Source organism: Phenylobacterium sp., assembly GCF_035569475.1.
GTDB lineage: Bacteria > Pseudomonadota > Alphaproteobacteria > Caulobacterales > Caulobacteraceae > Phenylobacterium.
On sequence record NZ_DATMNA010000038.1, the window covers coordinates 1 to 110,143 of the forward strand.

The following is a 110,143-nucleotide window of genomic DNA, read 5'->3' on the forward strand; positions in this document are numbered from 1 at the left end:
CAAGCTTGGGCGCGACCTTGGCCTTGGCCGCCTTGCCGGCGCCCTTGGCCTTGGGCGTCTTGCCGCCCTTCTTGGGCGAGGTTCGCTCGCTCATTAGATCATCCTCCCGCGGCGGAAAGCGCGCGCGCCCTTTCGCCTGTCTCGATCATCGCTTAAGACCGGATCGGAAAATGACGACGCGGTCGAGCCCTTTTGTGAACGCACGCCGCAGCGCTTTGGCTGCGGGCGCGGCCGGCTGCGTCCTGCTGTCGGGCTGCGTGGCCAATCCGTTCAAGGACGCCATCGTCGACCCGCGCTCGCCGGTGGCCGCCGAGGTGGCCGCAAGCGTCCGTCCCAACGCGCCCTATCCGACCTTCGTAAACTTCCCCAAGGCCCCGGTGGGCGTGCGCCCGATCAAGCAATATGGCGTCGACGCCGGGCGCGTGGAGGCGGATGCGGCCAAGCTGGCCGCCGCCACCGCCGACTCCACCTGGGTGCTGAACGGCACCGAGGCCTTCGCCGCCCAGGCCCGCATCGACGCAGGCCCGATCCTCCCGCCGGCGCAGCCCGCCGACACCGAGGCCTTCGCCAAGGACCTGAAGGCGCGAGCTACACCGCCTCCGCCGGCCAAGAGATAGGACCCCGCGGAGGCTGAAAATTCATCGAACCATGGCTTGGCTGGCTCCCGCCCGGAGTCTATCCATGCCCGCCTTCACCTCCGAAGAGAGCCGCACTCGGGCCTTTGAGCGGCGCAAGACTTCGACATGACCCCCGACTTCCACCGCATACGCCGCCTCCCGCCCTACGTCCTCGAGGAGGTCAACCGCATCAAGGCGCGCCTGCGCGCCCAGGGTGTGGACATCATCGACTTCGGCATGGGCAATCCCGACATGCCGACGCCCAAGCACATCGTCGACAAGCTGGTCGAGACCGCGCGCGATCCCAAGGCCGGCCGCTATTCGGCGTCCAAGGGCATCGTCGGCCTCAGGCGGGCCATGGCCGGCTACTACGACCGCCGCTTCGGCGTGAAGCTGAACCCCGACACCGAGGTGATCGCCACTCTGGGGTCCAAGGAGGGCTTCGCCAACCTCGCCCAGGCGCTGACCGCGCCCGGCGACGTGATCGTCTGCCCCAACCCGGCCTATCCGATCCACGCCTACGGCTTCATCATGGCCGGCGGGGTGATCCGCCACGTGCCGGCGCTGAGCCCCGAGGACTACCTCTCGGGCGTCAGCCGGGCGGTGAAGCACTCGGTTCCGCCGCCGACGGTGCTGATCCTCAGCTACCCGTCCAATCCGACGGCCCAGTGCGTCGACCTGGATTTCTACAGGGACGCCATCGCGCTCGCGAAGAAGCACGAGATGCTGGTGATCAGCGACATCGCCTATTCGGAGATCTACTTCGACGACAACCCGCCGCCCTCGGTGCTGCAGGTCGAAGGCGCCAAGGACATCGCCGTCGAGGTCAATTCGCTCTCCAAAACCTACGCCATGGCCGGCTGGCGGGTCGGCATGGTGGTGGGCAACGAGCGGATCTGCGCGGCCCTGGCGCGGGTGAAGTCCTACCTCGACTACGGCGCCTACACCCCGATCCAGGTGGCCGCGGCCACGGCGCTCAACGGGCCGCAGGACTGCGTCGATGAGATCCGCGCCATCTACAAGTCCCGCCGCGACGTGCTGGTGGAGACCATGAAGCGCGCCGGCTGGGAGATCCCTTCGCCCAGCGCCTCGATGTTCGCCTGGGCCCCGGTGCCCGAGCAGTTCAAGGAAGCGGGCTCGCTGCTGTTCTCCAAGCTGCTGATCGAGGAGGCCGGCGTGGCCGTGGCGCCGGGCGTCGGCTTCGGCGAATATGGCGAGGGCTTCGTGCGCGTGGGCCTGGTGGAGAACGAGCACCGCATCCGCCAGGCCGCCCGCAATGTGAAGAAGTTCCTCAGCCAGTCCGACGACATCCTGGCCCGCGCCCACAATACCCTGGCGGCCCAATGACCCGCCTTCGCAAAGGCTTCGGCGCGGCGAGCCGGTCAGGGCGGGGCATCGCGACGAAGGTCCGGAGGAGCGTAGGCGGATGAGCGACAAACGCATCTGGCGCGTCGGCGTCGCGGGCCTGGGGACGGTCGGGACGGGGCTCCTGACCTTCCTGGCGGATCGGCCCGACTTCGCGCCGGCGGGCGGGCGGGCCGCCGTGACGGGCGTCTCGGCCCGGTCGCGCTCGCGGCCGCGGCCCTTCGACATCTCGGGCCTGCCCTGGTTCGACGATCCGGTGGCGCTGGCGACCTCCGGCGAGACCGACATCTTCGTCGAGCTGATCGGCGGCTCCGACGGCCCGGCCAAGGCCGCGGTGGAGGCCGCCCTGCGCGCCGGTAAGCCCGTGGTCACCGCCAACAAGGCCCTGATCGCCGAGCACGGCGCGGAACTGGCGGCGCTCGCCGAAGGGCAGGGCGTGCCGCTGCTGTTCGAGGCCGCCGTGATGGGCGGGGTGCCGGCGGTGAAGATGGTCCGCGAGGCGCTGGTCGGCGACGACATCAAGTCGGTGGCCGGCATCCTCAACGGCACCTGCAACTACATCCTGACCGAGATGGAGGCGACCGGCCGCTCCTTCGCCGAAGTGCTCGGAGAGGCGCAGCGTCTGGGCTACGCCGAGGCCGACCCGACCATGGACGTGGGCGGCTTCGACGCGGCCCACAAGATCTCCATCCTGGCGGCCCTGGCCTTCGGCTGCGCGCCCAACTACGCCGCGGCCGAGATCGAGGGCATCGAGAGCGTCGACCTGCTGGACATCCGGCTGGCCCGCGACCTCGGCTACCGGATCAAGCTGGTGGCCTCGGCCGACCGCTCGCCGGACGGGGTGCTGGTGCGGGTGCATCCGTCGCTGGCGCCGCTGGACCACCCGCTGGCCCAGGCCGGCGGAGCGCTGAACGCCCTCTTCATCGAGGGGACCCGCATCGGCCGCATCTTCGTCCAGGGCCCCGGCGCGGGCGCGGGCCCCACCGCCGCCGCGGTCGCCGCCGACATCGCCGACGTGATGGCTGGCGCCGTCCGCCCCGTCTTCCAGGCCCCGGCGGGCGCGCTTTCGCCCTTCACCCCGGTCGACCCGTCGAAGAGCATCGGCCGCGCCTACCTGCGCCTGTCGGTCAAGGACGAGCCGGGCGTGATCGCCGCGGTCTCCGAAACCCTGGCCGAGGCCGGCGTTTCCATCGAGAGCTTCCTGCAGAAGCCGGTCGCCGACGCCCCCGACATCCTGAAGGGCGGCGTGCCCATCGTGCTCACCACCCACGCGGTGGCCGAAAGCGTGCTCAAGGTCGCGATCGAGCGGATCGCCGGTCTCCCGGCTGTGCTGGACCGCCCGAGACTGCTACGCATCGCCCGCATCTGATGAAATCCGGAGACGTGAGAAGAACATGAGTTCCGAAGTCCTCGACCGCAGCCTGGTGCTGGAAGCGGTCCGCGTCACCGAGATCGCCGCCATCGCGGCCTGGAAGATGGTCGGCCGCGGCGACGAGAAGGCGGCCGACCAGGCCGCCGTCGACGCCATGCGCACGGCGCTCAACGACCTCGACCTCGACGGCGAGATCGTCATCGGCGAGGGCGAGCGCGACGAAGCGCCGATGCTCTACATCGGCGAAAAGGTCGGCAAGGGCGGCAAGCACAAGATCGACATCGCCCTCGACCCGCTGGAGGGCACGACGCTCACCGCCAAGGCCATGGCCAATGCGCTGGCGGTGATGGCCTGGGCGCCGAAGGGCACCATGCTCAACGCGCCCGACACCTATATGGACAAGATCGCCTGCGGCCCGGGCTATCCGGCCGGCGTGATCGACCTCGACAAGTCGCCCGCCGACAACGTCAAGGCGCTGGCCAAGGCCAAGGGCGTGCCGCCGGAAGAGCTGACCGTCTGCGTCCTCGACCGCCCGCGCCATGCGGAGATCATCGCCAGCCTGCGCTCGGTGGGCTGCCGCATCTACCTGATCACCGACGGCGACGTGGCCGGGGTGATGAACACCGCCGATCCCTCGACCGGCGTCGACCTCTACGTCGGCCAGGGCGGCGCGCCCGAGGGCGTGCTGGCCTGCGCGGCGCTGAAGTGCGTCGGCGGCCAGTTCCAGGGCCGGCTCGTCTTCCGCAACGCCGACGAGCGCGCCCGCGCCGCCCGCGTCGGCATCAAGGACCTCGACCGCAAGTACGACCTGCACGAGATGGTCCGCGCCGACGCCATCTTCGCCGCCACCGGCGTCACCGACGGGGCCTTGCTCGACGGCGTAAAGGTCGAGGGCGGCTTCGTCCACACCCACACCCTGGTGCTGAACTCCGCCACCCGCACCTCCCGCGAAGTGCGGATGAAGCGGCCGGTCTAGGGGCAGGCCGACTCCAAGCGGGTCCCTGCGCGGTCGGCCGCAATAGAGAACCCCGGCGCGCCGAAGGCGGCCGGGGCTCGGTCTTACCATCCGGATCGGAGGATCAGGCCGCCAGAGCCACTCGGCTGCGACGGTTGCGCAGGAGCGCGCCCAGGCCGCCGAAGCCCATCAGCATCATCGCCCAGGCCGCCGGTTCCGGCACGGCCTCGCCGACATTGATCTGATAATTGACGAGGCCGGCGCCGTTCGCGCCGCCGTCGATCCCAATGAAATGGAATTGGAGCGAGGAGGCCCCACCGAGATAGTAGGTTCCCGCGGTGGTCGGGGCGTCGAACGTCAGCGAGTACCTGCCGCTGAGGTTGTTGAAGATGCCGCCGCTGTAGAGGTCGGCCTGAACAGGCAGACCCGGCAGGCCAGCCAGATATAGCTGGATGACGCAGTCGGGGCAGTAGCCGTTGTTCGTGTCCGCCGCGCTCCAGTCGCCGGTGACGGTAATGGAGTCGCCGGGATTGACGTTCAGGACATCCGCGCCGTCGTCGGTGATCGTGAACGTGCCGTGGATCTGCCCATAGTCGACCGAACTGGCCGCGGTCTGGGCGTGGGCGGTCGCGCCCATCAGGCCGAGCGCCAACGCCGCGCCGGCCGCCAACATTTTGAAACTCATCTATCCACCCCATGGCTTGTGACGCCGTGCCATCCAGGCTTCGCCGGCGCACGGTCAAGCTTCAGGTGAGTTAACGTTTGCGTTCGAGTCACGTCGATTCCCCTGAAGAGGGAATTAGCGGTTGAGGGGCTCCGTCCGCTTCTGACGCAGCCGCGCGCCATCCAATCCTGGCGACTCGCCCACGGCGGGCCGATAGTGCGCGTCTGGACCTTGAGTGGAGCGGCAGTTGGCGGACGGCGGCGCCCCATTGGGCTATCTCGGCGTCGTGCGCTCGCTCAGCGGGCGGCTGTGGCGTGAGCGGCCGGCGGACGCCGAGCTGGTGCGCCGCCATCAGCTTGGCCATGGCTTGTCCGAGCCCCTGGCCCGGGCGCTGGCGGCCCGCGGCGTCGGCGCCGACCAGGCCGAGACCTACCTCAATCCGACCCTGAAGGCGCTGTTCCCCGATCCCTCGAGCTTCACCGACATGGACCGCGCCGCCGATGTGCTGGTCAGCGCTCTAGAGCAGAAACGGCCGCTGGTGGTGTTCGCCGACTATGACGTGGACGGCGCCTCGTCGGCGGCGCAGTTGGTGCGCTGGTTCCGAGCGCTCGGCCACGACCTGCCTATCTATGTGCCCGACCGCATCCTGGAGGGCTATGGCCCGTCGCCCGCCGCCTTCCGCCGCCTGAAGGCCGAGGGCGCGGAGCTGGTGATCACCGTCGACTGCGGGGCCGCCGCGCACGACGCCCTGGCCTGCGCCGCCGAGATCGGCCTGGAGGTGGTGGTGATCGACCACCACCTGATGCGCGGCGAGGAGATCCCGCACGTGGCGGCCCTGGTGAACCCCAACCGGCCGGACTGCGTGTCGGGGCAGGGGCATCTGGCGGCGGCCGGGGTGACCTTCGTGCTGCTGGCGGCGCTCAACCGCGAGGCCCGCCGCCGCGGCCTGTTCGGTGAGCGGGCCGAGCCGGACATTCGCCAATGGCTGGACCTCGCCGCCATGGGCGCGATCTGCGACGTGACCGAACTGCGCGGCCTCAACCGGGCCCTGGCGGCCCAGGGGCTGAAGGTGATGTCCGGCTGGCGCAATCCCGGCCTGAAGGCGCTGATGGACGTGGCCAAGGGGCAGGGGCCCGCGTCGGTCTTCCACGTGGGCTTCATCCTGGGTCCGCGGATCAACGCCGGCGGGCGGATCGGCCGCGCCGACCTGGGCGCGCGGCTGCTGTCCACCGACGATCCCAAGGAGGCTGCGGCCCTGGCCCTCGAACTCGACGGGCTCAACGCCTCGCGCAAGGAGGTGGAACGAGAGGTCACCGAGGCGGCGATCGCCCACATCGAAACCGAGAGCAATGCGCCGGACGCGCCCATGCTGCTGGTGGCGCAGGACGATTGGCACCCCGGCGTCATCGGCATCGTCGCCGGCCGTCTGCGCGAGAAGTACCGCAAGCCCGTGGTCGTGGTGGGCGTCGACCGCGCGGCCAATGTCGGCAAGGGGTCCGGCCGCTCGCAGCCGGGCGTGAACCTCGGGCGCGCCGTGCAGGCGGCCTATGACGAGGGCCTGCTGCTGGCCGGCGGCGGCCACGCCATGGCCGCGGGCCTGTCGGTGCGGCCGGACACGATCCCCGAGCTGCGCGCCTTCCTCTGCGAGCGGCTGGCGGCGGAAACCGAGGCCGCGGCGGCCGAGGACGCCCTGGAGATCGACGCCCTGGTCACCACCCGCGGCGCCGACCGGGCGCTGTGGCAGGACTTCCAGCGCATGGCCCCGTTCGGCCCGGGCAATGTCGAACCGAGCTTCGCGCTCGCCGACGCGCGCGTGGAGCGGCCCATGGCGCTGCGCGGCGGCCATGTGCGCTGCACGCTGACCGACGGCTCGGGCGGGAAGCTGAAGGCGGTGGCCTGGCGCGTCGAGGGTTCCGAGGCGGGCCGGCGGCTGATGGCCGAGGGCGGCGCCGTGCACGTCGCGGGCCGTCTGAAGCCGGACGATTGGCAGGGCAGGGCCGGCGTCGAATTCGAGATCGAGGACGTGGCCGATCCGCGCAGGGCCTGATGGCAAAGCCACAGCCTTGCACCCCCTCGGGAAGGCGGATATAGAGCCGCCCTTCGCGTCACGCGGTCCCTTCGTCTATCGGTTAGGACGCCAGGTTTTCAACCTGGAGAGAGGGGTTCGACTCCCCTAGGGACTGCCACGCGGACTGCCCGAAATCGCGGCAAGTCGCGCCGATTCCCCCGGCGCGCGCATTTTCGCCGTTGACGCGCACGCCGTTACGAGAACAGTGTTATAGTTGGCTCAGTCCGATGTCGGGATCGGAGAGTAACGGGCCGAGGGGCAGATGGCTGGTTACGAAGTCGAGCATGTGGAAGCGCCGCCGATTGAGGCGCTGCGTATCAGCGGTCGCGTCAAGTGGTTCGACGCCGGCAAGGGCTATGGCTTCATCGTCCCGGACGACCCCAGCCAGACCGACCTGAAGGATGTCCTCCTGCATGTGACCAGCCTGCGCAGTTGCGGGCGCGAGAACGCGCCGGAAGGCGCCGTCATCACCTGCGACGTGGTGCGCCGCCCGAAGGGTTGGCAGGTGGCGGAGGTCGTTGAGATCGACGAGAGCGCTGCGCCGCCAGCGGCCGAACGGCGATCGCGTGAGGGCGGTTTCCGCGGCGAGCGCGAAGCCTTCCTGCGCGGCGACTTCGCCACCCGTGCGCCGCGCCGCGCGCCGGCGGCCTCCGGGCCGCTGGAGCGGGCCAAGGTGAAGTGGTTCAACCGCACCAAGGGCTATGGCTTCGTCGTGCGCGACGCCGAGCCGGGCGACATCTTCGTGCACATCGAGACCTTGCGCCGCTCGGGCATGGAAGACCTGCAGCCCGGCGACGACGTCATGGTGCGCTTCGCCGAGGGCCCCAAGGGCCTGGTGGTGGCCGAGATCGAGAGTTCGCAGCTCGACTGAGGCCGCCCGCAAAGGCGGCCTTGCCTGCCGCCGACCGCTCCCCGTAAGGATGGGCCTGTTCCCGCGCCTCGGAGTCGTGCGTGCCACACCTGTTCCGCCGCCTGCTCCGGATGCTCCTGGCCCTCGGCGCGGCGGCCTGCCTGGCCCCGCCCGCGGCCGCGGCGGTCCCGGTCGACGGCTTCAAGGTCGTCCACGTCTATCCGCACGATACGGGCGCCTTCACCGAGGGGCTCTTCTACCTGCGCGGCGACCTCTACGAGAGTACGGGCATCCCCGGTCAGTCGAGCATCCGCCGGGTGCGCCTGAGCGACGGCCGCGTGCTGCAGTCCCAGGCGATCCCGCCGCAGATGTTCGGCGAGGGCATCGTCAACTGGGGCTCGGAGATCGTCAGCCTGACCTGGCAGGACCAGACCGGCTTCCGCTGGGATCTCAAGACCTTCACCAAGACGTCGACCTTCCACTACCCCGGCGAGGGCTGGGCGCTGACTCAGGACGGCGTCCACCTGATCATGAGCGACGGGACGGCCTCGCTGCGCATCCTGGACCCCGCCACCTTCCGGGAACTGCGCCGGGTGCCGGTGACCGCCGACGGCCGCCCGGTCGCCAACCTCAACGAGCTGGAATGGGTCAGGGGCGAGGTGCTGGCCAACATCTGGCAGACCAACCGCATCGCGCGCATCGATCCGGCGAGCGGCCGGGTGAAAGCCTGGATCGATCTGACCGGCCTGCCCGAGACGGCCGGCGCGGGCAATCCGGACGCCGTGCTGAACGGCATCGCCTACGACCGGGAGCACGACCGGCTGTTCGTCACCGGCAAGTACTGGCCGCACCTCTACGAGATCCGCCTGGTTCCGCCCAAGGGCCCGGCCCATTGAGCGGGCCGGCTGACGACGAGGGCTCGCCGCCGCCCGCCGGCTACGTCCCCGCCGAGGGCCGCGGCGGCTTCTCGACGCTGAACGGGCCCTACTTCCATCGCCCTGGCGAGGGCGAGCTCGCCGAACAGGCCTTCTTTGCCCGAAGGCGCCATGCCAACGGCCTGGGGCTGGTGCATGGCGGCATGCTGTCGGCCTTCATGGACGGGGTGCTGGCCGGCGCGGTGTTCCGCGGCACGGGCAAGACCGGGGTGACAATCCACCTCTCCATCGACTTCCTGCATATGGCCCGCGTCGGCGAATGGGTAATGGGCGAGGCGAGGCTGACGCGGGCGACCCGCGACGTCGCCTTCGCCGAGGGCCGCGCCTATGTCGGCGGCCACGACGTGGTCCGCTGCTCGGGCATCTTCAAGCTGATGAGCCGTGAGCGATAGGGCGGCGCCTGGCGGGCGCGGGGGGCTAAGTCGGCGGCGTCCGTTGCCGAAAGGGCAAAACGCTTATATCGCAGGGCCGCCGGCGCCCTCGGGGCGTAGCGCAGCCTGGTAGCGCATCTGCTTTGGGAGCAGAGGGTCGCAGGTTCAAATCCTGCCGCCCCGACCAAGCCGGCTATATTTGGGGCCTTCTCCTCCGCTCAGGTTGATCCAACCTGAGCGGGAAGGGCTCTAGAGGATCGAAGGATTTCCATGCTCGCGCGCATCTTCCGCCCATCCAAGACCGCCATGCAGTCGGGCAAGGCCAAGTCCAGCGAATGGGTGCTCGAGTTCGAGCCGACGGACGCCAGACGGCAGGACCCGTTGATGGGCTGGACCCAGACCGCGGACACCGAGGGCCAGGTGCGGCTGGCCTTCGAGACCAAGGAGGAGGCCGTGCGCTATGCCGACCAGCACGGCATCGCCTTCCAGCTGATCGATCCCAAGCCCGCAAAACGGATCATCAAGGCCTATGCCGACAATTTCGCCTTCGGCCGCAAGGTTCCGTGGACGCATTGACGCCGGCTTCGGCGCCCTTAGCTCAACCGGATAGAGCACTCGCCTTCTAAGCGAGCGGTTGCAGGTTCGAGTCCTGCAGGGCGCGCCAGCGGTTATTTGCGGGCAGGCTTATCTTCGGCGCAGGCCTGCGCGACCGCCGAATTGACGCCGAAGGCGGCAGGCGTCGGAGGGGTGGCCCCGCCGAGACTCTCGATCAGCTGATCATTGACCCACTCGCTCCGGAGGGCCTGGGTCTTCCACTGGAAACAGAAGGCCTTCAGCTGTTCGGGGTAGTTCTGCTTCAGGTTCGCCACCACCAGGGCGATGCATTCCTTGTCACGGGACGAACAGCTTTTCTTCGGCAGGGCTTGCACCACGATGCCGCTGACTGTGCTCCCAGGCTCCGCCGGCTTGGCGGGTGGCGCGGCCGGCTGGGCCTGCGCGGCTCCGCCGAAGGCCAAGGCGGCTGCGGCGAGGGCCAGGGCGTTCCGGATGCTCATGGCGCATGACCCTATACGATCGATCAGACGTAAGGATTTCGCTCTTTGTCGAGCGTGACAACCCAGTCGGCCCGGCCGGGCATTTCGGCCAGGATCCAGCGGGTCAGGCGCTCGTAGAAGGCGACGAAGCGGGCGATTTCGTCAGGAGTCATGCCGCCGGCGCCCTTCGCCCGGAGCTTGGCTTCCTGCTCCTCGCGCCAGCCGGCGACCACGTCGAAACCGGGCGCCTGCAGCAGGACCAGGTCATGCAGCCGGCCGAACAGGGTCTGGTAGGGGCCGTCGAGCTGGTCGTTGATGTAGGTGCGCCAGACGGCCTTGGGGTCCTCGTCCCGTTCCAGGGCGTTGACCGGCGTCGCCAGGGCCGCGCGGCCCTGGCTGACCGCGCCGACGCACCAGCCCTCCAGGATGATCACATCCACCGGCGAGGCGACCGTGGACCAGGCGGCGCGCGGCGCGCGGTTGTCCGTGGCCTTGTCGAAGCGGGGCAGGACGGCCTTGCCCTTGCTGCGCAACTGGTCGACGGCCGCGCCGGCCATGGACACGTCGTGGGTGCCCGGCGGCCCGCGGACAGCCAGCAGAGGGTGGACCTCGCGCGCCAGGCGCCGGCGCGCCTCGTGGGTCAGGTAGAAGTCGTCCAGCGACAGGGCGACGGCGCGCTGGCCGCGCTCCTCCAGGAGGCTCACGGCATATCTGGCGATGGTGCTCTTGCCCGAGCCCTGGGCGCCGCAGAGGCCGATCACCGCGCAACGCTTGCGGTCGATCCGGCGGCGGTGGGCCCGGGCGGCCAGGGGCTCGCAGACCAACTCCGCGGTCCGGCGAAAGGCCTCCGGCAGCCCCTCCTGCGCCATGAAGCGGTCCAGGCCGGCGTCGCTCACTCCTACCCCCAAAGGAGCGTCTAGCCCCCGCTGTAGCCGCCGATCACCGGCAGGACTTCGCCGGTGATGTAGCTGGAGGTCTGGGGCGAGGCCAGGAAGACGTAGGCCGGCGCGATCTCCTCCGGCTGGGCGGGCCGCTTCATCGGCGTGTCGCCGCCGAACTTCGAGGTCCGCTCCGCGTCCTTGTCGGCCGGGTTGAGCGGCGTCCAGACAGGCCCCGGCGCGACCGCGTTCACCCGGACGCCCTTCCGGATCAGGTGGGTCGAGAGCGCGCGGGTGAAGGCGTGGATGCCGCCCTTGGTCATCGAGTAGTCGAGCAGGTCCTTGTTTCCCACCAGCCCGGTGATCGAGCCGGTCATGACGATCGCTGAGCCCGGGGCCATGTGGGGCACGGCGGCCTTGGCCATGAAGAAGTAGCCGTAGAGGTTGGTCTTCAAGGTGCGGTCGAAGTGTTCTTCGGTGAGGTCCTCGAAATCGTCGACATGCTCCTGGAAAGCCGCGTTGTTCACCAGGATATCGAGCTTGCCGAACTCCTTGACCGTGCGCTGCACGGCGGCCTCGGCGAACTTCGACTGGGCCACGTCGCCCGAGATCAGGATGGCCCGGCGGCCTTCCTTCTCGACCGCGGCCTTGGTGGCCTTAGCGTCGTCGTCCTCGTCCAGATAGGCGATGGCCACGTCGGCGCCCTCGCGGGCGAAGAGCACGGCGACCGCGCGGCCGATGCCGGAGTCGGCGCCTGTGATCAAGGCGACCTTGCCCTCCAGCTTGCCGGAGCCCTTGTAGTAGGGCGCTTCCCACATGGGCTTGAGCTGGAGATCGGCCTCCAGGCCCGGCTTCTCCAGGTGCTGCTTGGGGAAGGGCGGGGCGGGATATTCCCGCGCGCCCGCCTGCATCGGTTTCTGGTCCTCGCCCTTGAAGGAGCGCGGCTCCTTCGCGTCGATCTCATGCTGGATCTTGCGTTCCTGCTGGGCGGCCCGTTCGGCCTCGCCACGGAATGCGTCGCCGGCGTCGGTGTGGGTCATGACCAAATCCTTCAATGGGGGATCTGGGCGACCAATCGTCTGGCGGGCGTCCGGTTCCCGCGGCTCAGCTCGCCGCGGCGGCGTAGGCCGCGAAGCCCCGCTCCAGGTCGGCGATCAGGTCGCCCGTATCCTCCAGACCGATGTGCAGGCGGATCAGCGGCCCGCCGTAGTCGGGCTGGAAGCTGCGCACCTTCAGTTGCGGGTCGCAGAAGATCGCCAGGCTCTCGAAGCCCCCCCAGGAGAAGCCCAGGCCGAAGAGGCTCAGCGCATCGAGGAAGGCGTTGACCGCGGCGGCCGGCGCCGGTTTCAGGGAGAAGGCGAAGAGGCCGGATGCGCCGGTGAACTGCCGCGCCCACAGGTCGTGGTCGGGCGCGCCGGGAAGCCCCGGATGGAAGACCTGCGCGACCTCAGGCCGCGTGCGGAGCCAGGCCGCCACGTCCAGGCCGCTCTGCCCTTGCCGCGCCAGGCGGATGGGCAGGGTGCGCAGGCCCCGGAGCATCTGGTAGGCGTCCTCGCCGGTCACCGCCCAGCCCAGGTTGACGATCCCCTCGTCCAGGGCGTGAACCAGCCTGGGGTCGTTCACCGCCGCCGAGCCCATGAAGACGTCGGAGTGGCCGCCGACGTATTTGGTGAGCGCCTGCACCGAGATGTCCACGCCCAGGTCCAGCGGCCGCATCAGGTAGCCGGCGCCCCAGGTGTTGTCGGCGACCGTCAGGATATCGCGGGCGCGGGCGAGTTCGGCGACGCGGCCCAGGTCCTGCATCTCGAAACTGAGCGAGCCCGGCGATTCCATCAGGATCAGCCGGGTGGCCGCCGAGGCGCCGCCGACCAGTTCCTCCGGCGGCTGGCGCGGATCGAAGTAGCGCACGGCGACACCGAACCGCTTCAGCACATGGTCGCAGAACCGGCGCGTGGGCTTGTAGATCACGTCGGTGACCAGCACCTCGTCGCCGGTCTTCAGCACCGCCAGCAGGGCGCCGGTGAGGGCGGATAGGCCGGACGGATAGAGGGTGACGGCCTTGGCGTTCTCCAGCTCGGCCAGGGCGTCCTGCAAGGCGAACTGCGCAGCCAGGCCCTGGCGGCCGTAGGTGAGCTGGCTCGCATCGTCATAGAGGCTGGCGGCGTCGGGCAGCAGGACGGTCGAGCCCTTCTGTACCGGCGGGCCCACGGTCTTGGCCACGGGGCCCGCGCCATGGCCGGCGCGGATCAGGCGGGTTGCGGCCTGGAGGTGAGAGGCCGGCCGGCCGGTCTTGGGGGGCATACGGGTTGCGGGGCCTAGGCTAGCGGGCGACAGTGCGGGAGGCACTTAGGGCCGCAAGGGCGGCTCGATCAAGGAGCACGGATGATCCGGCGGCTGGCCGCGGCGGGGCTTGCGATCCTGACCTTGAGCGCCTGCGACGGCGGCTCGAAGCCGGCCCCCGCGCCGACGCCGGTCCTGAAAGGCGCCGATGTCGCGGGCGTGCGCTACAAGGCCACGCCCAGCAAGGTGCTGAATGCGGTCAGGAAGCGCGGCTACGTGGCCTGCGGGGTCAATCCCGGCCTGCCGGGCTTCGCCTTCCCGGACCTGCGCGGGAACTGGCGCGGCTTCGACGTCGACATCTGCCGCGCGGTGGCCGCCGCAGTGCTGGGCGACGCCGACAAGGTGCGGTTCACGGCGATCAGCGCCCAGGACCGTTTCAGCGCCCTGCAGAAGGGCCAGGTCGACCTGCTGTCCCGCAACACCTCGTGGTCGTTCTCCCGCGACGCGGGCCTGGGGCTCGACTTCGCGGCCACCACCTATTTCGACGGCCAGGGGTTCCTGGCCCCGAAGTCGCTGGGCCTGACCAGCGCCCAGGAGCTGTCGGGCGCGCGGATCTGCGTCCAGGCGGGCACCGCCAGCCAGGACAACCTCAACGACTTCTTCCGGGCGCGCGGCCTGAACTACAAGCCCGTGGTGGTGGCCTCCGAGGCCGAGGCCAGGCGGCTCTACGAGAACGACGGCTGCGACGTCTTCACCGCCGACATCTCCGCCCTGGCGGGGTCGCGCTCGGTGCTGAGCAACCCCAACGCCCACGTGATCCTGCCCGACGTGATCTCCAAGGAGCCCCTGGGGCCCGTGGTGCGGCAGAACGATCCGGTCTGGACCGACATCGTGCGCTGGACGGTCTACGCCACCATCCTGGGCGAGGAATTGGGTCTGACCTCCAAGACCGTCGAACAGGCGCGTGAGACGGCGTCCGATCCGCAGACCCGGCGGCTGTTGGGCGTGGACGGGGATTACGGCGCCTTGCTGGGCCTGAAGCGGGACTGGGCGTTCCAGGTGATCCGCCAGGTGGGCGCCTATCACGAGATATTCCGCCGCGACATCGGCTCGGATTCCTCGCTGAAACTGGACCGGGGCCTGAATGCGCTCTGGAACGCGCCCAAGCCAGGACTGCTGTACGCGCCCCCGTTCCGCTAGAGCGGCAGGCGGGCGAGGCGGATCCCGATCGGTCAGGCTCCGGTCACGACCGGCGTATCGGCCCGGCCGCCCCATTCGGTCCACGAGCCGTCGTAGACCGCCACGTCCTCGCGGCCCAGGCGGGCCAGGGCCAGGGCCAGCAGGGCGGCGCTGACGCCGGAGCCGCAGGTGGTGACGATCGGGCCGTCCAGGTCCACGCCCGCAGCCAGGAAGGCGGCGCGAAGGGCGTCACCGGTCTTCATCGTGCCGTCGGCCTCGATCAGGCCGCCCCAGGGCACGTTCAGGGCGCCGGGCATGTGGCCGCTGCGCAAGCCCGCGCGCGGCTCGGGGACCTCGCCCGTGAAGCGCCCGGCGGCCCGCGCATCGACGAGTTGGGCGCCGTGGCTCTGGACCAGGGCCCTCACGGCCTCCACATCGGCCACCAGGCTGGGGTCGAAGGCGGGTTCGAGGGTGGTGGCGGCCGGATGGGGCAGGGCGGTCTCGATCGGCCGGCCCTCCGCACGCCATTTGACCAGGCCGCCGTCGAGCACGAAGACCTCGGGGAAGCCCATGGTCCGCAGCGTCCACCAGACCCTGGGCGCGGAGAAGATGCCCTGGCCGTCATAGACGACGGTGATCAGGTCGCGGCGCAGGCCGAGCGTTCCGGCCGCCTCGGCGAAGGCGTCGGCGGGGGGCAGCATGTGCGGCAGGCCGCTCGACCGGTCGGCGATCTCGTCGATGTCGAAGAACGCCGCGCCGGGGATATGGCCCGCGGCATAGGCCTCGCGCCCGGTCTTGCCCTCGCCGGGCATGAACCATGTGGCGTCGACGACGGCGATGTCGGCGGAGCCCAGCCGTTCGGCCAGCCAGGCGGTGGAGACCAGGGGATCGCTCATTCCATCCACGCGGGCGTCGGCAGGCCGTGCTCCCTGAGGAAGGCCGGGTTGTAGAGCTTGGACTGGTAGCGCTGCCCATAGTCGCACAGCATGGTGACGATGGTGTGGCCAGGGCCGAGGTCCTTGGCCAGATGGATGGCGCCGGCGACATTGACGCCGGTCGAGCCGCCCATCACCAGGCCCTCGTGCTGCACCAGGTCGAAGAGGGCGAGCATCATCTCCTCGTCGGAGACCCGGTAGGCCTTGTCGATCGCGAGGCCTTCCAGGTTCGCGGTGACCCGCCCTTGCCCGATGCCCTCGCTGATGGAAACGCCCTCCGATTTCAGCTCGCCGGTCGTGTAGTAGTTGTAGAGCGCCGAGCCGTAGGGATCGACCATGCCGATGGCGACGCCGGGGTTCTTCTCGCGCAGCGCCTGGGCGACGCCGGCCAGCGTGCCGCCGGAGCCGATGGCGCAGATGAAGCCGTCGATCCTGCCGTCCGTCTGGGCCCAGATCTCCGGGCCGGTGGTCCGCACATGGGCCTCGCGGTTGGCGACATTGTCGAACTGCTGGGCCCAGACCGCGCCGGCCGGCTCCGTCTCGTTAAGCTCCAGCGCCAAGCGGCCGGAAACCTTCACGTAGTTCATCTCGTTGGCGTAGGGGACCGGGTCCACCTCGACCAGTTCGGCGCCGTAGAGCCGGATGGAGTCCTTCTTTTCCTGGCTCTGGTTGCGCGGGACGACGATGGTGCAGGCGTAGCCCAGCGCCTTCGCGACCAGGGCCAGGCCGATGCCGGTGTTGCCGGCCGTGCCTTCGACGATCCGGCCGCCGGGCCGCAAGGTTCCTTTGGCTTCGGCGTCGCGGACCATGAACAGGGCCGCGCGATCCTTGACCGACTGCCCGGGGTTGAGGAACTCGGCCTTGCCGAGGATTTCACATCCGGTGAGCTCGCTCGCGCGGTTCAGGCGGATCAACGGGGTGTTCCCGATGGTGTCGAGGACGCTGCGGGCGGGACTCATCGCCGCTACTTAAGCGCAGCTTGGCGCAAGCAGAAGGGGCGACCTACGCTTTGGCCAGTCCGAGCTGCACGACGCTGGTCCGCTCGGTGCGGAAACCGGCCTCGCAGTAGCTCAGGTAGAACTTCCATAGCTTGCGGAAGCGCTCGTCGAAGCCCAGCGGGCGGATGTCGTTCCAGGCCGCGTCGAAGCTGCGATGCCATTCGGCGAGGGTGTCGGCGTAGTCCCGGCCGAAGCGGTCGAGGGCGGTCCAGACCAGGCCCGCCTTGTCGGTCACCTTCCGCAGGCGCTCCTCCGACGGGAGCATGCCGCCCGGGAAGACGTACTTCTGGATGAAGTCGGCGCGGCTTCGGTACTGGTCGAAGTACTGGTCCTTGATGGTGATGATCTGCAGGCCGGCGCGGCCGCCGGGGGTCAGGCTCTCGCGGATCTTGCCGAAGTAGGTCGGCCAATAGCGCTCGCCCACCGCCTCGAACATCTCGATGGAGGCCACCCGGTCGAAGCGGCCGTCGACGTCGCGGTAGTCGACGAGCTTGATCTCGGCCTTTTCGTTGAGGCCGGCTTCGAACATCCGCTGCTTGGCGAAGGCGTACTGCTCCTCGGAGATGGTGATGGCGGTGACCTTGGCGCCGACCTCGCGGGCGGCGAATTCTGCGAAACCGCCCCAGCCGCAGCCGATCTCCAGCACGCTCTGGCCCGTCTGCAGGCCCATGGTCTGCGACAGCGCCCGGTACTTGGCGACCTGGGCCTCGCTCAGGGGCTGGCCGGGCTGCTGAAAGCGCGCCGACGAGTAGGTCATCGTCGGGTCGAGCCAGCGGGAATAGAAGGCGTTCCCCAGGTCGTAGTGGGCGTGGATATTCTTCTTCGCGCCCTGGCGGCTGTTGGTCTTCAGGGCGTGGCGGATGCGGTTGATCGCCCAAGTCAGGGGGCTGCCCATGGTGACGTGATGCACCCGGTCCCAGTTGGCCGCGAAGACGTAGAGCAGGTCGGGCAGGTTCGGCGTGTCGAACTCGCCGGCCATATAGGCCTCGGCGAACCCGATGTCGCCGGCGGCGAGCGCGCGACGGATGAAGCGGAAATCGCGGATCACGATCTTGGCGTCGGGACCCGGCTCGACGCCGGGAATGTAGAGCTCCTCGCCAGACGGCATGACGAAAGTGACCGACCCGATCACGAAATTGCGGGCGATCAGGCGCACCGCGGCCTTGAAGACGGCCGGCGCGCCCTGCAACTGCGGCAACCGGCGGAACGCCCGCCGGTCCCGGGCCAGGGCGGCCAGAGAGGAACTCTGCGCCAGGCTCATGTTCGCTTCCCCAGAACGCTCACGTACCAAAACATAACACCGCTCAACGCTGAAACCAGAGCCCCGGGGCGCCAGAACGATACGACGCCCCAAGCCGGCGGACGCGGGTAGATGCGGATTCGAGGCTTGTGAAGCCCGGCGGCGCGCGCCACTTAGCGCCCGACCCACCGGACCTCTAAGGGAAAGCCATGGCTGTCTTGACGCTGGATCGCTGGAACCTCGCCATCGGCGACGGTCAGCCGCTGGTGGTGCTCGCCGGGTTGAACGTGCTGGAGGACGAGGGCCTGGCCCTGGAAACCGCGCAGCACCTGAAAGGCGTCTGCGCCGACCTGGGCCTGCCCTATGTGTTCAAGGCGAGCTTCGACAAGGCCAACCGCTCCTCGATCCACAGCTATCGCGGGCCGGGTCTGGAGGCGGGCCTGCGCATCCTGGAGAAAGTGAAAAGCGAGTTCGCCGTGCCGATCGTCACCGACCTGCACGAGATCGACCAGGCGCAGGCCGTGGCCGCGGTCGCCGACATCGTCCAGATCCCGGCCTTCCTCTGCCGCCAGACCGACCTGGTGATCGCCACGGCCCGGGCGACCCTGGCGGCCGGCGGCCTGCTGCATGTGAAGAAGGGACAATTCCTGGCCCCCTGGGACTGCAAGAACATCCTCGACAAGATCCGCGAGGCCACCGGCGCCGACTTCACCATCCTGTGCGAGCGCGGGGTCTCCTTCGGCTACAACAACCTGATGGTCGACATGCTGGGAATCCACGAGATGAAGGAGCTCGGCGCGCCGGTGACCATCGACGCCACCCACGCGGTGCAACTCCCCGGGGCCGATCCGCGCAGCAACTCGGCTTCGACCGGCGGGCGGCGCTTCGGCGTGCCGGTGCTGGCCAAGGCGGCGGTGGCGGCCGGCGCCGACGGCGTCTTCCTGGAGTTCCACCCGGAGCCGGACAAGGCGCTGTGCGACGGGCCAAGCTGCCTGCCGCTGGCGGGCGCCAAGGACCTCCTGGCCACGCTCAAGGCGATCCACGGCGTGGTGCAGGCCGCTTGACCCCGCCCGCAACGCGCCGCACACCCTTGACCCTCATGGACCTCTCAGCGCTCCAGCACCTCCTGGGCCTGGCGCCCGGCCGGCGCGTCGCCTGCGTAGGCGACCTGATGGTCGACCGCTTCGTCTACGGCGACGTCAGCCGGGTCTCGCCGGAAGCCCCGGTGCCGGTGCTGGCCCGCACGCGTGAGCTGATGATGCTGGGCGCGTCCGGCAATGTGGCGCGCAATGTGGCCGCCCTGGGCGGGGAGGTTTCCCTGGTCGGGGTGGTCGGCGGCGACGCCCAGGGCAACGAAGCCCAGCGGATGGTGGGCGAAGAGGCCGGCGTCGAGGGCTACCTGGTCACCGATCCGGACCGGCCCACGACGCTGAAGACCCGCCTGGTCTCCGGCGGCCAGCAGCTCTTGCGGGTCGACTGGGAGGTCGTCCGCCCGATCGGCGGCGAGGTGGAGCAGCGGCTGGTGCGGACCATACGCGACGCCGCCAAGGACGCCGGCGCGATCCTGCTGTCCGACTACGGCAAGGGCGTGGTCACCGAGGCGGTGATCGCCGCCTGCCGCGAGGCCGCCGCCGAAAGCGGCGGCAAGCTGGTGGTGGACTCCAAGGCCCGCTCTTTCGCCCGCTACGGCGCGGTGGACATGATCAAGCCCAACGCCGCCGAGCTGGGCCACGCCACCGACATGCCGACCGAGACCGACGATCAGGTCGCCGCGGCCCTGGCGCGCGCGCTTGAGCTCTGGGAGGCCAAGGCGATCCTGGTGACGCGGGCCTCCAAGGGCATCTCGCTGGCGGTGCGCGGGCAGGCGGTGCGCCACTTCCCGACCGCGCCGCGCGAGGTGTTCGACGCCTCCGGCGCCGGCGACACGACGCTGGCTGCGCTCGGCCTGGCGCTGGCGGCCGAGGTCGCCATCGAGGAAGCCATCGCCTTCGCACAGCTCGCCTCCGGCGTGGCGGTGGGCAAGGTGGGCACCGCGACGGTGTCGCCGGAGGAGCTGGTGGAGGCGGCGCTGTCGGCCCACATGGCGCCCGCCGAGGCCAAGGTGGCGACCGCCCAGCGGATGGCCGACGAGGTGGCCCGCTGGAGGGCCAAGGGGCTGAAGGTGGGCTTCACCAACGGCTGCTTCGACATCCTGCACAAGGGCCACGTGGCCTATCTGGCCCAGGCGCGCGCCTGGTGCGACCGGCTGATCGTGGGCCTCAACGCCGACGACAGCGTTCGCCGGCTGAAAGGCGAGGGCCGCCCGGTGAACGACCTGGAGAGCCGCGCCCTGGTGTTGGCCGGCCTGGGGTCGGTCGACCTGGTGGTTCCGTTCGAGGAGGATACGCCGATCAAGCTCATCGAGGCCGCGCGGCCCGACGTGCTGGTCAAGGGCGCTGACTACGCCGAGAGCGAAGTGGTCGGGCACGAACTGGTCACGGGCTGGGGCGGCGAGGTGAAGCTGGCGGCGATCGTCGAGGGCTATTCCACCACCGCGGCCATCGCGCGGATGTCCAAGCAGGGGGCGGCATGACCCAGAGGCGCATCGCCTTCGTCACCGGCGGGGCCGGCTTCATCGGCTCCAACATCGCGGCCAAACTGGCGGAGGACCGCGACCTGGACGTGGTGGTCTGCGACCGCCTGCGCGAGGCCGACCTCGGCAAGTGGCGCAATATCGCCAAGCACCCGATCGGCGACTTCGTGGCGCCGGAGGACATGTTCGACTGGCTGGAGAAGCGCTGGCGCGACGTGGAGATGGTGGTCCACATGGCCGCGGTCTCAACGACCATGGAGCCGGACGCCGACAAGATCGTCCATTCCAACTTCACGCTCAGCCGCGACCTCTTCCGCTGGTGCGCCGACCGGCAGCGGCGGCTGATCTACGCCTCCTCGGCGGCGACTTACGGCGACGGGGGCCAGGGCTTCGACGACGACAACGGCTTCGAGGCCCTGGCGGCCTTGCGGCCCCTGAACACCTACGGCTGGTCCAAGGCGCTGTTCGACATCTTCGCCGTGCGTCAGGCGGCCCGCGACTACGCCCCGCCGCAGTGGGTGGGCCTGAAGTTCTTCAACGTCTACGGCCCCAACGAAGAGCACAAGCGCTCGATGAAGTCGGTGGCCTCGCAGATCTGGCCGCACGTGCGCGACGGGCATGGCGTGCAGCTTTTCAAGAGCTACCGCCCCGACGTGCCGGACGGCGGCCAGAAGCGCGACTTCGTCTATGTGCGCGACGCCGCCGACGTGACCGAGTGGCTGAGCCAGAACCCGCAGGTGAACGGCGTCTTCAACCTGGGCTCCGGGACCGCGCGGACCTTCGAGGACATGGCGCGCGCGGTGTTCGCCGCGGCCGGGAAGCCGGCGAAGATCGACTACACGCCCATGCCGCCGATGATCCGCGACAAGTACCAGTACTTCACCGAGGCCAAGATGGACCGGCTGAAGGTCGCCGGCTACGCCAAGCCGATGACGCCGCTGGAGGAGGGGATCGGCGACTACGTCCGGACCTACCTCAGCCAGCCCGACCCCTACCGCTAGCCATGGGTGGGGACCGGCCGCGCCCGAGGCGGTGGCTGGTGGGCAGCTTCGTGGGCGTGCTGCTCCTGCTGGCCGTGGCCGCCGCCCTGTATCGCGGCGATCTGATCCGCTACGCCCTGGATCCCAAGACGCCGTTCCAGACCTACAGGCCGCCCCCCGCCCCGGACTACGCCCAATCCAAGGCCTGGTACCTGCTGCCGACGCGGCCGGAGCCTGCCGCGCCGGGGAGCCCTGCGGCGGACGTGTTCTTCGTGGCCCCGACCACCTTCGAAGGCGGCAAGCAGTGGAACGAGCCGATCGGCGCGGCTCGGGCCGACCGGGTCTTCCGCCGGGTGATGGCGCCCAACTACGCCGGCCCGTTCGTGCGGGTCGGCCGCATCTTCGCGCCGCGCTATCGCCAGGCGGGGCTCTACAGCCTGCTCACCCTGGCGGACGACGCCAAGGACGCGCGCCGGTTCGCCTATGGCGACGTCGCGGCCGCCTTCCGCTACTGGCGTGACCACAACGGCGGGGACCGGCCGTTCATCGTCGTGGGCGTCGAGCAGGGCGGCACGCTCGCCGCGCGCCTGGTGGCCGAGGAGATCGCGCCCAACGCGGCGCTGCGGGCGCGACTGGCCGGCGCCTATCTGATCGAGACCGTGGTCCCGGCCACCCATCCGGCCCTGCCGCCCTGCGCCCAGCGCGATCAGGCCGGCTGCCTGGCCGCCTGGGTCAGCGTGCCGGCCAGCGAGATCGACCGCGGCAAGATCCTGCTGGCCCGCGCGCTCGTCTGGGACGCGAACGGCGAGCTCGTAAACCTCAACGGCCCCGCCCTGTGCTTCAATCCGATCCTGGGCGCCACCACCGACGAGCCGGCGCCGGCGCGAATGCACGAGGGCGCGGCGAACGCCACGGGGCTGGAGTGGGGTGCGCGCCCGGCCTTCATGGCGCGGCAGGTCTCGGCGCGGTGCGAAGGCGGGGTGCTGCGGGTCTCCTCGCCCAAGTCGACCTCCCTGCAAGCCTCGGGATCCTGGACGGAGCAGCGGATGGCCCCAGGGTTCAACCTGTTCTACGCCGACCTGGAGAACGACGCGAAGGCGCGCCTGGCGGCCTTGACCCGCCGCTGAGCCTGGCGTCCTCGTAGCCGCGACAGCCAAGGGAAACGCGCCATGGGTGAGACCAATCGTCAGATCGTGCTGGACCACCTGCCGCAGGGCGACAAGCTGGCGCGCGAGCACTTCCGGCTGACCGAGACACAGGCCCCGTCGCCCGGCGAGGGCGAGGTGCTGCTGCGCACCCGCTACATCTCGCTCGACGCCGCCAACCGCGCCTGGATGCAGGGGGCGACCTACCGCTCGGCCCTGGAGTCCGGCCAGGTGATGGCCGGCGGCGCCCTGGCGGAGGTGGTGGCCTCCAACGCTGGCCACCTGAAGCCCGGCGACCTGGTGTTCGCCGACACCGGCTGGCAGGACTATGCGGTCCTGCCGGGCAAGCGGCTGACCAGGCTGCCGGCCCTTGAGCCGATGACCCACCTGATGAGCGTCTACGGGATCGCCGGCCTGACCGCCTATTTCGGCCTGCTGGAGTGCGGCCAGCCCAAGCCCGGCGAGACCGTCGTGGTGTCGGCCGCCGCCGGCTCGGTCGGCTCGATCGTCGGCCAGATCGCCAAGATCAAGGGCTGCAAGGTGGTGGGCGTGGCCGGCGGCGCGGACAAGGGCCGTTGGCTGGTCGAGGAGCTCGGGTTCGACGCGGCCCTGGACTACAAGGCCGGCGGCCTGCGCCAGCAGATGAAGGAGGCCGTGCCTGAGGGCATCGACGTCTATTTCGACAACACCGGCGGCGAGATCTTCGAGACCTGCCTGTTCGCCATGAAGAACCATGGCCGCATCGCCTGCTGCGGCGCGGTCTCGCAGTACGATGGCGCCGCCCCGCCGCACGGCCCCCGCGGCATTCCCGGCCTGATCGTCACCAAACGGCTCACCCTGCGCGGTTTCGTGGTCATGGACTTCGACGACCGGCGCGAGGCGGCGCTGAAGGACCTGCAGGGCTGGGTCGCCGATGGGCGCCTGAAGGTGCAGGAGGACATCATCGACGGCCTGGAGAACACGCCCGCGGCGCTGATCGGCCTGCTGAACGGCGAGAACCGCGGCAAGCGGATGATCAGGGTGAGGTAGCTGAAATCGGCTATTCAATTCGCCTTAGATGAGAATATTTCTCAGTAGATTTGAGATCTTCATCCACGAGCTGAAACAGCTTGTTGGACAACCTAGGTTGTTTTCTAGTCATCGCATACCGACTGGCGGAGGCTGATTGATCATCATCCGCTTAGCCCTATGCGGAGGCAGTGATCATGGCGACGATCCTGAGATCGACACTGGCGGCGTCGGCCGCCCTGTTCCTCGTGGCCGCGTCCGGCGCCGCGCAGGCGCACACCTTGATCAATTTCGACGACCTCGCGGCAGGAACGATCGTCACCAATCAATATGCCGGGGTGACGTTCTCTTCCAATGCGGGAGAGGTTGTCGAAACGACCTCTCAGCCGCTTTATCAAATCTCACAGCCGAATTTCATTTGCACATTCTCGACGGGCAACGATATCGACTGCACTCAGAGCGTGAATCTGGCCTTCGCGGCGCCGGTGGACAACTTGAAGTTCGTCTATACCGGCGAGAATACACCCGGGTCGACCTTCAATATTGATGTCTATCAGAATTTCGGCGCGAATCCGACATCGGTGACCATCGTCGGCGTCAACCAACAGTTGCATGACGCAGCCGGCGTGGACCTGAGCGTCTTTCAGAACATCACGCGCATCTCCATCAATCAGGTGGCCGATCCGTTCGGGCTTGGGTACGACGATTTTTCTTTTGACCCGGGGCAAGCCGCCGGCGGCGGCGTTCCGGAGCCCGCCGCCTGGGCCCTGATGATCGTGGGCTTCGGCGCCGCGGGCGCTATGCTGCGCCGCCGCAGGCCGATCGCGGCCTGAAGGGGCAGTCCCGGCTCCGAAATTTAGCCCGCGTCTCGGAGCCCCAACCCCGCCTTCCAGTCGAACAGCTCCTGCAGCACCCGCAGCGCCTTGCCGCGCTCGCCCTTCAGCTCCGGATCGCGACCGACGATGAGGCGCGCATCGTCGCCGGCGGCGGCGATGAGGTCGCGGTGGGGGCCCAGCACGTCGGCGAAGACGTAGTCGGGGAAGCCGGACTGCTTGAGGCCGAGCGCATCGCCGCCGCCGCGCAGTTCCAGGTCGGTCTCGGCGATCTGGAAGCCGTCATCGGTGCGGCGCAGGATGTCGAGGCGCTTCTGGGCGGTCTCCGACAGGGGCGGGTCGTAGAGCAGGACGCAGGAACTCTCGCGGCGGCCGCGCCCGACCCGGCCGCGTAGCTGGTGGAGCTGGGCCAGGCCGAAGCGCTCGGCCTGTTCGATGACCATGATGGTGGCGTTGGGCACGTTGACGCCCACCTCGACCACCGTGGTGGCGACCAGCACCGACAGCTTGCCGTCGGCGAACTCGGCCATCACCGCATCCTTGGCGGCGGGCGTCAGTTTGCCGTGGATCAGGCCGACGCTGGGGCCGATGGTCTGTCTCAGTTCCTCGGCGCGGGTCTCCGCGGCCTTCAGGTCGATCAGCTCGGACTCCGAGACGAGGGGGCAGATCCAGAAGGCCTGGGCGCCGCCCTGCACCGCGTCGCGCAGGCGCGCCTCGACCTCTGCGATGCGGGTCATGGGCGCGGCGCGGGTGGCGACCGGCGTACGGCCGGGGGGCTTCTCGTCGATGCGGCTGACGTCGAGGTCGCCGTACATCGTCAGCTCGAGCGTGCGCGGGATGGGCGTCGCCGACATGGCCAGCAGGTGCACCGCCTTGCCCTTGGTCTGCAGGCGCTGGCGCTCGCTTACGCCGAAGCGGTGCTGCTCGTCGATCACCGCGAACTCCAGCCGCGCAAAGGCCACGTCGTCCTGGAAGAGGGCGTGGGTGCCGACGGCGACCTTGGCGGCGCCGGAGGCCAGGGCCCGCAGCTTCTCGGCCCGGCCCGGCCCCTTGTCGCGGCCGGTCAGCAGGATCACGCCGACTCCGTGAGCGGTGAGGGGGCCGGAGAGGGTCTCGTAGTGCTGGCGCGCCAGGATCTCGGTGGGCGCCATCAGCGCGCTCTGGCCGTTGGCCGCGGCGACGTCGGCCATGGCGCACATGGCCACCACGGTCTTGCCGGAGCCCACATCGCCCTGGATCAGGCGGCTCATCCGCTCGCCGGCGGCGAGGTCGGCGCGGATTTCGGAGAGCGCGCGGTCCTGCGCGCCGGTGAAGGCGAAGGGCAGGTCGGCGCGGATCCGGTCGGCCGCCGGGCTGGCGGGGATGCGGGCGGCGGGCTCCTTGCGGCGCTCGGCCTTGCGCTGGGCCATGGCCAGTTGCTGGGCCAGCAGTTCGTCGTAAGCGAGGCGGCGGAGGTGAGGGGCCGTGGGTGAAAGGTCGGCCTCGGTCTCTGGGCTGTGCAGGCGGGCGAGCGCCTCGCGCCACGCCGGGAAGCGTTCGCGAGCGAACCAGGCGGGGTCCTGCCATTCCGGCAGCTCGGGCGCCCGCTCCAGGGCCTCCAGGGCGAAGGTGCGCACGCGCCGCGCCGGCAGGCCCTCGGTCGCAGGGTAGATGGCCTCGAGCTGGGGAATTTCATCGCGCTTGTCGGGAGCGACCATGTAGTCGGGATGGACCATCTGGCGGCCGTATTTGTCGTCCTCGACCTTGCCGGAGATGATCCGCTTCGATCCCGGCGGATGACGCTTCTCCAACTGGTCGGCGAAGCGGCCGAAGAAGACCAGGGTCATGAAGCCGGTGGGGTCGCTGACCCGCACCCGCCACGGCTGAGCCTGGCTGCGCGGGCGCTGGTAGTCGTCGATGGTGACCTCGAAGGTCATCACCTGGCCGTCCGCGGCCGCCGACAGGTCGGCCGGCATGCGGCGCACCAGCGAATGGGGCCTGAGGAACGCCACGTCGCGCACGATCGGCCCGGCCAGCTTCTCCAGCAAGGGAGCCACGCGGGGGCCCACGCCTTTCAGCGTGCTGACAGGGGCGAAAAGCGGGAACAGAATCTCCGGCCGCATGATTGCAGCATAGCCGACTGGCCCAAATCCTTGACTGGTAATGGGCCACCGCGCGCTCTATATCCGCGACCTCTTCATGACGACTGACAGTGACGCCCGGCTGAAGAAGCTGAGGTTCCGGGCTTGGCGCCGGGGCTTCCGGGAAGCGGACCTCATTCTGGGGCCGTTCGCGGACAGGCACGTCTCGGCCATGAGCGCGGCCGAGCTCGATACGTTCGAGGTCCTGCTCGAAGTCCCGGACCAGGACCTCTACGCCTGGATCTGCGGTACGGCGGCGACGCCCGAAGCCTTCGATCACGAGATCATGAACAGGATCAAGGTGTTCCGGTTCGAAGTTCATAATGGCGGCGCTCGTGGCGGCTGACGGTTCGCGCCCGGTGAGCGCCGCGGAGATGCGGCGCGTCGCCGACGACCCCGGCCGCCTGGACCTGGTCGGGGCGCCCGAGGGCTTCGACGCCCTGGTGATGGCCGACATCGTTCGCGCCCGCAAAGGCCTGAGCGTGTTCGTGGCCCGCGACGGGACGCGGCTCTCGGCCTTCGCCGACGCCTTCCGCTTCTTCGCTCCCGAGATCGAGGTCCTGACCTTCCCGGCCTGGGATTGCCTGCCCTACGACCGGATCGGGCCGTCGGCGGGCGTGGCGGCCTTGCGGATGACCACGCTCTCGCGGCTGGGCCAGGGTCTCGACGATAAGACGCCGCGGCTGCTGGTGACCACGGTGCCGGCCCTGGCGCAACGCGTGCCGCCGTTGGCGGCCGTGGAACGCGCCGGCTATTCGGCGCGCACCGGCAACATGGTCGAGATCGCCGACCTGGAGGCCTATTTCGCCATCAACGGCTATCAGCGCGCCTCCACGGTTTCGGAAAAGGGCGAGTTCGCCATCCGCGGCGGGGTGATCGATGTCTTCCCGCCCTCGGCCGAGGAACCGGTGCGCCTCGACCTGTTCGGCGACACGCTGGAGTCGATCCGCGCCTTCGATCCGGAGACCCAGCGCTCGACCCGGCAACTGAAGGACGTCAGCCTGCTGCCGGTCAGCGAGGCCCTGCTGGACAAGGACGCCATCTCACGCTTCCGCAGCAGCTATCTGGAGACCTTCGGCGCGGCCGGCGACGACCCGCTCTACGCCACCGTATCCGAGGGCGGGCGCCGCGCCGGCATGGAGCACTGGCTGCCGCTGTTCTATCCGCAGTTGGCGACGCTGTTCGACTATCTGCCGGAGCGGTCGGCGATCGCCCTGGACCATCTGGCGCGGGAGGCCCGCGACGAGCGGCTGGCCGTGATCGCCGACGCCTACGAGGCGCGGTCGAACACCGAGCGGCGCATCCACTACCATCCGCTGGAGCCGCACAAGCTCTACCTCACCGCCGACGAGTGGCAGGGGCACCTGGCGAGGCGCGCCACCCGGCGGTTCTCGGCCTTCCAGGAAGCCGAGGGCGACACGGTCATCGACATGGGCGCGCGCGCCGGCCGCAGCTTCGCCCCGGAACGCCAGCGCGACAGCGTCAACCTGTTCCAGGCCACCGCCGACCATGCTCGCACCCTGGCCGCGGGCGGCAAGCGGGTGCTGTTCGCCTCCTGGTCGGACGGCTCGTCGGACCGCCTGGGGTCGATGCTGGCCGATCACGGCCTGACGGACGTTCCGCTCGCCGCCTATTGGGACGCCGCCAAGGCCGCCAGCCCGAAGACCCCGCAGCGGGTGGTGCTGCCGCTGGAAGCCGGGTTCGAGACCGATACGCTCGCGGTCATCTCCGAGACCGACATCCTGGGCGACCGGCTGTCGCGGCCGCGGCGCAAGCGGCGCGCGTCCAATTTCCTGGCCGAGGCCTCGTCCCTGACGCCGGGCGACATCGTCGTCCACATCGACCACGGCATCGGCCGCTATGCGGGCCTGAAGACCCTGGACGTGCAGGGCGCGCCGCACGACACGCTGGAACTGCACTATGGCGGCGACGCCAAGCTCTACCTGCCGGTGGAGAACATCGACCTCCTGACCCGCTACGGCGCGGAATCCGAGGGGGTGATCCTCGACCGGCTCGGCGGGGCGGCCTGGCAGGCGCGCAAGGCCCGCGCCAAGGAGCGGCTGCGCGAGATGGCCGAGGGCCTGATCCGCATCGCCGCCGAGCGCGCCACCAAGACCACCGACCCGATGGCCCCGCCGCACGGCGTGTTCGACGAGTTCTGCGCGCGCTTCCCCTACGAGGAGACCGACGACCAGTTGGCCGCCATCGGCGATGTGCTGGAGGACCTGTCGGCCGGCAAACCCATGGACCGGCTGATCTGCGGCGATGTGGGCTTCGGCAAGACCGAGGTGGCGCTGCGCGCGGCTTTCGTGGTGGCGATGAGCGGCCATCAGGTGGCGGTCGTTGCGCCCACGACCCTGCTGGCGCGCCAGCACTACAAGACCTTCACTGAGCGGTTCGAGGGCTGGCCGGTGAAGGTGCGCCGCCTGTCGCGCCTGGTCCCGGCGAGGGAAGCCGCGGAGACGCGCGAGAACCTCAAGAACGGCGAGGTCGAGATCATCGTCGGCACCCACGCGGTGCTCTCCAAGCAGGTCGGCTTCCGCAACCTCGGCCTGGTGATCGTGGACGAGGAGCAGCACTTCGGGGTCAAGCACAAGGAGAAGCTCAAGGAGCTTCGCGCCGACGTGCACATGCTGACGCTGACCGCCACGCCGATCCCGCGGACCCTTCAGATGTCGCTTTCGGGCATCCGCGAGATGTCGATCATCGCCACACCGCCGGTCGACCGCCTGGCGGTGCGCACCTACATCACGCCGTGGGATCCGGTGGTCATCCGCGAGTCCCTGCTGCGCGAAAAGTACCGCGGCGGCCAGGCCTACTATGTCGCCCCGCGCATTTCCGACCTGCCGGAACTCGAGCGGTTCCTGCGCGAGCAGGTGCCGGAGGTGAAGTTCGTGGTCGGCCACGGCCAGATGGCGCCGACCCAGCTCGAGGAGGTGATGAGCGCCTTCTACGACGGCCAGTACGACGTGCTCCTGTCGACCACCATCGTGGAGAGCGGCCTCGACATCCCGACCGCCAACACCCTGATCATCCACCGCGCCGACATGTTCGGCCTGGCCCAGCTCTACCAACTGCGCGGCCGCGTCGGCCGGGCGAAGTCCCGCGCCTACGCCTATATGACGACGCCGGCCGAGAAACAGATCACGCTGTCGGCCGAGAAGCGGCTGAAGGTGCTGCAGTCCCTGGACAGCCTGGGCGCCGGGTTCCAACTCGCCAGCCACGACCTCGACATCCGCGGCGGCGGGAACCTTCTGGGCGAGGAGCAGTCGGGCCATATCAAGGAGATCGGCGTCGAGCTCTACCAGCAGATGCTGGAGGACGCGGTGAACGAGCTGAAGACCCGCGCCGGCGCCGAGGCCACCGACGGCGACCGCGGCTGGTCGCCGCAGATCAACACCGGCGCGGCGGTATTGATCCCCGAGGAATATGTCCCCGACCTCAATGTCCGGCTGTCGCTCTACCGCCGCCTGTCGGACGCCGAGAAGGCGCAGGACCGCGAGGCGCTGGCCGCCGAGCTGATCGACCGCTTCGGCCCCTTGCCGCCGGAGGCCGGACAGCTCCTCAAGGTCGTGGCGATCAAGGGCCTTTGCCGCGAGGCCAACGTCGCCAAGATCGACGTCGGGCCCAAGGGCGCGGTCGTCAGCTTCCGCAACGACGACTTCAAGAACCCGATGGCGCTGATCCAGTTCGTGGCCAAGAACCAGGTCGCCTGGCGCGTCCGCCCCGACAACAAGGTGGTGGTGAAGGGCGAGTGGGAAACCCCCGAACAGCGGCTGAACGCCGCGGAGCGGGTGCTGAGCGAACTGGCCAGGCTCGCGGCCTGAGGCCGTCCCTTCGGGAAGGCGGCGGGTCCCGCACACCGAATTAAACCAATTGCAAAGCTTGCTGTCGGATAAGGCGAACCAGGGTAGGGGAACCTCGTTTGATCAAGCGACTGAAGTCACTGTCGCTGTCGCAGAAGATGCTGGGCGGGTTGCTCGCGATCTCCCTGGCCTTTACGGCGACCGGCTCCATCGCCGCCTATGTGATGTTCCGCGACCGCGCGGAGCAGATGCGCGTCGCTGACCTGTCGCTCTATGTGAAGCAGCGGACCAAGTCTGAGCAGGCGATGTTCGAGCAGGTGCGCGGCAAGCACCTGTCGGCCAGCGAGGCGCTGGCCGAGCGCTATGACAATCTGGACCCCAAGCAGGCGGCCCGCGACTTCGACCGCCTGTTCCCGCTGCACGCGGACGGCACGCGCCGCAGCGCGCCCGAACTGGCGTCGGGCCTGACGCTTGGCGGCGACCGGCTCTATGGCGTCACCGCCTTCCTGGGTCACGGGGCGGATGTTTCGCAGGACGACAAGCGCCTGATCATGGCGATCACCCGCGTGGTGCACGCCTCGGGCGAGGCCAATCGGGTGATCTTCGACAACTTCTATTTCGCCACGCCCGACAGCCGGCTGGTGATGTTTGCGCCGGATCACCCCGAGAAGATCCGGTTCTACAACCACGATGCGCCCGCGACCTTGAAGCTGGCGACCATGGACCTCGTGCAGATGAGCCTGCCGCAGAACAACCCGCGGCTGAGCACCGGCTGCACCAAGCTGACGCCGCTGCTCACCGACCCGACGCACAGGTCGATGGTCTCCGCCTGCACGACGCCGGTCTATCTTCACGGCCGCTATGTGGGGGCATGGGCCGACACCATGCCCATGGGTTCGTACTTCCTGAGCGCCATGCGCGAGGCGATCCCGGGCGCGACCAACCTGATCATCGACGAGCAGGGCTCGCTGATCGCCTATCCGGGTTTTGTGACCTCCAAATATGTCACCGCGCCTGCGATCCGGTCATACGAAAAGCGCCTGAGACTCCACGACGTGGCCCGCGCGATCCGGGCCCAGCACCGCGAGTTCGGGGTGATCTCGAGCCCCGACGGACGCGACCTGATCGCCTACGGCCACATCGACGCGCAGTGGTATTTCCTGATGACCCTGCCTACCGCGACGGTGAACCGCGCCGCCTCGGTGTCGGCGCTGCCCCTGCTGGCCATCGGCCTGATCGGCGCCCTGGCGCAGGCGGCGCTGATCCTGCTCTGGGTGCGCGGCCTCTTCGTGAAGCCGCTGGAACAACTGGTGCGCGAGGCCGCTGGAGCGGCGGGATCGGACGTCGCCGCCGAACGGCTGGAATCCCGCAGGGACGAGATCGGCGACCTCGCCCGGGCGCTCGCCGCCGAGCGGGCGACGGCCCAGGCCCTGACCACCGGCCTCGAAGACCGGGTGCGGGCGCGCACCGCCGAGCTCGACCGCGCGAACCAGGCCAAGTCCTCCTTCCTGGCCACCATGAGCCACGAGCTGCGCACGCCGCTCAACGGCGTCGTCGCCCTCTCGCACCTGCTGGCCGAACGGCAGACGGAGGCGGAGGACAAGGAGATGGCCGCGCTGATCGTCTCCTCCGGCCGCCTACTGGAGCAGGTGCTGACCGACATCCTGGATTTCTCGAAGATCGAGGCGGGCCAACTGTCGCTGAACGAGACGCCGTTCGACCTGGCCGTCTGCGTGCGCCGGGTGGCCGAGCTGCACCGGGCGGCGGCCGAGGCCCGGGGCCTGACCCTGACCTGGGCGATGGAGGAGGGCGTGTCCGCGGGCGTGATGGGCGACGAGCTTCGCCTGACCCAGGTGCTTTCGAACTTCCTGAGCAATGCGGTCAAGTTCACCGAAACCGGGCGGATCGCCCTGGAGGTGACCCGGGCCCAGGATGCTCTGCGCTTCGCGGTGCGCGACAGCGGCATCGGCTTCACCCCGGAGGTTGGCGCTCGGCTTTTCCAACGGTTCGAACAGGCCGACGCCTCGATCACGCGGCGGTTTGGCGGCACCGGGCTCGGCCTGGCGATCTGCGCCTCCCTGACCGGAATGATGGGCGGTCGGGTCTGGGCGGAATCCCAGCCCGGCATGGGTTCGGCCTTCTTCGCCGAGATTCCGCTGCCGGCCGCCGACCTCGGCGCGGTCGCCGAGGCGGACGCCGGCGCCGGGGCCGCCACGCCGCTGGCCGGCTGCCGGGTGCTGCTGGCCGAGGACCATGCGGTCAACCAGCGGGTCGTCTCGCTGATCCTGGAGCCGATGGGGGTCGAGCTGATCGTCGTGGGCGACGGGGCGGAGGCCATCGAGGCGGAGGCGGCGGGCCGCTACGATGCGATCCTGATGGACCTGCACATGCCCAAGGTGGACGGGCTGACCGCGATCCGCGCGATCCGCCGCGGCGAGGCGGAGCGGGGCGCGCAGCCCACGCCGATCGTGGCGCTCACCGCCGACGCCCTGGCCGAGCACATGGCCGCCACGCGCGCCGCGGGCGCCAACCACCACCTGTCCAAGCCGATCCGGCCGGACGTCCTGATCCAGCTCCTGGCGGAAATCTTCAGCTCGAGCGATCGTCGGCGCGAGGTCGCCTAAGCGAGTCCCGCCTTGACGCGGGCCTCGTTGAGCAGGCGCGAGGCCCGCAGCGCGATCTCCAGGCGCTGGGCGCAGACCAGGCCCACCGAGATCACCAGGGCGCCGTCCGCGACCGCGTTGGCGGAAAGGCCGAGCGCGCCGGCGTTCTGGGCGCCGTACATGCGCACGCCATAGCGGACCGCAAACAAAGCCAGGATCACCAGCATGCCCATGGGCGAGGCGCGGCTGGTCAGCTCGTGGCTCGCCGGGTCGACGGTGATGTTCGTGAAACGCGCCCGCCACCAGCCGAGGCCGGCGCCGATGGCCAGGGCCGCGATGTCGACGCCCAGCATCAGCGGGCTCGGCGCGCCCTGTTGGCTGAGCGCGAGCCCGACCAGCACCAGGATCATCACCGGCGCGATCCAGAGGGACTCGATACGCAGCCGCCGGGCCCGCGAATTGCGCAGGATCACCAGTCCGATCACCACCAGGGGGATGAGCAGCGCCACAGGTTGGGCGTTCGGCGGCGGTGGAGGCATCAGCCCGCCTTCCGGCCGTCGGCGTGGGCGGCGGCCTCTTCGAGCGCGCGTCCGGCGCTTTCCGCCGAGGTCACCGGGGCGACGCCCAGGTCGAACTCCACCACGAACGGCGGATTGCCGTCGCCGGCTTCGAAGGCCGTGCAGCCGATCACCGCGGCGATCCGCTCGCCCGCCAGCCGGCCGTTCGGGCCGGGGGTGTTCGGCAGGGCCAGCGCGAAGACCTCGGGGCCCAGGCGCGCGGCCGTGTCTTCCACCCGCACCAGGCGGCTGACCATGGAGCCGATCTGCGGGATCGCCCGGTCGAGCCAGCCCTCGGCGCGGGCGGCCTTCAGTTCCGGCTTCTCGGCCACTTTCAGCACGCAGACGCTGAGCGCGCGGTTGCGCACCTTGGCAGCCTGGGCGAGGCGCCCCAGGTGGGCGGCGAACAGGTCGCGGGTGAAGAGGCCGGTCGCCGCGTCCATCAGGCCCGACGTCCGCGCCTGCTCCAGGGCCTGGCGCACGCCCATCTGGCGGCGGTAACTGCGGGCCAGTTCCACCACCCGGCGCGCGGTCTCGCTCTCCGGCGTCTCGGGCGAGGCCACGTCCGACAGGCCGCGGTGGAAGGCCTCCGAGGTCGTGACGTAGGTCTCCTTGCGCATGTAGAGCAGGGCGGGCGTGTGATAGAGGCGGGTGTTGCGGCGCAGGCCCGCGGCGATCGACAGCGCCTCCTGCGGATTGTCCCCGGCCCACAGCACGACCGCGTCGAAGATCCGCTCGTGCAGGTAGTCGAAGGCCGTATAGGCGGTGAAGGCGCCCACCACATCGGCGCCGTTGCGCAAGAGCGCGTTGGAGAGCGCCAGGAACTGCGGGGCGGGCTCGCCGATCGCCAGCACGCGATAGGGGCTGACGTCGATCTCCGGCGGCTCGAACTTGCGGCCGAACTCGGCGAAGGTCTCGCTGCGCAGGTCGAACTCTTCCTCGGCGACGGCGGTGCGGACCAGAGTCTCCAGCCGCATGGCGGCCTGCGCAGGATGCAGCGGAGCGGCTAGGGTCACGTCGAAGCCGTAGGTCTCCAGGATCGGGTCCGGGTCGCCGATGGCGATGACCGGCAGCCTGCGGGGCGCGCAGGCGGCCTTCAGCCGCCGGGCCAGGCCGAGCGCCTCCTCGCCCACGCCGCGCAGGTCGATGATCGCGGCCTCGATCTGCAGGTCGGAAATGGCGGTGACGGCGGCGAACTTGCCGCGCGCGGTGATGGTGCGCCAGCCAAGGCGATCCAGCCCCTCGGCGAGGGGCCCCGCCAGGGTGTCATCCCGCGCGACGATCAGCACGCGCGCCTGGACGCTCGACGGCATCGATTTCCTTTCCTAGGACCGGAGTCGGCCCGAAGACATGACTCGCGCGGCACGATAGACGCTGAGCATAGGCAGCGACAGGGCAAGAAGGGTTAAGGAGGTTGAGGATGGATGCAATTTTGCAAGGCCAGGTTGCGGTCATCACCGGGGCGTCGGGCGGGCTCGGCGAACACTTCGCCAAGGTGCTCGCAGAGCAGGGCGCGGCGGTCGCGCTCGCGGCGCGGCGACTGGAGAAGGTCGAGGCGATCGCCGGCGAACTGGCCGGTCAAGGCCATCGGGCCATGGCCCTGCGGCTGGATGTCGCGGATGCCGCCTCCATCGCCCCGGCCTTCGACGAGATCGAGGCGGCGCTGGGGCCCATTTCCATCCTGATCAACAACGCGGGCGTGGGCGGCGCCGGCATGGCGCTGGACATGACCGTCGAGCATTTCGACGAGACCTTCGCGGTGAACGTCCGCGGACCCTATTTCGCCGCCCAGGCCGCGGCCAAGCTGATGCTGGCCTCAGGCGTGGCCGATCGCGGCGAGGGGCGGATCGTCAACATCGCCTCTGTCGCCGCCCAGACCAATCTCCCCGGGCTCTCGGCCTACTGCGCCTCCAAGGCCAGCGTGGTGATGATGACCCGGGTGATGGCGCGCGAATGGGCGCGGCGGGGAATTTCCGTCAATGCGCTGGGCCCCGGCTATATCCTCACCGACATCAACGCCGAATGGTTCGAGACCGAGGGCGGCGCGGCCCAGTTGAAGCGCTTCCCGCGCCGCCGGCTGATGCAGAACAGCGACCTGGACGCGGCGCTGCTGATGCTGGCGGGACCGGCCGCCTCAGCCATCACCGGCCAACTGTTCATCATCGACGACGGCCAGACCTTGCCGGGGGGCGGCTAGCGGGGCTTGGCTGACGGCGGGGCAGGGCGCTTTACTCGCGCGTCAAGACCAAGGGAGTGAGGCGATGCGCCAGGGACCGCTGACCGGATTGAAGGTGGTGGAGTTCGCCGGGATCGGGCCTGGCCCGTTCTGCGGCATGCTGCTCTCCGACCTGGGCGCCGACGTGGTGCGGATCGACCGCAAGGGCGGGCGCGGCGGCGCGCCTTCGGACATCACGGCGCGCGGCCGCCGTTCGGTGGCGCTGGACCTGAAGAGCCCGGCGGCCATCGAGGCCTGCCTGAAGCTCATGGAAAGGGCCGACGCGATCATCGAGGGCTTCCGGCCCGGCGTGATGGAGCGCCTTGGCCTGGGGCCGGACGTGGCCCTGAAGCGCAATCCGAAACTGGTGTTCGGCCGCATGACCGGCTGGGGGCAGAGCGGCCCTTACGCCAACGCCGCCGGACACGACATGAACTACATCGCCATCACCGGCGCCCTGCACGCCATCGGAACAGCCGAGAAGCCCGTCCCGCCGCTGAACCTCGTGGGCGACTTCGGGGGCGGGGCGCTCTACTTGGCGTTCGGCCTCCTGGCCGGCGTGATCCAGGCGCGCGAGACCGGCAAGGGCCAGGTCGTCGACTGCGCCATGAGCGACGGCGCGGCCTCGCTGATGGCCATGTTCTACGGCTTCAAGGCCTCGGGGATGTGGAAGGAGGAGCGGCGGAGCAACCTGCTCGACGGCGGCGCCCACTTCTACGACACCTACCGGTGCGCGGACGGAAAGTGGGTCTCCATCGGCTCGATAGAACCGCAGTTCTACGCCCTCCTGCTGGAGAAGACCGGCATCACCGATCCGCAGTTCGCCCGCCAGATGGACCGCGCCGTCTGGCCGGAGTTGCGCGAGAAGCTGGCCGCCGCCATCGCCGGCAAGACGCAGGCCGAGTGGAGCGAGATCATGGGCGGCACCGACGTCTGCTTCGCGCCCGTGCTCGATCTCGAAGAGGCGCCGAGGCACCCGCACAACGCCGCGCGCCAGACCTTCGTGGAAGTGGCCGGGGTGATGCAGCCCGCGCCCGCCCCGCGCTTCTCGGCGACGCCGGGAAAGATCCAGGGTCCGCCGCCCGCCATCGGCGCCCACGACCGCGAGGCCCTGCTCGACTGGGGGCTCAGCGCCGCCGAGATCGACGCCCTCGACGCGGCGGACACACTGGCGAAAGATACGGTTTCCTGACGCGCGCGTTCAGCTTGGGTTCAGCCGGGAAGTCGCATCGTGGCCCCAGGTTGTTCGCCGCGCTCTCCCGTCCCTCGAAGCGTCGGGCAGCCTGATGGAACGACACGCCCATCGGCGGCGCGTCACCTGCAAAGGTGGCGCGCCGTTTCCATTTGGGGCCGTCAGGCGGTCGCCTTGGGGGCTTTCCGGGCCTGCCTTTCGCGCCATTCCTGCTCCTCGGCGATGAGCTCGGGCGTGGCGACCTCGGCGAAATCCTCCGGCTCGTAGTAGGGGCGGATCTCGAGGTCGAAGGGCCGGTCGCCCTCCGTCGGCGCCTTCTTGGCCCAGTCGATGGCGTCCTGCAGCGACTTCACCTGCCAGATCCAGTAGCCGCCGATCAGTTCCTTGGTCTCGGCGAACGGGCCGTCGGTGACCATCGCCTTGCGATTCTGCAACCGGACCCGCGCGCCCTTGGCGCTGGGTTGCAGGCCGCCGCCGTCGAGCATGACGCCCGCCGCGATCAGCTCGTTGTTGAACGCGCCCATGGCCTCGATGTACTCGGGCGTCGGCAAGGCGCCGGCTTCCGAGTCCTGGTTGGCCTTCACGATCACCATCACCCGCATCGCTCTCGCTCCCGTTGCGTCCGCCCGGCGGTGCGCCCGGCGACTGCCCGTAACGACGAACCAATCGCGCCTGGGCCGACAGGTCGAGCGGAATTGTTGAGCGACGCCTTGCGAAGGCCGCCGTTCCTCAGCACCTTCGCCCGTCATGGCGGCCCTTCCGTTCATCTCCCGGCTGCGGGCCATTCAGTGGAATCCGTTCTTCTGGGCCCACGTGACCCTGTTGACGATCGGCCGAGCGCTTACGCGGCTCTGGGGCCGCGACGTGATGCTCTACACGGGCGGCGTCTCGTTCTTCAGCCTGCTGGCGATCTTCCCCGCCCTGGCGATTCTGGTGACCCTCTACAGCCTGCTCTCCAGCCCGCAGCAGGCGGCTCGCGAGGGCGAGGTCCTGGCCCTGATCATCCCGGAGGGCGCGCGCGACATCGTCCAGCAGGAACTGGTGCGTCTGGCCCACGCGCCGCATGTGGCCATGTCGGCCCAGGGCGTGTTCGCCCTGGTGGTCGGGCTCTACGCCTCGCATCGGGGGTTCAAGGCGATGCTGGCGGGCCTGTCCTTCATCCACGACGAGGATGAGCCGCGCGGCTTCGTGGGGTTCAACCTGCTGGCCTTGGCGGTGCTGATCGCCGCTTTCGCGGTCCTGAGCCTGATGTCGGCCATCTTCCTGGGGCTGCGGGTGATGGGCTCGGCCTTCGACCTGAGGCCCTTCCGGGGCGTGCCCTGGCTGTTCAGCGAATGGACCTGGGCCAGCGCCGGCCTGACGCTGGGCATGGCGCTGATCTACCGATGGGCCATGTCGCGGCGCCCGGTCAGGTGGCGCGCCTCGCTGATCGGCGGGTTCAGCGCCGCGGTGCTCTGCCTTTTCGCGTCCTGGGCCATCGCCTTCTATGTGCAAGCGATCTCGCAGCTCGGCGCGACCTATGGCTCGATCGCGACGGTCGTGGTCTTCCTGATCTGGCTGTCGTGGAACGTGAACGCGATCTTCTTCGGCGGCGCGTTGGCGACCGAGGTCGAGCTGTCGATCGACGCCCACACTGCGCCTAGGGCTTCGCCACCAGGAAGCTGAACCCGCCATCGGCCTCGTCACGGCCAAGGATCGCCGCGCCCACCTCGGCGGCGAAATGAGGCACGTCGATCCGCGCCATCGGATCGTCCGCCAGCAGGCGCACCCGGGCGCCCGGCGGCGCGGCCTCCAGAGCCCTCCTGAGGCGCAGGGTCGGGACCGGGCAGCGGTGGCCGCGGGCGTCGACGACGATCTCGTCCGAAGTGTCGGGGCTCGCCATGGCGCCGCATACAACGGCGCGCGTGGGGAGCCTAGTGGGGGCCGGCGGCGCCCGGCGCGGCGGCCGAGGCGGAATGCGCCGCGGCCGGCGCAGGCGAGGCCGCCGCGGCCGTCGGTCCGGGAGAGCCCTGCGCGCCGTTCGGACCCAGGGACCCGCCGACCGGGGCCACGGCCCGGCTGGAACCGGCGGCGCCCGGCGTCCCGGCGCCAGCCGAGGCCGCGCCCGGCGCTGCGGCGCGCCCGCCCGTCGTCGAGCTGGCCGCCACGCCGGCGGCCGAGGCGTTGATCGCCGCGGCGGCCCCGGCGCCGCCGGCCGGTCCCACGCCGCCGCTCGTGGGCAGGGTTCCGTTGAAGTTGGCGGGCGGGGAGACGGCCGCGCTCTGGGCGAGGTCGGCGGCGGGCCCATTGGAGCCGCCGCTCACGGCGCCGCCCGCGGCTGTGCTCCCACCGATGGCCGCCGTCGCGTTCGGATCGGCCGGCCCTTGGCCCGTGTTGGCGCCGGCCTGCGAGGTCATGCTCATGGTCGTCGTCGTGGTCGTGGCGCCGTCCTTCTTGCCGCAGCCGGCGAGCGAGAGGCCGACCGCGGCGAGGGCCGCGACGGAGGCGAGGATCGTGAGGCGGCCAGCGGTCATGGAAGGGCTCCCCTCAACCCGCGCGGCGGATCGGCGCACGAAGCCTCCCGCTCTTGACCAGGTTCCACCCCTCGCGGCTCAGCACGAAGGCGTACGGCGAGCCACGCCAGCCGTTAGCGATCGCAGCTCCGCCGGCCCTCTGCATCAGATGGCGGCCGCAGAGGCGAAGGCACAGGCCCATCACCATCGGGTCGCGGTCGAACAAGGGCTCGTGCAGCGCCGCCAGCAGGACGTCGCGTTCGGGGGCGGAGAGTTCGAGGGGCTCGCTCATGTTGGCGTAACGCCGATGCCGCCCCGGCGTTGCGCAAGCGTGATATGGCGTGCTTCGGCGCTTCACAATCGGCCGCGCCTGGGGAATGGTCGCGCCCGCATTTCAGCCCATGAGGACGCCCATGAAGACCCGCGCCGCCGTCGCATTCGAGGCCAAGCGGCCGCTGGAAATCGTCGAGCTCGACCTCGACGGGCCCCGAGCCGGCGAGGTGCTGGTGGAGATCAAGGCGACGGGGATCTGCCACACCGACGCCTACACCCTGGACGGCCTGGATTCGGAGGGCCTGTTCCCCTCGGTGCTGGGCCATGAGGGCGCGGGCGTGGTGGTCGAGGTGGGGCCGGGCGTCACGAGCGTGAAGCCGGGCGACCACGTGATCCCGCTCTACACGCCCGAGTGCCGGCAGTGCAAAAGCTGCCTCAGCCGCAAGACCAACCTCTGCACGGCGATCCGCGCGACCCAGGGCAAGGGGCTGATGCCCGACGGGACCAGCCGGTTCTCCTACAAGGGCCAGACGGTCTTCCACTACATGGGCTGCTCGACGTTCTCGAACTACACGGTCCTGCCGGAGATCGCAGTGGCGAAAATCCGCGACGACGCCCCCTTCGACAAGGCCTGCTACATCGGCTGCGGCGTCACCACCGGCGTCGGCGCGGTGGTCAACACGGCCGGCGTGGAGCCGGGCGCCAACGTCGTGGTCTTTGGCCTGGGCGGAATTGGGCTCAACGTCATCCAGGGCGCCAAGATGGTCGGCGCGGGTATGATCGTCGGGGTCGACATCAATCCGGCGCGGGAAGAGTGGGGCCGCCGGTTCGGCATGACCCACTTCGTCAACCCGAAAACCGTCGAGGGGGACCTCGTCGCCCACCTGGTCCAACTCACCGACGGCGGCGCCGACTATACCTTCGACTGCACGGGCAACACCGCCGTCATGCGCCAGGCGCTGGAGGCCTGTCACCGCGGCTGGGGCGAGAGCGTGGTCATCGGGGTCGCCGAGGCTGGCAAGGAGATCTCCACACGGCCGTTCCAGCTCGTCACCGGCCGGGTGTGGAAGGGCTCGGCCTTCGGCGGGGCGCGCGGCCGCACGGACGTGCCGAAGATCGTCGAGTGGTACATGGACGGCAAGATCGAGATCGACCCGATGATCACCCACACCATGCCCTTGGAGCGGATCAACGAGGCCTTCGACCTGATGCACTCGGGCGAGAGCATCCGCAGTGTGGTGGTCTATTGACCGCCGAGGTCGTCGCCGTCAGCGCCAAGGCGAAGCACGGCGTCAACAAGACGAACCGCCCGGTCATTCGGCTGCTCGCCGGCGAAGGGGTCGAGGGCGACGCGCACTGCGGCGCCACGGTGAAACACCGCAGCCGCTGGCGCCGCGATCCGACGCAGCCGAACATCCGCCAGGTCCACCTGCTGCACGCCGAGCTGTTCGAGGAGCTCGCCGCCAAGGGGTTTCCGGTCACGCCCGGCCTGATGGGCGAGAACGTCACCATCCGTGGGATCGATCTGCTGAAGCTGCCGAAGGGCGCGATCCTGCGGCTCGGAGACGAGGCCGCGGTGCAGGTCACCGGCCTGCGGAACCCCTGCTACCAGCTCGACCAACTGCAGCAGGGCCTGATGGCCGCCTGCCTGGAAAAGGCCGCGAACGGCGACCTGATCCGCAAGGCGGGCGTGATGAGCGTCGTGCTGGCGGGCGGACAGGTGAGGGCGGGAGACGTCGTCGCCGTCCAACTGCCCGCCGCGCCGCACGAAGCGTTGGAGCCGGTTTAGGCCGCCTTCTTCGCCTGGGTGTCCAGGGCCGCGAAGTCTTCCGCCGACAGTTCGATGGCGGCGGCCCGGACGTTGTCCTCCAGGTGTGCGACCTTGCTGGTGCCGGGGATCGGCAGCATGACCGGGCTGCGCTTCAGGACCCAGGCCAGGGCCACTTGGCTCGGGGTCGCGCCGGTTTTGCGGACGATCGCGTCGAGCGCCGTGCCGGGCCGCGCCAGGTCGCCGGCCGCCAGCGGGTACCACGGGATGAAGCCGATGCCCTTGGCCTCGCAGTGGTCGAGCACGTCTTCGCTGGACCGGTCGGCGAGGTTGTAGAGGTTCTGCACGGTGGCCACCGGGAACACCTTGGCGGCGGCCTCGATCTCTTCGACGCTCACCTGGCTCAGGCCGGCGTGGGCGATCAGGCCCTCCTTCAGCATGTCGGCGATCACGCCGAACTGCTCCTCGCGCGGCGTCTTCGGGTCGATGCGGTGCAACTGCCAAAGCCCGATCTGTTCGACCTTCAGGCGGCGCAGGCTCATCAGCACGCATTGCCGCAGGTATTCCGGCCGGCCGACCGGCGCCCAGATGTCCGGTCCGTGGCGGGTCAGGCCGCCCTTGGTGGCGATCAGCATGCCCTTGTAGGGCGCCAGCGCCTCGGCGATCAGGTCTTCGCTCACGAAGGGGCCGTAGCTGTCGGCGGTGTCGATGAAATTGACGCCGATGTCCGGCAGGCGCTTCAGGACCCTGATCGCCTCGGCCCTGTCCGCGGGCTCACCCCAGATGCCCGCCCCTGTGATGCGCATGGCGCCGAAGCCAAGGCGGTTGATGCTGACGTCGCCGCCGACCCGGAAAGATCCCGAGGCTGCGGCTGAAAGGTTGGTGGACATGGTAAGCTCACTAAGCTGGTGGGGGAGCCACCATCTGGGGAGCCGAATCGCCGGGCGGTATGGTTTCCGCCGATTTTTTTTACCTCAGGCGGCCGGAACCGGGCGGGCCTCAAGCCGACAAGTCCTGGCGCCGCCGCCAATCCCCCTATTCGGCGGCCAGCAGCGCCGGCGCGGCCTGGGGACCCCGCACGAGCCGGCCCGGAAGATCGCCGGTGGCCTCGCCGTTTTCGAAGGTGACGACGCCGGAGACGATCGTGGCGCGATAGCCCTCGGCGCGCTGCACCAGGCGGCGGCCCTCGGCCGGCAGGTCGAAGATCATCTCCGGGGCGAGGATCCTCAAGCGCTCGAAGTCGATGACATTGACGTCGGCCTTGAGGCCGGGCGCCAGGACGCCGCGGTCATGCATCCCGTAGAGCCGGGCGGTGTCGCGGGTCTGCATGGCCACCGCCTTCTCCAGCGGCAGGCGCTCGCCGCGCTCGCGGTCGCGGACCCAGTAGGTCAGCATGTAGGTCGGGAAGCTGGCGTCGCAGATCACCCCGCAGTGCGCGCCGCCGTCCGACAGCGACAGGATGGTCGCCGGGTGGTTCATCATCTCGGCGATGTGGTCGAAGTTGAACTTCGAATAGTTGAGCAGCGGCAGGTAGATGTACCCGCGCCCGTCGTTCTCCATCAGCATGTCGTAGACGACCGCCTGCGGATCGACGCCGGCGCGGGCGGCCTCGGCGGCGATGGAATCCTCGGCGCGCGGCTCGTAGTCGAGCACGCCGTCGCGCTCCAGCCGGAACATGTTGCCAAAGGCGTGGGTCAAGAGCGCGCCGATGCCGGGCGGCGGCGGGACGTCTTCGCTGAGGATCGCCTCGCGGACCGCGGGGTCCTTCAGGCGCGCCAGGCGCTCGGCGAAGGGCAGGGCGGCGATGGCGCGGTAGGCGCTCTTCTGGACGAAGGGGTGCACGGTCGATTGCCAGCCCAGCACCATGCCGGTCGGGCGGCAGGCGATCTGGGCGGTGATCATCGCGCCCTCGGCCCGGGCGTCCTCGGTGAGCTTGAGGAGGTCGCGCCACTTCTCCGGCTGCATCGGCGACTGCAGCATGCCGAAGGTGACCGGCAGGCCGGAGGCGGCGGCGAACTGTTTCATCCAGGCGAACTCGTCCTCCGGGATCATCATGTCCGAGGCGATCTCGAAGACCCCGTGCCCGGCGGCGCCGATCGCCCGGCCGATGCCGACCATCTCCTCGGCGCCGGCGAAGGTGCCGGGCACCGGCTCGCCGTCCTTGGCCCGGTGCAACTGGGTGCGGGAGGTGGAAAAGCCGAGTGCGCCAGCCTCGAGGGCCTCGCGGGTGATGCGCGCCATCTCGGCGATGTCGGCCGCGGTGGCCTCCTCGTTGCGCGCGCCGCGCTCGCCCATCACATAGGCGCGGATCGAGCCGTGCGGCGCCTGGGCGGCGACGTCGAGGACGAAGGCCTTGCGGTCGAGGCTGTCGAGGTACTCGGGGAAGGTCTCCCATTCCCACTTGATGCCCTCGGCCAGGGCCGAGCCGGGAATATCCTCGACCGACTCCATCAGGCCGATCAGCCAGTCGTGGCGGTCGGGGCGGGCAGGGGCGAAGCCGACGCCGCAATTGCCCATCACCACGGTCGTCACCCCATGCCAGCAGGATGGCGACAGATAGGGATCCCAGGTCACCTGGCCGTCGTAGTGTGTGTGGATGTCGACCCAGCCGGGGGTGACCAGCAGGCCCCTGGCGTCAATCTCGCGGCGTCCCGCGGCCGGGACCTCGCCCACCTTGCTGATCAGGCCGCCGTCGATCGCCACGTCGGCGAGGCGGCGCGGTCCGCCCGCGCCGTCGACCACCGTGCCGCCGCGGATCACCAGGTCGTGCATCGTCCCCTCCCAGGGCTTTTGCCTGATCCTAGGCGCCTGCCGTAGGGAAAGTCGAACCGCGAAATGCGAGAGGGATCGCATCTTCGCTTGTGAGGGGAAGCCGCTTCCTGAACGCCTTGACCTTAACTAATATCGCCTTGGGATTTTTGGGGCTGAGACGATGAAGACCTTGCTTCTGGCGTGCGCGGCGATGGCGGTGGCCACGGGAGCCAATGCGACGACCTTGGTCTTCGATTTCTCCCTGGCGCCTCACCAGAACGACGTCGGTCCCACCGAAACCTACACGGTGGGCGGCCTGTCGATCTACGCCTCGGGCTTCAATTGGTCCGGCGCGGCGACCGACCTCTACGGCAAGCACGGCGGCGGCGACGAGAACGGCCTGGGCCTCAACAACGACCCGACCGGCGATCACGAGATCCACTATCACAGCGGCTTCGTTCAACTCGACCTGAGCGACTTCGTCGGCCACGTCCTGGCCGGTTCGACCACCTTCGGCACCAACAGCGTCACCGGCGGGGAAGCCTGGACGGTCTACGGCGCCAACACCGCCGGCAGCCTGGTCGGCGCGGTCCAGCTCGCCACCGGCACGAACGAGGCGGTGAACCAGGTGCTGCCGGGGCTCGGCGCCTATCGCTTCTTCGACTTCGTCGAGACCGCCCCGCAGGGCGGCGAGAACTTCCTGATCACCAAGATCACCACGACGGCCACGACCGTCCAGCAAGGCGTGCCGGAGCCGGCCTCCTGGGCGCTGATGTCGATCGGCGTCGGCGGCCTGGGCGCCCTGTTGCGCCGCCGCCGCGCCCGCGGGGCTTTCGCCGCCGCATAGGCCGGGCCCCCGCTTCCACCGCCAACCTTGTCAGGGGCGCCCTTTTGGCGTTCAACCCGACGCGCGGTCCGCGCGGTGCGGGATCCTGGCGCGCGGCATGGAGAACGGCCCTTGGCGATCGGTCCTTCGAGCGCTGAGGAGGCGTCGGCCACCGAGGAAGCGGCCGGGATGTTGCAGGTGGCGCTGGGCGTGCACAGGCGCGGCGACGCGCGCAACGCCGCGATCATCTACGAAGAGGTCCTGAGGCGCGATCCGCGCAACCCCGACGCGCTTCACCTGCTGGGGCTCGCACTGCATCAGCAGGGCCAGTCGCAACGCGCCGTCGAGCTGATCGGCGAGGCGCTGCAGGCGCGCCCCGGCGACGCCGTGATGCTGGTCAATCGCGCCCTGGCGCTGAGCGCCGTGGGCCGGGCGCCGGCGGCGCTCGAGGACCTCGACCGCGCCCTTTCCATCAAGCCGGACATCGCCCAGGCCCACTATGGCCGCGCCACCGCGCTGCAGGGGCTCGGGCGGCTGGAAGAGGCCGTCGCCGCTTTCGACCGGACCATCGCGCTCTGGCCAAAGCACGCCAGCGCCTACATCGATCGCGGCAATGCGCTGAAGGATCTTGGGCGCCACGACGCGGCGGTGGCGAGCTACGAGGCGGCGCTCGCCCTGGAGCCGGGCAATCCGACGATCTGGTACAATCGCGGCGCCGCGCTGCGGGCCCTGGGCCGGGTCGGCGAGGCGATCGAGAGCTATGGCCACGCCCTCGCCGCGCGGCCCGATTTCGCCGTCGCCCACCACAACCGCGCGGTCTGCCGCCTGCTGGCCGGCGACTACCCGGGCGGGTTCGAGGAATATGAATGGCGGCGAAAGTGCCCGGACTTCGCGGAGAACCGCGCCTTCCCGGGGCCGGAGTGGACCGGGGCCGAGGCTCTTCAAGGCAAGACCCTGTTCATCTACCCGGAGCTCTACCTCGGCGACGTCATCCAGTTCAGCCGCTACGCCCGGATGGCGGAGGCTCGCGGCGCGCGGGTGATCCTGGCCGCGCCGCCGGTCCTGCATCGCCTGCTGCGGACGCTCAGTCCCACGATCCGGCTGGCGGCGCCGGACGATGCGCCGCCGGCCTATGATCTGAGCTGTGCGATGATGAGCCTGCCGCTCGCGTTCGGCGCCAGGCGCGACAACGTGCCAGCGCAGGTCCCGTACCTGAGCGCCGAACCGGAGCGGATCGCGCGCTGGAAGGCCAGGATCGGCACGGCGGGCCTGCGGATCGGCGTCTGCTGGCAAGGCAGCACCTTGCCCTATGCCGCGGCGATGCAGCGCTCGTTTCCGCTCGCGGCGCTCGCGGGCGTGGCCGGCGCGCCGGGCGTACGCCTCATCAGCCTTCAGAAGCACGACGGGCTGGACCAGCTCGGCGGCCTGCCGCCAGGCATGGCGGTGGAGACCCTCGGCGAGGACTTCGACGCGGGTCCGGACGCCTTTCTCGACACGGCCGCGGCCATCGCCGCCTGCGACCTGGTGATCAGCGCCGACACCGCCGTGGCCCACCTGGCCGGGGCGCTCGGGGCGCCGACCTGGGTCCCGTTGCCCTTCGCCCCCGACTGGCGCTGGGGAACCGAGGGGGCGGACAGCCCCTGGTATCCGACCGTGCGGCTGTTCCGGCAGGCCGCGCCCGGCGACTGGGCAGGCGTGTTCGGAGACATCGAGGCGGCGCTGAAAGGAGGCTTTCATGCCTGACGCGCCCGTCTCCTGGGGCGAGCTGATCGACAAGATCTCGATCCTGGAGATCAAGAGCCGCCGGCTGGCCAAGGCTGAAGCCCTGGCCAACGTCCGGCGCGAGCTGGCCGCGCTGGAAGCGGCCGCGGCCCCGGCGTTAGGCGACCCGCGCATGGCCGGCTGGAGGCGGGCGCTGGGCGAGCTGAACGAGGCCCTGTGGGAGATCGAGGACGCGATCCGCGAGCAGGAGCGCAGCGGCGACTTCGGCCCGACCTTCATCGACCTGGCGCGCTCCGTCTACCACCGCAACGATGCGCGCGCAGCGATCAAGCGCGAGATCAACCTGGCGCTGGGCTCGGACCTCATCGAGGAAAAGAGCTACGCGGACTATGGCGACGCGCCGGGCCGCTGATTTCTCCGGCCGCCAAGCCACCTCGGCGCCTTTGCGGCGGTTTTCCCGGCGGCTTTTCCCGCCCAGCTCGCGGTGGGTGGAGCGGGCCCCATGCGCCTGCTAGAACCCGCCCTCCGGACGGGTGGCCGAGTGGTTTAAGGCAGCGGTCTTGAAAACCGCCGTGGGTGAAAGCCCACCGTGGGTTCGAATCCCACCCCGTCCGCCACCCTACGCGACCCTGAGGGCGGCTTAGCTTGGATTCTCCATCTGGCCGGGACCGAGTTGCGGCGTTGACGATGATCACCTGCCGTCGCGCGCCGCGCGGATCACCTCGGCCGGCGAAGGGGGCGAGGCCGCAGCTTCATTGATCTGCGCCTTGGCGCGCGACGCTGGGACCACCGGGATGTCGGCGTCGGCCAGCGGCTGCATCCAGCGTTTGCGGGCCATGGCGGCCTCGATGAAGGGCGCGAGTTCGGCGGCCTTCTTGGCCTCGCGGGCGGCGACCTCGGCCTTGAACTCCGGCATCACCTCGGCGGCGAACAGCTCCAGGGACTGGCAGATGTGCTCGTGCTTGTTGCGGCCGGCCTGCTGCAGGAAGATCACCTGGTCGACGCCTGCATCGCGGAAGGCGCGGACGTGGTCGCGGATGTCGTCCGGGGTTCCGATCCCATTGGCGTTGCGCGCGGCGGCCTTGCTGGCGGCGATGATCTCCTCGTCGCTGCGGGCGCGGGATTTCTGGAAGTCCTCGAACAGGGTGGAGCGGCCGGGGACCGCGTCGTGGGCCACCAGGGCGTTCACCGCATAGCTGAAGAACTCGAACCCCTCCTGGCCCCGGCGGATCGCCTCGCCCCGGTCGGGGTGGACGGAGAAGTTGGAGACCATGGCCAGGTTGGCGTTCACCGCGTGGCCGATGGGGACGCAGTCCTCGGACCTGATGATGCCGTAGTAGATTTCGGCCCAGTTCCGCGCCTCGTCGGGATCGACGAAGGAGAAGGCGAGCGCGCCGACGCCGATGGAGGCGGCGACCTTGATCGTGTCGCGGTTGGTGCAGGCCATCCACATGGGCGGATGCGGCTTCTGGACCGGCTTGGGCACCACGTTGCGGCAGGGGAAAGAGAAGCCCTGGCCCTGGAAGCCGGGGTAGGGGTTCATCACCATCATATTGGCGATCTGCTCGGCGGCCTCCAGCGCAAGGGCGCGCTTTTCCTTGGCCGGGATGGCGAAGCCGCCGAGTTCGAGGCGCGTCGCACCTTCGCCGATGCCGAAATCGAGGCGGCCGCCCGAGACGATGTCGAGGGTCGCCAGGCCCTCCGCGGTGCGGGCCGGATGGTTGTAGTTGGGGATCACCTGGCGGATGCCGTGGCCGACGCGGATGGTCCTGGTGAGCGCCGCGCAGGCGGCCAGGAACACCTCCGGCGCGGAGGAATGGGAGTATTCCTCCAGGAAGTGGTGCTCCACCTCCCAGGCGTAGTCGTAGCCCAGCCGGTCGGCGAGCACGACCTGCTCAAGCGCCTGGTGGAACAGCCGCGCTTCGTCGCCCTCGTTCCACGGCTTGGGGAGCTGGTGCTCGTAGAAGATGCCGAAGCGCATGGGAAAGGCCTCCTCCGGTCCGTCTGGCGCGGATCTCGGCCGCCACTTCGGGCGTCTTTACGCGGCTTGGCAAGCCTCGGTGGGCTAGAGGGGCGGGAAGATCACCTGCAGCACCTCGTCGGTCGTGTAGACGCAGCGGTCGTTGTGGCCGCATTCCGGGACGATCAGGGTTTTCGGTTTCCCGCCAAGGTGTTCGGCCAGGTACTTCACGAAGGCCTCGCCGCGGGCGCGTCGCGTGGCGCCCTGGGCCATGGCGTTGGCGGAGCCGTCGAAACCGCCCAGCGGCAAGGTGTCGACCTGGCTGAACAGGTAGGTCGTCGGACGGCCCACGAGCTGGGCGCGCAACTGGTCGGGCGTTTCCCTGGCCGCATAGCCGCTGAGCTGTTCGAGACCGAAGGGCCAGCGGTCGTAGGTCGGCGCCTTGGCCGCGTCGAAGGGCCCGTAGGCGAAGGCGGTGTGGACCGTCTCGCTCTCCCAGCCCTTGACGGCGGCGGCCGGGGCGGCGTCGCCCTCGGCCAGGGGGCGCGTGGCGTCCGGCCAGGCGTAGCTCGACGGGTTCGCCACCACATAGGTCACGGGCACGCCGAGGCTCTCGTGCACCCGGTTGACCATCTCGTAGCGCGCCACGAACTGGCCGCCGGCGGAGTGGCCGGCGACGACGATGCCCTTCAGGTTCGGGAACACCTTCTTGTCCGCAAGGCGGCGCAGGATCTCGTCGACGAACTCGAAGGAGGTCAGGTCCGTATCGCTGGCCGCCACGCCGCCGGAACGCCAGCTATCCCCGCCGCAGCTCCAACTGATCTCCTTCGGCGCCAGGACGTCCTTGCAGCCGCCCTCGGCGGAATGGAACGCCGGCGAGATAACGATGGTGTCGTCCAGCGTCCTGGCCAGGAACGCCGCGCCGGTGGCGGTGGTGAAATAGTGGTCGGCGTTTCGCAGGGTCCCGTGGACCATGATCAGGGCGCGCCGCACATGCGGGTTCGGCCTGGTCAGCGGCAGGCTGCGGTAGATCAGCGAACGGCCGCCCGCCTTGCCTAGCGGAACCCATTCCGTGCAGGCTGTGGTGGCGTCGATGCACGGCGTGGGCGCCGCCCCGGCCGAATGTTTGGCGGCGAGGGCAGGCGTGGCGCAAATCGTCGCCGCCATCGCGCCCAGCGCCAGAAACCCTGTCAGCCCACGCATATGTCGCCCCCAAAAGTCCGCCCGCCATCGGTAGCGATGACCGCGGCCATCGGCAACCGCGGCGAGCGCCGTCGTGGCAAGGCTCTGTTAACCCTGGCGAAAGCTTAGGCCCGCACCCTGGGTCGCGCGCGGGGCAAGCAGCGGGGATTCGCCATGGATCGCGGGCAGGTGGTTCGGTTGGGCCGGTGGGCCGTGGTCTTGATGGCCGGCGCCTCGCTGGCGGCCTGCGCCACCCTCACGCCGAAGTACGCCGTGCGCGAGGGCGCGCAGGGCTCGGCGGCGCGCCCGCCCACGAACGGCAAGACCGGCACCAATGCGCCTTATCAGGTTGGCGGCATCTGGTACGTGCCCCACGACCAGCCGCACTACAACGAGACCGGCATCGCCTCGTGGTACGGCGACGCCTTCCAGCTCAAGGCCACCGCCGACGGCGAGATCTTCGACATGAACGCGTTCTCGGCGGCGCACACCACCCTGCCGCTACCCTCGATGGTGGAGGTCACCAACCTCGACAACGGCCGCAAGATGACCGTGCGGGTCAACGACCGCGGGCCCTTCGTCGGCGGGCGGATCATCGACCTCAGCCACGCCGCGGCCCGCCAGCTGGGCTACGACCGGGCAGGCACGGCCCATGTGCGGGTGCGCTATGTGGGCCCTGCGCCCCTGGCCGGTCCCGACGCCGGCGTGCGCTACGCTCGGACGGCCCAGGCGCCAACCGCCGCCGGCGGCCGCCGGCCCGCCGACGAGGACATCTTCGCGGACGCGGCGCAGGATCCGCCCGCGCCCAGGCCGCTGGTCAAGCCTGCCGAGGCGGTCTCGGTGGCCGAACTCGCGCCCTTGCCCTCCGCCCGAAGCGACGCGGCAGGCGCAGCGGCGCCCGAATCCGCGGCGGCGTTCCAGGGCGACGGCTTCCATGACGTCTCGCCCGCCGGCGCCTTCCGCATCCAGGCCGGGGCGTTCGGCGACCAGGACAACGCCCGCAAGGCCGTGGCCCAGTTGGCCGCCGCAGGGACGGCGAGGATCGAGCCCATCGAACGCGCCGGCCAGACGCTCTACCGCGTGACCTTGCCCGGCCCGGCGGATGAGGCCGAGGCCTATGCCCTGCGCGACAAGGTGGCCGGGATCGGCTTCGCCGACGCCCGCGTCCTGCGGCCCTAGACTTATACGCCGAACCGGCCATTTTGGGCCGGTGTCCAAGGGCAGGTTCATCACCTTCGAAGGCGGCGAGGGGGCGGGGAAATCCACCCAGCTCAAACGCCTGGTCGCGCGCCTTGAGGACCCTTCGCAGCCCGGAGGCGGGCGCGAGGTGGTGGCGACCCGCGAGCCCGGCGGCTCGCCTGGCGCCGAGGCGATCCGTGAACTGGTGCTGAAGGGCGCCGCCGACCGCTGGAGCCCGGTCACCGAGACCCTTTTGATGTACGCCGCGCGGCGCGACCACGTGGAGCGGGTGATCCGCCCGGCGCTGGCGCGCGGCGCATGGGTGGTCTGTGACCGCTTCGCCGATTCCACCCGCGCCTATCAGGGGGCCGCCGGCGGCACGGCGCCGGAACTGATCTCGGCGCTGGAGACCCATATCCTGGAAGGGACCCGGCCCGACCTGACCTTGATCTTCGACCTGCCGGTCGAGGTCGGGCTGGAGCGGGCCCATGCGCGCGCCGGGGCGGAGATGCGCTTTGAGTCCAAGGGCCAGGCCTTCCACGAGCGGCTGCGCGAAGGCTTCCTGGCCATCGCCCGGGCCGAGCCGGACCGCTGCGCCGTCGTCGACGCCGCGGGTTCCGTGGACGAGGTGGAGGCCCGCGTCTGGGCGGCGGTGAACGACCGGCTCGCGGTCCATGGCTGAGATCCGGCCGCCGCGGGAGGTTTTCGATCTCCAGGGCCATGAAGCCGCCGAAGAGGCGTTCGAGGCCAGCCGCGCGCGGGGGCGGCTGCACCACGCCTGGCTGCTCACCGGCGCGGAGGGCGTGGGCAAGGCGACCTTCGCCTACCGCGCCGCGCGGCGGCTGCTGGGCGCGCCCGCAGAGCCGGCCTACGGCGTCCTGGGCGCCAGCCCGGACCATCCCGTCAGCCGCCAGGTCATCGCCCATTCGCACCCCGACCTCTTCGTGCTCGAGCGCGCCGACGAGACCGGCAAACTGCGCAAGGTGATCCCCGTCGACGAGGCTCGGGGCCTGTCGGAGTTTTTCTCCAAGTCCCCGGCGAGCGCACCGCACCGGGTGGCGATCATCGATGCGATCGACGACCTGAACGTCAACGCCGCCAACGCCATCCTGAAGACCCTGGAGGAACCGCCGCCGCACGGGGTGCTGCTCATGGTCAGCCATTCGCCCGGCCGGCTGCTGCCGACCATCCGCTCCCGCTGCCGCCGGCTGGCGTTCCAGCCCCTGCCGCTCGAGGCGGCCGCGGCCTTCGTGCGCGAGCGCGAGGACGTCAGCGCTGAGGACGCCTTGCGCCTGGCGCGCATGGCGGGCGGCGCGCCGGGCCGCGCCTGGGTGCTGGCGGGGCAGGGGGCCATCGCCATGGACGACGCCGCGCGCGCCCTGTTCGAGGGCCTGCCGCGGGTGGACGAGGCCTTTGCGCTTTCGCTGGCCGACCGGTTCCGGGGCGGCGAGGGCCAGGCGCAGTTCGACCTGCTGTTCGACCGCCTGGGCGAGCGGGTGCACGGCTTCGCCGCCGAGCGGGCCTCGCAGGGGATCGGCGGCCTCGACGCCTGGGCCCGCGCCTGGGAGACCCTGCAACGCCTGAGCCGCGACGTGGAGGCGGTGAACCTCGATCGGGCCGACGCCCTGTTCACCGCGCTCGGGGAGTTGCGTCAGGCCGCCCGCGCAGCCTAGACGGGCCCATGCTGATCGACAGCCACGTCAACCTGCACGCGCCGCAGTTCGATGAAGACCGCGAGGCGGTGATCGCCCGCGCGCTGGCCGCTGGCGTGCGGCTGATGGTCAACATCTGCGACAGGGTCTCGAACTACGAGAAGGTGCGCCGGGTCGCAGAGCACCCGGACATCTGGGCCACCGTCGGCACGCACCCGCACGAGGCCAAGGAAGACCCGGACCTGGCCGCGGAGACCCTTATCGCCATCGCCGCCGATCCCCGGGTGGTGGGCATCGGCGAATGCGGCCTGGATTTCCACTACGACCTCAGCCCTCGCGACATCCAGGCGAGGGTGTTCCGCGCCCACGCGGCGGCGGCGCGCGAGACCGGCCTGCCGCTGGTGGTGCACACCCGCGTGGCGGACGCGGCCATGGGCGACATCCTCGAGGACGAATACGCCAAGGGCCCGTTCCGCCTGCTGATGCATTGCTACACCTCGGGCCCCGAGCTGGCGGCGCGGGCCGCGGCGCTGGGGGCCTGGTTCTCGGTCTCCGGGATCGCCACCTTCAAGGCCGCGGAGGAGGTACGGGCGGTGATCCGCGACATGCCCGCCGACCGCATCATCGTCGAGACCGACTGCCCGTATCTCGCGCCCGCGCCCTATCGCGGGCGGCGCAACGAGCCGGCCTTCCTGCCGCACGTCCTGGCCAAGCTCGCCGAGGTGCGCGGCTGGTCCCTCGACGAAGCCGAGGCCCGGACCGAGGAGGCCTTCTTCGCCCTGTTCGACCGGATCCCCAGGGCATGAGTGGGACGCTCGAGTTCACCCTCCTGGGCTGCGGTTCCTCCGGCGGCGTGCCGCGGGCCGACGGCGACTGGGGCGCCTGCGACCCCACGAACCCGAAGAACGCGCGCTCGCGCTGTTCCCTCCTCGTCCGGCGGATGGGGCAGGGGCCCGAGGCCGAGACCACGGCGATCGTCGACACCTCGCCTGACCTGCGGCTGCAGACGGCGCAAGCGGGCGCCAAGCGGCTGGACGGCATCCTCCTCACCCACGACCACGCCGACCAGGTGCACGGCATCGACGACGTGCGGGCCTTCTTCATCCGCCAGCGGGCCAAGATCGCCTGCCACATGGACCCGGCCACCGAGGTCTCCATGATGCGGCGCTTCGGCTACATCTTCGAGCCGGAGGGCGGCTATCCGGCGATCTGCGAGCGGCGCCGGATTCCGGCCCACGGCGCGCCGTGGAGCGTTGACGGACCATCGGGGGCGATTCCGATCGCGACGTTCGACCAGGACCATGGCGGGGTGCGGTCCGTGGGCTACCGGTTCGCGGACGTGGCCTATTCCAGCGATGTGGTGAACCTGGACGAGGCGGCGTTCGAGGCCTTGGCCGGGCTCGACGTCTGGATCGTCGATGCCCTGCGCTATCGGCCGCATCCGACCCACGCCCACCTGCAGCGGGCCCTGGACTGGATCGCGCGGCTGAAGCCCCGGCGGGCGATCCTCACCAACCTGCACATCGACCTGGACTACGAGACCCTGAGGCGCGAGTTGCCGGCGGGGGTCGAGCCCGGCTTCGATGGCCTGCGGTTTCAACATCAACTGAGTGGTGGATTCTCGTGATTTTCCGGCCGCTTAAGATAGGTTTCCTCGCGTCCGGAAACGGCTCCAGCGCCCGCGCCGTCGTGGGCGCGATCGAGGCCGGCGAACTGGCGGCGCAGGCGCGGCTTCTGGTGAGCAACAACCGCAGCGCCGCGGCGCTGGCGTTCGCGGCGGAGGCGGGGATCCCGGCGCTCTGCATCGCCACCCAGGCCGACCCGGACGCCGCCGACGCCAGGCTGGCCCAGGCCATGGCCGACCACGGCGTGGAGCTGATCGTGCTGTCGGGCTACCTGCGCCAGCTAGGCCCCCGGACCCTGGGGCGGTACGCCGGCCGCATCCTCAACATCCATCCCGGGCCGCTGCCGGCGTTCGGCGGGCACGGGATGTATGGCCGCCGCGTCCACGAGGCGGTGATCGCTGCGGGGGTCCTGGAAAGCGGTGTCTGCATCCACCTCGTCGACGAGGAATATGACCGAGGCCCGGTCATCGCCCGAATGAGCGTGCCCGTGGAGCCGGGCGACACCCCGGAAAGCCTCGAGGCGCGCGTGACCAGCCTGGAGCCCGGATTCTTTGTCGAGACCCTGTGTCGGATCGCCGAGGGCGAAATCGTCCTGGGCTGAGACGCCGCGCAACGTGGATTGTGCGCGACGCCTATCGGGTTCAGCTTGGCGCCAACAGAAAATGGGAGGGTGACATGACTTACCTGCGTGCGACTGGCCTGCGTGCGACCGCGATCGCCCTGGGCCTGGCGCTGATGGCGGGCGCGCCGGCGATAGCTCAGGCGCCGGCGGCCGGCCCGCCGCCGGATGCGGTCAGCGATCCGTCTCTCAAGGGGCCGGAGGTCATCAAGTTCATGGGCGTGAAGCCCGGCGACAAGGTCGCCGACATCGTGCCGGGCCGCTTCACCCGCGCGCTGAGCATGGCCGTGGGGCCCAAGGGCAAGGTCTATGCGGTCGAGGTCGCCGAGGTGGTGAAGGCCCATCCGACGGCCTTGACGGGCATGCAGGCTCTCGCGGCCCAGGTCGCGGACCACAACGTCGAGGTGACGTCGCCGCCGGTCAACGCCATGGCGCTGCCCAGCGGCCTGGACGTGGTTTTCATCCGCCAGAACTACCATGACCTCTACGACAAGTTCATGGGGCCGGCCGACGTGCCGGCGTTCAACAAGGCGGTCTACGCCGCGCTGAAGCCCGGCGGCGTCTTCGTGATCCTGGACCACGTGGCCGTCGCGGGGTCCGACCTCGGCGCCACCGAAACACTGCACCGGATCGATCCGGCGCGGGTGAAGGCCGATCTGGCCGCAGCCGGCTTCAAGTTCGACGGCGAGAGCAAGGTCCTGGCCAATCCGGACGATGCGCACGACAAGATGGTGTTCAATCCGGCGATCCGCGGGAAGACCGACCAGTTCCTGTACAAGTTCCGTAAGCCTAAGTGAGCCGACATCCGCCAGTGAGCCGACATCCGCCTAGGTATATTTCCGATAATCTTCCTTAGGCGCGAAATTGATCCATAAACGGGCGGCGCGGCGTCGATTCGCGCCGCCCCCTCCGCCGTGAGCCGTAGCGGGCTTCGAAGTTGGCATGAAGACGATCCTGCCGCCGTTGATCGCCCTAGGTCTTTCCGCCCACGCGGACGCCCAGCCCGCGGCGCCGGCGGCCGGAAGGCCGGAAGCCGCGACCGCCGCGGCGGTGAGCGCGGCTACCGGCGCGTCGGTCTCGGAGCTGGTGGTGGTCTCGCCGCCCAAACCGGCGACGGTTTCGGAACTGGACGTCGTCGCCCACGTCAAATGCGTGCCGCCCAGGAAGGACGCGCGCGGCCGCGCGCCGCAGATCGTGGGCGTCTATCCCAAGGATGGCGCCGTTGTGCGGCCCGGACTGTTGATCCTGCGGGTGACCTTCGACCAGCCGATGAGCTGCGCGGGGTATTTCGTGTTCGACGACGGGCCGCAAAATCCCTGCGGCGGCGCCGGCCGTGTCCAGCACATGCTGATGACCTTCGACCGGCGCACCATCCGCACGGCCTGCCTGCTCTCGCCGAACACCCGCTACAGCTTCTCGATGAATGAGGCGCGGCCCACCCGGTTCGGGGCCCTGACGCCGGCCGAATTCGTCAGCATGACCGGCTGGCCTATGGAACGCGTCCGCCTGACCTTCACCGCCTCGGCCGAGCCGGTCGTGGCCACGGTCCGCGAGGCGCTGGGCGAGGATCCCGAGACAAGGCTCACGCCCGCCGACCGCTAGGGCGCGGCGGCTGTTGTTTTCGGCCGCGGTCTGGCTAAACCGGGGCTTTCCCCGGTTCCAGTGAGAGACTGTCACCCATGCGCAGCGCCGCCTTCGCCCTCGTGCTGTGTCTGTCGGCGGCGTCGCCCGGCCTGGCGCAGGCCGGTTCCGCGCCCGTGGAGGAGCGAGGCCGCTACGCCACCTATTCCCTGCTGCACGAGATCGGATCGGAAACCTATGCGGTGACCCCCGGGCCGCAGGGTTCGGTCATGACGGTGGCGGCCACGCTCTCCGACCGAGGGACGACGCGATCCAGCAACTGGACGCTGAAGATGGGCGCGGGCTATGCGCCGACGTTCCTGGAGCAGACGCGCGCCGGGGCGCCGGCCGACGAGGTCTGGCGCACGCAGGTCGACGCCGGGTCGGTCACCGTCGAGGAGCCGGGCGGTCGCCGCGTGTTCGCCAAGCCGCACGTCGCCTACGTGGGCTATGCGGCCATGCCCGCCGCGCTGCAGATGATGCTGGTGCGCTACTGGACCGCCCACGGCGAGCCGGCTTCGCTGCCCCTGCTCCGCGCCAGCGACCAGGCGCCGCCGCTGGAGATCCGCCGCGTGGGCGCCGAAACCATCGCCCTGCCCGGCGGCCCCGCGCGGCTTACCCGCTACACGATCACCAACCTGCTGTTCGGCCGCGAGGTCCTGTGGATGGACGCGGAGGGCCGGTTGGCGGCGGTGATGACCTTCGCGGGCGGCCTGCCGCAGGAGCAGGTGCTGGAGGCCTATCGGCCGGCGTTCGACCAGCTGGTGGCCAGCGGCGTGCGCCAGGAGATGGCCGACCTCGACGACCTCGGCCGCCAGGTGAAGCCGGAGGCGAGCGGCGCCTTCGCCATCGTGGGCGCGCGGCTGATCGACGGCACGGGCGCGCCGGCGGTCGCCGATTCCGTGGTGATCGTGCGTCAGGGGCGGATCGTGGCGGCAGGCGCGCGGGGCTCCGTGACCCTGCCGGCCGGCATCAAGGTGATCCATGCCGAGGGCCAGTCCCTGCTGCCCGGCCTGTGGGAGATGCACTCGCACTACTCCGGCGTCGAGTTCGGCCCGGCCCTGCTCGCGGCGGGAGTCACGACTGCGCGCGACTGCGGCGGCGAGTTCGGCTTCCTGACCGCGGTCCGCGCCAAGATCGCCCGCGAGCACGCCCTGGGGCCGCGCCTGTTGCTGGCCGGCCTGATCGACGCCGGCGGCCCCCTCGCCTTCGGCGCCGTCGACGCCGAAACCCCGGCCCAGGGCGTTGCCGCCGTGGACCGCTACGCCGACGCCGGCTTCAACCAGATCAAGGTCTACACCCAGCTCAAGCCCGACGTGCTGACCGCGATCACCGCCGAGGCGCACCGCCGCGGCCTGACGGTGACCGGCCACGTGCCCGCGGCCGTCGACGCCTTCGGCGGCATCGCCGACGGGATGGACCAGATCAACCACCTGCAATTCGTCACCCGCGCCATGCTGCCGGAGGGGAGCAACGGCCCCGTCGATCTCTCAGCCGATCGCGCCAAGCAACTGATCGCCCTGCTGAAAGCCCGCCAGATCGTGGTGGATCCCACCGAGGGCTGGGGCGAGATGGCGGGGCATCCCAAGGCCGTGCGTGCGGCCGGGTTCGAGCCCGGCCTGGACGCCGCGCCCTTTGTCCTGGCGTCGAAGTTCGAGGCCATGGGCGGTTCGGTGGACGAGGCCCGCTTCCGCGCGCGGATGGCGGCCAACGGGCGGGTCATCAAGGCGCTCTACGACGCCGGCGTGCCGATCGTGGCGGGCAGCGACACCGGCCTGATCGGCTATGGCATCGACCGCGAGCTGGAGCTCTACGTCCAGGCGGGCCTTCCTCCGATGGCGGCGATCCAGACCGCGACGCTCGGCGCGGCGCGGGCGATGAAGCTCGACCGGGAGTCCGGGTCGGTGGAGGTCGGCAAGCGCGCCGACCTGATGCTTGTCGAAGGCGATCCCCTGACCAACATCAGCGACCTGCGTCGGGTGACCAAGGTGGTCCGCGCCGGCGAGCTCTACGACAGCGCCGCGCTCGGCCGAAGCGTCGGCTTCCACCGCTCCACGGCGCCCGTGACCGCGGCGGCGCCGTAGCTCGCGCAAAGCCGAACGAGCTGTGGCTTGCGCCACGGCGAAGCAGGCTTACCTTAGGTGGGAGGGCATGATGCGAGAGATGACCATGCGAACCCTGATCCTTGCCACGGCGGCTGTCCTGGCCAGCGCCACAACCGCCATGGCCACGCCGGCCTCGGTCAGCGTCGCCATCGGGCCGGAGCTGCAGCTCAAGGCCGCCAAGTCGCTTGGCGAGCGCGAGGTGAACGACCTCGCCAAGGACCTGCAGTCCACCGTGGAACGGAGCCTGGCCAAGACCAGCGCCTATGACGGCGCGCGGATCGAGCTGGTGCTCACCGACGCGACGCCGAATCATCCGACGTTCAAGCAGCTCGGCGATACGCCGGGGCTTTCCATGCGCAGCTTCGGCATCGGCGGCGCCCGCATCGAAGGCCGCGCGGTGAGCGCCGACGGCACGGTCACGCCCCTGCGCTACAGCTACACCGAGCCGGACATCCGCTGGTCGGCGCGCGGCGGCATCTGGACGGACGCCGAGAACACCTTCGAGCAGTTCGCCTCCGAGCTCCGCCACGGAAAGGCGCCTGACAAGCGCTGACGAAGGCGGACCGCGCCGCCGCTTGCCAGCCGCGGCGGCGCAGGGTCACATTCGTGCATGACCCGCCCTGCCCCGCCCGAGACCTTGCGGCCCATCGACCGGCTGCTGGCCATCATGGCGCGGTTGCGCGACCCGGCTGATGGCTGCCCCTGGGACCAGGAGCAGACCTTCGCGACCGTCGCCCCCTATACGGTCGAGGAGGCCTATGAAGTCGCCGACGCCATCGAGCGAAACGACCTCTCGGACCTGAAGGAGGAGCTGGGCGACCTGCTGCTGCAGGTGGTGTTCCACGCCCGCATGGCCGAGGAGCAAGGCGCCTTCGCCTTCGACGACGTGGCGGCCGCCATAAACGACAAGATGATCCGCCGACATCCTCATGTTTTCGCCGAAGAAACCTACGCATCCCTCGCGCACCAGAAACAGGGCTGGGAGGCGCTCAAGGCCGCGGAGCGCGAGACCAAGGGCAAGGGCCGCGTCGCCAGCCTGCTGGACGATGTCCCGGTGGGCCTGCCCGCCCTCACCCGCGCGGTGAAGCTCTCGAAGCGCGCCGCCGGCGTGGGCTTCGTCTGGCCGGACATCAGCCAGGTGGTGGCCAAGCTGGACGAGGAGTTCGCCGAACTGAAGGCGGAGATCGCCGCCGGCGACCTGGACAAGGCGCGGCAGGAGATGGGCGACGTGCTGTTCGTGGTGGCCAACCTGGCGCGAACCCTGGAGGTCGATCCGGAGGACTCGCTGCGTTTCACCAACGCCAAGTTCGTGCGCCGCTTCCAGTACATCGAGAAGGTGCTGGCCGAGCGCGGCCGGACGCCGGACCAGTCGGACCTCGCGGAAATGGACGCCCTCTGGGACGAGGCCAAGGCCACCGAACGGATGAAGGCGGCGGAGTGACCTCGCCGGCCGAACGTTTCGGCGCCCTGGTGGGCGCACTGCTGGACGAGCCCGGCGTGACCCTGTCCGAAAGCCGGGGCTTCGCCCGCCACTCGCTGATGGCGAACGGCAAGCTGTTCGCCGCCGTGCGCGGCGAGGTGCTGCTGCTCAAGCTGCCGGCCGAGCGCGTCGCGGCCCTCATCGCGTCGGGCGAAGGCGCGCCCTTCGACGCGAACAAGGGCAAGCCGATGAAGGAATGGGTGCTGGCCAAGATGAGCGCCGACTGGGACGCCCTGTCGCGGGAGGCGATGGCGTTCGTGGGCTAATGCCCGCGCACTTCCGCCCCGGGGAACTGCTGCTCGAACTGGCCCAGCGCCTGGGGTGACAGGCTGACGGCCAGGCGCACCGAGCCGTCCTTGCCCTCCTGGCGCTCCAGCACGCGGCCGTGGCGGTAGAGCCAGGCGATCGCCGCGCCCTCGCCCACCGGGGTGTAGACGTCCACCGGCGGCGCCTCGTCCACCAGGGCCGCGATGGCTTCCAGCAGGGCGTCGCACCCCTCGCCGGTCACCGCCGACAGCGGGATCGCCGGCGGGTGAGCGCGTCGCGCGTCGCCCCGCACGACCTCGCGGTCGTCGGCCGGCAGCAGGTCGATCTTGTTCCAGACCTCGAGGATCGAGCGGTCCTCCATGTCGACGCCCAGGCGGGTCAGCACCTCGCGCACGTCGCCCGCCTGGGCCGCGCTCTCGGGGCTGGCGATGTCTCGCACGTGCAGCACGACGTCTGCCTCCTTGACCTCCTCCAGGGTGGCGCGGAAGGCCTCGACCAGCTCGTGCGGCAGGTCGGAGATGAAGCCCACGGTGTCGGACATGATCGCGGGCCGCCCGTCCGGCAGCTTCAGCATCCTGAGGGTCGGGTCAAGGGTGGCGAACAGCATGTCCTGCGCCACCACCTCCGCGCGGGTCAGGCGGTTGAAGAGGGTCGATTTGCCGGCGTTCGTATAGCCCACCAGCGCCACCGTCGGGTAGGGATGCCGCTTGCGCGCCGAGCGCTGCAGGGTCCGCGTGCGGCGCACCTCGGTCAGCTCCAGCTTCAGCTTGCGGATCTTGTCGGCCAGAAGCCGCCGGTCGGTTTCGATCTGGGTCTCGCCGGGGCCGCCCATCACGCCGAAGCCGCCGCGCTGGCGTTCCAGGTGGGTCCAGGTGCGGACCAGGCGCGAGCGCTCATAGGAGAGCCGCGCCAGCTCGACCTGCAGGCGGCCCTCGCGGGTCCGCGCGCGGCGGGCGAAGATCTCCAGGATCAGGCCGGTGCGGTCGATGACCTTGCAGTTCCAGGCCTTCTCCAGGTTGCGCTGCTGAACCGGCGTCAGGCTGTCGTCGACGATGGCGACATCGGCCTCGGCCAGTTCGATGATCCCGCCGATCTCCGCCACCTTGCCCTTGCCGAACAGGGTGGCCGGCGTGATCTGCCGCAGGTTGGCGATGAGGGTCTCGCGGACCTCGAGGTCGAGGGCGAGCGCCAGGCCCACGGCCTCGTCCAGGCGCGCCTCCGCGCTCCGCGAGACGCCCTTGCCTTCGCGGTCGGGGTGGATGACGACGGCGCCCTGCACCGGCGCCTCGCGGTCAACGGATTTGGAAGGCTTCAATCGCTCTCGTCTTCGCCGGGCTCATACAACTGTACGGGCTGGGCCGGCATGATGGTGGATATGGCGTGCTTATAGACCAGTTGCGACTGGCCATCGCGACGCAGCAGCACGCAGAAATTGTCGAACCAGCTCACCACGCCCTGCAGTTTGACGCCGTTGACCAGGAAGATGGTGAGGGGGGTTTTCGACTTGCGGACGCTGTTCAGGAACGTGTCCTGAAGGTTCTGTTTCTTCTCGCTCACGGCTTTTCGCCCTTTTTTTCTGATCGGGCGACCAAGGCGCCGCCCACACACGCAAGTTAGCTAGACCCGGATTTGCGACAGGCGCAATCGCGCGGACCCGGCTCAGATGGCCGCGGCCTTCGCCTGCTCGATATAGAGACGCCGGAGCCTCGCCGCCAGCGGTCCGACCTTGCCGTCGCCCACCGGTTTGCCATCCACGGCGACCACCGGCAGCACCAGCGAGCCCGCGCCGGTGATGAAGGCTTCCTTCGCCGCGACGGCGTCGGCGGGCGTGAAGGGGCGCTCGTCCACTTCCAGCCCGGCGTTGCGGATCACGTCGAGCAGGGTGAGCCGGGTGACGCCGCGCAGGATGTTGGCGTTGGTGTCGCGGGTGCGCAGCCGTCCATCGCCGTCCACGATCCAGGCGTTCGACGAGGCGCCCTCGGTCACAAAGCCCAGGTCGTCCACGAACCAGGCCTCCACAGCGCCCGCCGCCCTCGCCTTCTGCTTGGCGAGCGCATTGGGCAACAGGCCCACGGTCTTGATGTCGCAACGGCCCCAGCGGTTCTCCGGCGTCGTCACCACCGCCACGCCCTTGGCGGCCCGGGCCTCGGAGGCGGCGCGGTCCACCCGGCTGACGGTGACGACGACGGCCGGCCGCACCGGCGGGTTGGGAAAGGCGTGGTCGCGCGGGGCCACGCCGCGGCTGATCTGGAGATAGACCGATCCCTCGGAGATGCGGTTGCGGCGCACCGCCTCCTTCAGCACCATGGTCAGGGCGGTGCGGCTCATGGGCATGGCGATGGAGAGCTCGCCAAGGCTGCGCTCCAGGCGTGCGAAATGCCCCTCGGCGTCGGCCAGCTTGCCGCCGAACAGGGCCCAGACCTCGTAGACCGCGTCGGCCAACTGATAGCCGCGGTCCTCGATGTGGACCGCGGCCTCCCCGTGCGGGACGTAACGGCCGTTGACGTAGGCGATGCGTCCCATCAGCCCATCTCCTCTTCCAGCGCGCGGGCGCCGGAAAGGCCGAGGGACTTCAGCTTTCGGTGCAGGGCCGAGCGCTCCATACCGATGAAGGCGGCGGTGCGCGAGATGTTGCCGGAGAAGCGCAGCATCTGGGCGTTCAGGTACTCGCGCTCGAACACCTCGCGCGCCTCGCGCAGCGGCAGGGCGATCATCCGCTCCGCGCCCAGGCTGATCGCCTGGTCGGTGACCATGGCCTCGGCCGGCAGCATGTTGGCGGTGATCGGGTCGGACGGCGCGCCGGAGGCGAGGATCAGCATGCGCTCCACGTTGTTGCGCAACTGGCGCAGGTTTCCCGGCCAGGCGCGGACCTGCAGCGTCGCCAGGGCGTCATCGGCCAGCCTGCGTCGTGGCATGCCGGTCGCCTCGCTGATCCGCTCGATGAAATACTCGACAAGCTCCGGGATGTCCTCGCGCCGCTCCGAGAGGCCCGGCACGTTCACCGGCACCACGTTCAGGCGGTGGAACAGATCCTCACGGAAGCGGCCGGCGGCGATCTCCTCGCGCAGGTCGCGGGAGGTGGAGGAGACCACGCGGACGTCGACATGCACGTCCTGGTCGCCGCCCACCCGGCGGAAGCTCTGGTCGACCAGCACCCGCAGGATACGGCCTTGCGTCTCGCGCGGCATGTCGGCCACTTCGTCGAGGTAGAGGGTGCCGGAGTGGGCGCGCTCGAACACCCCGATCTTGGCCGGGCGGCCGTCGTCGCCCTCCTGGCCGAACAGCTCCACGTCCATCCGCTCGGGCGTCATCCCGGCGGCGCTGATCGGCACGAACTCGTTGCGCGCGCGGCCGGAGGCGCCGTGGATCAGGCGCGCCACCGTTTCCTTGCCCGAGCCCGGGGGCCCGGAGATCAGCACCCGGCTGTTGGCGGTGGCCAGCTTGGCGATCATCTGGCGCAGTTGCTGGGCGGGCATGGACTTGCCGGTCATGCCCTCGGGCGTGATCGCCTGGGTGCGCAGCCGGCGGTTCTCGCGGCGCAGGCCCGCGGCCTCCAGGGCGCGCTCCACCACCAGCAGCAGGCGGTCCGACTTGAAGGGCTTTTCCAGGAACTCATAGGCCCCGCGCTTGATGGCGCTGACGGCGGTTTCGATGTTGCCGTGGCCGGAGATCATGATCACCGGCAGATCGCCGTCGAGGTCCTTGACCAGGTCCAGCAGCTCCAGCCCGTCCATGCCGCCGCCGGCCATCCAGATGTCGAGGATCAGGATCGCGGGCTTGCGCGCCCGGACCGCGGCCAGGGCGGACTCGGAATCCGTGGCCGTGCGGACGGCGTAGCCCTCGTCGGAAAGGATCCCCGCCACCAGGTCGCGGATGTCCGCTTCGTCGTCGACCACCAGAACGTCAGACGCCATCACCTAGTCCTTCATGCCGTCACGGTTTGCGATTTCGGCGCCGGGCGGGCCCGGGCCGAGGGTGGAAGACGCAAGGTGGCCAGAGCGCCGGGCCCTTCGCGGGCGTCGGTCAGCTCCAGCTCGCCGCCGTGGTCTTCCAGAATGCGCTTGACGATGGCCAGGCCCAGTCCCGTGCCCTTCTCGCGCGTCGTCACATAGGGTTCGGTCAGCCGGTCGCGATCCTTGGCGGGCAGGCCCACGCCGTTGTCCTCGACCTCGAATGCCACACCACTGTCGTCCGAAATGAGGCGTGCGCGGATTCGCCCCCGTTCCTTGGCCTTGGGGGGCTTGGCCGTCCGGCGCGCGGTCACCGCCTCGGCGGCGTTCTTCAGGATGTTGGTCAGCGCCTGGGTCAGCATTCGCTCGTCGGCCAGCAGGCGCACCTCCGGCACCGGCTCGACCAGCTCGACGTCGATGTCGGGGCTCGCCACCCGCTGGGCGAAGACCGCCGCGCGGATCAGCTCCGAGGCGTCGTGGTCGACGAACTTGGGCGCCGGCATCCGGGCGAAGGTAGAGAACTCGTCGACCATCTGCCGGATGGCGTCGACCTGGCGCACGATGGTGTCGTTGCAGCGGTCGAAGATCTCGAGCTCCGAGGCCGGGATGTCCTTGCGGTACTTCTTGCGCAGCCGCTCGGCCGACAACTGGATGGGGGTGAGCGGGTTCTTGATCTCGTGGGCGATGCGCCGGGCGACGTCGCGCCAGGCAGCGTTGCGCTGGGCGTTCATCAGCCGGGTGATGTCGTCGAAGGTCAGCACCAAGCCGCCCTCGATGCCGCTGACCCGCACGCGCAGGCGCCGCGTCTCGCGGCCGCGCACCACGTCGACCTCCTCCTCGGCCTCGCCGCGGCCGGCCTGGGCGACGATAGCGGCGATCTCGGGCGCGACCTCCAGCAGCTTGCGCCCGCGGCCGGGGGCGTCGAGGCCCAGCAGCAGCTCGGCCTGGCGGTTGGCGGCGGAGATGCGGCCCTTGGCGTCGAGGCTGATGACGCCGGCGCTGACCTCGGCCAGGACGGTCTCGATGAACTGCCGCCGTCGCTCAGCGTCTTCGTGCGCGGTGCGGATTGCTTCCTGCTGTTCCTGAAGATCGTGGGTCATGCTGTTAAAGGCCCGCGACAGGACGGCGATCTCCTCCGGGTCGTTCTCGGCGTCGACGCGGGCGCTCAAGTCGCCGCCGGCCACCTTGCCCGCCGCCTGCACCAGCCGCGCAACCGGGCCCGAAATGGCGTTGGCGGCGCCCAGGCCCAGCCAGACCGCACCCACCAGCACCAGCAGCGCCGTCTCGGCGTAGCTGAGGGCGAAGATGGTCTGGATGCGTTCGCGGTTCTGCGCCGCGGCGCGGAAGTCGATGAGGCTGGCCTCGGCCTCCACCAGGTGGCCGACAAGCCCCTTCTCCACGGGGCGGATGACGTAGAGATAGGCGTCCGAGTAGCTGCGCAGCTTGTAGACCGCGCTCATCACGTCGCCGCAGTTGACGTTGCAGACAGAGATGATGCCCTGGTCGGCGGCCTTGAAGCTGGAGGCCGGCGGCAGGGTGAGCGGCGGCGCGTCAGCGGCCTCGGCGCGGGCCAGAACGCGTCCGTCGCGGTCGATCAGATAGCCCGCCGAGAAGCCGTGGAAGTTGGCCAGGTTGCCCAGGAAGTGGCTGAAGGTGATCGGGCTCGCCTCGAACGCCGGTTCGGCGTGGTTCAGGTCCTCGCCCATCGGAATGACATGGTCGTGGATATACTGCTGCTGCTCCTCCACGTAGGAGCGCGCGACGGCGGCCGAGCTCTCCACCACGGTCTTGACCCGATGGCTGAACCAGTTGTCGACACCGCGGGTGACCAGCACGCCGTAGAACAGGAAGACCACCAGGGCCGGCACGACCGCGGCGAAGGCGAACCACAGAACGAATCGCACCTGCAGCCGGGCGCCGGCGTCGCGTTCGCGGGCGTCGAACAGGGCCGCGAAACGCAGGAACAGGACCAGCGTCAGGGCCAGGATCAGGACCAGGTTGAGGCCCAGGACCGTCAGGATCAGTTGGCTGGCCGGGCCCAGGGGCCCCGTCGACGGCGGCGAGGCGGCCAGCAGAATCGCCAGGCCGGTGAGCGCCGCGGCCAGGCCATAGCCGCAACCCAGCACCACCCGAGACTGCATCGCCTGCCACACGCGGGCCGCGCCCGCGCCGGCGAGCCACTGTCGAATATCCAACGCCATTGGCGGGGAGCCTAAGCGACTGTGCCCCAAACTCAACAGTCTTGTGGCAAGGATGCGTCATGCGGACGCGGGCCAGCCGATTTCGGGAAGATCAGCGCCGCCCGCGCTGCATCTCGACCCCCAGGTCGGAGATCTTCTTGCGCAGGGTGTTGCGGTTTAGGCCGAGGATCTCGGCCGCCCTTACCTGGTTGCCGCGGGTGGCCGAAAGGGTGAGCTGGATCAGCGGCCGCTCCACCTCCTCCAGCACCCGGTCATAGAGCCCGGCGGGCGGCAGGCCGTCGGGCTGGTCGGCGAAATAGCTGGAAAGCTTGCGCTCCACGAGCTGGGCCAGGGTGGCGGGGCCCTCCTCGCCCTGGACGGCCGGCTGCTGGTCGGCGAGCTCCCGTTCGATGATCCGCGCGGTGATCAGGTCCTCGCCATAGAGGGCGCAGATCCGGCGGACCAGGTTCTCCAGCTCGCGGACGTTGCCCGGCCAGGGATGCTGCTTCAGGCGGTCCAGGGCTGCGGCGTCGATGGTCTTGGACGGCAGGCCCTCGCGGTTGGCGCGCAGCAGGAAGGCCCGCGCCAGGTCGGGGATGTCGTCCGCCCGGTCGCGCAGCGGCGGCAGGCGCAGCGGGGCCACGTTCAGGCGGAAGAACAGGTCCTCGCGGAACAGCCCCTGCTGGATCAGTTGGCGCAGGTCGCGGTTGGTGGCGGCGATGATCCGCACGTTGGGCCGGCGGCTGGTCTTGGGGTTCACCGCCGGCTCAGAGCCGTCGATCACCCGCAGGAGGCGGGTCTGGGCGTCCAGCGGCATGTCGCCGATCTCGTCCAGGAACAGGGTGCCGCCGTCGGCGTCGATCAGCTTACCCGCGTCGCCGTCCTCCTTGCCGAACAACTCGGCCTCGACCCGCTCGCGCGGCACGGCGGCCAGGTTGATGGTGACGAACTTGCCGTCGCGCCGGCGGCCCATGTCGTGCAGGGCGCGGGCGACCAGCTCCTTGCCGGTGCCGCTTTCGCCGGTGATCAGCACGGTCAGGTCCGCGCCCACCAGCCTCGCGATGGTGCGGTAGACCTCCTGCATCGGGCCGGAGCGGCCGATCAGCGGCAGGCGGTCGTCGCGCACGGCCCGGGCCTGAGCGCGGGCGGCCTCGGGATCGGCGGGCCGGGATAGCGCACGCCGCGCCGCCGAGGTCATGTCGTCCAGGTCGAAGGGCTTGGGGATGTAGTCGAAGGCTCCGACTTCGGCGGCGTTGACGGCGGTGATCAGGTTGTTCTGCGCGCTCATCACGATGACCGGCAGCTTCGGGCGCTCCTTGCGGATCCGCGGCAGGACATCGAAGACGTTCTCGTCAGGCATGACCACGTCGGTGATGACGAGGTCGCCCTCGCCTTCCGAAACCCACTTCAGCAGGGTGGCGGCGTTGCCCGTCGCGCGGACCTGATAGCCGAGGCGCGTGAAGGCCTGGGAGAGCACCAGGCGGATCGAAGCGTCGTCGTCGGCGATCAGGATTTTCTTGCTCGCGGCGTTCATGCCGGGTGGTCCTCTTCGGAAACGATAGGCAACAGCACCCGGAAGACCGTCCGGCCGGGCTCGGATTCAAAGTCGAGAAGGCCGCCGTGCGCGGCGACCAGCTTGGAGACCAGGGCGAGGCCCAGGCCGACGCCATTGGTCTTCGAGGTCACGAAGGGCTGGAACAGGTGCTCGCGCAGGTGGTCGGGGACACCTGGGCCGTTGTCCATGATCCGCACCTCGAGCGGGGCGCCGCGCAGCGCCTGGCCCTTGGCGGCCCGCACGCGCACCCCGTGGCGATAGGCGGTGGTGATGCTGATCGCGCCGCGCCCGTCACCGCGCGAATGGGCGGCCTCCGCGGCGTTCTTCACGAGGTTCAGGAAGATCTGGATCAACTGGTCCTCGTCGCCCTGCACCGGCGGCAGCGAGGGGTCGTACTGTTCGCGCAGGGTCAGGCCGTCGGCGACACCGTTGGCGGCCAGGGCGCGGACGCGGTCCAGCACCTGGTGGATGTTGATCGGGGTCAGCGACGGCAGGGCGTCGTCGGAGAAGGCCTCCATGCGGTCGACCAGGCGACGCACCCGATCGGTCTCGTCGACGATCAGTTGCGCGAGCGGGGCGTCCTCCGTCTTGGCGCCGGACTTCAGGAGCTGGGCGGCGCCGCGGATGCCGGCCAGGGGGTTCTTGATCTCGTGCGCCAGCATCCGGCCCAGGCCGACGATCGAGCGCAGGCCGCCGGCCGCTTCCGCGCCCGCCCGCTCGACGCCCAGGCCCGCCTTGACGCTCAGCGTCAGCAACACCGAGCCGTCGCCCAGCGGGGCCGCGGCGCCGTCCGCCTCGAACGGCGGCAGGCCGAAGAGGGTGATCTGTACCCCGCGCTCGCGCACCTTGGCGTCTTCGTGCAGGGCGCGGTTGAGCAGCGAGACGAGGGCCGAGCCGGGCGGCAGGGCGGCGCTGAACCGGCCCCGGGCCAGCAGGCCGAGGCCTTGCCCGAACAGGCCCTCGGCGGCCTCGTTGACGGCGACCAGGGCGCCGGTGGCGTCCACCACCATGGCCGGATCGGGGCTGAGCTCGAAGGCCGCGGCCTTGAGCGCCAGGACATCGACCCCCAGGGATTGCGGCAGGGTCCGCCAGCTCATGCGGCAAGCCTCCGCGGGGGTTGCGCCCAAAGCTCCGCCAGGGCGCGTTCGACCTCGCGGGCGTCCTCCAGCCGGCAGAGGCGGCTGCGGGCCGCGCGGCGCGTCTCGGCGTCGGCCGGCCAGGGCGCTTGCTCGATGTAGGCGGCCAGGTGTTTGCGGAAGACCCGCAGGCCCAGGCGCTCGCCGTAGAAGCCGAGCGCATCGCGGAAGTGATCGAGCGCGATGGCCAACCGGGTCTCGGCGTCGGGCTCGGCGAAGGCGCGCCCGTCCAACTCGGCCTCGATCTGGGCGGCGATCCAGGGGCGGCCATAGACTCCGCGGCCCACCATCACTCCGTCGGCGCCCGAGGCGGCGAGCGCGGCGCGGGCCGTGCCGCCGTCGACGATGTCGCCATTGACGATCACCGGGATCGAGACGGCCTCCTTCACCGGCCGCACGGCGGCCCAGTCGGCGGCGCCCTTGTAGAACTGGCAGCGGGTGCGGCCGTGGACGGTCACGGCGGCGACGCCCAGGGCCTCGGCGCGGACAGCCAGCTCCGGCGCGTTGCGCGAGGCGTCGTCCCAGCCCAGGCGCATCTTCACCGTCACCGGGACCTCGACGGCGGCGATGGCGGCGGCGATCAGACGCTCCGCCAGCTCCGGCTCGCGCATCAGGGCCGAACCGCATTGCGCGCCGGTGACCTCGCGGGCCGGACAGCCGAAGTTGAGGTCGATGATCTGGGCGCCGGCGGCCTGCGCCAGCCGCGCCCCTTCAGCGATATGATCCGGGTCGCGGCCGACCAGTTGGACGACCATCAGCGGCAGGCCTTCGCCCACGGCCGCGCGGCGCACGACGTCGGGCCGGCCCTTGGAGAGTTCGGCGCAGGCAACCATCTCGGTGGCCACGTACGGCGCGCCGAGCCGGCTCGCGGCGCGGCGGAACGGCAGGTCCGAGATTCCGGTCATGGGCGCGATCCACACGCGGCCGGAGACCTCAACCTTATCGAGCTTGAGCGAACTGCTCATTATTTAATCATCCCCACAGCCAGCTTTTTAGGCAATTTGTGCGCTGCGGTAAAGCCCACCTGAACGCTGGACGATCTGGACAAGCGCGAGCGTGTCCCTAAACACGCACCCGATGAGCTTCCTAAGCATAGTGGTGGCGGCGGGCGAAGGCCTGCGCGCGGGACCGGGCGAACCCAAGGCGTGGCGGACCCTGGCCGGCCGGCCCGTGGTGCGGTGGTCGGTGGAGGGCCTGCTGGCCGCCGGCGCGCGCGAAGTCATCGTCGTGGTGGCGGGCGACCGCCTGGCCGCCGCGGAAGACGCTCTGCAGGGCCTGGCCGGATGGCGGGCCGTAGCGGGCGGCGCGACACGGGCCCTGTCGGTGCAGGCCGGCCTGGCGGCCTTGGCAGGAAAGGACGACGAACCCGTGCTCGTGCATGACGCTGCCCGGCCCTTCGTCACTCGGGCGCATGTGGAACGCCTGCTGGCGGCCCTGGCAGACGCAGATGGGGCCGTACCTGCCCTGCCCGTGCCCGACACGCTCAAGCGCGGCGACGGGGCCGTCGCCGAGACGGTGAGCCGCGAGGGCCTCTGGCGGGCCCAGACGCCGCAGGCCTTCCGCCTGGGCCGCCTGCGCGCCGCCTACGCGGCCTGGGGCGCCCCGTCCGAGCCGACCGACGACGCCCAGGTGGTCGAGGCCGCCGGCGGCCGCGTCGCGCTTGCGGCGGGCGATCCCATGCTCATGAAGCTGACCTATCCGGAGGATTTCGCCATGGCCGAGCAACTGGCGGGCGGCGGGCGGATCGTGCGTACCGGCTTCGGCGTCGACGCCCACCGCTTCGGCCCGGGCGACGCGGTCTGGCTGGCCGGGGTGTCCATTCCTCACGACCGGGGCCTGGTCGGTCACTCCGACGCCGACGTGGGCCTGCACGCCCTGACCGACGCCCTGCTGGGCGCGATCGCCGAGGGCGACATAGGCCAACACTTCCCGCCGTCGGATCCGAAGTGGAAGGGCGCCTCCTCCGACCGGTTCCTGATCCATGCCGTCGAACTGGCCCAGGCCAAGGGCGGCCGGGTGATCAGCGCCGACCTGACCCTGATCTGCGAGCGGCCCAAGATCGGCCCGCACCGCGACGCCATGCGCGCGCGCGTCGCCGAGCTGCTGGGGCTTCCGGTCGAGCGCGTCAGCGTCAAGGCCACCACGACGGAGGGCATGGGCTTCACCGGCCGCGAGGAAGGCCTGATGGCCCAGGCCGTGGTCTGCGTGGAGACGCCCCGCTAGGGTCTAGCCCTCGCTGTTGGGGTCCAGCTTCTGCAGGAACCGTCGCCACAGGGCCCCGAACAGGTTGGTGTAGTCGTCCGTCCAGGGCCGGACGCGGCTGGGCTCGGTGAGCCGCCAGCGCGGATCGCGGACGAAGGGCGCCAGGGCCGCGCGGGACTTGGCGACGATCACCGCGTCCTCCGGCGAAGGCCAGCCGCCGCGGTCGGTGTCGGGACCGGGCCTGAAGTGCTGGATCAGCGCCACGCCGCCCGCGGCCTTGGCCACCGCCTGGGCCGGGCCGTTCAGGTCGAGGTTTCGGTTGGAGAGGTGCAGGATCAGCACCCCGTCCGGCGTCAGGTGGGTGAGATAGCCGCGCACCGCCTGGACGGTCAGCAGATGCGTCGGCACCGCGTCCGACGAAAACGCGTCGATCAGCAGGATGTCGAAGATCCCGGCCGGCTGCTTGGCGAGCGTCAGCCGCGCGTCGCCGACCACATAGTCCACCGGGCCGCGGGCGCAGCGGGTGGTGTAGGCGAAATGCGCCGGATCGCTGGAGATCCGGACCACCAGAGGATCGATCTCGAAGAAGGTCAGCCGGTCGCGCGCCCGCACATAGGCCGCCACCGAACCGGTGCCGAGCCCCACGGCTCCGATCCGCAAGGTCGGCTTGGCGCGCTGCTCGCCCAGGAATACCTGCCCGATCGGCGAGGCGGTGGCGTAGTAGACCAGCGGATTGCATCGCCAGCGCGGGGTCAGGGCCTCGGCCCCGTGCAGGGTCGTGCCGTGCGACAGCATCCGCGTGGGCCCGCCCAGGGCGGGGACCTGGGTCTCGCCCTGGCGCAGCACGCCGAAGAAACTGCGCCAGGTCTGGTCGGTGGTGGTGCGGTCCGCGGCGCCCTCCGCGCCCAGCCAGAGGATCAGGATCACGGCGAAGAACAGCAGGGCGTGGCGGCGCACCATGTAGGCGGCGATCACGGCCAGGACGAGGCAGGCCTTCACGCCGAGGTCGAAGGCGTCGATCTGGGTGAACCCCGCGAACAGCGGCCGCCCAAAGACGTGCGGCGCCACGAAGGTGTTGAGGATCGGCATCGCCACGCCTGCGGCGACGCCCAGGATCAGCATGGCGCCGGTGAAGATGTCGATCTTCCAGTCGCCCCACGGCCGCAGCAGGCAGGCGGCCACCAGGACGAGCGGATATTCCCAGACGTTGTCGAAGATCACCGGGGCCAGGAAGGCGTTGAACGAGCCGCCGATCACCCCGCCCAGCGACATCCAGAAATAGAACTCGGTCAGCCGCTCCGGCGGCGGCCGGCGGGCCACCAGGGCCTGGTGGCACATGAGCGCGGTGAAGAAGAACGCGCCGAGGTTGACCGGCAGCAGCAGGGCGAAGGGGCTGGCGTGGTACGGCAGCAAGGCCAGGCAGACGGCCACAAGGGCGGCCTGCAGCAGCAGGGTGATATCCTTGGGGATCGCGGGCTTCGCCTGGAAGGCGACGATGAAGGTGATCAGGTAGAGCGCCAGCGGCAGCACCCAGAGGAAGGGCGCGGAGGCCACGTCCGTGGTGATGTAGGTCGTCACCCCCAGCATCAGGCTGGACGGGATCGCCGCCAGCGCCACCCAGATCAGCCGCTCGCGCCAGGCGATCGGCGGCGCCTCGACGTGGGCCGGCCGCGCCGGGCCGCGGACGCCCCCGGCGCGGATCACCGCGACCGCCAGCCCGGCCATCAGCAGGACGAAGGCCAGGTAGCCGCCGCTCCAGCCCAGGCGCTGGGCATGCAGGGTCAGGGCCGGCTCGACCACCAGGGGATAGGCCAACAGCGCCAGCAGGCTGCCGAGGTTGCTGGCGGCATAGAGCACATAGGGCTCGTGGCCCGCCTCGCCCTCCCCGAAGCTGCGGGCATGCCAGGCCTGGACGAGGGGCGCGGTGGCGGAGAGGACCGCGAAGGGCGCGCCTACGGAGACGGCGAGCACGCCCAGTAGCCAGAGCGCCGGATGGTTCGAGGACGGCGGCCCGATCAGCTCGTTGATGCGCAAGGGCAGCACGATCGCCGCGGCCAGCATCGCCGCGCCATGGACCAGGGCCTGGGCGCGCAGGGACGGCAGCCGCTGCAGCAGGTGCGCATAGGCGTAGCCGGCCAGTAGCGCGGCCTGGAAGAAGGCCAGGCTGGTGTTCCAGACGGAAGGGCTTCCCCCCAGCCGCGGCAGCACCAGCTTGGCGATCATCGGCTCGACCAGGAAGACCAGGGCGGCGCTGGCGAAGACGGTGACCGCGAACAGGGCGGCGGGCGGCCGGGCGGCGGGCGATGCGTCGAAGGTCGGAACGGTCATGAGAGTCGGCCTTGGGGCGCTCGAATCGCCTTGAACGCCCAGCCTATCCGATGCTCTGGTCGGCGGACCCATCCGCCGTCAGACGAGGCCCCAGCGCATGTTTTCGCTCGAGATCGTGACCCTTGCGCGCCTGCTGGTCGACGAGGCCCGCGAGCGGTCCTTGCGGATCGTCACGGCGGAGAGCTGCACCGGCGGGCTGGTGGCGGGCGCGATCTGCCAGGTGGCGGGCGCCTCGGACGTCTTCGAGCGCGGGTTCGTCACCTATTCCAACCGCGCCAAGCAGGAGCTGCTGGGCATCCCCGGCGACCTGATTGCCGACCTGGGCGCGGTGTCCGAGCCCGTGGCGCGGATGATGGCGGAGGGCGCGCTGGAGAACTCCAACGCCCACGTGGCCGTGGCGATCACCGGCGTGGCCGGCCCCGGCGGCGGGACGCCGATGAAGCCGGTGGGCACCGTCCACATCGCCACCGCGCGGACCAATCACGGCCTGCAGCATCGCCTGGAGTTCTTCGAGCTCGACGAGCGGATCGACATCCAGCTCGCCGCCGTTCAGTCGGCCCTGCAGATGCTGCGCGACCGGATGGCCTGAGGTTTAGGCGGTTTGCCGCGCGCGCATCGGCGACATGAGCTTCAGCAGGCTCTCGTCGCCATAGGCGTTGCGGTAGAGGGCGATCAGCGGCGGCACGACCACGAAGCTGCCGAGCAGGAAGCCGACGGCGAGGCCGGCGACCATCACCGAGTTGGCCGCGGCAGGCGCCATGCGGCCGTTGAGGAACACCAGGCCCGAGTGCACCTTCCCCACCAGGTCGTTGAACAGGATGACGTTGCCGACCGAGAGCGCGCGCCAGAACACCGAGATGAACAGCAGCATCTTCCAGGTGTTGGTCGGCAGGCTCACGTGCCGATAGGCGGCCGACCACAGGGCCACCACCGCGATCGGCGTGAAGACAAGAATGTCGATCACATCGATCGGCGAAAGATGCGTCGCCTTTGCGAGGATTTGGGGCAGGATCGCGATGGCCAGCACCAAGTAGGCGACCGCGTAAATCCTCCAGAACAACAGCACTAGCCTCTCCTAGGCGACCTTTGGATCGGACGCGGAGTCTTGCGCGTGCACGTTGCAGAGCTGCTAACAAGCAAGGTGAAGATCGCGTCCACCAAGATTTAGACGCTGGACGGCTGGCCTTTCGGCTCCCCGACGGTGGGGACTCGGGGGCCATAGAGCGCGTTCGCACGGTCCTCGAAGCAGGTCATCAGCCGGTCCACCGCATGGGCGAAATTGGCGCTGAGCAGGGCCTCCAGCAGGCGCGACTTGAACTGAAAGTCGATGTCGAACTCCACCCGCGTCTCGCCCGGCCCGTCCTCGAAGAACCGCCAGCGGTTGGCGAGGCGCTTGAAGGGGCCGGACAACAGGGTGACGTCGATCTGGCGCGCGGCGGAGTCACGGCGCACGCGGGTCGAGAACCGCTCCTTCAGGAAGGAGAAGCCGACCCCCGCCTCGGCGTCGACCGTCTCGACGCCCTCGCCCAGGTCCCGGGCGTTCCAGGTGCGCATGGCGGTGATCCAGGGCACGAACTCGGGGTAGGCCATGACGTCGCCCACCAGGGCGAGAAGCTGGTCCGGGGCGTAGGGCAGACGCTTGGTGACGTGGTGCTTCAGGCCCCGATGTCCTTGGCTGCCCCGTCCTTGGCGGCCCTGGCGGCCTGCAGGCGGGCGAAATCCTCGCCGGCGTGGTGCGAGGAGCGCGTCAACGGGCTCGCGGCGACCATCAGGAAGCCCTTGGCCCGGGCGATCTCCTCATAGGCCCGGAACTCGTCGGGATGGACGAAGCGGTCGATGGGAACATGTTTTCGGGTGGGCTGGAGATACTGGCCGATGGTGATGAAGTCGACGCCGGCCGAGCGCATGTCGTCCATCACCTGCATGACCTCTTCCTTGGTCTCCCCAAGGCCGACCATGACGCCGGACTTCGTGAACTGGCTCGGATCGCGCTCCTTCACCCGCTCCAGCAGGCGCAGCGAGTGGTAGTAGCGCGCGCCCGGCCGGATCGAGAGGTAGAGCCGCGGCACGGTCTCCAGGTTGTGGTTGAAGACGTCCGGCCTGGAATCGATCACCTCGAACGCCGCCTCCACGGGCTTGCGCAGGAAGTCCGGCGTCAGGATCTCGACGGTCGTGCCGGGCGCCGCGGCGCGGATGGCGCGCACCACGGCGGCGAAGTGGCCTGCCCCGCCATCGGCCAGGTCGTCGCGGTCCACCGAGGTGATGACCACGTGCTTCAGCCCCATCTTGGCCACCGCGTCGGCGACGCGGGCGGGCTCGGTGGGGTCCAGCGGATTGGGCTTGCCGGTGGCGACGTTGCAGAAGGCGCAGGCCCGCGTGCAGGTCTCGCCCATGATCATCATGGTGGCGTGGCTCTTCGACCAGCACTCCCCGATGTTGGGACAGGCGGCTTCCTCGCAGACGGTGACCAGGCCGTTGGCCTTCACGATGTCGCGGGTGGCGTTGTAGCCGGCCGAGCCGGGCGCGCGCACGCGCAGCCACTCGGGCTTGCGCAGCAGCGGCGTCTCCGGATTCGCCTGCTTCTCCGGGTGACGCGGGCGGATCGCGCCCGAGAGGTTGTCGATGACCACGGCCATGGCCCCTAGATCGGCGGTCAGGGCTTCGGGATCAAGGCAAGAGTCTCCTCTCCCCCTTTCGCTGCGCCTGGACGAGAGGAGAACTCACGCCCCGTAACCAATCTTTTCATCCGCGTGACCAGCCGATAGGTTCACGCCAACGATAAGAGACATGGGAGGCGTGAGGCTCTTGTTGCGTTCTTTCGACGCCCGCCAGGCGCAGACGAGCCTGTTCGACGCCCTGATCGAGGCGCGCCAGACCTACGGCGCCAAGAAGCCGATCCTGGAGGACCAGGAACGCAACCCCTTGAGCTACACCGACCTGATCCGCGCGGCCTTCGCGCTCGGCCGCAAGATCGCGGCGTTCACGAAGCCCGGCGAGCGGGTGGGCGTCATGCTGCCGGCCAGTTCCGCGGCGGTGGTCACCTTCTTCGCCCTGCACGCCTTTGGCCGCACCCCGGCCATGCTCAATTTCACCGCCGGCATCCGCAACCTGAAGGCCGCCTGCGAGCTGGCCGGGGTCAAGCGGGTGCTGACCTCCCACCGCTTCGTCGAGCAGGGCAAGCTGCACGACCTGATCGACGCCCTGGAGACGCTGACCACGGTCACCTACCTGGAGGACGTGCGCGCCACCGTCGGGCTGGCGGACCGGCTGTTCGCCGCGACGGCGGGCGCCTTCCCCAAGCGGTTCCGGGCGGCGACCAAGCCCTCCGACGCCGGGGTGATCCTGTTCACCTCCGGCAGCTTCGGCGCCCCGCGCGGGGTGATGCTGAGCCAGGCGAACCTGGTCGCCAACGTCCAGCAGATCGCCGCCCACATCCCGCTCAATCCGGACTGGGTGATGTTCAATCCCCTGCCGACCTTCCACTGCTTCGGCCTGACCGGCGGCGCCCTCCTGCCGATCCTCACCGGCATGAAGGCCTTCCAGTACCCCTCGCCCCTGCACATCAAGCAGATCCCGCCGCTGGTGAAGGACACGAAGGCCTCGATCCTGCTGGCGACGGACACCTTCGTGAACCAGTACGCCCGCTCGGCGGAGCGCGACGAGCTGTCGGGCCTGGCCTTCATCGTCTGCGGCGCCGAGAAGGTGCGCGAGGAAACCCACAACCTGATCGCCGAACGGTTCGGCGACGTGCCGGTGCTGGAAGGCTACGGCGCCACCGAGGCCTCGCCGGTGATCGCCGTCAACAAGCCCGCCGACAACCGGCGCGGCACGGTCGGCGGCCTGCTGCCCGGCATCGAGACCCGCCTGGAGCCGGTGGAGGGCATCCCCGGCGGCGGCAAGCTCTACGTCCGAGGCCCCAACGTCATGGCCGGCTACCTGACGCCCGGCGGCGGCGTCGAGCCGCCCGCCGACGGCTGGCACGACACCGGCGACGTCGTCTCCATGACCGAGGACAACTGGGTCAAGATCAAGGGACGCGTGAAACGCTTCGCCAAGGTCGGCGGCGAGATGGTCTCCCTCACTGCGGCGGAAGACCTGGCCTGCGCGGTCTGGCCGGACGGCCGCCACGCGGTGGTCTCCCTGCCCGACCCGAAGAAGGGCGAGCGCCTGGTCCTGGTCACCGACCGCATGGACGCCGACGCAGGCCCCCTGATCAGCCACGCTCAGTCGATCGGCGCGCCGGAGATCGCCGTGCCGCGCAAGATCATCCGCGTGCCGGAGATCCCGGTCCTCGGCACCGGCAAGACCGACTACGTCGCCCTGCAGCGGATCGTCGACGCGGAGACGCGCCGGGCGGCCTAGATCCTCGCCCAGAGGGGGAGCGTCTGAGGCCTCAGATGTGCAGCACCATCCCGTAGGCGTCGAGGGAAGCCTCGTGCATGGCCTCGCTCATGGTCGGGTGCGGGAAGACCGCAGCCTGCAGCTCGGCCTCGGTGGCTTCGAGGGTCATGGCCAGGGTGAATCCCTGGATCATCTCGGTGACCTCGGCGCCGATCATGTGGGCGCCGATCAGGGCGCCGGTCTTGCCGTCGAAGACGGTCTTCACGAAGCCCTCGGTCTCGCCCGCGGCGATGGCCTTGCCGTTCACCCGGAACGGGAAACGGCCGACCTTGGGCTCGCGCCCCTGCTCCTTGGCCTGGGCCTCGGTGAGGCCCACCGAGGCGATCTGCGGCGTCGAATAGGTGCAACCGGGGATGGGCGACTCGATGTTGGTGGGCTTCAGTCCAGCGATGTGCTCGACGCAGTGGACGCCCTCGTGGGAGGCCTTGTGGGCCAGCCAGGGCGGGCCGGCCACGTCGCCGATGGCGTAGAGGCCGGGCACCCCGGTCGCGCCGTGCTTGTCGGCGACGATGTGGGTCTTCTCGACCGTCACGCCGAGGGCTTCCAGCCCCAGGTCCTCGACATTGCCGACGATGCCGACCGCGACGATGGCCACATCGGCTTCGAGCGTCTCGGTCTTGCCGTCCGCCTCGATCTCGACGGCGACGCCGGCTTTGGTCTTGGTGAGCTTCTTGACGTTGGCCGGGACGCGGAATTTCAGGCCGCGCTTCTCGAAGGCCTTGTGGGCGGCCTTGGAAACCTCCTCGTCCTCCACCGGCAGGATGCGCGGCAGGGCCTCGACGACCGTAACGTCCGATCCCAAAGCACGGAAGAAACTGGCGAATTCGATCCCGATGGCGCCGGAGCCGATGACGATCAGGGTCTTGGGCGCGGCCTTGGGCGCGAGCGCCTCGCGATAGGTCCAGACCCGTTCGCCGTCGGGCTCCAGGCCGACCGCCGGGATGGTGCGGGCCCTCGCGCCGGTGGCCAGGATCACGTGCTTGGCGGTGAGCGTGCGCGAGCCTCCGGCCTTGAGGGCCACGACCACGTTCGGCGCGCCCTGCCCCTTGGTGAGCTTGGCGGTCCCTTCGACCACCTCGACCTTGTGCTTCTTCATCAGGAAGGCGACGCCGGCATTGAGCTGGGCGGCCACCTTGCGCGAGCGTTTGACGACCGCCCCGAAGTCGAAGCCGCGCTTCTCCACCGACAGGCCGTAGTCGGCCAGGTGGTCGAGCTGTTCGTAGACCTCGCCGGACTTGAGCAGCGCCTTGGTCGGAATGCAGCCCCAGTTCAGGCAGATGCCGCCCAGGAGCTCACGCTCCACGATCGCCACCTTCATGCCGAGCTGCGAGGCGCGGATGGCGGTCACATAGCCGCCGGGGCCGGAGCCCACGATGATCACGTCGAAGCTGTCGGCCATCAGAGCAGCGCCTCGATGGCGCTTTCCAGCGACTGCGGCGTATCGGTGGGCGCGAAGCGGGCCTTCACGTCACCCGTGCGGTCGACCAGGAACTTGGTGAAGTTCCACTTGATGCCCTCGGTGCCCAGCAGGCCCTTCTTGGCGTGCTTGAGGTAGCGATAGAGCGGGTGCGCGTCCGGCCCGTTGACGTCGATCTTGCCCATCATCGGGAAGTCCACGTCATAGGTCAGCGAGCAGAAGCTGGCGATCTCCTCGGCGTTCCCCGGTTCCTGCGACCCGAACTGGTTGCTGGGGAAGCCCAGCACCACGAAGCCACGGTCCCTGTACTTCCGGTAGAGCGCCTCCAGGCCGGCGTACTGCGGGGTGAAGCCGCACTTGGACGCGGTGTTGACGATCAGCATCACCTGGCCCTGCCACTCGGACAGCGGGGCCGGCTTGCCGTCGAGCGTCTGGGCGCTGAAGTCGTAGATGCTCATGGCGCTCACCTTCAGACGATCATGGTGATCGGGTCTTCAAGCAGGGGCTTGAAGGCGGCCAGCCAGCGCGCGCCAGTGGCCCCGTCCACGACCCGGTGGTCGCAGGTCAGTGTGACGCTCATCACCGTGGCGATGGCGAGTTGGTCGCCGCGCACGACGGGCCGCTTCTCGCCGACGCCCACCGACAGGATCGCGCCCTGCGGTTCGTTGATGATCGAGGCGAAGGACTTGATGCCGAACATCCCCAGGTTGGAGATCGAGAAGGTCCCACCCTGGAATTCCTCAGGCTTCAGCTTCTTGGTCCGCGCCCGCTCGGCCAGGTCCTTGGCCTCGACGGCGATCGCGCTGAGGCCCTTGGTCTCCGCGGCCCGGATGATCGGCGTGATCAGGCCGCCCGGCACCGCCACCGCCATGGCGATGTCGGCGTGGTGGTGCATGGCGATGCCTTCGGGCGTGTAGGAGGCGTTGGCCTCCCTGACCTGCATCAGGGCCACGGCGGCGGCCTTGATGACCATGTCGTTGACGCTGACCTTGACGCCGGACTTCTCCAGCATGGCGTTGATCTTGGCCCGCGCCGCCAATAGGGCGTCGATCTCGATGTCGACGTTCAGCGGGAAGTGCGGCACGTCGCGGAAGCTCTCGGTCATCCGCCGCGCGACGGTCTTGCGCATCCCGTCCAGCGGGATCAGGTCGTAGCTGCCGGCCGGGATCCCCTGCTGCTCCAGCGACTGGACCTGGCGCGGGGCGGCGGCCGTGACGGGCGCGGGGGCCGGCTGGCCGGCGGGCGCGGCGGCGGGCGCCCTGGCCTGGCCCGGCTGAGCCGCGTCCACGTCGGCCTTCACGATCCGCCCATGCGGCCCGGAGCCCGTCACGGCCGCCAGATCCAGGCCCTTCTGCTCGGCGATCCGCCGGGCCAGCGGCGAGGCGAAGATCCGCGCGCCCCGCTCCTCCCCCGCGTGCGGGGGAGGTGGCGGCGAAGCCGACGGAGGGGGCGTTGGGGCCGTGCTCTGAGCTTTCTGCAGCGCCCCCTCCACCGCTTCGCGGTCCCCCTCCCCCGAAGTCTTCGCTTCGGGTGAGGTTTTAGGGGCCGGCGCGGCTGACGCGCCGGAATCCTCGCCGGACAGCCGGGCGATGGGTGCGTTGACCTTCACGCCCTCCGTGCCCTCGGCGACCAGGATGTCCTCGACGACACCCTCGTCGACGGCTTCCACCTCCATGGTGGCCTTGTCGGTCTCGATCTCGGCGATCACGTCGCCGGACTTCACCTGGTCGCCCTTCTTGACGTGCCACTTCGCCAGCGTGCCCTCCTCCATGGTCGGAGAGAGCGCCGGCATCAGGATGTCGATGCTCATGCGGGCTCCTTGGAGAGGTGGGCGAGGCCCGCGGCGTTGGCTTCCCAGTTCCGGCCGTCGAAGGCCTCGATCCGCAGATCGATCCCGTCCGTCGTATCCAGGCAGCGCGCGTTGACGCTCCAGCCGTCCGGATTGGAGCGCGGCCGATAGAAGCCCTTGATGCCGCAGTCGGCGCAGAACAGGTGCTTCGCCACCCGGGTGTTGAAGGTGTACTCGGCCAGCCGCTCGGCGCCCTTGATGATTCGGAAGCGGCTCTCCGGCACGATGATGTGCACGAAGCCGGTCTTCTCGCACATGGAGCAGTTGCAGGTCTGGGCCTCGACGGTCGCCGGCAAGGCCACCTCGAAGCGCACCCCGCCGCAGTGGCAGCCGCCGGCATGCCAGGTGAAGGGGCTCTCGCTCATTCAAAGCCTCCGTTCATCCCCGCGAAAGCGGGGACCCAGGTGTTTTGTGTTTCTGAGCCTCGAATCTTGACCCCGCCGGCAGTCGAAACGCTGCGACGAAAAAAGCCTGGGTCCCCGCTTTCGCGGGGATGAGCGGTTGGGAGAACGGTCATTTGTATGAGACCTGCTTCGCCGCCTTCACGATCTTGTCGATCGACGGCAGCGACAGCGCCTCCAGGTTCGCGGCATACGGCAGCGGCACGTCCTCCTGGTGGACGCGGGCCGGCGGGGCGTCGAGGTAGTCGAAGGCCAGTTCGACCACCCGGGCGGCGACCTCGGCGCCGACGCCCATGGGGCCCCAGCCTTCCTCGACGGTGACCAGGCGGTTGGTCTTCTTGACGCTCTCGACGACGGTCTCGATGTCCATCGGGCGGATGGTGCGCAGGTCGATGACCTCGGCCTCGATCCCCTCGGCGCTGAGCTTCTCGGCCGCTTGCAGGCAGAAGCCGACCATGCGGGAATAGGAGACCAGGGTGACGCCGGTCCCCTCGCGCCGCACCTTGGCCTTGCCGATCGGCAGCACCCAGTCGATGTCCTCCGGGATGTCGAACTCCAGGCCGTACATCATCTCGTTTTCGAGGAAGACGACCGGGTTGGGATCGCGGATCGCGGCCTTCAGGAGGCCCTTGGCGTCGGCCGCGTCGTAGGGCGCGATCACCTTCAGGCCGGGCACGTGGCCGTACCAGGCGGCGTAATCCTGGCTGTGCTGGGCGCCCACGCGCGCCGCGGCCCCGTTGGGACCGCGGAAGACGATGGAGGTCTTGATCTGGCCGCCCGACATATAGAGCGTCTTGGCCGCCGAATTGATAATATGATCAATGGCCTGCATGGCGAAGTTGAAGGTCATGAACTCGACGATCGGCTTCAGGCCGGCCATGGCCGCGCCGGTTCCCAGGCCCGCGAAGCCGTATTCGGTGATCGGCGTGTCGACCACCCGCCGGGCGCCGAACTCTTCCAGGAGACCGCGGCTGACCTTGTAGGCGCCCTGGTACTGGGCGACTTCCTCGCCCATCAGGAAGACGTCCTTGTCGCGCCGCATCTCCTCGGCCATGGCGTCGCGCAAGGCGTCGCGGACCGTGACCCTGACCAGCTTGGCGCCTTCGGGAAGCTCCGGGTCCTTGAGGGTCTGGGTCGGGGCGACAGGCGCCGCGCCCTCGCCTTCCGCCCGCGGCCTGGCGTCGGCTTCCGGCGCCTTGCGCTCCGGATCGCCGGAGGCCTCGGCGCGGGAAGCCGCCGGCGCCGCGGGCGCGGGCTCGGCCCTGGGTTCGGCGGCCGGAGGCGGCGCGGCCGATGCGCCCTCCTCGCCCGAGAGGCGCGCGATCGGCGTGTTGACCTTCACCTCCTCGGCGCCCTCGGGCACCAGGATCGCCTCGACGACGCCTTCGTCGACGGCCTCCACCTCCATGGTGGCCTTGTCGGTCTCGATCTCGGCGATGACGTCGCCGGACTTCACCTGGTCGCCGACCTTCACGTGCCACTTGGCGAGCGTGCCCTCCTCCATGGTGGGAGAGAGCGCGGGCATCAGAACGTCGGTCATGCCGTCACTCCCGGCGACGCCAGTGTGTAGACGTCCGTGTAGAGCTCGGCCGGGTCGGGCTCGGGCGAGGTGCGGGCGAACTCGGCGGCGTCGGCGACGATGCGCTTCACCTCCGCGTCGATGGCCTTCAGCGAGGCCTCGTCGGCCCAGCCCTTCTTCTCCAGCATCTCCTCGACATGGTCGATGGGGTCCCGGGTCTTGCGGACCTCGTCCACTTCGTCGCGGGTGCGGTACTTCGCCGGGTCGCTCATCGAGTGGCCGCGGTAGCGGTAGGTCTTCATTTCCAGGATGTAGGGCCCCTTGCCCGAGCGGGCGTGTTCGGCGGCTTTCTCGGCGGCGGCCTTCACGGCCAGCACGTCCATGCCGTCGACCTCCTCGCCCGGGATGCGGAACGAGGCGCCGCGCTTGTAGAGGTGGGTCTCCGACGACGAGCGGTCGATGGAGGTGCCCATGGCGTAGTGGTTGTTCTCGATGATGTAGACGACCGGCAGGCTCCAGAGCTCGGCCATGTTGAAGCTCTCGTAGACCTGGCCCTGGTTGGCGGCGCCGTCGCCGAAGTAGGTGAAGGCGACCTTGCGGTCGTCGCGGTAGCGGTTGGCGAGCGCCAGCCCCGTGCCCAGGCTGACCTGGGCGCCGACGATGCCGTGGCCGCCGTAGAAGTTGGCCTCGGTCGAGAACATGTGCATCGACCCGCCCTTGCCGTGCGACGAGCCCGTGGCGCGGCCGGTCAGCTCCGCCATGACCGCCTTGGGATCCATGCCGCAGGCCAGCATGTGGCCGTGCTCGCGGTAGCCGGTGATCACCTGATCGCCCGGCTTCTGCGCCGCCTGGACCCCGACCGCGATAGCTTCCTGGCCGATGTAGAGGTGGCAGAAGCCGCCGATCAGCCCCATGCCGTAGAGCTGCCCCGCCCGCTCCTCGAAGCGGCGGATCAGCAGCATGTCGCGATAGTGCTTTAGCAGTTCGTCTCTGTCGGCGTCTTTTGGACCGCCACCTTCCCGGAAGGGCTTGTGGTTGTCGACGCCGTTGGCTTTCCGCCGACCGGCCGCGCCGGTCTGCTCACGCGCCATGCGTATCTCCGTGATCCGTCCGCAAGTCCTCTAGAACCCGCGAGCGGGCCCTAAGGCTTCATGCGGATCACATAGTCCCTCGGATCGGCGAAGCCTAGCAGGGAGCGCGCCCTTTCCTCCAGCAAGTCGGCCGAAAGGCTGGTGTCGCGCAGCAGGCGCGCGCGGGTTTCCAGATCCTGCCGCTGGCGCTGCACCTGGGCGAGCTCGCGGGTCTTGGCGACCAGGGCCTCGTCGCGCTGATTGGAGGTGAGCAGGCCGCGGTCGCCGGTGAAGGCGTGGAACGCGAAGTAGATGATCAGGAACGCGAGCGCCGCGGTCGGCAGATAGGGGCGAAGACGAGCGAGCACGGCGAATCCCTGCGACAGAGGGGAATCCATGGCGCGGGCATGCTTAACGCCTCGCTAATCCACCCCCTCAAGCGGTCCGCGGCGCCACCCCAGGGCCAGCACGCAGGCCCCGCCGATCAGGGCGATGGGAAGCAGCCCGGTCAGCACCTGGGCCGCGCTGCCGCCCGAGGCCAGAAGCACCGCGGCGAAGGCGGGGCCGGCGACCGAGCCGACCCGGCTGAAGGCCACCCCGACGCCCAGTCCCGTCCCGCGGACGGCCTGGGGATAGAGCGCCCCGGCCAGGGCGTAGAGCACCACCTGCACCGCCAGGACCGCCCCGCCGAGGACCACGGCCAGGCTCATGATCGCCGGTCCGTGCATCGCCGCGAGCCCCAGCAGGAGCGCCGGGAGGGCCACGACAGCCGCCGTGATCGCCGGCCTTCGCCACGCGGTGTCCATCAGCGCGCCGACGCCCAGCGCGCAGGCGGCGCCGCCGAGGTTGAAGCCCACCTGGGCCAATGCGGCCTGGCTCTTGGAAAGGCCCTGGGCCTGCAACAGGAGCGGCAGCCAGTTCAGCATCAGGTGCAGGGCGAGCGCCATCAGGAAGAAGCCCAGCCAGAGGGCGACCGACCGCATGGCGCGGCCCTCCCCGAACAGCGCCTGGACGACGCTCGCGGGCGGCGCAGCGCGGGCGGCAGGCTCAGCATCAAGTCCGCCTACGCCGGAAGGCATCAGGGTCAGCACCGCGGCGGCGGTGATCAACGGGCTGACGCCGCCCATGACGAAGACCTCCCGCCAGTGGTCCGGCGGCAGCACGACGGTCAGGGCGCTGGCCACCGCGCCGCCGAGCGGCATGCCGAAATAGCCGATGGCGATGTGCCCGCTGCGCGGCGACAGGCCGCCGTAGTCGGCGGTGATGGCGATGGCGTTGGGCAGGGCGCCGCCGAGCCCGAGGCCGGTCAGCAGGCGGAAGAGGGTCAGGGTGTTCAGGTCCTGGGCCGTCGCCGTCGCCAGGGAGAAGGCGCCGAAGACCGCCAGCGAGGCGACCAGCACCAGCCGCCGCCCGAACCGGTCCGACAGCCGCCCGCCCACGGCCGCCCCGAACAGCAGGCCGATATTGCTCGCGCTGAAGAACCAGCCGAGCGCTCTGGGCGCGACGTGGAAGGCGTGGGCGACGCCGGAGCCGGTGACGCCCGCCGCCTGCACGTCAAAGCCTTCGCAGAGCGCGGTCAGGAAGCACAGGCCCAGGATCAGCAGGCCGGAACGCGTCGGCGCGGACGCCGCCGTCGAAGTGGAAGTCATCGCGCGCTCCCCGGCGCGGCGCACGTCAGCGCTTGAGCGCGGAGCGGCCGGCGTAGACCGCCTGGTCGCCCAACTCTTCCTCGATGCGAAGGAGCTGGTTGTACTTGGCCGTGCGGTCCGAGCGGGAGAGTGACCCGGTCTTGATCTGCCCGCAATTGGTGGCCACGGCCAGGTCGGCGATGGTGGTGTCCTCGGTCTCGCCGGAGCGGTGGCTCATCACCGCGGTGTAGGCGGCCCGGTGCGCCATATCGACGGCGTCCAGGGTCTCCGACAGGGTGCCGATCTGATTGACCTTCACCAGGATCGAGTTGGCCAGGCCTTTCTCGATGCCCATGGCCAGGCGGGTGGTGTTGGTGACGAAGAGGTCGTCGCCCACGAGCTGGACCTTGGCGCCCAGCTTGTCGGTGAGCAGCTTCCAGCCCTCCAGGTCGTCCTCGGCGCAGCCGTCCTCGATGGTGACGATCGGGAAGCCGGCCGCGAGCTTGGCCAGGTAGTCGACCATGCCGGCCGGATCGAGGGTCAGGCCCTCGCCCGCCATCACATATTTGCCGCCCTTGAAAAACTCGGTCGCGGCGGCGTCCAGGCCCAGGACGAAGTCCTTCTCCGGCTTGTAGCCGGCCGCCTCGCCCGCCTGCATGATGAAGGTCAGGGCCTCCTCGGCGGAGCCGATGTTGGGGGCGAAGCCGCCCTCGTCCCCGACATTGGTGTTGTGGCCCGCCGCGTGCAGCTTCGCCTTCAGCGCGTGGAAGATCTCCGAACCCATGCGCAGGCCCTCGGCGAAGGTCGCGCCGCCCACCGGCAGGATCATGAACTCCTGGATGTCGATCGGATTGTCGGCATGGGCCCCGCCGTTGATGATGTTCATCATCGGCGTCGGCAGCACCCGGGCCGAGACGCCGCCCACGTACTTGTAGAGCGGCAGGGCGGCCGAACTGGCCGCCGCCTTGGCGGCCGCCAGGCTGACGCCCAGGATGGCGTTGGCGCCCAGGCGGGCCTTGTTCGGCGTGCCGTCGAGCTCGATCAGCATCCGGTCCAGCCGGCGCTGGTCCTCGGCGTCGGCGCCGGCCAGGGCGTCGTAGATCTCGCCGTTCACCGCGTCGACGGCCTGCAGCACGCCCTTGCCGCCATAGCGCGCCTTGTCGCCGTCGCGTTTCTCCACCGCCTCGTGGGCGCCGGTCGAGGCGCCGGAGGGCACGGCGGTGCGCCCCATCGAGCCGTCCTCCAGCACCACGTCCACCTCCACCGTCGGATTGCCGCGGCTGTCGAGGATTTCGCGGGCGGTGATGTCGACGATCTCGGTCATGGGGCTTCTCTGGTGTTCGGGAGCGGGCGAGGCTTAGCCAGCTTCTGCGACCTGGGCAACGCCCCCCTCTCCCCGGAGCGAAGCGGACAGAGGGAGAGGATAGAGGAGAGGGCGGCGGGGCCTTCCAGCGCCTCGGCATCGACCGAGGGCCCTGGGCTCGCCTCTGAACCAGGGGCGAAGTCGACACCGCCCTCTCTCCGCCTCTCCCTCTGTCCGCTTCGCTCCGGGGAGAGGAGATGGTAGGCCCAGCCGATCGGAGGCCCCCATGCTGCTCGTCGAACGCCAGGACGCCGTCGCGGTCGTCACGTTGAATCGTCCCGAGGCGATGAACGCGCTGTCCAAGTCGCTCCGGGCGGCGCTGCGCCAGGCGCTGAACGAACTGGACGCCGATCCGGCGGTCAAGGTGATCGTGCTCACCGGCGCTGGCGAGCGGGCGTTCACGGCGGGGTTGGACCTGAAGGAACTCTCCACCGACCCGCTCGGGATGGGCGCCGCCAACGCCACCGACCCGGCGGAGAATCCGGCGCGTGCGGTGCTCGCCTGCTCCAAGCCGATCGTGGGCGCGATCAACGGCGTGGCGATCACCGGCGGGTTCGAGGTGGCGCTGGCCTGCGACGTGCTGATCTGCTCGACCAACGCCCGCTTCGCCGACACCCACGCGCGGGTCGGCATCACGCCCGGCTGGGGCCTTTCGCAGAAACTTTCGCGGGCGATCGGCCCCTACCGCGCCAAGGAGCTGTCGCTGACCGGCAATTTCCTGTCCGCCCAGCAGGCCTATGACTGGGGCCTCGTGAACCGCGTGGTCGAGCCCGCCGAGCTGATGCCCGCGGCTCTGAAGCTGGCGCATGAGATGGCCTCCATCGAGGCCGAGATGCTGGTCACCTACAAGGCGATGATCGACGACGGCTATGCGCTCGACCTGGGCGACGGGCTGGCGCTGGAGCACGAACGCTCGGTCGTCCACAACGCGGCGGTCACCCCGGAGATGGTCGAGGCGCGCCGCGCCGCGGTCCAGGCGCGAGGGCGGACGCAGTAGCCCGAATCGAAACGGCCCCGCCTGTCGCCAGACGGGGCCGCGAAACCTCGAAGCTCGGAGAACCTAGTCTTCCTTCGGCGTCAGGACCTGGCGGCCCTTGTACATGCCGGTCTTCAGGTCGACGTGGTGCGGGCGCTTCAGTTCGCCGGTTTCCTTGTCTTCGACAAAGGAGTTGGCGCCCAGCGCGTGGTGGGAGCGGCGCATGTTCCGCCGCGAGGGCGAGGTTTTGCGTTTAGGAACAGCCATCGGAGTGTCTCGCGGGTGTGGAAATGCGAGCGGCGGCCGAACGGGGCCGCCACGTGAGCCGGGGCTTATGCCTCAAACCCCCTCGCCAATCAAGCGCGACCGGAGCGCCTTCGGCGCCACGTGGACCCAGGCCAGCCTCATCACCATCGCCAGGGCTGCCTCATCGATCCGCGGCAGGCGGACATAGGTCCAGCCGTGGTGGCCGTAGGTCGCGGTCGGCTGCACGGCGTCGGGATGGGCCGCCGCCATGTTGAGCTGGTCTTCGCGGTCCAGCTTGATCACGGCGATCTCGTCGGACGCGAGATCGGGAAACAGGGCGGCGTTGCCGGTCACGCCCAGCATGGCGAAGATGCGCTTGTTGACCCGGAAGGCCGGGCGGCGGCGATGGAGATCCTCGTAGGCCTCCGGCAACGCCAGGGCGATGCGGCGGAGGTCGGCAGGGCTCGCCACCGGCTAGGCCGGGAACTCGCCGTAGCCGCGGGCCATGGCGGCGGCGAAGGCCGGCAGCAGGGCGAAGAGCGCCATTTCGGCCCATAGCCAGCGGCGCACGCCCGCCACCTGCGCGTCGCTGGGCGCGACGCCGGCCCGCCGCCAGCGGATGTAGGCCACGGTGGGCACGATCGACATGAGGCCGATGACGACGAAGGTCGCCACCTTGAGCTGGAAAAACAGGTTGTGCGAATAGTAGAGCCAGCCCTTGGCGGCGAACACCGCGCGCGCGAAGCCCACGACGACGATCAGGCCGGCGAGCACGCCGTACATCAGGTCGATCCGGCCCGCGCGGGCCACGGTCGCCAGGTCGATGCCCCTCTTGATCAGCACGAGTTCGGCGAACAGCACGCCGAACAGGCTGAACACCAGGATGTGGTGGCCAATCGCCAGGACCAGATCGAGCATCGCTTGGGCCTCCCCGCCGCTGCGCGCCCAGAAGAGCCCACCTCCGCCGGAGGGCGTCAAGCCGACGGGCGCTAGACCAGCCGGCTGCGGTTGCGGGCGGCGCCAATGAAGCTGGCGAACAGCGGGTGCGGGTCGAAGGGCCGGCTCTTCAGTTCCGGATGGTACTGGACGCCCACGAACCAGGGATGGTCGGTGCGCTCGCAGAGCTCCGGCAGGACGCCGTCAGGCGACAGGCCGGTGAACTTCAGGCCGGTCCGCTCGATCGCTTCGCGGTAGCCGATGTTGACCTCGTAGCGGTGGCGGTGACGCTCCGAGATGGTGGAGGTCCCGTAGATTTCCGCGACCAGGCTGCCCGGGGTCAGCACGGCCTCGTAGGCGCCGCAGCGCATGGTGCCGCCAAGCTCGCCGCCCTCCCCGCGGATTTCCTTTTCGTTGCCGCGAACCCACTCGGTCATCAGGCCGACGATCGGCTCGGAGGTGGGCCCGAACTCGGTGGAGGACGCCTGGTGGATGCCGGCCAGGTTCCGCGCCGCCTCGATCATCGCCATCTGCATGCCGAAGCAGATGCCGAAATAGGGGATGGCGTGCTCGCGGGCGAACTGCACCGCGCGGATCATCCCCTCCGAGCCGCGTTCCCCAAAAGCGCCCGGCACCAGGACCCCGTGCACCCCGGTCAGGCGCTCGCCGATCATCTGCTCGTCGCGCTCGAAGGCCTCGCCCTCGATCCAGTCGAACTTGACGCGGACGTTGTTGGCCACCCCGCCGTGGGTCAGGGCCTCGATCAGGGATTTGTAGGCGTCGGTAAGCGCGGTGTACTTGCCGACGATGGCGATATTCACCTCGCCGTCCGGGTGGCTCAGCGTGTGGGAGATCGCCTCCCAGCGCGACAGGTCCGGCGCCGGGGCCGTGTCCTTCATCCCGAAGACGTCCAGCACCTCATCGTCGAGGCCCTGCTCGTGGTAGTCCAGCGGCACGGCGTAGATGTTGGACGAGTCCATCGCCTGGATGACGGCGCTCGGCCGCACGTTGCAGAACAGGCCCAGCTTCTTCCGCTCGCCCTCGGGGATCGGCATCTCGCAGCGGCAGAGCAGGATGTCCGGCTGGATGCCGATGGAGCGCAGCTCCTTCACCGAGTGCTGGGTGGGCTTGGTCTTCATCTCGCCCGCCGTCTTGATGAACGGCAGCAGGGTCAGGTGGATGAAACAGGCATGCCCTCTCGGGAGCTCTTGGCCCAACTGACGGATCGCTTCGAAGAACGGCAGGCCCTCGATGTCGCCCACCGTGCCGCCCACCTCGACCAGCACGAAGTCGACCCCCTCGCCCGGATCTGAGAGGACGAAGTCCTTGATCTCGCCGGTGACGTGCGGGATCACCTGGACGGTGGCGCCGAGGTAGTCCCCGCGCCGCTCCTTCTCGATGATCGTCTTGTAGATCTGGCCCGTGGTGATGTTGTCGTTGCGGGTGGCGTTGACGCCGGTGAACCGCTCGTAGTGGCCCAGGTCCAGGTCGGTCTCGGCCCCGTCGTCGGTCACGAAGACCTCGCCGTGCTGATAGGGGCTCATCGTCCCCGGATCGACGTTGAGATAGGGGTCGAGCTTGCGAAGCCGGACGCCGTAGCCCCGCGCTTGGAGGAGCGCGCCAAGAGCGGCGGACGCGAGACCCTTACCCAATGAGGAGACCACGCCGCCGGTGATGAAGATGTACCGGGCCATGGGCGTTCAGATTAGCAGCGATTCGCGGGCGCGCTGACGCAATCGGCGCCGGACCCCAACAATCCTGGGCAAAACTATTGCTGCGGGGGCGCGGACGGCGCGGGCTGGGCCGGCTGACCGAGGAAGGGATTGTTGATCGTGGGCGCCGGCGCCTGCAGCGGAGCCGGCGCGCTCTGCGGATTGCCCGGCTGGGCGGGCTTCGGCTGGTTCAGGGTCGAGGGATCGACGTTGTCGATCTTCAGCCGGTCGACCACGGAGGACCCGCCCTTCTCACGGCCCTGCAGGATCGTCAGCACCAGGGCGATGATGAAGAAGGCCGAGCCGAGGATCCAGGTCGTGCGGGTGAGCAGGTCGCCCACGCCGCGCACGGACATCATGCCCGACGGGCTGCCGCCGCCCACGAAACCGCCGCCTTCCGAGCGCTGCAGCAGCACCACGCCGATCAGGGCGAGGCTTACGACGATCTGGGCGGCGAGCAGGAGGCCAATCAGCATGGGTCTTCTTTAGTCTTTATGCGTTCAGCCGGTCACACCCGCGGCGAATTGCAGGAACGGCAAGCGAAATGAAGCGCGGGCTCTATCACCGGGACGGCCGCAAGGCCATAGCTAGGGCGTCGCAGGCGTCACACAAGCATTTGTCCAAGATGAGTCCCGACCTCAGCCTCTTGCCGACTCTGGAGACCCAGAGGATGCGGCTCACGCCCTTGGTGGCCGAGGACACGCAATACATCTTCCCCCTGATGGCCGACGCCGAGGTGATGGCTTTCTGGGACGTGGGCGAGATCGACGACCCGGACGTCATCGCCAACATCGTCGAGGGCCAGGTCGAGGAGATGTCCGAGGGCCGCGCCATCTACTGGGCGATGCGCGCGCTGGGCGACGACCAGTTCTTCGGCACCTGCGACCTCTCGGAGATCGACCGGCGGCACCATCGCGCCGAGGTGGGCTTCATGCTGGGGCGCGAGGCCTGGGGCCAGGGCTATGCGCTGGAGGCCATGCAGGCGGTGCTGGCCTATGCGGCGGCCTCGGGCCTGCGCCGCCTCCTCGCCCGCAGCCACCTGGGCAACCGGCGCTCCGACGCCCTGCTGGAAAAACTGGGCTTCGAGGAAGAGGGCATGCTGCGCGGCCACGTCCTGCGCGACGGCGAGCGGCGCGATTGCCGGCTGTTCGGGCTGTTGCTTTAGGCTGAGCCCGGCCAATTTTAGCCGAGGCTCGGCCATTCAACCACCAAGGACACCAAGAACGCTAAGACGGCGGTGATGACCTGTGCGCGCAGCCTGATGGCCCTCGGCCCCTTGGCGAACTTGGTGTCCTTGGCGGTTGAGAGACTTGGCGCGCCGCCGCGCGCTCTGGCGTTGATCGAGGCTGAGAGGTCGCGTCTGGGGCTCGCCCCTCCACCATCGGTTCTTCGTTGCGCTCGGCCTTCGGTCCCGCTCTCGTCGCCGTAGGTTGCGGGGGTTCGGCGAGTCCGGTTAGCTGCGCTCCCAGTGATCCGCCGGGGGGCAAATGGACATCCACAAACCCAAGCCCTGGCGCGGCGTGCGCGAGTTCCTGAAGGAGTACCTGATCATCGTGGTCGGCGTGCTGACGGCGTTGGGGGCGGAGCAGGCGGCGGAGGCGTTGCGTCACCGCGCGGACGCCGCGGAGGCGCAAGATGCGATCCGCGCCGAGGTGGTTGTCGACATCACGCGGATCGAGCAACGCGATTTCGCATATGATTGCGTCGAGGCCAGGCTCGACGAACTTGAGCGGGTGGTGGACACATCGACCGCCACGGGGGGCATCCGCGGCCCAAGCTGGATCGGCCGCCCACCGCGCTATGCCGTCGAGGCCGCGCGCTGGGATGCGGCGTCGCAAAGCGGTCGCGTGAGCTTGCTGCCCACGACCTGGCAATCGCGGTTCGGATTTCTGTACACCACCCTGCGCTACTACTACGAGATGAACAACGCCGAGCAGCAGACTTGGTCTCGCCTTGACGGCTTGACCGGGCTCGATCGCCTCAGCCCCGACGGGAAGCTGGCCGCGAAGGCCGAGATCGAGCAGGCGCGGTTCTACAACGGCTCGATGCACCAGGTCGCCGGCCTCATCCTGAGCCGCGCGGCCGCCGAAGGCTTGCGGCCGACCCTGCGCCGCGATCCGCCATTCAGCGTCTGCTGGGCGATCACGACCCCGACCCGCGAAGGCTTGGCGAGGATGCCCGGCGCCCTCGCCGCCAAGCACTGACCCCCGACGGCCACGCCTGCTTGCCGGATCGGGGCCGATGCGAGCTTTCGACCCTAGGCGGACCTAGCGCGATGCGCTTCGCCGGGACCGCGCCCGCTGGTCCCATTCGTTCCTGGCGGCCACCACCTGGCGGGTGAACTCAGGGCCATATAGCCGGTAGCATGAGAACACGACCTCCTGGCCTGCGGGCAAGGTCGCGGCCAGCGCCTCCAGGCCGGGCGTCACGTCCGTGCGATGAATGAGCCGACCCTCGTCCGCGGAACATTTCAGAGGGCGTTCCAGCAGCCTTGAAAGGTGTGGACAGGCCTCGAGGGCCATGGCCGTGCAGGCGTAATGGATGGGCGGCACGTTGCACCCATACTGCTGGGATCCGTCATGCAGGGTCACCAGTCCGCCCGACGCCACGGGGAAGACGTAGCGGTCTTGCGGCGGCGTCGGCTTGCCGCACACATGGCAAAGCAGGTCGACCATCCCGCGCCGCTGGCGGGTGACGTGCACCGCGGCGAAGAGCGGCCGGCCGACGCCTGGCGCGTGCTTCTGGTCAAGCTCCACCATGCCGGGAAAGTCCCGCGAGGGCTGCAGCCGGAAGGACTGTTCACCGCTCCAGGCGACCGACCAAGGGGCGTCGGGTGTCGACATTCCAGCCTCTTCGAGCGAACCGCATCCCGCCGCGGGACACCAGCCTACCTTCGTCAGGCGCGCTTTTCATCCCAGGCGGACCCCGAAGCGGTCCCCTTCGGGCGTCGGTGGGGATTGTCCATTCCACGCTCCCTGTTCGTGCGTCGGCGAAGGGACATTTCGGGCGAGACTCCCCTGTCGGGCGAAACTCCCCTGAGAGGTGTCTTCAGTTTTTACCTCTGGGAAACCATGCGACTGCCGGTGGTCGTTCGAACGACCAAGTTTTTGAGGGGACCAGATGAAGTTCAAACTGTTCATGGCCGCGGCCGGGTTGGCCCTTGCATCGTCCATCGCGATCAGCGGCGCGGCCCACGCGGCCGGCGGCAACGTGCTCGTCGAGGATGTGGGCAAGACCTGGGGCTTCAACGAGAGCGCCAACATGACCGACGTCTTTGGCGCCAACTTCAGCGAAGTGAGCTACGCCGGCCTCGACGCCGCGTCGCTGTTCTCGGCGGGCAACAGCTTCGTCATGCTGGAGGGCGGCAACAGCTCCACCCAGGAACTCGCCGACTTCCTGGCGGCGAACTCGTCGACGGTCACGGATTGGGTCGCCAACGGCGGTCACCTGCTCCTCCAGTCGGCTTCGAACCAGGGTGTTTCGATCTCCGGCATCGGCCCGGGCGCCCTGAACGCCCCGCCGCCCTTCAGCGGCTGCGGCACGCTCACGGCGGCTGGGAGCGCGGCCTTCACCTTCGCGGTAACCCCGACGAACCAGTGCGGGGGCTACTTGGCGCACGACACCGTCAGCGGGTCGGGCCTCACCGATTTCATGGATGGCGACGGCGGTAACGGCCCGATCATCGCCGGCGCGGCGCTTGGCAGCGGTTATGTCATGTACAGCGGCCTCACCACCTCCAATTTCCATGAGAGCGGCAACGGATTGACGGACGACGTTATCGCCTACACGGCGGGGGCAGGCGGCGCGGTTCCCGAGCCTGCGGCCTGGGCTCTGATGCTTAGCGGCTTCGGCCTGGCCGGCGCGGCTCTTCGCCGCCGCCGCGCGCTGGTCGCCGCCTAAGCACGACCGCCAACTCTGAGGCGCCGCCGGTCCGCGGATCGGCGGCGTTCTCGTGTCCGCTGTCCCCCGACAGCGGGCTCTCTGAAGGTCCGCGATGGGTCGGAAGGCGAAAGTCGTCTCCGGCTGCACTACAGCCCCTGGATGATCCCCAGAAAGTCCGCGGCCTTCAGCGAGGCGCCGCCGACCAGGGCTCCGCCGACCTCCGCCGCATGCAGGATCTCCGCGGCGTTGGAGGGTTTCACGGAGCCGCCGTAGAGGATCGGCGCCGTCTCGCCGGCCGCGCCGAACATCTCACGCAGGGTCGCGCGGACGGCCGCATGCATCTCCTCGATCTCGGCGGTCGTGGGCGTCAGCCCCGTGCCGATGGCCCACACGGGCTCATAGGCGACCGCGAAGCGGCGGCCGGCGAGTTCGGGCGGCAGGGAGCCCCTCACCTGCCCGGTCACGACCGCGAGCGCCTCGCCCGCCTGCCGCTGCTCCAAGGTCTCGCCCACGCAGACGATGGGCTCCAGGCCGGCGCGCAGGGCCGCGCCCACCTTGGCCGCCACCAGGGCGTCGGTCTCGCCGTGGCCGGCGCGCCGCTCGGAGTGGCCGAGGATCACCAGGCTCGCCCCCGCGTCGGCCAGCATCTCGGCGGAGAGGTCGCCGGTGAAGGCGCCCGAGGCTTCGGCGCGGCAGTCCTGGCCGCCCAGCAGCACCGGCCCGCCGCCGATCGCCTGGCGCAGCCGGTCGATCAGCGTCGCCGGCGGGCAGATCGCCACCCGTGCGTCCCCCAGGCCGCCCAGGCCCGCGGCGACGGCGCGCGCCTCGTCGAGCGACGCGGCCAGGCCGTTCATCTTCCAGTTTCCGGCGATCAGGGGGGTCGGAGCGGTCATCTGGCCTCGCTTTGCTGGCGACTCGACGCCGCGCGGCGCGGTTAAGCCAAGCTGCGCCCTATGTCACGCGCTTGCGGGGCGAGCCATGCTTGCTTGAACGAAGGAGCGTCCACTATACCGGCGCCCACGCCTGCGCCCGGTTGCGGGCTCCTGAAAGGGTTTCAATGCTCGCCGCCATTCGCTCCTTCGCGAAATCCTGGGTCGCCACCCTGCTGTTTGGCCTGCTGATCGTCAGCTTCGTCGTTTTCGGGATCGGCAACCGCGACGTCTTCCGGCCGAGGTTCACCAATGCGGTGATCACCGCCGGCTCGCGCAGCATTTCGCCGGCGGAGTTCAAGCGCGCCTTCGACGGCTACAAGGCCCGCGTCGAGCAGCAGGTCGGCCGGCCGATCTCGGCGGAGTTGGCGGCGGAGAACGGCCTGGACCGCCAGGTGGTGGAGGGGCTGGCGACCAGCGAAGCCTTCGCCGAGGCGCTGAACCGCATGGGCATCCGCCCGTCCGACAAGCTGATCGCCGCGGAAATCCAGAAGATCCCCGCCTTCTTCGACCAGGTGACCGGCCGTTTCGACAAGACCGCCTACCAGCGCCGGCTGGCCGACAACGGCCTGACCCCGGTGGCTCTGGAAAGCCAGATCCGCGACCAGCTCGCCGAGCAGCACGCCGCCAGCGGCCTGATCGCGGGCCTGCGCACGCCGCGCGCCTACGCCGCGCTCGCGGCGATCTACACGCTCGAGAGCCGCGACATGGGCTATTTCCCCATCGAGCCCACCAGCGTGCCGCAGCCGGCCGCGCCCACCGACGCCCAGCTCACCGAGCTGATGAACGAGAACAAGGCCCAGCTCACCCGGCCGGAGTTCCGCACGCTGACGGTCGTGCGCTTCTCACCGACCCAGGTGGCGGCCAATGCGCCGGTCGATCCGGCGGAGCTGCAGAAGCGCTTCAACTTCCGCAAGGACACCCTGTCGACGCCCGAGACGCGGACGGTTATCCAGATCCCGGCCAGGGATCCCGCGACCGCCGCGCAGGTCGCCAAGGGCCTGGCCGGTGGGGCCGATCCGGCGCTCACCGCCAAGGCGGCCGGCGTCGAGGCGATCACCTACGCCAACAAGCCGCAGTCCGCGATCCCCGACAAGAAGGTCGCCGCCGCGGCCTTCGCCACGCCCTCGGGCCAGGTGGCCACGGTGAAGGGCGACCTGGGCCTGGCCGTCCTCAAGGTGCTGTCGGTCACCCCCGGCCGGGCGGTTACGCTGGAAGAGGTGAAGCCCGCGCTCGAGGCCGAGATCCGCAAGGACCAGGCCTCGGAGAAGGTCTACGCCCTGACCCAGGCCTATGACGACGCCCACCAGGGCGGCGCCAACCTCGCCGCCGCCGCCGCCAAGGCCGGCGTGCCCACTGCGACGATCGGGCCGGTCTCGCAAGGCGGCCGCGACCTGACCGGCCAGCCCGTCCCCGGCCTGAACCAGAAGCTGATGGAAGCCGCCTGGGCCCTGCCCGCCGGCGGCGAGAGCGAGGTCGAGGACGCCGGCAACGGCGAGTTCTTCGCCGTGCGGGTCGAGAAGGTCACGCCGGCCGCCCTGCCGCCCTTCGACGAGATCAAGCCGATGCTGGCCCGGGCCTGGACCCAGCGCGAGCTGGTGCGGGCCATGCAGGCCAAGGCCGACGGCCTCGTCGCGCGGATCAAGAAGGGCGAGAGCCTGGAGGCGGTCGCCGCCTCCGCTGGCTCCAGCGTCGTGCAGGTCCCCGGCATCGACCGCCGCAACGCCGGCCAGAACCAGACCCTGTCGCAGGACATGCTGGGCAAGCTCTTCACCTCGCGCCCCGGCGACGTCTTCACCGCCCAGAACAGCCACTTCGGCTTCGTGGTCGGCAAGCTGGAGGCGGTGCACGTCGGCGATACGGCCACCCTGGCGCAGACCGCCGAACAGATGCGCCCGCAGATGAGCAGCGGCTACATCCGGGAGCTGGGCGAGAGCGCCCACGTCGCCGCGCGTCGGAAGATCAAGGTGAACGTCGACGCCAACCGGGCGCGCGAAGCGATCGGCCTGGAGCCGATCGACCCGAAGAAGGCGGCCGCCGCGGGCCAGGCGGGCGCTCCGGGCAAGGCGCCGCTGGCGAAATGACCGTCGAGCCTGCGTATCCGGCTTTCGAGCAGGCATATCGGGCGGGGCGCCCACAGCTCGTCTGGACCCGCCTGATCGACGACCTGGAGACGCCGGTCTCGGCCTATCTGAAAATCGGGCACGGGCGGCCCTACGCCTTCCTGTTCGAGAGCGTGGAGGGCGGCGCCTTCCGCGCGCGCTACTCGATCATCACCCTCAATCCGGACCTCGTCTGGCGCTGCCACGGCGACCGGGCCGAGGTGGCCGAGGGCGAGGACATCGCCGCCGGCCGGTTCGCCCCCCAAGCCGGCGGGGCGCTGGACAGCCTGCGCGACCTGGTGGCGGCGTCTCGGATCGAGATGCCGGCCGGCCTGCCGCCGCCGTCCGCGGGCCTGTTCGGGGCCATCGGCTACGACATGATCCGGCTTGTCGAGCGGCTGCCCAACGTCAATCCCGACCCGCTGGGCCTGCCCGACGGGGTGATGACCCGGCCCTCGATCGTGGCGATCTTCGACGCCATCGCCCAGGAGATCGTCCTGGTGACGCCGGTCCGACCCGGGGCGGCCTCGGCCGAAGAGGCCTACGCCGTCGCGCAGGGCCGCATCCAAGCTGTGATGGCGGACCTGCGGCGGCCCACTCCGCCGCTGGCGGGCGACGGCGTTCCGGAGCCCGACGCCTTCACCTCGCCGGTCAGTCGCGAGCGCTATTGCGAGATTGTCGAGACGGCCAAGGATTACGTCCGGGCCGGCGACGTCTTCCAGGTGGTGCCGAGCCACCGGTTCCGCAGCCCCTTCAAGCGCGATCCCTTCGCCCTCTACCGGTCGCTGCGGCGGACCAATCCCTCGCCGTTCCTGTTCTATCTGAACTTCGGCGACTTCCAGCTGGCGGGGTCCTCGCCGGAGATCCTGGTGCGGCTGCGCGACGGCAAGATCACCATCCGGCCCATCGCCGGCACCCGGCCGCGCGGCGCGACGCCCGCCGAGGATGCGGCCCTGGAGCAGGAGCTGGTCTCCGACCCCAAGGAGCGCGCCGAGCACCTGATGCTGCTGGACCTGGGACGCAACGACGTGGGCCGGGTGGCGATGCTGAAGGCGGCCGGCGCCAACGAGCCCCCCCCGACGCGCCATGCCCCGCGGGTGCGGGTGACCGCGAGCTTCTTCGTCGAGCGCTACAGCCACGTGATGCACCTGGTCTCCAACGTCGAGGGCGACGCGCCGGACGGCCTGGATCCGGTCGACGTGGTGATGGCCGCCCTGCCCGCCGGCACGCTCTCCGGGGCGCCCAAGGTGCGGGCCATGGAGATCATCGACGAGCTGGAGATCGAAAAGCGCGGCCTGGGCTACGCCGGCGGCGTCGGCTACTTCGGCGCGGACGGGTCGGTCGATACCTGCATCGTGTTGCGCACCGCCCTCTTCAAGGACGGGACGATGTATGTCCAGGCCGGCGGCGGCGTGGTGGCCGATAGCGATCCCAACGCCGAATACGAAGAGACCCTCCACAAGGCCCGGGCCCTGCGCCGGGCCGCCGAGGAGAGCTGGCGCTTCGTCTAGCGCCCGCGCCGAAGCTATCGGCGACCTCGCCGCCGCGCGCGCTTCAGCTCGGCCAGGGTCGCGAGAAGGTCGTCGCCTTCGGGATAGCGGAAGTTCACGAACAGCCAGCCGTCGGGCCCGCGGGCGACCTGCGCGGTGACATCCGGCCGCGGCGACCGCCGGCCCGCTCGGACGCCGTGGACCTCCGCAAGCCAGGTCGCTCCGGCGCGGCGAACGTTCCCCACCTGATATTCCGGGTCCGGGTCCTGGCTGCCGAGGAACGGGTCGAAGTCGAGCCCGACCACCTCGTCGCGAACCCGCGCCGAGGCTCTCAGGTCCGCGCGCAGCGCATCGGCCAGCGGCTTCGAGAACGCGCGCGGCCTGTCCTTCAGCGCGACCTCGAACCCTGGACCGTCGGGATCGGTCATGTGGGCGAGATACCAGTCGTAGAAGGCCTGGACGAAGGCCGCCGGCGACGGATCGGGCGGCGTCGCGCCCAGGGCCGTGCGGCTCAGCGCGCCGGCCGACAGCGCGAGCGCGAGGACGTCCCGGCGTCGCCAGCCCGGCACGGCGGCCTATTTCACCCCGCGCTCGTGGCCCACGTGCTCGCTGGTCAGCGGCGGGGCCAGGATCATGGCGGTGGCGAAGGTCAGGGCCGAGGCCGCCAGCAGGCACGCCGCCCCCAGGACCGGCCATATCCGCTCACGCCGCTGGGGCGCTTCGAGCAAGGCGCGGGCGCGGGCCATCGCCTCGCGATCCAGGGCAGAATCGATGCCGACCATCCCCAAGGATCGCGCCGAGCCTTGCCCCGCGCAATCGGCGGCGCCACATGGCCGTCATTGTGCAGCGCAATATGGTCGTTCCGACCTGCGCCTGCCGCCTGGACGCCGCCGATCCCATGACCACAGCCCAACCGCGCCGCGTCCTGGTCCTGCAAGGCGGCGGGGCCCTGGGCTCCTACCAGGCCGGGGTCTATGAGGCGCTGAACCGCGCGGGGCCGGAGCCGGACTGGCTGGCCGGCATCTCGATCGGCGCGGTCAACGCCGCGATCATCGCCGGCAATGCGCCCGGGAAGCGCCTGGAGCGGCTGCAGGACTTCTGGAGCCTGGTGACCTCCGGCTGGTCCTTCGGGCCGCCCAACGGGACCGACCTCTTCCGCGGCCTGCTGGGCGACGCCAGCATCGGCTGGGCCATGGCCGCCGGCGTGCCGGGCTTCTTCTCCCCGCGGGCCGTCTCGCCATTGCTGCTCTCCAGCGGCGGGCCGGAGGCGCTGAGCTTCTACGATTCCGCTCCGCTCAGGGCGACGCTGGAGCGCCTGGTGGACTTCGACCGGATCAACGCGCGCGAGACCCGGCTCAGCGTAGGCGCGGTCAATATCCGCACCGGCAACTTCACCTATTTCGACAACGCCCATCAAAAGATCGGGCCGGAGCACATCATGGCCTCCGGCGCCCTGCCGCCTGGCCTGCCGCCGGTGGAGATCGAGGGCGAGTGGTATTGGGATGGCGGCCTGGTCTCCAACACCCCGCTGGAATACGTGCTCGACCAGGACCAGCAGGACGATCTGGTCGTCTACCAGGTGGACCTGTTCAACGCCCGCGGGCCGATGCCCAAGACCCTTCAGGAGGCGGCCGAGCGCGAGAAGGACATCCGCTTTTCCAGCCGCACCCGGCTGACCACCGACGCCCAGCTCAGGATCCACCGGCTGAAGACCAGTCTCGCCGGCCTGCTCAAGACCCTGCCGGAAGACAAGACCGAAGACCCGGAGATCAGGCTGCTCAGCGAGTTCGCCAAGGAGCCCTCGGTGATCGTCGTGCAACTGATCTATCGCGACCGCGCCTATGAGGGCAGCTTCAAGGACGTCGAGTTCTCGCGCCAGACCATGCTGGATCACTGGGCCTCGGGCCTGGCGGACGGCGAGCGCAGCGTGCAGCGCCGGACGCACAATCCGCCGAAACCCGGCCCCGGCGGCGCCGTCAGCATCGACCCCGGCCTCGACCCCAATCCCGACCGCTCAAACTCCGACAACAAGGACCCGCGCCCATGATCCTGAAATCCAAGACCGCCGTGGTCACCGGCTCGACCAGCGGCATCGGCCTGGCCATCGCCCGCGCGCTCGCCGCCGAGGGCGCCAACGTCCTGATCAACGGCTTCGGCAAGCCCGAGGACATCGAGAAGGAGCGCGCCGCCATCGAGTCGGAGTTCGGCGTCAAATGCATCCATTCGCCGGCCGACATGACCAAGCCGGCCGAGATCGCCGCCATGGTGGCGCTCGCGGAGACCACCTTCGGGGCGGTGGACGTGCTGGTGAACAACGCCGGGATCCAGTTCGTCTCGCCGATCGAGGACTTCCCGGTCGAGAAGTGGGACCAGATCCTCGCCATCAACCTGTCCTCGGCCTTCCACGCCATGCGCGCGGCGATTCCCGGCATGAAGACGCGCGGCTGGGGCCGGATCATCTCCACCGCCTCGGCCCACAGCCTGGTCGCCTCCCCCTTCAAGTCGGCCTATGTGGCCGCCAAGCACGGCATCGCAGGCCTGACCAAGACCGCGGCGCTGGAGCTCGCCACGCACGGCGTCACCGTGAACTGCATCAGCCCCGGCTATGTCTGGACGCCGCTGGTGGAGAACCAGATCCCCGACACCATGAAGGCCCGCAATATGACGCGCGAGCAGGTGATCAACGACGTCCTGCTGGACAGCCAGCCCACCAAGCAGTTCGTCACGCCTGAGGAGGTGGCCGCCATCGTGGTCTTCCTCTGCGGCGACGCGGCCAAGCAGATCACCGGGGCCAATCTGTCGGTGGACGGCGGCTGGACGGCGGAATAAGGCTCGCGTCAAGGAGCGGGCCGCTATGATCCTGGTGATCGATAACTACGACAGTTTCACGTACAATCTGGTTCATTACCTCAATGAGCTGGGCGCGGAGACGCATGTCGCGCGCAACGACGCCCTGACGGTCCGCGAGGCCCTGGGGCTGCGTCCGCAGGGCGTGCTGCTGTCCCCGGGCCCGAAGACGCCCAACGACGCGGGCATCTGCCTGGAGCTGCTGGCGGCCGCGCCGGCCGATCTGCCGATCTTCGGGGTCTGCCTGGGCCACCAGGCGATCGGCCAGGCCTATGGCGGCGAGGTGATCCACGCCAAGGCCCTGATGCACGGCAAGACCAGCCAGATCCACCACGAGGGCAAGGGCGTTTTCGCCGGCCTCAAGGCCCCCTTCACCGCCACGCGCTACCACAGCCTGTCGGTCCGCAAGGAGGACCTGCCGGCGGATCTCGAAGTCACCGCCTGGACCGAGGACGGCGAGATCATGGGCGTGCAGCACAGGAGCCGGCCCGTGCACGGCGTGCAGTTCCACCCCGAATCCATCGCCACCGAATGCGGCTACGACCTGCTGGCCAACTTCCTCGAGATCGCCGGCGTGAGGCGCCTGGCCCAGGCCTGATCGCGCGCACATGTCCGACACCTTCAAGCCCCTGCTGAGCCTGCTGGCGGACGGCGGCACCCTGTCGGAGGACAACGCCGGGGACTTCTTCGCCGCCTGCCTGCGCGGCGAACCGACGCCCAGCCAGGTGGGCGCGGCGCTGACCGCCATGCGGATGCGCGGCGAGACCCTGGGCGAGATCGTCGCCTGCGCGCGGGCCATGCGACGGGCCGCCGTCCACATCGAGCCCAAATTCCCGACCATCGACGTCTGCGGGACCGGCGGCGACGGCCAGCACACCCTGAACGTCTCCACCGCCGTGGGCTTCGTCGCGGCGGGCGGCGGCCTGAAGGTCGCCAAGCACGGCAACCGGGCGCTGTCCTCGAAGTCGGGCACGGCCGACGTGCTGAGCGAACTCGGGGTCGACATCGCCATGCCTGCGGACCGCCAGCTCAACGCGCTGGACGAGGCCGGCATCTGCTTCATGTTCGCCCCGGCGCATCACGGCGCCATGCGCCACGTCTCGCCGGTCCGCGCCGAGCTGGGCTACCGGACCATCTTCAACCTGCTCGGCCCGCTGACCAACCCGGCGGGGGCCCAGCGCCAGGTGGTGGGCGTCTTCGCCGAGCGCTGGGTGGCCCCGCTGGCCGAGGCGCTCAAGGCCCTGGGCTCGGAGCGCGCCTGGGTGGTGCACGGCGGCGGCCTCGACGAGATGACCACGACGGGCGAGACCAGCGTCGCCGAACTGCGCGACGGCCAGGTGCGCCTCTTCACCGTCACGCCGGAAGCGGTCGGCCTGCCCCGCGCGGCGCTGGCCGACCTGACCGGCGGGACGCCCAAGCAGAACGCCGCGGCGCTCCGCCAACTGCTGGCCGGGCAAAAGGGCCCCTATCGGGACATCGTCCTGCTGAACGCCGCCGCCGCCTTCCTGGTGGGCGAGACCGTCGAGACCCTGCGCGAAGGCGTCGAGCTGGCCGCCGCGGTGATCGACGACGGCCGCGCCCAGGGCGCGCTGGACAAGCTCCGGAGCCTGGGCGGCGCATGAGCGACATCCTCGATCGGATCGCCGCCTACAAGCGCGAGGAGGTGGCGGCGCGAAAGGCCGCCCGGCCCCTCGCCGCCGTCGAAGCCGCGGCCCGCGAAGCCTCCGAGCCGCGCGGCTTCCGCGCCGCCCTCGAGCGGGCCCACGGCCCGGGCCGCCTGGCGCTGATCGCCGAGATCAAGAAAGCCTCGCCCTCGCGCGGGGTGATCCGCGAGGATTTCCACCCGGCCGCCCTGGCCCGCGCCTACGAGGCCGGCGGCGCGGCCTGCCTGTCCGTGCTGACCGACACGCCGAGCTTCCAGGGCGCCGACGACTACCTCGTGACCGCCCGGACGGCGGTCGGCCTGCCCTGCCTGCGCAAGGAGTTCCTGGTCGATCCCTGGCAGGTGGCCGAGAGCCGCGCGCTCGGAGCCGACGCTGTCCTGGTGATCCTGGCCATGGTGGACGACACCCTCGCCTCCGACCTGATGGAGGCCGCCCACGCCCACGGGATGGACGTGCTGGTGGAGACGCACGACGCTTCCGAGCTCGCGCGCGCCGCCGCCCTGAAGGCCAACCTGGTGGGCGTCAACAACCGCGACCTGCGCACCTTCGACGTCGACCTGGCGATCACCGAGCGACTGGCCGCCGCCGCGCCGGCCGGCGCCTTGCTGGTCACCGAAAGCGGCATCTTCACCCCGGCCGACGCCGCGCGCCTGGAACGGTCGGGCGCCAAGGCCATGCTGGTGGGAGAAAGCCTGATGCGGCAGGCCGATGTGGCCGCCGCCACCCGGGCCCTGCTCGCCGCCTGAGTCGGCCAGGCGCGAAACGTCCCTCCGGAAATTCCGCTTAAGTTTCAGGGTCGCGAGCCGTAACTTGACATTAATGCGGAACACCTAGAGAACATCGACAGCGTTTGCGCTTTGTTCTCCGGCGCCTCAACCAAGGGTCCGTTCGATGCTCACCCGTAAGCAACACGAACTGCTCATGTTCATCCATGAGCGGATCAAGGAAAGCGGCGTATCGCCCTCCTTCGACGAGATGAAGGAGGCGTTGGACCTGGCCTCGAAATCCGGCATCCACCGGCTGATCACCGCGCTCGAGGAACGTGGCTTCCTGCGCCGCCTGCCGCACCGGGCCCGGGCGCTGGAGGTGGTGAAGCTGCCGCAGCAGGCCACCATGGCCGCGCCGCCCAAGGGTCGCGCGCCGTTCAAACCGCAGATCGTCGACGGAGGTCCCGCCATGCCGGCGGCCGCCAACGACACCCGCGACCTGCCGATCCTCGGCAAGATCGCCGCCGGCACGCCGATCGAGGCGATCCAGCAAGAGCGCGACCGCATTCCGGTGGCCGAGAGCATGCTAGGCGCCGGCGAGCACTTCGTCCTGGAGATCCAGGGCGATTCGATGATCAACGCCGGCATCCTGGACGGCGATTTCGTGGTCATCCGCAAGGGGGACACCGCCACCTCCGGCGACATTGTCGTGGCCCTGGTGATGGGCGAGGAAGCCACCCTGAAACGCCTGCGCCGCAAGGGAGCGTCGATCGCGCTGGAGGCGGCCAATCCCGCCTACGAGACCCGCATCTTCGGCCCCGACCAGGTGGCTGTGCAGGGCAAGCTGGTCGGCCTGATCCGCCGTTACCACTAACCGCTGTCTCCTCCGCGGGATTCAGGGCAACCTCGACCTTGGCCCGACGTTTCGATCGGGCTGGGTGGGCCGCGTAGCCATGGCCCACGAATGAGAAGGCTTCGCGCCTTCGCGAAGTCCCAAGGGAGAGACCAAACCATGCGCTTCATTACGCTTTCGGCGATCGCCGCCCTGAGTCTGGCCGTTGCGGCCTGCAACAAGCCGGCGGAAAAGGCCGCGGAGGACACCACCAAGGCCAACGCCGAATCCGCCGCCGCGAGCTCGGCGGCCACCACCGCCGCGAAGGACGCCTCGGCCGCGGCCGCTGCGCCGACCGCTGATGCTGCCAAGACCGACGCCGCGGCCGCCACGGATGCCTCGAAACAGGCCTCGGCCCACGCCGATAAGGCCGCCGACGCCAGCAACGCCGCCGCCAAGGACACGGCCAAGGCCAATAAGGACGCGGCCAAGAAGTAAGGTCGCCTTCGGAGCCTCGGCCTGGACGGCCGGGGCTCCTTCCGCGCGCTCAGGGCGCGGCGTGGTAGGTGAACTCCACGAGAAACACCCGTTCGCCCGGCCCGTGCTTGGCCACCTTCAGCAGATCGACAACGCCGAGGAATCCCGACCTGCGGGCCAGGTCCGGCGTGACGTCCTCCAGCGAGATCTCGCGGATCGCGGTCACTTCGATGTGGCCCGCGCCGAGCGCGTAGCGCCCGCCCACCTTCACGTGGGCGCTGCGCCAGATGCGCACGCTACAGGTGACCTCGCCGCGCATGACCGGCTCGCGCAGGTGCTTGGTGAACATCATGGGACCAACCGCGGATCCGGCCCCCAGGTCCACGGACGGCGGCCGCGCAGGTCCTGCGCCCAGGCGATGCGCCACCGGCCCGGCCCCTGCCGCCAGAGCTCGGCCGAGCCGCCGCGGGCGAAGTCAGCCCCGGTCAGCACCAGGGGCGCGGCGCAGCTCTCCGGCGGAAAATCGTTGCGCAGGACCACCAGCTCGGCCGACCCGCACATCTGCGCGAAGCGCCCCTCTTTCAGCGGCCGCTTGAGGTTCCAGGCCGAGGCGACCTTGAGCGGCGCGGTGGCGAGCGGGGTGCAGCTCCAGTGGTCGCAGTCGTAGGCCGCATCGCGCGCCGCCGGCGTGGTCTGCGGCTCCAGCCCCCTGCGGCGCGCCCACAGCTCCGCGCCGAACAGCTTCACGTCGGGGCGGAAGAGCACGGCGTCCTTGCCCGAACGCACCGCGACGGCGGAGCCCGCGCCGTCCACCCAGACGTCCGGCGTCGGCGGCCGCGGCGCGAGGTTCACAGCGAGCGCCAGGGGCAGGCCCAGCCAGCGCAGGCGACCCTTCCACAGGCACAGCCACAAGAGCCCGAGGAACGCCGCCGGCAGGGCCCACTGCGGCCCGCTGGCGACATTGAGCTGGGCATAGGGCGCGGTGGCGGCGATGTGTGCGACGCGGTTCATCAGGTCGATGGCGAAGCCGGCCACCTTCAGCGGCCATTCGCCCAGCCCGAACGGCGCCAGGACCGCGCCGATCGCCAGCCCCGGCATCATCAGGAACCCGGAGATCGGCTCGGTCACCAGGTTGGAGATCAGGCCCCAGGTAGAGACCCGGTTGAAGTCCTGCATGGCGAAGGGGCCGGTGGCCGTGCCGGCCACGAAGCTGGCCGCCGCGCCGGCCGCCAGCCAGGTCCAGAAGCCCTGCACGATGCGGATCGGCCAGGGCGTGTTGATCTCCCGCACCGGATGCGGCCAGACCTCGGCCAGGGCCACCAGGGCGGCGGTGGCGGCGAAGGACATCTGGAACCCCGGCTGGGTCACCGCTTCGGGCTGCAGCAGCAGGACCACGAGGGCCGCGAGCGCCAGGGCGTGCAGGCTGATCGCCTGGCGGTCGAACAGGATCGCGCCGAACGCCACGGCGGCGGTCACCGCGGACCGCTCGGCCGGCGGCGGCCAGCCGGAAAGCACCAGATAGGCCAGGACGGCGGCAAGCGCCGCGCCCGCCGCCAGCTTCTTGCCCGGGACCCGCAGAGCCAGCCAGGGCCAGGCGGCGATCCCGAACCTCAAGAGGGCGAAGACGAAGCCCCCGACGATGGCCATGTGCAGGCCGCTGATCGAGATGATGTGCGCCAGGCCCGCGGCGCGCAGGTCGTTGACCTCGTCCTTGGGGATGAACGCGTCGTGGCCGGTCGTCATGGCCGCGGCCAGCCCGCCGCTCTGGACGCCCAGGGTGTCGACGATGCGGCGGGTCAGGGCCCAGCGCAGGGCGTTGATCCGCATGGTCAGCCGCAGCCGCGCGGGCGGCGGCGCGTCCGGATACCAGGTCTGGACGGGCCCCAGCGCAAAGCCCACCCCGCCGACGCTCTGGAAATAGGCGTCGCGCGCGAAGTCGTAGGAGCCGGGGCTGGCCGGTTGCGGCGGGGTGTTGATCACCGCCAGCAGGCTGATCGGCTCGCCCGGCGCCGGGAGATAGCCGCCGCGCAGCGTCACCCGGACCCGGATCGGGGTCGCGGCCGGCGCCCAGCTCCCGATGCGCGCAGGTGCGACCAGCAGGCGCGGGCCGCCCTGCCCCGGGCTGACGACGTCGACCACCCAGCCCTGCAGCCGCTGCGGGCGGGTGTCCTGGCTCGCTACCGGCGCCTTGGCGCCCTCGGTGCGCAGCTTGGCCATGGAGAAGCCGCCCAGCGCGCAGGCGGCCAGCACCAGCGCCGCCGTCAGCGCCCGCGCGCGGCTCCATCGGCTCGCCCCCAGGATCAGGGCGGCGGCGACCGCGACGCCTGCAAGGCCCACCCAGGCCTGCGGCTCGCGCAGCAGGGCGAAATAGGCGCCCGCGCCGCAGCCGAAAGCCACCGGCGTCCACAGGGTCCAGCGGTCCGCCTGCCGCGCCGCCTGCTCGGCCAGCCACCGCATGGCGCCGCCGAGGCTAGGACGGGGCTTGGGGCGCGTGCTAAGAGGCGCCGCCCCGGCGTCCCCCGCCGCGGCGTCTCCAGGTTTTTCAATCTCGATGTCCGACAGCCCCGTCGTCACCCGGATCGCCCCCTCGCCCACCGGCGCCATGCACATTGGTACGGCCCGGACGGCGCTGTTCAACTGGCTTTATGCGCGCCACACCGGCGGCAAGTTCCTGTTGCGCATCGAGGACACCGACCGCGAGCGCTCGACGGCGGAGGCGGTGCAGGTGATCTTCGACGGCCTCGCCTGGCTGGGGCTCGAGGCGGATGAGACGCCGGTCTTCCAAGCGAGTCGCGCCGAGCGCCACCGCCTGGCCGTCGACCAGATGCTGGCCCGCGGCTCGGCCTATCGCGACTACATGACTCCCGACGAGCTGGAGGCCGAGCGCACCAGTGCCCGCGCCGAAGGCCGGGTCGTCCGCTCGCCCTGGCGCGACCTTTCGCCCAACGACGCGCCGGACCGGCCGTTCGTGGTGCGCCTGAAGTCGCCGCTTGAGGGCGAGACCCTGATCGACGACCAGGTGAAGGGGCCCGTGCGGTTCCAGAACAAGGACCTGGACGACCTGATCCTGCTGCGCACCGACGGCACGCCGACCTACAACCTCGCCGTCGTGGTCGACGACCACGAGATGGGCGTGACCCATGTGATCCGCGGCGACGACCACCTGAACAACGCCGCGCGCCAGACCCTGATCTACCAGGGCCTGGGCTGGACCCCGCCGGTCTGGGCGCACCTGCCGCTGATCCACGGACCCGACGGGACCAAGCTCTCCAAGCGCCATGGCGCGCAGGCGGTCAGCGAGTTCGCCGACATGGGCTACCTGCCCGAGGCCATGCGCAACTACCTGGCCAAGCTCGGCTGGGGCCATGGCGACGACGAGATCTTCTCCGACGAGCAGGCCGTGGGGTGGTTCGACATCAAGGACGTGGTGGGCGCCCCGGCGCGGCTGGACTGGGACAAGCTGAACCACCTCAACAACCACTACATCCGCCAGGCCGATCCGGCGCGGTTGGCGGGGCTGGTGGCGGCGATCCACAGGAGCCGCGACTTTCCCCTGCACGACGACCACATCGCGCTCCTGACCCACGTCATCCCCTTCGTGCGCGACGGGGCCAAGACGACGCTGGAGCTGGCCGACGCCACGGTCTTCGCGCTGCGCCGCCGGCCGCTGGAGATGACCGACAAGGCCCGCGACCTGGCGACCGATGCGGAGTTCCGCGAGCGGCTGGGCCGCCTGCGCCAGGCCCTGGACGCGGCGCCCGCCTGGGACGTTCAGACCCTGGAAGGCGTCAACCGCGGTTTCGCCGAAAGCGAGGGTGTCGGCCTGGGCAAGATCGGGCCCGGATTGCGCGCCGCGCTCTCGGGCGGAGCGCCTGCGCCGGACCTCGCCGGCGCCCTGGTTGCGCTCGGAAAAGCCGAAAGCCTGGCTCGCCTCGACGATGCGCTTTCGCTTGGCGGCTAACGCGCTATAAGCCGTCCGAACAAACGTTTCAGTCAAGGTATCCGAAGAGGACAGGCATGGCCGACACAGCGAAGATCAGCATCGGCGGCA

Annotated in this window: 108 protein-coding genes and 4 tRNA genes (1 of these 112 cut by a window edge); 61 read left to right on the forward strand and 51 right to left on the reverse strand. The window is 70.0% G+C overall.

What is annotated here, in order from left to right:
* The first annotated feature begins 194 nt into the window (after positions 1–194).
* The 4 genes from VNW53_RS05585 to glpX all read left to right on the forward strand — a co-directional run bounded on the left by VNW53_RS05585 (position 195) and on the right by glpX (position 4,330).
* A complete protein-coding gene (locus VNW53_RS05585; protein ID WP_325554123.1) occupies positions 195–617 on the forward strand; it encodes a hypothetical protein in 423 nt (140 codons plus the stop codon).
* A 126-nt stretch (positions 618–743) separates the two neighbouring features.
* Positions 744–1,964, forward strand: a complete 1,221-nt coding sequence (locus VNW53_RS05590; RefSeq protein ID WP_325554125.1) for an LL-diaminopimelate aminotransferase — start codon at positions 744–746, stop codon at positions 1,962–1,964.
* Positions 1,965–2,043: 79 nt separating this feature from the next.
* Positions 2,044–3,351, forward strand: coding sequence for a homoserine dehydrogenase (locus VNW53_RS05595; protein WP_325554126.1), 1,308 nt, complete (start codon positions 2,044–2,046; stop codon positions 3,349–3,351).
* A 25-nt stretch (positions 3,352–3,376) separates the two neighbouring features.
* The gene (gene glpX / locus VNW53_RS05600) at positions 3,377–4,330 is read left to right on the forward strand and encodes a class II fructose-bisphosphatase (RefSeq protein WP_325554128.1); all 954 of its coding nucleotides are present in this window, start codon (positions 3,377–3,379) and stop codon (positions 4,328–4,330) included.
* Between the two features lie 103 nt (positions 4,331–4,433).
* On the opposite strand, the gene VNW53_RS05605 is transcribed toward glpX, so the two are convergent.
* Positions 4,434–4,994: a PEPxxWA-CTERM sorting domain-containing protein gene (locus VNW53_RS05605; RefSeq protein ID WP_325554130.1), complete on the reverse strand. Its 561-nt coding sequence runs from the start codon at positions 4,992–4,994 to the stop codon at positions 4,434–4,436.
* A gap of 226 nt (positions 4,995–5,220) precedes the next feature.
* Here VNW53_RS05605 and recJ point away from each other — a divergent pair, with 226 nt between their 5' ends.
* From recJ to VNW53_RS05645, 8 genes are all read left to right on the forward strand, one after another.
* Positions 5,221–7,020: a single-stranded-DNA-specific exonuclease RecJ gene (recJ, locus tag VNW53_RS05610; RefSeq protein ID WP_325554131.1), complete on the forward strand. Its 1,800-nt coding sequence runs from the start codon at positions 5,221–5,223 to the stop codon at positions 7,018–7,020.
* Positions 7,021–7,084: 64 nt separating this feature from the next.
* A tRNA-Glu gene (locus VNW53_RS05615) sits at positions 7,085–7,159 on the forward strand.
* 144 nt (positions 7,160–7,303) lie between these two features.
* On the forward strand, positions 7,304–7,912 hold the full coding sequence (locus VNW53_RS05620) for a cold-shock protein (RefSeq protein WP_325554133.1): 609 nt from the start codon (positions 7,304–7,306) through the stop codon (positions 7,910–7,912).
* Positions 7,913–7,992: 80 nt separating this feature from the next.
* Complete coding sequence (locus VNW53_RS05625; protein ID WP_325554135.1) at positions 7,993–8,787, forward strand: glutaminyl-peptide cyclotransferase; 795 nt, start codon at positions 7,993–7,995, stop codon at positions 8,785–8,787.
* A complete protein-coding gene (locus VNW53_RS05630) occupies positions 8,784–9,218 on the forward strand; it encodes a PaaI family thioesterase (RefSeq protein WP_325554137.1) in 435 nt (144 codons plus the stop codon). The genes VNW53_RS05625 and VNW53_RS05630 overlap by 4 nt, the downstream gene beginning before the upstream one ends.
* Before the next feature lie 89 nt (positions 9,219–9,307).
* A tRNA-Pro gene (locus VNW53_RS05635) sits at positions 9,308–9,384 on the forward strand.
* An 83-nt stretch (positions 9,385–9,467) separates the two neighbouring features.
* Positions 9,468–9,773, forward strand: coding sequence for an ETC complex I subunit (locus VNW53_RS05640; RefSeq protein ID WP_325554139.1), 306 nt, complete (start codon positions 9,468–9,470; stop codon positions 9,771–9,773).
* Positions 9,774–9,784: 11 nt separating this feature from the next.
* Positions 9,785–9,861: transfer RNA gene (locus tag VNW53_RS05645), tRNA-Arg, on the forward strand.
* 4 nt (positions 9,862–9,865) lie between these two features.
* On the opposite strand, the gene VNW53_RS05650 is transcribed toward VNW53_RS05645, so the two are convergent.
* The 4 genes from VNW53_RS05650 to metC all read right to left on the reverse strand — a co-directional run bounded on the left by VNW53_RS05650 (position 9,866) and on the right by metC (position 13,410).
* A complete protein-coding gene (locus VNW53_RS05650) occupies positions 9,866–10,252 on the reverse strand; it encodes a hypothetical protein (RefSeq protein WP_325554140.1) in 387 nt (128 codons plus the stop codon).
* A 23-nt stretch (positions 10,253–10,275) separates the two neighbouring features.
* Positions 10,276–11,127 carry a kinase gene (locus tag VNW53_RS05655; RefSeq protein ID WP_325554142.1) on the reverse strand — a complete coding sequence of 284 codons (852 nt, stop codon included), beginning with the start codon at positions 11,125–11,127 and terminating at the stop codon, positions 10,276–10,278.
* Positions 11,128–11,147: 20 nt separating this feature from the next.
* Positions 11,148–12,149, reverse strand: a complete 1,002-nt coding sequence (locus VNW53_RS05660) for an SDR family oxidoreductase (RefSeq protein ID WP_325554144.1) — start codon at positions 12,147–12,149, stop codon at positions 11,148–11,150.
* Positions 12,150–12,213: 64 nt separating this feature from the next.
* Complete coding sequence (gene metC, locus VNW53_RS05665) at positions 12,214–13,410, reverse strand: cystathionine beta-lyase (RefSeq protein ID WP_325554146.1); 1,197 nt, start codon at positions 13,408–13,410, stop codon at positions 12,214–12,216.
* 81 nt (positions 13,411–13,491) lie between these two features.
* Between metC and VNW53_RS05670 the strand changes: the two genes are divergently transcribed.
* Positions 13,492–14,589, forward strand: a complete 1,098-nt coding sequence (locus tag VNW53_RS05670) for an amino acid ABC transporter substrate-binding protein (protein WP_325554147.1) — start codon at positions 13,492–13,494, stop codon at positions 14,587–14,589.
* Between the two features lie 32 nt (positions 14,590–14,621).
* Here the strand turns inward: VNW53_RS05670 and sseA are convergent, their stop codons facing one another.
* The 3 genes from sseA to VNW53_RS05685 are packed head-to-tail and all read right to left on the reverse strand — an operon-like array spanning position 14,622 to position 17,762.
* Positions 14,622–15,464, reverse strand: a complete 843-nt coding sequence (gene sseA, locus VNW53_RS05675; RefSeq protein WP_325554148.1) for a 3-mercaptopyruvate sulfurtransferase — start codon at positions 15,462–15,464, stop codon at positions 14,622–14,624.
* A complete protein-coding gene (locus VNW53_RS05680) occupies positions 15,461–16,462 on the reverse strand; it encodes a cysteine synthase A (RefSeq protein ID WP_325554149.1) in 1,002 nt (333 codons plus the stop codon). The genes sseA and VNW53_RS05680 overlap by 4 nt, the downstream gene beginning before the upstream one ends.
* A 43-nt stretch (positions 16,463–16,505) precedes the next feature.
* Positions 16,506–17,762, reverse strand: a complete 1,257-nt coding sequence (locus VNW53_RS05685; RefSeq protein ID WP_325554150.1) for a cyclopropane-fatty-acyl-phospholipid synthase family protein — start codon at positions 17,760–17,762, stop codon at positions 16,506–16,508.
* Between the two features lie 188 nt (positions 17,763–17,950).
* Here VNW53_RS05685 and kdsA point away from each other — a divergent pair, with 188 nt between their 5' ends.
* From kdsA to VNW53_RS05715, 6 genes are all read left to right on the forward strand, one after another.
* A complete protein-coding gene (gene kdsA / locus VNW53_RS05690; RefSeq protein WP_325554151.1) occupies positions 17,951–18,805 on the forward strand; it encodes a 3-deoxy-8-phosphooctulonate synthase in 855 nt (284 codons plus the stop codon).
* Between the two features lie 35 nt (positions 18,806–18,840).
* A complete protein-coding gene (rfaE2, locus tag VNW53_RS05695; RefSeq protein ID WP_325554153.1) occupies positions 18,841–20,313 on the forward strand; it encodes a D-glycero-beta-D-manno-heptose 1-phosphate adenylyltransferase in 1,473 nt (490 codons plus the stop codon).
* Complete coding sequence (gene rfaD, locus VNW53_RS05700; protein ID WP_325554154.1) at positions 20,310–21,314, forward strand: ADP-glyceromanno-heptose 6-epimerase; 1,005 nt, start codon at positions 20,310–20,312, stop codon at positions 21,312–21,314. The genes rfaE2 and rfaD overlap by 4 nt, the downstream gene beginning before the upstream one ends.
* 38 nt (positions 21,315–21,352) lie before the next feature.
* The gene (locus VNW53_RS05705; protein ID WP_325554155.1) at positions 21,353–22,420 is read left to right on the forward strand and encodes a DUF3089 domain-containing protein; all 1,068 of its coding nucleotides are present in this window, start codon (positions 21,353–21,355) and stop codon (positions 22,418–22,420) included.
* Between the two features lie 42 nt (positions 22,421–22,462).
* Positions 22,463–23,467, forward strand: a complete 1,005-nt coding sequence (locus VNW53_RS05710; RefSeq protein WP_325554156.1) for an NADP-dependent oxidoreductase — start codon at positions 22,463–22,465, stop codon at positions 23,465–23,467.
* 176 nt (positions 23,468–23,643) lie between these two features.
* Positions 23,644–24,279, forward strand: a complete 636-nt coding sequence (locus VNW53_RS05715; RefSeq protein ID WP_325554157.1) for a PEPxxWA-CTERM sorting domain-containing protein — start codon at positions 23,644–23,646, stop codon at positions 24,277–24,279.
* Positions 24,280–24,302: 23 nt separating this feature from the next.
* Here VNW53_RS05715 and recG read toward each other — a convergent pair whose 3' ends face one another.
* Positions 24,303–26,381, reverse strand: coding sequence for an ATP-dependent DNA helicase RecG (gene recG, locus VNW53_RS05720; RefSeq protein ID WP_325554159.1), 2,079 nt, complete (start codon positions 26,379–26,381; stop codon positions 24,303–24,305).
* A 40-nt stretch (positions 26,382–26,421) separates the two neighbouring features.
* Between recG and VNW53_RS05725 the strand changes: the two genes are divergently transcribed.
* The 3 genes from VNW53_RS05725 (at position 26,422) to VNW53_RS05735 (ending at position 32,829) form a co-directional block, all read left to right on the forward strand.
* Positions 26,422–26,745 carry a succinate dehydrogenase assembly factor 2 gene (locus tag VNW53_RS05725; RefSeq protein WP_325554160.1) on the forward strand — a complete coding sequence of 108 codons (324 nt, stop codon included), beginning with the start codon at positions 26,422–26,424 and terminating at the stop codon, positions 26,743–26,745.
* Positions 26,746–26,773: 28 nt separating this feature from the next.
* Complete coding sequence (gene mfd, locus VNW53_RS05730; protein ID WP_414693248.1) at positions 26,774–30,226, forward strand: transcription-repair coupling factor; 3,453 nt, start codon at positions 26,774–26,776, stop codon at positions 30,224–30,226.
* Positions 30,227–30,324: 98 nt separating this feature from the next.
* Complete coding sequence (locus tag VNW53_RS05735; RefSeq protein ID WP_325554162.1) at positions 30,325–32,829, forward strand: ATP-binding protein; 2,505 nt, start codon at positions 30,325–30,327, stop codon at positions 32,827–32,829.
* On the opposite strand, the gene VNW53_RS05740 is transcribed toward VNW53_RS05735, so the two are convergent.
* Together VNW53_RS05740 and VNW53_RS05745 are read right to left on the reverse strand one after the other, a co-directional pair.
* Positions 32,826–33,347, reverse strand: coding sequence for a hypothetical protein (locus VNW53_RS05740; RefSeq protein ID WP_325554163.1), 522 nt, complete (start codon positions 33,345–33,347; stop codon positions 32,826–32,828). The two genes, VNW53_RS05735 and VNW53_RS05740, sit on opposite strands and share 4 nt — an antisense overlap.
* Positions 33,347–34,678: a diguanylate cyclase domain-containing protein gene (locus VNW53_RS05745; protein WP_325554164.1), complete on the reverse strand. Its 1,332-nt coding sequence runs from the start codon at positions 34,676–34,678 to the stop codon at positions 33,347–33,349. Before VNW53_RS05745 ends, VNW53_RS05740 begins: the two co-directional genes overlap by 1 nt.
* A gap of 107 nt (positions 34,679–34,785) precedes the next feature.
* Between VNW53_RS05745 and VNW53_RS05750 the strand changes: the two genes are divergently transcribed.
* Positions 34,786–35,562, forward strand: a complete 777-nt coding sequence (locus VNW53_RS05750; RefSeq protein WP_325554166.1) for an SDR family NAD(P)-dependent oxidoreductase — start codon at positions 34,786–34,788, stop codon at positions 35,560–35,562.
* Between the two features lie 64 nt (positions 35,563–35,626).
* Positions 35,627–36,772 carry a CaiB/BaiF CoA-transferase family protein gene (locus VNW53_RS05755; RefSeq protein ID WP_325554168.1) on the forward strand — a complete coding sequence of 382 codons (1,146 nt, stop codon included), beginning with the start codon at positions 35,627–35,629 and terminating at the stop codon, positions 36,770–36,772.
* A gap of 161 nt (positions 36,773–36,933) precedes the next feature.
* On the opposite strand, the gene VNW53_RS05760 is transcribed toward VNW53_RS05755, so the two are convergent.
* Complete coding sequence (locus tag VNW53_RS05760; RefSeq protein WP_325554170.1) at positions 36,934–37,374, reverse strand: YciI family protein; 441 nt, start codon at positions 37,372–37,374, stop codon at positions 36,934–36,936.
* Between the two features lie 145 nt (positions 37,375–37,519).
* On the opposite strand from VNW53_RS05760, the gene VNW53_RS05765 reads away from it, so the two are divergent.
* The gene (locus VNW53_RS05765) at positions 37,520–38,437 is read left to right on the forward strand and encodes a YihY/virulence factor BrkB family protein (protein ID WP_325554172.1); all 918 of its coding nucleotides are present in this window, start codon (positions 37,520–37,522) and stop codon (positions 38,435–38,437) included.
* Here VNW53_RS05765 and VNW53_RS05770 read toward each other — a convergent pair.
* The 3 genes from VNW53_RS05770 to VNW53_RS05780 are packed head-to-tail and all read right to left on the reverse strand — an operon-like array spanning position 38,412 to position 39,556.
* Positions 38,412–38,654, reverse strand: coding sequence for a sulfurtransferase TusA family protein (locus VNW53_RS05770; protein WP_325554174.1), 243 nt, complete (start codon positions 38,652–38,654; stop codon positions 38,412–38,414). The genes VNW53_RS05765 and VNW53_RS05770 overlap by 26 nt on opposite strands.
* A 31-nt stretch (positions 38,655–38,685) precedes the next feature.
* Entirely contained in the window at positions 38,686–39,285 is a 600-nt protein-coding gene (locus tag VNW53_RS05775; protein WP_325554176.1) for a hypothetical protein, read from the reverse strand.
* 13 nt (positions 39,286–39,298) lie between these two features.
* Positions 39,299–39,556: a hypothetical protein gene (locus VNW53_RS05780; RefSeq protein WP_325554178.1), complete on the reverse strand. Its 258-nt coding sequence runs from the start codon at positions 39,554–39,556 to the stop codon at positions 39,299–39,301.
* Positions 39,557–39,677: 121 nt separating this feature from the next.
* On the opposite strand from VNW53_RS05780, the gene VNW53_RS05785 reads away from it, so the two are divergent.
* A complete protein-coding gene (locus tag VNW53_RS05785; RefSeq protein ID WP_325554181.1) occupies positions 39,678–40,787 on the forward strand; it encodes an S-(hydroxymethyl)glutathione dehydrogenase/class III alcohol dehydrogenase in 1,110 nt (369 codons plus the stop codon).
* Positions 40,784–41,326 carry an MOSC domain-containing protein gene (locus VNW53_RS05790; protein WP_325554182.1) on the forward strand — a complete coding sequence of 181 codons (543 nt, stop codon included), beginning with the start codon at positions 40,784–40,786 and terminating at the stop codon, positions 41,324–41,326. The genes VNW53_RS05785 and VNW53_RS05790 overlap by 4 nt, the downstream gene beginning before the upstream one ends.
* Here the strand turns inward: VNW53_RS05790 and VNW53_RS05795 are convergent.
* Positions 41,323–42,195 (reverse strand): aldo/keto reductase, encoded by an 873-nt coding sequence (locus VNW53_RS05795; protein ID WP_325554183.1) that lies wholly within the window; start codon positions 42,193–42,195, stop codon positions 41,323–41,325. The two genes, VNW53_RS05790 and VNW53_RS05795, sit on opposite strands and share 4 nt — an antisense overlap.
* Positions 42,196–42,340: 145 nt before the next feature.
* Complete coding sequence (locus VNW53_RS05800; RefSeq protein ID WP_325554185.1) at positions 42,341–44,077, reverse strand: N-acyl-D-amino-acid deacylase family protein; 1,737 nt, start codon at positions 44,075–44,077, stop codon at positions 42,341–42,343.
* A 160-nt stretch (positions 44,078–44,237) separates the two neighbouring features.
* Here VNW53_RS05800 and VNW53_RS05805 point away from each other — a divergent pair, with 160 nt between their 5' ends.
* The 4 genes from VNW53_RS05805 (at position 44,238) to VNW53_RS05820 (ending at position 47,221) form a co-directional block, all read left to right on the forward strand.
* Positions 44,238–44,903 carry a PEP-CTERM sorting domain-containing protein gene (locus VNW53_RS05805; RefSeq protein ID WP_325554187.1) on the forward strand — a complete coding sequence of 222 codons (666 nt, stop codon included), beginning with the start codon at positions 44,238–44,240 and terminating at the stop codon, positions 44,901–44,903.
* A 111-nt stretch (positions 44,904–45,014) separates the two neighbouring features.
* Complete coding sequence (locus tag VNW53_RS05810; protein ID WP_325554188.1) at positions 45,015–46,625, forward strand: tetratricopeptide repeat protein; 1,611 nt, start codon at positions 45,015–45,017, stop codon at positions 46,623–46,625.
* Positions 46,618–47,016 carry a DUF6165 family protein gene (locus VNW53_RS05815; RefSeq protein ID WP_325554189.1) on the forward strand — a complete coding sequence of 133 codons (399 nt, stop codon included), beginning with the start codon at positions 46,618–46,620 and terminating at the stop codon, positions 47,014–47,016. The genes VNW53_RS05810 and VNW53_RS05815 overlap by 8 nt, the downstream gene beginning before the upstream one ends.
* A 115-nt stretch (positions 47,017–47,131) precedes the next feature.
* Positions 47,132–47,221 (forward strand) — tRNA-Ser (locus VNW53_RS05820).
* Positions 47,222–47,295: 74 nt separating this feature from the next.
* Here VNW53_RS05820 and VNW53_RS05825 read toward each other — a convergent pair.
* Together VNW53_RS05825 and VNW53_RS05830 are read right to left on the reverse strand one after the other, a co-directional pair.
* Positions 47,296–48,585 (reverse strand): LLM class flavin-dependent oxidoreductase, encoded by a 1,290-nt coding sequence (locus VNW53_RS05825; RefSeq protein ID WP_325554191.1) that lies wholly within the window; start codon positions 48,583–48,585, stop codon positions 47,296–47,298.
* A gap of 84 nt (positions 48,586–48,669) precedes the next feature.
* Positions 48,670–49,767, reverse strand: coding sequence for an alpha/beta fold hydrolase (locus VNW53_RS05830; RefSeq protein WP_325554192.1), 1,098 nt, complete (start codon positions 49,765–49,767; stop codon positions 48,670–48,672).
* A gap of 153 nt (positions 49,768–49,920) precedes the next feature.
* Between VNW53_RS05830 and VNW53_RS05835 the strand changes: the two genes are divergently transcribed.
* From VNW53_RS05835 to VNW53_RS05890, 12 genes are all read left to right on the forward strand, one after another.
* Positions 49,921–50,925, forward strand: coding sequence for a septal ring lytic transglycosylase RlpA family protein (locus VNW53_RS05835; protein WP_325554193.1), 1,005 nt, complete (start codon positions 49,921–49,923; stop codon positions 50,923–50,925).
* Between the two features lie 31 nt (positions 50,926–50,956).
* Positions 50,957–51,607 carry a dTMP kinase gene (tmk, locus tag VNW53_RS05840; protein WP_325554194.1) on the forward strand — a complete coding sequence of 217 codons (651 nt, stop codon included), beginning with the start codon at positions 50,957–50,959 and terminating at the stop codon, positions 51,605–51,607.
* Complete coding sequence (locus VNW53_RS05845) at positions 51,600–52,598, forward strand: DNA polymerase III subunit delta' (RefSeq protein ID WP_325554196.1); 999 nt, start codon at positions 51,600–51,602, stop codon at positions 52,596–52,598. The genes tmk and VNW53_RS05845 overlap by 8 nt, the downstream gene beginning before the upstream one ends.
* An 8-nt stretch (positions 52,599–52,606) precedes the next feature.
* Positions 52,607–53,383 carry a TatD family hydrolase gene (locus VNW53_RS05850; protein WP_325554197.1) on the forward strand — a complete coding sequence of 259 codons (777 nt, stop codon included), beginning with the start codon at positions 52,607–52,609 and terminating at the stop codon, positions 53,381–53,383.
* On the forward strand, positions 53,380–54,204 hold the full coding sequence (locus VNW53_RS05855; protein WP_325554198.1) for an MBL fold metallo-hydrolase: 825 nt from the start codon (positions 53,380–53,382) through the stop codon (positions 54,202–54,204). Before VNW53_RS05850 ends, VNW53_RS05855 begins: the two co-directional genes overlap by 4 nt.
* A complete protein-coding gene (locus VNW53_RS05860) occupies positions 54,201–54,803 on the forward strand; it encodes a phosphoribosylglycinamide formyltransferase (protein ID WP_325554199.1) in 603 nt (200 codons plus the stop codon). Before VNW53_RS05855 ends, VNW53_RS05860 begins: the two co-directional genes overlap by 4 nt.
* Before the next feature lie 74 nt (positions 54,804–54,877).
* The gene (locus tag VNW53_RS05865) at positions 54,878–55,618 is read left to right on the forward strand and encodes a methyltransferase (protein WP_325554200.1); all 741 of its coding nucleotides are present in this window, start codon (positions 54,878–54,880) and stop codon (positions 55,616–55,618) included.
* Between the two features lie 145 nt (positions 55,619–55,763).
* Entirely contained in the window at positions 55,764–56,423 is a 660-nt protein-coding gene (locus tag VNW53_RS05870; RefSeq protein WP_325554201.1) for a hypothetical protein, read from the forward strand.
* Between the two features lie 77 nt (positions 56,424–56,500).
* Complete coding sequence (locus VNW53_RS05875) at positions 56,501–58,525, forward strand: amidohydrolase family protein (RefSeq protein ID WP_325554202.1); 2,025 nt, start codon at positions 56,501–56,503, stop codon at positions 58,523–58,525.
* A gap of 79 nt (positions 58,526–58,604) precedes the next feature.
* On the forward strand, positions 58,605–59,099 hold the full coding sequence (locus tag VNW53_RS05880; RefSeq protein ID WP_325554203.1) for a hypothetical protein: 495 nt from the start codon (positions 58,605–58,607) through the stop codon (positions 59,097–59,099).
* Positions 59,100–59,156: 57 nt separating this feature from the next.
* Entirely contained in the window at positions 59,157–59,987 is an 831-nt protein-coding gene (mazG, locus tag VNW53_RS05885; protein ID WP_325554204.1) for a nucleoside triphosphate pyrophosphohydrolase, read from the forward strand.
* Complete coding sequence (locus VNW53_RS05890; protein ID WP_325554206.1) at positions 59,984–60,292, forward strand: hypothetical protein; 309 nt, start codon at positions 59,984–59,986, stop codon at positions 60,290–60,292. Before mazG ends, VNW53_RS05890 begins: the two co-directional genes overlap by 4 nt.
* Here the strand turns inward: VNW53_RS05890 and hflX are convergent.
* From hflX to dusB, 8 genes are all read right to left on the reverse strand, one after another.
* Positions 60,289–61,608 (reverse strand): GTPase HflX, encoded by a 1,320-nt coding sequence (gene hflX, locus VNW53_RS05895; protein WP_325554207.1) that lies wholly within the window; start codon positions 61,606–61,608, stop codon positions 60,289–60,291. The two genes, VNW53_RS05890 and hflX, sit on opposite strands and share 4 nt — an antisense overlap.
* Positions 61,605–61,850 carry an RNA chaperone Hfq gene (gene hfq / locus VNW53_RS05900; RefSeq protein ID WP_293367327.1) on the reverse strand — a complete coding sequence of 82 codons (246 nt, stop codon included), beginning with the start codon at positions 61,848–61,850 and terminating at the stop codon, positions 61,605–61,607. Before hfq ends, hflX begins: the two co-directional genes overlap by 4 nt.
* A 102-nt stretch (positions 61,851–61,952) precedes the next feature.
* Positions 61,953–62,816, reverse strand: coding sequence for a D-amino-acid transaminase (locus VNW53_RS05905; protein ID WP_325554208.1), 864 nt, complete (start codon positions 62,814–62,816; stop codon positions 61,953–61,955).
* Entirely contained in the window at positions 62,816–64,207 is a 1,392-nt protein-coding gene (locus tag VNW53_RS05910) for a sigma-54 dependent transcriptional regulator (protein WP_325554210.1), read from the reverse strand. The genes VNW53_RS05905 and VNW53_RS05910 overlap by 1 nt, the downstream gene beginning before the upstream one ends.
* 11 nt (positions 64,208–64,218) lie before the next feature.
* Positions 64,219–66,444, reverse strand: coding sequence for a PAS domain-containing sensor histidine kinase (locus tag VNW53_RS05915; RefSeq protein ID WP_325554212.1), 2,226 nt, complete (start codon positions 66,442–66,444; stop codon positions 64,219–64,221).
* A gap of 91 nt (positions 66,445–66,535) precedes the next feature.
* Positions 66,536–67,957 carry a nitrogen regulation protein NR(I) gene (ntrC, locus tag VNW53_RS05920; RefSeq protein ID WP_325554213.1) on the reverse strand — a complete coding sequence of 474 codons (1,422 nt, stop codon included), beginning with the start codon at positions 67,955–67,957 and terminating at the stop codon, positions 66,536–66,538.
* Positions 67,954–69,075: a two-component system sensor histidine kinase NtrB gene (locus VNW53_RS05925; protein WP_325554214.1), complete on the reverse strand. Its 1,122-nt coding sequence runs from the start codon at positions 69,073–69,075 to the stop codon at positions 67,954–67,956. The genes ntrC and VNW53_RS05925 overlap by 4 nt, the downstream gene beginning before the upstream one ends.
* Positions 69,072–70,079 carry a tRNA dihydrouridine synthase DusB gene (gene dusB, locus VNW53_RS05930; protein WP_325554216.1) on the reverse strand — a complete coding sequence of 336 codons (1,008 nt, stop codon included), beginning with the start codon at positions 70,077–70,079 and terminating at the stop codon, positions 69,072–69,074. The genes VNW53_RS05925 and dusB overlap by 4 nt, the downstream gene beginning before the upstream one ends.
* 112 nt (positions 70,080–70,191) lie before the next feature.
* Here dusB and VNW53_RS05935 point away from each other — a divergent pair, with 112 nt between their 5' ends.
* Positions 70,192–71,337: a bifunctional 2-C-methyl-D-erythritol 4-phosphate cytidylyltransferase/2-C-methyl-D-erythritol 2,4-cyclodiphosphate synthase gene (locus VNW53_RS05935; protein ID WP_325554218.1), complete on the forward strand. Its 1,146-nt coding sequence runs from the start codon at positions 70,192–70,194 to the stop codon at positions 71,335–71,337.
* A 3-nt stretch (positions 71,338–71,340) separates the two neighbouring features.
* On the opposite strand, the gene VNW53_RS05940 is transcribed toward VNW53_RS05935, so the two are convergent.
* Positions 71,341–73,644: a fused MFS/spermidine synthase gene (locus VNW53_RS05940; protein WP_325554219.1), complete on the reverse strand. Its 2,304-nt coding sequence runs from the start codon at positions 73,642–73,644 to the stop codon at positions 71,341–71,343.
* Between the two features lie 97 nt (positions 73,645–73,741).
* Here VNW53_RS05940 and VNW53_RS05945 point away from each other — a divergent pair, with 97 nt between their 5' ends.
* Positions 73,742–74,233 carry a CinA family protein gene (locus VNW53_RS05945; RefSeq protein WP_325554220.1) on the forward strand — a complete coding sequence of 164 codons (492 nt, stop codon included), beginning with the start codon at positions 73,742–73,744 and terminating at the stop codon, positions 74,231–74,233.
* Between the two features lie 3 nt (positions 74,234–74,236).
* Here VNW53_RS05945 and VNW53_RS05950 read toward each other — a convergent pair whose 3' ends face one another.
* From VNW53_RS05950 to lipA, 3 genes are all read right to left on the reverse strand, one after another.
* Positions 74,237–74,704, reverse strand: coding sequence for a hypothetical protein (locus tag VNW53_RS05950; protein WP_325554222.1), 468 nt, complete (start codon positions 74,702–74,704; stop codon positions 74,237–74,239).
* A gap of 104 nt (positions 74,705–74,808) precedes the next feature.
* Positions 74,809–75,303 carry a type II toxin-antitoxin system RatA family toxin gene (locus VNW53_RS05955; protein WP_325554328.1) on the reverse strand — a complete coding sequence of 165 codons (495 nt, stop codon included), beginning with the start codon at positions 75,301–75,303 and terminating at the stop codon, positions 74,809–74,811.
* Positions 75,300–76,280 (reverse strand): lipoyl synthase, encoded by a 981-nt coding sequence (gene lipA, locus VNW53_RS05960; protein WP_325554223.1) that lies wholly within the window; start codon positions 76,278–76,280, stop codon positions 75,300–75,302. Before lipA ends, VNW53_RS05955 begins: the two co-directional genes overlap by 4 nt.
* Before the next feature lie 151 nt (positions 76,281–76,431).
* Between lipA and VNW53_RS05965 the strand changes: the two genes are divergently transcribed.
* Positions 76,432–78,006 (forward strand): AMP-binding protein, encoded by a 1,575-nt coding sequence (locus tag VNW53_RS05965; RefSeq protein ID WP_414693246.1) that lies wholly within the window; start codon positions 76,432–76,434, stop codon positions 78,004–78,006.
* 31 nt (positions 78,007–78,037) lie between these two features.
* Here VNW53_RS05965 and lpdA read toward each other — a convergent pair whose 3' ends face one another.
* The 9 genes from lpdA to eno form a co-directional block, all read right to left on the reverse strand.
* On the reverse strand, positions 78,038–79,444 hold the full coding sequence (lpdA, locus tag VNW53_RS05970; RefSeq protein WP_325554225.1) for a dihydrolipoyl dehydrogenase: 1,407 nt from the start codon (positions 79,442–79,444) through the stop codon (positions 78,038–78,040).
* Positions 79,444–79,920, reverse strand: coding sequence for a glutathione peroxidase (locus VNW53_RS05975; RefSeq protein ID WP_325554226.1), 477 nt, complete (start codon positions 79,918–79,920; stop codon positions 79,444–79,446). Before VNW53_RS05975 ends, lpdA begins: the two co-directional genes overlap by 1 nt.
* Before the next feature lie 11 nt (positions 79,921–79,931).
* Positions 79,932–81,272 (reverse strand): pyruvate dehydrogenase complex dihydrolipoamide acetyltransferase, encoded by a 1,341-nt coding sequence (locus VNW53_RS05980; protein WP_325554228.1) that lies wholly within the window; start codon positions 81,270–81,272, stop codon positions 79,932–79,934.
* Entirely contained in the window at positions 81,269–81,676 is a 408-nt protein-coding gene (locus VNW53_RS05985; RefSeq protein ID WP_325554229.1) for a GFA family protein, read from the reverse strand. Before VNW53_RS05985 ends, VNW53_RS05980 begins: the two co-directional genes overlap by 4 nt.
* Before the next feature lie 148 nt (positions 81,677–81,824).
* Positions 81,825–83,252, reverse strand: a complete 1,428-nt coding sequence (locus VNW53_RS05990) for a pyruvate dehydrogenase complex E1 component subunit beta (RefSeq protein ID WP_325554230.1) — start codon at positions 83,250–83,252, stop codon at positions 81,825–81,827.
* Positions 83,249–84,322: a pyruvate dehydrogenase (acetyl-transferring) E1 component subunit alpha gene (gene pdhA / locus VNW53_RS05995; RefSeq protein ID WP_325554231.1), complete on the reverse strand. Its 1,074-nt coding sequence runs from the start codon at positions 84,320–84,322 to the stop codon at positions 83,249–83,251. The genes VNW53_RS05990 and pdhA overlap by 4 nt, the downstream gene beginning before the upstream one ends.
* 50 nt (positions 84,323–84,372) lie before the next feature.
* Positions 84,373–84,669, reverse strand: a complete 297-nt coding sequence (locus tag VNW53_RS06000) for an FtsB family cell division protein (protein WP_325554233.1) — start codon at positions 84,667–84,669, stop codon at positions 84,373–84,375.
* A gap of 54 nt (positions 84,670–84,723) precedes the next feature.
* Positions 84,724–85,950: an MFS transporter gene (locus VNW53_RS06005; RefSeq protein WP_325554235.1), complete on the reverse strand. Its 1,227-nt coding sequence runs from the start codon at positions 85,948–85,950 to the stop codon at positions 84,724–84,726.
* Between the two features lie 25 nt (positions 85,951–85,975).
* Entirely contained in the window at positions 85,976–87,253 is a 1,278-nt protein-coding gene (gene eno, locus VNW53_RS06010; RefSeq protein WP_325554236.1) for a phosphopyruvate hydratase, read from the reverse strand.
* A gap of 265 nt (positions 87,254–87,518) precedes the next feature.
* Between eno and VNW53_RS06015 the strand changes: the two genes are divergently transcribed.
* Complete coding sequence (locus VNW53_RS06015) at positions 87,519–88,289, forward strand: enoyl-CoA hydratase (protein ID WP_325554237.1); 771 nt, start codon at positions 87,519–87,521, stop codon at positions 88,287–88,289.
* Positions 88,290–88,352: 63 nt separating this feature from the next.
* Here the strand turns inward: VNW53_RS06015 and rpmF are convergent, their stop codons facing one another.
* From rpmF to secG, 5 genes are all read right to left on the reverse strand, one after another.
* On the reverse strand, positions 88,353–88,535 hold the full coding sequence (rpmF, locus tag VNW53_RS06020; protein WP_111515250.1) for a 50S ribosomal protein L32: 183 nt from the start codon (positions 88,533–88,535) through the stop codon (positions 88,353–88,355).
* A gap of 72 nt (positions 88,536–88,607) precedes the next feature.
* Complete coding sequence (locus VNW53_RS06025; RefSeq protein ID WP_325554240.1) at positions 88,608–88,985, reverse strand: MmcQ/YjbR family DNA-binding protein; 378 nt, start codon at positions 88,983–88,985, stop codon at positions 88,608–88,610.
* A 3-nt stretch (positions 88,986–88,988) separates the two neighbouring features.
* The gene (locus VNW53_RS06030) at positions 88,989–89,432 is read right to left on the reverse strand and encodes a DUF2214 family protein (RefSeq protein ID WP_325554242.1); all 444 of its coding nucleotides are present in this window, start codon (positions 89,430–89,432) and stop codon (positions 88,989–88,991) included.
* 71 nt (positions 89,433–89,503) lie between these two features.
* Positions 89,504–91,144 (reverse strand): CTP synthase, encoded by a 1,641-nt coding sequence (locus VNW53_RS06035; protein WP_325554244.1) that lies wholly within the window; start codon positions 91,142–91,144, stop codon positions 89,504–89,506.
* Positions 91,145–91,218: 74 nt separating this feature from the next.
* Positions 91,219–91,638, reverse strand: coding sequence for a preprotein translocase subunit SecG (secG, locus tag VNW53_RS06040; RefSeq protein WP_325554246.1), 420 nt, complete (start codon positions 91,636–91,638; stop codon positions 91,219–91,221).
* Between the two features lie 194 nt (positions 91,639–91,832).
* Between secG and VNW53_RS06045 the strand changes: the two genes are divergently transcribed.
* Positions 91,833–92,327 carry a GNAT family N-acetyltransferase gene (locus VNW53_RS06045; protein WP_325554247.1) on the forward strand — a complete coding sequence of 165 codons (495 nt, stop codon included), beginning with the start codon at positions 91,833–91,835 and terminating at the stop codon, positions 92,325–92,327.
* Between the two features lie 355 nt (positions 92,328–92,682).
* Entirely contained in the window at positions 92,683–93,366 is a 684-nt protein-coding gene (locus VNW53_RS06050; protein ID WP_325554248.1) for a hypothetical protein, read from the forward strand.
* 63 nt (positions 93,367–93,429) lie between these two features.
* Here VNW53_RS06050 and VNW53_RS06055 read toward each other — a convergent pair whose 3' ends face one another.
* A complete protein-coding gene (locus VNW53_RS06055) occupies positions 93,430–94,005 on the reverse strand; it encodes a hypothetical protein (RefSeq protein WP_325554250.1) in 576 nt (191 codons plus the stop codon).
* A gap of 277 nt (positions 94,006–94,282) precedes the next feature.
* On the opposite strand from VNW53_RS06055, the gene VNW53_RS06060 reads away from it, so the two are divergent.
* Positions 94,283–95,062 carry a PEPxxWA-CTERM sorting domain-containing protein gene (locus VNW53_RS06060; RefSeq protein ID WP_325554251.1) on the forward strand — a complete coding sequence of 260 codons (780 nt, stop codon included), beginning with the start codon at positions 94,283–94,285 and terminating at the stop codon, positions 95,060–95,062.
* Between the two features lie 128 nt (positions 95,063–95,190).
* On the opposite strand, the gene tpiA is transcribed toward VNW53_RS06060, so the two are convergent.
* Positions 95,191–95,937 carry a triose-phosphate isomerase gene (tpiA, locus tag VNW53_RS06065; protein ID WP_325554252.1) on the reverse strand — a complete coding sequence of 249 codons (747 nt, stop codon included), beginning with the start codon at positions 95,935–95,937 and terminating at the stop codon, positions 95,191–95,193.
* 164 nt (positions 95,938–96,101) lie between these two features.
* Here tpiA and VNW53_RS06070 point away from each other — a divergent pair, with 164 nt between their 5' ends.
* Together VNW53_RS06070 and trpE are read left to right on the forward strand one after the other, a co-directional pair.
* On the forward strand, positions 96,102–98,057 hold the full coding sequence (locus VNW53_RS06070; RefSeq protein WP_325554253.1) for a peptidylprolyl isomerase: 1,956 nt from the start codon (positions 96,102–96,104) through the stop codon (positions 98,055–98,057).
* Positions 98,054–99,586: an anthranilate synthase component I gene (gene trpE, locus VNW53_RS06075; RefSeq protein WP_325554255.1), complete on the forward strand. Its 1,533-nt coding sequence runs from the start codon at positions 98,054–98,056 to the stop codon at positions 99,584–99,586. The genes VNW53_RS06070 and trpE overlap by 4 nt, the downstream gene beginning before the upstream one ends.
* Positions 99,587–99,600: 14 nt before the next feature.
* On the opposite strand, the gene VNW53_RS06080 is transcribed toward trpE, so the two are convergent.
* On the reverse strand, positions 99,601–100,134 hold the full coding sequence (locus tag VNW53_RS06080) for a hypothetical protein (protein ID WP_325554257.1): 534 nt from the start codon (positions 100,132–100,134) through the stop codon (positions 99,601–99,603).
* A gap of 6 nt (positions 100,135–100,140) precedes the next feature.
* The gene (locus VNW53_RS06085; RefSeq protein WP_325554259.1) at positions 100,141–100,311 is read right to left on the reverse strand and encodes a hypothetical protein; all 171 of its coding nucleotides are present in this window, start codon (positions 100,309–100,311) and stop codon (positions 100,141–100,143) included.
* A gap of 83 nt (positions 100,312–100,394) precedes the next feature.
* Between VNW53_RS06085 and VNW53_RS06090 the strand changes: the two genes are divergently transcribed.
* The 7 genes from VNW53_RS06090 (at position 100,395) to VNW53_RS06120 (ending at position 106,113) form a co-directional block, all read left to right on the forward strand.
* The gene (locus VNW53_RS06090) at positions 100,395–101,612 is read left to right on the forward strand and encodes a patatin-like phospholipase family protein (protein ID WP_325554261.1); all 1,218 of its coding nucleotides are present in this window, start codon (positions 100,395–100,397) and stop codon (positions 101,610–101,612) included.
* Complete coding sequence (locus VNW53_RS06095) at positions 101,609–102,394, forward strand: 3-hydroxybutyrate dehydrogenase (RefSeq protein ID WP_325554262.1); 786 nt, start codon at positions 101,609–101,611, stop codon at positions 102,392–102,394. The genes VNW53_RS06090 and VNW53_RS06095 overlap by 4 nt, the downstream gene beginning before the upstream one ends.
* 25 nt (positions 102,395–102,419) lie before the next feature.
* Positions 102,420–103,010: an aminodeoxychorismate/anthranilate synthase component II gene (locus VNW53_RS06100; RefSeq protein ID WP_325554264.1), complete on the forward strand. Its 591-nt coding sequence runs from the start codon at positions 102,420–102,422 to the stop codon at positions 103,008–103,010.
* 10 nt (positions 103,011–103,020) lie between these two features.
* On the forward strand, positions 103,021–104,034 hold the full coding sequence (gene trpD, locus VNW53_RS06105; RefSeq protein WP_325554265.1) for an anthranilate phosphoribosyltransferase: 1,014 nt from the start codon (positions 103,021–103,023) through the stop codon (positions 104,032–104,034).
* On the forward strand, positions 104,031–104,822 hold the full coding sequence (gene trpC / locus VNW53_RS06110) for an indole-3-glycerol phosphate synthase TrpC (RefSeq protein ID WP_325554266.1): 792 nt from the start codon (positions 104,031–104,033) through the stop codon (positions 104,820–104,822). The genes trpD and trpC overlap by 4 nt, the downstream gene beginning before the upstream one ends.
* A 145-nt stretch (positions 104,823–104,967) precedes the next feature.
* On the forward strand, positions 104,968–105,657 hold the full coding sequence (gene lexA / locus VNW53_RS06115; protein ID WP_325554268.1) for a transcriptional repressor LexA: 690 nt from the start codon (positions 104,968–104,970) through the stop codon (positions 105,655–105,657).
* Positions 105,658–105,795: 138 nt separating this feature from the next.
* Positions 105,796–106,113 carry a hypothetical protein gene (locus tag VNW53_RS06120; protein ID WP_325554270.1) on the forward strand — a complete coding sequence of 106 codons (318 nt, stop codon included), beginning with the start codon at positions 105,796–105,798 and terminating at the stop codon, positions 106,111–106,113.
* A 49-nt stretch (positions 106,114–106,162) separates the two neighbouring features.
* Here VNW53_RS06120 and VNW53_RS06125 read toward each other — a convergent pair whose 3' ends face one another.
* Positions 106,163–106,444, reverse strand: a complete 282-nt coding sequence (locus VNW53_RS06125; RefSeq protein ID WP_325554271.1) for a hypothetical protein — start codon at positions 106,442–106,444, stop codon at positions 106,163–106,165.
* On the reverse strand, positions 106,441–108,549 hold the full coding sequence (locus tag VNW53_RS06130) for a ComEC/Rec2 family competence protein (RefSeq protein ID WP_325554272.1): 2,109 nt from the start codon (positions 108,547–108,549) through the stop codon (positions 106,441–106,443). Before VNW53_RS06130 ends, VNW53_RS06125 begins: the two co-directional genes overlap by 4 nt.
* 94 nt (positions 108,550–108,643) lie before the next feature.
* On the opposite strand from VNW53_RS06130, the gene gltX reads away from it, so the two are divergent.
* Entirely contained in the window at positions 108,644–110,053 is a 1,410-nt protein-coding gene (gene gltX, locus VNW53_RS06135) for a glutamate--tRNA ligase (RefSeq protein WP_325554273.1), read from the forward strand.
* Positions 110,054–110,109: 56 nt separating this feature from the next.
* A protein-coding gene (gltA, locus tag VNW53_RS06140; protein ID WP_325554275.1) for a citrate synthase crosses the window boundary here: on the forward strand, positions 110,110–110,143 show its start. The gene runs 1,250 nt beyond the window's last position; only the first 34 of its 1,284 coding nucleotides appear in the window; its start codon is at positions 110,110–110,112; its stop codon lies off the right edge, out of view.

Excerpts from the sequence above, each read along its gene's own strand:
- VNW53_RS05590 (WP_325554125.1), top strand. The coding sequence starts at position 744 with ATGACCCCCGACTTCCACCGCATACGCCGCCTCCCGCCCTACGTCCTC.
- VNW53_RS05595 (WP_325554126.1), top strand. The coding sequence starts at position 2,044 with ATGAGCGACAAACGCATCTGGCGCGTCGGCGTCGCGGGCCTGGGGACG.
- glpX (WP_325554128.1), top strand. The coding sequence starts at position 3,377 with ATGAGTTCCGAAGTCCTCGACCGCAGCCTGGTGCTGGAAGCGGTCCGC.
- VNW53_RS05605 (WP_325554130.1), bottom strand. The coding sequence starts at position 4,994 with ATGAGTTTCAAAATGTTGGCGGCCGGCGCGGCGTTGGCGCTCGGCCTG.
- VNW53_RS05620 (WP_325554133.1), top strand. The coding sequence starts at position 7,304 with ATGGCTGGTTACGAAGTCGAGCATGTGGAAGCGCCGCCGATTGAGGCG.
- VNW53_RS05640 (WP_325554139.1), top strand. The coding sequence starts at position 9,468 with ATGCTCGCGCGCATCTTCCGCCCATCCAAGACCGCCATGCAGTCGGGC.
- VNW53_RS05650 (WP_325554140.1), bottom strand. The coding sequence starts at position 10,252 with ATGAGCATCCGGAACGCCCTGGCCCTCGCCGCAGCCGCCTTGGCCTTC.
- VNW53_RS05660 (WP_325554144.1), bottom strand. The coding sequence starts at position 12,149 with ATGACCCACACCGACGCCGGCGACGCATTCCGTGGCGAGGCCGAACGG.
- metC (WP_325554146.1), bottom strand. The coding sequence starts at position 13,410 with ATGCCCCCCAAGACCGGCCGGCCGGCCTCTCACCTCCAGGCCGCAACC.
- VNW53_RS05670 (WP_325554147.1), top strand. The coding sequence starts at position 13,492 with ATGATCCGGCGGCTGGCCGCGGCGGGGCTTGCGATCCTGACCTTGAGC.
- sseA (WP_325554148.1), bottom strand. The coding sequence starts at position 15,464 with ATGAGCGATCCCCTGGTCTCCACCGCCTGGCTGGCCGAACGGCTGGGC.
- VNW53_RS05680 (WP_325554149.1), bottom strand. The coding sequence starts at position 16,462 with ATGAGTCCCGCCCGCAGCGTCCTCGACACCATCGGGAACACCCCGTTG.
- VNW53_RS05685 (WP_325554150.1), bottom strand. The coding sequence starts at position 17,762 with ATGAGCCTGGCGCAGAGTTCCTCTCTGGCCGCCCTGGCCCGGGACCGG.
- kdsA (WP_325554151.1), top strand. The coding sequence starts at position 17,951 with ATGGCTGTCTTGACGCTGGATCGCTGGAACCTCGCCATCGGCGACGGT.
- rfaE2 (WP_325554153.1), top strand. The coding sequence starts at position 18,841 with ATGGACCTCTCAGCGCTCCAGCACCTCCTGGGCCTGGCGCCCGGCCGG.
- rfaD (WP_325554154.1), top strand. The coding sequence starts at position 20,310 with ATGACCCAGAGGCGCATCGCCTTCGTCACCGGCGGGGCCGGCTTCATC.
- VNW53_RS05710 (WP_325554156.1), top strand. The coding sequence starts at position 22,463 with ATGGGTGAGACCAATCGTCAGATCGTGCTGGACCACCTGCCGCAGGGC.
- VNW53_RS05715 (WP_325554157.1), top strand. The coding sequence starts at position 23,644 with ATGGCGACGATCCTGAGATCGACACTGGCGGCGTCGGCCGCCCTGTTC.
- recG (WP_325554159.1), bottom strand. The coding sequence starts at position 26,381 with ATGCGGCCGGAGATTCTGTTCCCGCTTTTCGCCCCTGTCAGCACGCTG.
- VNW53_RS05725 (WP_325554160.1), top strand. The coding sequence starts at position 26,422 with ATGGGCCACCGCGCGCTCTATATCCGCGACCTCTTCATGACGACTGAC.
- mfd (WP_414693248.1), top strand. The coding sequence starts at position 26,774 with ATGCGGCGCGTCGCCGACGACCCCGGCCGCCTGGACCTGGTCGGGGCG.
- VNW53_RS05740 (WP_325554163.1), bottom strand. The coding sequence starts at position 33,347 with ATGCCTCCACCGCCGCCGAACGCCCAACCTGTGGCGCTGCTCATCCCC.
- VNW53_RS05745 (WP_325554164.1), bottom strand. The coding sequence starts at position 34,678 with ATGCCGTCGAGCGTCCAGGCGCGCGTGCTGATCGTCGCGCGGGATGAC.
- VNW53_RS05750 (WP_325554166.1), top strand. The coding sequence starts at position 34,786 with ATGGATGCAATTTTGCAAGGCCAGGTTGCGGTCATCACCGGGGCGTCG.
- VNW53_RS05755 (WP_325554168.1), top strand. The coding sequence starts at position 35,627 with ATGCGCCAGGGACCGCTGACCGGATTGAAGGTGGTGGAGTTCGCCGGG.
- VNW53_RS05760 (WP_325554170.1), bottom strand. The coding sequence starts at position 37,374 with ATGCGGGTGATGGTGATCGTGAAGGCCAACCAGGACTCGGAAGCCGGC.
- VNW53_RS05765 (WP_325554172.1), top strand. The coding sequence starts at position 37,520 with ATGGCGGCCCTTCCGTTCATCTCCCGGCTGCGGGCCATTCAGTGGAAT.
- VNW53_RS05770 (WP_325554174.1), bottom strand. The coding sequence starts at position 38,654 with ATGGCGAGCCCCGACACTTCGGACGAGATCGTCGTCGACGCCCGCGGC.
- VNW53_RS05775 (WP_325554176.1), bottom strand. The coding sequence starts at position 39,285 with ATGACCGCTGGCCGCCTCACGATCCTCGCCTCCGTCGCGGCCCTCGCC.
- VNW53_RS05780 (WP_325554178.1), bottom strand. The coding sequence starts at position 39,556 with ATGAGCGAGCCCCTCGAACTCTCCGCCCCCGAACGCGACGTCCTGCTG.
- VNW53_RS05785 (WP_325554181.1), top strand. The coding sequence starts at position 39,678 with ATGAAGACCCGCGCCGCCGTCGCATTCGAGGCCAAGCGGCCGCTGGAA.
- VNW53_RS05795 (WP_325554183.1), bottom strand. The coding sequence starts at position 42,195 with ATGTCCACCAACCTTTCAGCCGCAGCCTCGGGATCTTTCCGGGTCGGC.
- VNW53_RS05800 (WP_325554185.1), bottom strand. The coding sequence starts at position 44,077 with ATGCACGACCTGGTGATCCGCGGCGGCACGGTGGTCGACGGCGCGGGC.
- VNW53_RS05805 (WP_325554187.1), top strand. The coding sequence starts at position 44,238 with ATGAAGACCTTGCTTCTGGCGTGCGCGGCGATGGCGGTGGCCACGGGA.
- VNW53_RS05815 (WP_325554189.1), top strand. The coding sequence starts at position 46,618 with ATGCCTGACGCGCCCGTCTCCTGGGGCGAGCTGATCGACAAGATCTCG.
- VNW53_RS05825 (WP_325554191.1), bottom strand. The coding sequence starts at position 48,585 with ATGCGCTTCGGCATCTTCTACGAGCACCAGCTCCCCAAGCCGTGGAAC.
- VNW53_RS05830 (WP_325554192.1), bottom strand. The coding sequence starts at position 49,767 with ATGCGTGGGCTGACAGGGTTTCTGGCGCTGGGCGCGATGGCGGCGACG.
- VNW53_RS05835 (WP_325554193.1), top strand. The coding sequence starts at position 49,921 with ATGGATCGCGGGCAGGTGGTTCGGTTGGGCCGGTGGGCCGTGGTCTTG.
- VNW53_RS05845 (WP_325554196.1), top strand. The coding sequence starts at position 51,600 with ATGGCTGAGATCCGGCCGCCGCGGGAGGTTTTCGATCTCCAGGGCCAT.
- VNW53_RS05850 (WP_325554197.1), top strand. The coding sequence starts at position 52,607 with ATGCTGATCGACAGCCACGTCAACCTGCACGCGCCGCAGTTCGATGAA.
- VNW53_RS05855 (WP_325554198.1), top strand. The coding sequence starts at position 53,380 with ATGAGTGGGACGCTCGAGTTCACCCTCCTGGGCTGCGGTTCCTCCGGC.
- VNW53_RS05865 (WP_325554200.1), top strand. The coding sequence starts at position 54,878 with ATGACTTACCTGCGTGCGACTGGCCTGCGTGCGACCGCGATCGCCCTG.
- VNW53_RS05870 (WP_325554201.1), top strand. The coding sequence starts at position 55,764 with ATGAAGACGATCCTGCCGCCGTTGATCGCCCTAGGTCTTTCCGCCCAC.
- VNW53_RS05875 (WP_325554202.1), top strand. The coding sequence starts at position 56,501 with ATGCGCAGCGCCGCCTTCGCCCTCGTGCTGTGTCTGTCGGCGGCGTCG.
- VNW53_RS05880 (WP_325554203.1), top strand. The coding sequence starts at position 58,605 with ATGACCATGCGAACCCTGATCCTTGCCACGGCGGCTGTCCTGGCCAGC.
- mazG (WP_325554204.1), top strand. The coding sequence starts at position 59,157 with ATGACCCGCCCTGCCCCGCCCGAGACCTTGCGGCCCATCGACCGGCTG.
- VNW53_RS05905 (WP_325554208.1), bottom strand. The coding sequence starts at position 62,816 with ATGGGACGCATCGCCTACGTCAACGGCCGTTACGTCCCGCACGGGGAG.
- VNW53_RS05910 (WP_325554210.1), bottom strand. The coding sequence starts at position 64,207 with ATGGCGTCTGACGTTCTGGTGGTCGACGACGAAGCGGACATCCGCGAC.
- VNW53_RS05915 (WP_325554212.1), bottom strand. The coding sequence starts at position 66,444 with ATGGCGTTGGATATTCGACAGTGGCTCGCCGGCGCGGGCGCGGCCCGC.
- ntrC (WP_325554213.1), bottom strand. The coding sequence starts at position 67,957 with ATGAACGCCGCGAGCAAGAAAATCCTGATCGCCGACGACGACGCTTCG.
- VNW53_RS05925 (WP_325554214.1), bottom strand. The coding sequence starts at position 69,075 with ATGAGCTGGCGGACCCTGCCGCAATCCCTGGGGGTCGATGTCCTGGCG.
- dusB (WP_325554216.1), bottom strand. The coding sequence starts at position 70,079 with ATGAGCAGTTCGCTCAAGCTCGATAAGGTTGAGGTCTCCGGCCGCGTG.
- VNW53_RS05935 (WP_325554218.1), top strand. The coding sequence starts at position 70,192 with ATGAGCTTCCTAAGCATAGTGGTGGCGGCGGGCGAAGGCCTGCGCGCG.
- VNW53_RS05940 (WP_325554219.1), bottom strand. The coding sequence starts at position 73,644 with ATGACCGTTCCGACCTTCGACGCATCGCCCGCCGCCCGGCCGCCCGCC.
- VNW53_RS05945 (WP_325554220.1), top strand. The coding sequence starts at position 73,742 with ATGTTTTCGCTCGAGATCGTGACCCTTGCGCGCCTGCTGGTCGACGAG.
- lipA (WP_325554223.1), bottom strand. The coding sequence starts at position 76,280 with ATGGCCGTGGTCATCGACAACCTCTCGGGCGCGATCCGCCCGCGTCAC.
- VNW53_RS05965 (WP_414693246.1), top strand. The coding sequence starts at position 76,432 with ATGGGAGGCGTGAGGCTCTTGTTGCGTTCTTTCGACGCCCGCCAGGCG.
- lpdA (WP_325554225.1), bottom strand. The coding sequence starts at position 79,444 with ATGGCCGACAGCTTCGACGTGATCATCGTGGGCTCCGGCCCCGGCGGC.
- VNW53_RS05975 (WP_325554226.1), bottom strand. The coding sequence starts at position 79,920 with ATGAGCATCTACGACTTCAGCGCCCAGACGCTCGACGGCAAGCCGGCC.
- VNW53_RS05980 (WP_325554228.1), bottom strand. The coding sequence starts at position 81,272 with ATGAGCATCGACATCCTGATGCCGGCGCTCTCTCCGACCATGGAGGAG.
- VNW53_RS05985 (WP_325554229.1), bottom strand. The coding sequence starts at position 81,676 with ATGAGCGAGAGCCCCTTCACCTGGCATGCCGGCGGCTGCCACTGCGGC.
- VNW53_RS05990 (WP_325554230.1), bottom strand. The coding sequence starts at position 83,252 with ATGACCGACGTTCTGATGCCCGCGCTCTCTCCCACCATGGAGGAGGGC.
- pdhA (WP_325554231.1), bottom strand. The coding sequence starts at position 84,322 with ATGGCGCGTGAGCAGACCGGCGCGGCCGGTCGGCGGAAAGCCAACGGC.
- VNW53_RS06005 (WP_325554235.1), bottom strand. The coding sequence starts at position 85,950 with ATGACTTCCACTTCGACGGCGGCGTCCGCGCCGACGCGTTCCGGCCTG.
- eno (WP_325554236.1), bottom strand. The coding sequence starts at position 87,253 with ATGACCGAGATCGTCGACATCACCGCCCGCGAAATCCTCGACAGCCGC.
- VNW53_RS06015 (WP_325554237.1), top strand. The coding sequence starts at position 87,519 with ATGCTGCTCGTCGAACGCCAGGACGCCGTCGCGGTCGTCACGTTGAAT.
- rpmF (WP_111515250.1), bottom strand. The coding sequence starts at position 88,535 with ATGGCTGTTCCTAAACGCAAAACCTCGCCCTCGCGGCGGAACATGCGC.
- VNW53_RS06030 (WP_325554242.1), bottom strand. The coding sequence starts at position 89,432 with ATGCTCGATCTGGTCCTGGCGATTGGCCACCACATCCTGGTGTTCAGC.
- VNW53_RS06035 (WP_325554244.1), bottom strand. The coding sequence starts at position 91,144 with ATGGCCCGGTACATCTTCATCACCGGCGGCGTGGTCTCCTCATTGGGT.
- secG (WP_325554246.1), bottom strand. The coding sequence starts at position 91,638 with ATGCTGATTGGCCTCCTGCTCGCCGCCCAGATCGTCGTAAGCCTCGCC.
- VNW53_RS06045 (WP_325554247.1), top strand. The coding sequence starts at position 91,833 with ATGCGGCTCACGCCCTTGGTGGCCGAGGACACGCAATACATCTTCCCC.
- VNW53_RS06055 (WP_325554250.1), bottom strand. The coding sequence starts at position 94,005 with ATGTCGACACCCGACGCCCCTTGGTCGGTCGCCTGGAGCGGTGAACAG.
- VNW53_RS06060 (WP_325554251.1), top strand. The coding sequence starts at position 94,283 with ATGAAGTTCAAACTGTTCATGGCCGCGGCCGGGTTGGCCCTTGCATCG.
- tpiA (WP_325554252.1), bottom strand. The coding sequence starts at position 95,937 with ATGACCGCTCCGACCCCCCTGATCGCCGGAAACTGGAAGATGAACGGC.
- VNW53_RS06070 (WP_325554253.1), top strand. The coding sequence starts at position 96,102 with ATGCTCGCCGCCATTCGCTCCTTCGCGAAATCCTGGGTCGCCACCCTG.
- trpE (WP_325554255.1), top strand. The coding sequence starts at position 98,054 with ATGACCGTCGAGCCTGCGTATCCGGCTTTCGAGCAGGCATATCGGGCG.
- VNW53_RS06085 (WP_325554259.1), bottom strand. The coding sequence starts at position 100,311 with ATGGCCCGCGCCCGCGCCTTGCTCGAAGCGCCCCAGCGGCGTGAGCGG.
- VNW53_RS06090 (WP_325554261.1), top strand. The coding sequence starts at position 100,395 with ATGGCCGTCATTGTGCAGCGCAATATGGTCGTTCCGACCTGCGCCTGC.
- VNW53_RS06095 (WP_325554262.1), top strand. The coding sequence starts at position 101,609 with ATGATCCTGAAATCCAAGACCGCCGTGGTCACCGGCTCGACCAGCGGC.
- VNW53_RS06100 (WP_325554264.1), top strand. The coding sequence starts at position 102,420 with ATGATCCTGGTGATCGATAACTACGACAGTTTCACGTACAATCTGGTT.
- trpD (WP_325554265.1), top strand. The coding sequence starts at position 103,021 with ATGTCCGACACCTTCAAGCCCCTGCTGAGCCTGCTGGCGGACGGCGGC.
- trpC (WP_325554266.1), top strand. The coding sequence starts at position 104,031 with ATGAGCGACATCCTCGATCGGATCGCCGCCTACAAGCGCGAGGAGGTG.
- lexA (WP_325554268.1), top strand. The coding sequence starts at position 104,968 with ATGCTCACCCGTAAGCAACACGAACTGCTCATGTTCATCCATGAGCGG.
- VNW53_RS06120 (WP_325554270.1), top strand. The coding sequence starts at position 105,796 with ATGCGCTTCATTACGCTTTCGGCGATCGCCGCCCTGAGTCTGGCCGTT.
- VNW53_RS06125 (WP_325554271.1), bottom strand. The coding sequence starts at position 106,444 with ATGATGTTCACCAAGCACCTGCGCGAGCCGGTCATGCGCGGCGAGGTC.
- VNW53_RS06130 (WP_325554272.1), bottom strand. The coding sequence starts at position 108,549 with ATGCGGTGGCTGGCCGAGCAGGCGGCGCGGCAGGCGGACCGCTGGACC.
- gltX (WP_325554273.1), top strand. The coding sequence starts at position 108,644 with ATGTCCGACAGCCCCGTCGTCACCCGGATCGCCCCCTCGCCCACCGGC.